A 115343-nucleotide genomic window follows, 5' to 3' on the forward strand; every position below is an offset into this window, starting at 1 on the left:
ACCCGCGAACTCGGCACCCGGGGCTTCGAAGTCGCCTTCGTCGGTGCCGGCCACGGGCGACTGCTGCGGGTCCTACGGACTACTTCCTGGAGCTGGGCATCCAGGTCCGATATCTGCACAGTGACGTCGACACGCTGCGCCGCATCGAGCTGGGGTGCCCGCGCCCCCTTGAGGCGCTGGCCCAGTACGCGATTCTGACGGGGGGGGGGTGGGGGGCGGCCCCATCCCGGCGCCCGCCCCTCACCCATGTCTACGTACCGCCTGCGCCGCCGTGCGGGCGCCGTCCTTCGATTTCCCCCACGGCCCGCCAAGGGCCGGCGAAGGTCCTCCCACCGGGCAGCGACCCATGCCGCTCACGGCGTTTGCTCCTACCCCTGGACGGGCCGAAAATCGAGCCCGTCCGTCCGGCGACGAGGACGGAGCGCGGCCCGGTGGCCGCGCTCCCTTCTCAGCCCCGCTGGCGGGAGGGCCACGGCGGCAACCTGCGCCACCGCGCCGCCCACCGGCCGATGAGCGCGGACCAGCTTTCGGACGCCGCCCAGATCACCCGAACGGCCGAGCGTGGTGCCACCACCGCGCGGATCCGGGCGAAGCGGTCGGCGGAGGCCCGCAACCCGTTCCGCACCGTCTCCACGTCCTCGGAGAGCCCGGTGGCCGCCCGGGGCTGCGGGGCGTACAGCACCTGCTCCACGGCCCCTGCCACCCGGTGCACGGCAGCGGCCTCGTCGGTGTCCAGCCGCCCCAGCCGTACCATTCGCGCTGCCGCCTTGCGCGGGGTCAGCGAATCGTCGGGGCCGATGCCGTGGTCCCACGCCGTGTCAGTGATCTCCCGCCAGGCCGCCAGCGTTCTGGCGGTCGCATCCGCGGGCGTACGCCCTGCGGACGAGTTCAGCCTGCGCGTACGCACCCGAACCCGCCAGAACAACGGCAGGAGCAGCAGCGCGAGCACCAGCAGGGCCGCCAGAACCGTCCAGACGATGGTGCCCACCGGCGTCCCCGGGTCCTTCGGAGCTGCGGCGCCCGGCGCCGTCGACGAGCCGCACTCGCCCAGCCTGCGAAGCTGCGGCGGGCAGCTGTCCGACGCGGACGGCGCGGCCGACGGCGCGGCCGAAACACTCGCCTGCGGACGGCTCGGGTTGGCCGAGCCGCCCGTGGGGGCGTCCGACAGGGTGTACTCGGGCGCACTGCCCCGCGTCGGGGTCGGCTCGAAGCGGGTCCAGCCGATGCCCTCGAAGTACAGCTCCGGCCAGGCGTGCGCATCGCGCAGCCCCACCGACACCGAACCGTCCGACTGCGCGGTGCCGGGCGTGAAGCCCACCGCGACCCGGGCCGGAATGCCCAGCGTCCGCGCCATCGCGGCCATCGTGAACGAGAAGTGGACGCAGAAGCCCCGCTTGGCCTTCAGGAACCGGCCGATCGCTGCCGAGCCGGTGCCCGAGGTCACCGAGGTGTCGTAGCTGAAGCGGCCGTCCAGGGCGAAGAAATTCTGTAGCTTCACCGCTCGCTCATAGTTGTTGGTGGCACCCTTCGTCACCTGCTCCGCCGTCTCCTTGACCACCTTCGGCAGCGAGCCGGGTACCTCGGTGTACTCCCGCCGCATCGCGGCCGACGCCGGGCCCACCGCGGCGAGCTGATCCGCGGTCGGCTGCACCACCAGGCTGGAGACCCCGTACTGCGCCCCGCGGGTCGTCTGGCCGCGGTCTCCGACGAGGGTGCGTCCCGCGCGCTCGTACCGCCAGTGCCCGCCGATCTTGATCTCGGTCGCCGGGTAGGGGAGCGGAAGGTAGGTCTGCTGGTACGAACGGGACGCGGAGATGTTCGACCTGATCTCCGTGACGGCGACGTCCGCGGCCAGACCGTCCGGGTTGGGGAGCCGCTTCGGCACGTCCTGCAGGCTGCGCCGCGAGGGCCGCCACTCGCTTCCGGTGAACTGGTCCAGGGCCAGGATCCGCAGGTAGAAGTCCTGCGGGCTGCCGGAATTGGTGCGGTACGACATCACCTCCCGGTTCTCCGGCTGGTTCAGATCGTTCTGCAGCGAGACCAGCGGGTTCACCGCGGAGATCGTGCCGCCGCCTCCGCCCTTGCCGGACCCGCTCCCCGTACCGGTCAGCCAACCGCCGTTGAGCGCGGACGTCGGTACGGCCAGGGCGATCCCCAGCGCCAGCGCACCGATCCGCCGACCGGTGCGGACCGGGGCGAGCGGCCGGCCGCCCGACATGTCGATACCGGCCGCAAGACCGTTCGGTGACCGGCCCGTGCCGCCGAAGACCCGCCCCCACTGGGAGATCCGGTCCCGGCCCTCGGCCAGCAGCAGGATCAGATAGCCGGCGGCCGCCAGCAGGAACCACAGCCGGCCCGCACCACCGGAGAGTCCCGCGGCGACCGAGTAGAGGGCGAGGAGCGGCAGCCCGGCCGGAGCCGCGCTGCGGAACGTCACCGCGAGAGTGTCCACGGCAAGACCGATCAGCAGCACACCGCCGACCAGCATCAGCCGGATGCCGTCCGTCGCGGGCGCCGGGATGGCGTACCTCCCGACATCGTCCGCACCCGCGGTGAGCAGGTCAGCGAGCCGCTGGACGGCCTCGGGACCGGGCAGGAAACCGATCAGGGCCTGCCCCCGGGCGAACACCACGGTCAGCAGCACCAGAGTGACGAGGAACTGCACCGTGACGATCAGCAGCCGCGGCAACGGCACCCGGCGGGCGAGTGCGCCGACCCCGCTCTGGATCGCCAGCAGGAACGCGGCCTGCACGATCCAGGCGGCCGGGTCGACCAGGGGCAGCATCGAACCCGCTGCCAACAGCGTCGCCGCAAAGGCGCACAGCGCCAGCCGACCACGACCGCTCATGACCGTCCCCTCATGACCATCCCCCGGTGAAACCTGTCGTACCGCCCGTGACGCCGCCCGACAGGGCGGACTGCGTCACGGCGCTCTGCTGTCCCGCCAGCTGCCACAGCTCGGCGAGATCGGCCCCGGGCTTCACCAGGACCGCTGTCCAGCCCGATTCGCGCAGCAGCCGCAGGCGTTCCTCCGCCCCCGCGACAGCGGCGTCGTGCGACTCTCCCTGCACCCAGGCATCGCTGTCCAGCACGAACGCGACGGCGCCGCCGCTGCGCTGCCGCATCCGGGCCGCCACCGCCGCCTGTTCCTCGTCCAGATCGCCGAAGAAGGCGACCAGCAGCCCTTGGTTGCCGCCGCGCAGCACGTCGTACGCGCGCGAAAGGCCGCCTCCGTCGGAGTGGTCGACGACCGCCAGCGTGTCCATCATCAGTCCCGCCGAGTCGGCGGACTCGTGGGTCGAGCCGGCGAAGCCGCCCTCGCCCTCGCCCGGCACCGAACTGCCGTCGTCCGTCAGCAGCCGCACCGCGAAGCCCCGCTCCAGCATGTGCACCAGCGCGGATGCGGCCCCCGACACCGCCCATTCGAAGGCCGAGTCGGGTCCGGTCCCCTGGTAGGCGATCCGCCGGGTGTCCAGCAGCACCGTGCATCTGGCCCGCTGCGGCTGCTCCTCGCGGCGCACCATCAGCTCGCCGTAGCGCGCGGTGGAGCGCCAGTGGACCCGGCGCAGATCGTCGCCGTGCCGGTAGCCGCGCGGAATCACGTCGTCCTCACCGGCCAGTGCCAGCGCGCGCTGCCGCCCCTCGCCGTACCCGGAGGCCTCGCCCGCCAGCCGGACCGGCGGCAGCGGCTCGGTCCGCGGGATGACGACCAGAGTGTCGTACGCACTGAACGAGCGGGTCAGCTCGCACATCCCGAACGGATCGCTCAACCGCAGCTGCAGCGGTCCGAGCGGATACCGCCCGCGCAGATCCGACCGCACCCGGTACGACACCTCGCGTCGGCCGCCCGCCTCCACCCGGTCCAGCACGAACCGGGGCCGCGGCCCGAGCACATAGGGCACCCGGTCCTGCAGCATGAGCAGCCCGGTGGGCAGCCGCGACACGTTCTCCATCCGCAGGTGCACCCGCGCCTCGGTGCCCGCGGGCACCCGGGACGGGGAGAGCCGCCGGGTGCCCGCGACCCGGTAGCGGGTGCGGAACAGCACCGCCACGCAGACCAGAGGCAGCGCGGCGAGCAGCAGCCCGACCCGCAGCAGGTCGCCCTGGCCCAGGACATAGGCGCAGACCGCAGCCGCGATCCCGGCCGCGAGGAAGGACCGCCCGCGTGTGGTGAGCCCGCCGAGCGCGGCCCGCAGACCGCCCTTGTCGTCGCCGTCGTTCATCGCGGCCGGCCCCCCTGCTGCCATCACACCCGCCGCATGCCGGGCGGCTGCTGCCGGCCGTACGTCACGGGGCCCGGCTGGTGCTGCGGCGGCGCCGGGACGGTCGCACCGCCACCCGCGGTCGGCACCGGCGTCTGCTGCAGGATCTCCAGCACGACCTGCTCCGCGGTACGACGGTTCAACTGGGCCTGCGCGGTGGGCAGCAGCCGGTGCGCGAGCACCGCGACCGCCAGCGCCTGCACATCGTCGGGCAGGCAGTATTCCCGCCCGCTCAGCGCCGCCGAGGCCTTCGCCGCGCGGAGCAGATGCAGCGTGGCGCGCGGCGAGGCGCCGAGCCTGAGATCCGGGTGGACACGGGTGGCCCCGACCAGCTCCACCGCGTACCGCCGCACGGATTCGGCCACATGGACAGTCCGTACCGCCTCGATCAGCTTCACGATGTCGTGGGCGTGCGCCACCGGCTGCAGATCGTCGAGCGGCGAGACCCCGCCGTGCACATCGAGCATCTGCAGCTCGGCCTCCGCGCTGGGATAGCCGATCGACACCCGGGCCATGAACCGGTCGCGCTGGGCCTCGGGCAGCGGATAGGTGCCCTCCATCTCCACCGGGTTCTGGGTGGCCACCACCATGAAGGGGTTCGGCAGTTCGTAACTGTGCCCGTCGATGGTGACCTGGCGCTCCTCCATCGACTCCAGCAGCGCGGACTGCGTCTTGGGCGAGGCGCGGTTGATCTCGTCGCCGATCACGATCTGGGCGAAGATCGCGCCCGGTTTGAATTCGAAGTCGCGCCGCTGCTGGTCGAAGATGGACACACCGGTGATGTCGGAAGGCAGCAGGTCCGGTGTGAACTGAATGCGCCGCACCGAGCAGTCGATCGACCGCGCGAGTGCCTTGGCCAGCATGGTCTTGCCCACCCCGGGGACATCCTCGATGAGGAGATGCCCCTCTGCGAGCAGCACGGTCAGCGAAAGCCGAACGACCTCAGGCTTGCCCTCGATCACAGACTCCACCGACCTGCGCACCCGCTCCGCTGTGGTCGTCAGATCTGTGAGGCTCGCTCGATCGTCATAGGTCGTCACCCGGCCCTCCTCGGCCCTGCCCCACGCTCTCAAGGAGCAGGGGATACCCCAGTCACGGGCCGATGCGCTGTAGTTGGCCCGGCCACCCCGAAAAACGAACACCCTCCGGAACGGTCCGGTGGGATGTCACACCCGCATTCTTGTTGCCGTTACCGCTTCGTGTCACTCGCCTGTGGATAAGTGGGTGCGAAATGTCAGGGTCGGGGGTATTTTCAGTGCCCGGAAAAAATCTCGCGAGCGTCAGCTGACGGGGTGGATCTCGCGCAGCAAGCCGCTGGTCACGTCGAAGACGAAGCCGCGGACGTCATCGGTGTGCAGGAGGAACGGCGAGGTGCGGACGCGCTGCATCGACTGCCGTACGTCCTGATCCGCGTCCTTGTACGCCTCCACCGCCCAGACCGGCCGCTGGCCGACCTCCGCCTCCAGCTCCTGGCGGAACTCCTCGGTGATCGACTCGAGGCCGCAGTTGGTGTGGTGGATGAGTATGACGCTGCGGGTGCCGAGCGCCCGCTGGCTGATGGTCAGCGAGCGGATCACGTCGTCGGTGACCACGCCGCCCGCGTTGCGGATGGTGTGGCAGTCCCCGAGCGCCAGGCCGAGCGCGTCGTGGAGGTCGAGCCGGGCGTCCATGCAGGCGACCACGGCGACCTGCAGCACCGGCCGCGCGTCCATACCGGGATCGTCGAACTCGGCCGCGTAACGGATGTTCGCCTCGACCAGGCGGTCGGTGACCGTACCGCCGGTGCGGGCCCGGCCGGCAGCGGGTGCGGGGTGCTGAGCAGGGGACTGCGCGGAAATCGACATGGATATGACGTTAGCTCTCGCGGATCACGTTGGCGTGCTGTGAGAAGGGACAAAGAACGTCAACGAGGCTTGTTGTGAGGTAACCCACAGGCCTTGGGGCAGGTCACTCGACCGAGTGAAGAGAGGGCGGGCCGACGCGCTACCCGGTTGATTGATCGGGAATCGATCGAATGGCAGGGTGGACTAAAGTGACGGGAAGTTACCGACACCTTGCACATTCCGAAGATTTCCCCTGTGTGCGCGGCGTACGTACGGCCCGGCCCTCTCCCGCTCGCCGGTCGGCCGACGCCACTTCCCCGGCGCCGGCGGACCTCCCCTTCCGAGCGGGCGGGGACCAGGCCGTACGTGCAGCCACACGGGACCTGAGCCTGAGAGGGCGCATGAGCCAGACCCGACACGTCCCGGTGATGCTCCAGCGATGCCTGGACCTGTTGGCCCCAGCTCTGGAGGTGCCGAGTCCGCAAGAGCCCGTGGTCGTCGACTGCACCCTCGGTCTCGGCGGCCACAGCGAGGCCCTCCTCGCCGCCTTCCCGTCCGCTCGGCTGATCGCGCTGGACCGGGACAAGGAGGCGCTGCGGCTCTCCGGTAAGCGGCTCGCCCCGTACGGTGACCGAGCCACGCTGGTTCACGCCGTCTACGACGAGCTGCCCGAGGTGCTCGCCCGGCTCGGCGTCCCCAAGGTCCAGGGCATCCTGTTCGACCTCGGCGTCTCCTCCATGCAGCTGGACGAGGCCGACCGCGGGTTCGCGTACGCCCAGGACGCCCCGCTCGACATGCGGATGGACCAGACGACCGGCATCAGCGCGGCCGAGGTCCTCAACACCTATCCGCCGGGCGAGCTCGTCCGGATCCTGCGTGCGTACGGAGAGGAGAAGCAGGCCAAGCGGATCGTCTCGGCGATCGTGCGCGAGCGGGAGAAGGAACCGTTCAGCAACAGCGCCCGGCTGGTCGAGCTGATCCGTGACTCACTGCCGCAGGCCGCCAAGCGCACCGGCGGCAACCCCGCCAAACGGACCTTCCAGGCGCTGCGCATCGAGGTCAACGGCGAGCTCTCCGTCCTGGAGCGGGCGATCCCGGCCGCCGTGAAGTCCCTCGCCGTGGGCGGCCGGATCGCCGTCCTCTCGTACCACTCGCTGGAGGACCGGCTGGTCAAGCAGGTCTTCGCGGCAGGCGCGGCCAATACGGCGCCGCCCGGACTGCCCGTTGTCCCCGAGCGCTATCAGCCGAGGCTGAAGCTCCTGACCCGCGGTGCGGAGCTGCCCACGGAGGAGGAGGTCGCCGAGAACCGGCGCGCCGCCCCCGCCCGGCTGCGTGGCGCCCAGCGGATCCGCGAGGAGGAGCGATGAGCGCAGCCGGCCCGGCCGGTACGGCACCGGGAGAGGCCGAGGTGACGCGGTGAGCGGACCGGCAGGACAGCTCAAGGGGCGGGCCGCGCGGCTCGCCCGGCTGATGCCCTCCGGGTCCAGCAGCGCGGCCCGTACGCCCTTCGTCCTGCTGGTCGTGCTGCTCCTCGGCGGCGGCCTGATCACCCTGCTGCTGCTGAACTCCGCGCTCAACGAGGGATCGTTCAGGCTGAGCGAACTGAAGAAGCGGACCACCGATCTCACCGACGAGGAGCAGGCCCTCCAGCGCGACGTCGACGGCCGCTCCGAGCCGGACGCGCTGGAGCGGCGCGCCCGCGAGCTCGGCATGGTGCCCGGCGGCAGTCCCGCCTTCCTCAACCCGGACGGTACGGTCCGCGGCGTCCCCTCCGAGGCCGTCGCCCAGCGGACCCGGGCGCCCGCGGCCGCGCCGCCTGCCGACGCCTCGCCGTCGAAATCCGTACCGCCCCCGGCCCCGCCGTCGGCTTCCGCCACGTCCCCGGCCCCGCCCGCCACGAAGCCCAGCACCTCGGCAGCCCCGCCTACCCCGGCACACCAGTCCTCGACCAGTCCCGGCAGGTGACGCAGTGCCCTCGAAGGAACCGCCGCGCCGTCGGGTCCCCGGCCCCGCGCGCCCCCGCAGCGCCGCAGCCGGCTCGGGCCGCCCCCGGCCCCCCGCCCGCCGCCCGTCGTCGGTCCCACGCGGCCGCGCCCCGCGGGGGCCGTCGGCGCGCCCGCTGCGCCTCGGCAGCCCGCGCCCCCGGCTGCGCCTGGTCAGCCTGGGGCTGACGCTCGTCATGCTGGCGTTTGTCGTCCGGCTCCTCCAGGTCCAGGCCGTCGACGCCAGCGCGTACGCGGCCAAGGCCGAGGAGAACCGCTACCTCGAGTACACGATCTCCGCCGAGCGCGGCGAGATCACCGACCGCGGCGGCATCGCTCTGGCCATCAGCGTCGACGCGTACGACATCACCGCCGATCCCAAGATGTTCACGCCCGAGGACAGCAAGACCCCGGACGCCCCGCAGCAGGCCGCGGCCCTCCTCGCCCCCATCCTCGGCGTCGACGCCGAGGAGCTGACGAAGAAGCTGTCGAAGCCGAAGAGCCGGTACGCCGTCCTGGCCCGCCGTCAGACCCCACAGGTCTGGAAGCAGATCAAGGACCTCAAGTCCGTCTTCGCCGAGAAGGCCCAGAAGGACAGGGCAAACGGCGGCCCCGGAGCCAATGTGCTGGCCGGCATCTTCCAGGAGTCGACCACCAAACGGGTCTACCCCAACGGTGGGCTGGCCGCCGGGATACTGGGCTATGTCAACGCCGAGGGCAAGGGTGCGGGCGGCCTCGAATCGCAGCTGGACAAGGAGCTCGCGGGAGAGGACGGCAAGATCAAGTACGCCCAGTCCGGCGGCCGCCGGGTGCCCACCGCCGGCACCAAGGAGGTCCCGGCCGTCGCCGGTGCCGACATCGAGCTGACCATCGACCGGGACATCCAGTGGGCCGCTCAGAAGGCCATCTCGGACCAGGTGAAGAAGTCCAAGGCGGACCGCGGCTATGTGATCGTGCAGAACACCAGGACCGGCGAGGTCCTCGCCATGGCCAACGCCCCGGGCTTCGACCCCAACGACCTCTCGCAGGTCGATGCGGCGTCGCTGGGAAACGCAGCCGTGCAGGACGTGTACGAACCCGGCTCCACCAGCAAGGTCATGTCCATGGCCGCCGTCCTGGAGGAGGGGGTGGCCACCCCCGGTACCCATGTCACCGTCCCCAACCGGCTCCACCGCGGCGACCGGCTGTTCAAGGACGACATCGACCACGCCACCTGGTATCTGACGCTCAACGGCGTACTCGCCAAGTCCAGCAACATCGGCACCATCCTGGCCACCGGACAGCTCGGCAAGACGCAGGCAGAGGCCAACAAGGTTCTCTACTCGTACCTGCGCAAATTCGGCATCGGCAGCCCGACCGGACTGGACTACCCGGGCGAGACGCCCGGCATCCTCGCCAAGCCGCAGGACTGGTCGACCTCGCAGCAGTACACGATCCCGTTCGGCCAGGGACTCTCGCTCAACGCCATGCAGGCCGCCTCGGTCTACTCGACGATCGCCAACGGCGGTGTCCGGATCCAGCCCACCCTGGTCCGCGGCACCAAGGGCGCCGACGGCCGCTTCACCCCCGCGACCACCCCCGAACAGACCCGGGTGATCAGCGAGAAGACCGCGAAATCGCTCGCGGGCATGCTGGAGTCGGTGGTCGGTGACGAGGAGGGCACCGGCATCAAGGCCCGTATCCCCGGCTACCGGGTCGCGGGCAAGACCGGCACGGCCAACCGGGTCGATCCGGTCCGCGGCGGATACCACGGCTACACCGCGTCCTTCGCGGGCTTCGCGCCCGCCGACAACCCGCAGATCACTGTCTACTGCGCGATCCAGAACCCGACGAAGGGCGGCTACTTCGGCGGCCAGATCTGCGGTCCCATCTACAAACAGGTCATGGAGTTCGCGCTGAAGACGCTCCAGACCGCACCGTCCGGGAGCAGGTCCGCGCACCTGCCGGTGTCCTTCCAGCCCGGCGAGTGAACTCGGGGTAATCAGCCAGTGACAACCATCACCCCCGATCCCGGGAACCGGAACGGGAACCACCCGGGAGCGGCCCCCTCACTTCGCGAGAGGCAGGGTGCGCCCGGTACGCTCACCGCCGTGCCCCACGCTGAACAGTCCCAAACCATCCAGAAGGACGCCCCTGTGAACTACCCGGGAGCGCCCCGCCCGGATCGACTCCGGCCGACCACCCTCGGCGAGCTGGCAGCCCGGCTGGGAGTCGAATCGCCCGGATCCGGCGAGGTCACCGGGATCACCCATGACTCGCGGGCGGTACGGCCCGGCGATGTGTACGCGGCGCTGCCCGGCGCCCGCCTCCACGGCGCCGACTTCGTCGCCCAGGCGGCCGGCCTCGGCGCGGCGGCGGTCCTCACCGACCCGGCGGGCGCCGAGCGCGCCGCCGCCACCGGACTGCCGGTGCTGGTCACCGAGAACCCGCGCGGCCGGATGGGCGAACTCGCCGCGGAGATCTACGGGCGGCCCGGCGCCGACCTCCTGCAGATCGGCATCACCGGAACGTCCGGGAAGACCACCACCGCGTATCTCATCGAAGGCGGCTTCCGTGGCGCCGGACGCAGCACCGGTCTGATCGGCACCGTCGAGACGCGGATCGGTGACGAGCGCATCAAGTCCGAGCGCACCACCCCCGAAGCGACCGACCTCCAGGCACTGTTCGCCGTCATGCGCGAGCGCGGCGTCGACGCGGTCACCATGGAGGTCTCCAGCCACGCGCTGGTGCTCGGCCGGGTCGACGGCTGCGTCTTCGACGTCGCCGTCTTCAACAACCTCAGCCCGGAGCACATGGAGTTCCACTCCGGCATGGAGGACTACTTCGCGGCCAAGGCCCAGCTGTTCACCCCGGAGCGCAGCCGGCGGGGCGTCGTCAACTTCGACGACGAGTACGGCCGCAGGCTGATCACCGGGGCGTCCGTTCCGGTCGTCACCTTCTCCGCCGAGGGCCACCTGGACGCCGACTGGCGCGCCGAGGACGTCGAAGTCGGCCCGCTGGGCTCCACCTTCACCGTTGTCGGCCCCAAGGGCGAGCGGATCAATGCCAGGGCTCCGCTGCCCGGCCCGTTCAACGTCGCCAACACCCTCGCCGCGATCGTCACCCTGGCCGTCGCGGGCGTCGCCCCGCAGACCGCGGCCGACGGGGTCGCCGCCGTCCCCGGAGTCCCCGGCCGGCTGGAACGCGTCGACGCCGGGCAGCCGTACCTCGCGCTCGTCGACTACGCGCACAAGACCGACGCCGTCGAGTCCGTCCTGCGCTCCCTGCGCAAGGTCACCGAGGGCAAACTGCACATCGTGCTCGGCTGCGGCGGCGACCGCGACACGACAAAACGCGGACCGATGGGGGCGGCGGCTGCCCGGCTCGCCGACACCGCCGTGCTGACCTCCGACAACCCCCGCTCCGAGGACCCTCTGGCCATCCTCACCGCGATGCTCTCGGGCGCCGCCGAGGTGCCCGTCCACGAGCGCGGCGAGGTCCTGGTCGACGCCGACCGGGCCGCCGCCATCGCCACCGCGGTCGCCCGCGCCCGGCCCGGTGACACCGTGCTGATCGCCGGCAAGGGCCACGAACAGGGCCAGGACATCCACGGAGTGGTACGCCCCTTCGACGACCGTACGGTGCTGCGCGCGGCCATCGCCCGGTCCCTGGGGCAGGAGAGCGCCGACGAGGCCCCGAAGGACACCCCGGACCTCGCCCACACCCACGAGAACAACAGTCAGGGATGACCAAGTGATCGCCCTTACCCTCGCCGAGATCGCCGATATCGTCGGCGGGCAGTCGTACGACATACCGGATCCGGCAGCGACCGTCAGCGGGCCTGTCGTCATCGACTCCCGAGCGGTGGAGCAAGGCAGCCTGTTCGTCGCCTTCGCCGGCGAGCGGGTCGACGGCCACGACTATGCGCAGCGCGCCGTCGAGGCGGGTGCGGCAGCCGTACTGGCCACCCGTCCCGTCGGTGTCCCGGCGATCGTCGTCGACGACGTCGTGGCCGCGCTCGGCGCCCTCGCCCGGGCGGTCGTCGGACGGCTCGGCACCGCGGTCGTCGCCCTCACCGGCTCCGCGGGCAAGACCTCCACCAAGGACCTGATCGCCCAGCTCCTGGAGCGCAAGGGCCCCACCGTCTTCCCCGCGGGCAACCTCAACAACGAGATCGGACTGCCGCTCACCGCCCTGCGCGCCACCGAGAGCACCGAGCACCTCGTCCTCGAGATGGGTGCGCGCTACATCGGCGACATCCGCTACCTCACCGGCCTGGTCCCGCCGCGGATCGGCCTCGTCCTCAATGTCGGCACCGCACACATCGGCGAATTCGGCGGCCGCGCGCAGATCGCCGTCGCCAAGGGCGAGATGGTCGAGTCGCTCCCCGAGGACGGGGTCGCCGTCCTCAACGCCGACGACCCGCTCGTGCGCGCCATGTCCTCCCGTACGAAGGCCCGGGTGCTGCTCTTCGGCGAAGCCGCGGATGCGGACGTACGGGGAGAGAAGGTCCGTCTCACCGACGACGGCCGCCCCGCTTTCACGCTCCACACACCCACCGGGTGCAGCGATGTGACCATGCGCCTGTACGGTGAGCACCACGTGTCGAACGCGCTCGCCGCGGCCGCCGTCGCCCATGAGCTGGGCCTGTCCGCAGACGAGATCGCCGAGGCGCTCTCCGAGGCGGGCACCCTCTCCCGCTGGCGTATGGAGGTCACCGAGCGTCCGGACGGCGTGACGTTCGTCAATGACGCCTACAACGCGAACCCCGAATCCATGCGAGCAGCGCTGCGCGCGCTGGTCGCCATGGGGAGGGGCCGGCGTACGTGGGCGGTGCTCGGCCCCATGGCCGAGCTCGGCGACGCCTCGCTCGCCGAGCACGACGCGGTCGGACGGCTCGCCGTCCGGCTCAACGTCAGCAAGCTCGTCGCGGTCGGGGGCAGAGAAGCCTCCTGGCTGCAACTGGGCGCATACAACGAGGGTTCGTGGGGTGAGGAGTCGGTGCACGTGTCCGACGCACAGGCTGCCGTCGACCTGTTGCGCAGTGAACTGCGCGCGGGAGACGTCGTGCTGGTGAAGGCGTCCCGGTCGGCCGGCCTGGAAAAGGTCGCCCAGGCACTGCTGGAGAACTCGACCGAGGGCGAGGTCACCGGCCGATGAGGCAGATCCTCTTCGCAGGGGCCATCGGGCTCTTCCTGACCCTGGTCGGTACCCCGCTGCTGATCAAGCTCCTGGCCCGCAAGGGATACGGGCAGTTCATCCGTGATGACGGCCCGCGCAGCCACGGCAGCAAGAAGGGCACGCCCACCATGGGCGGCATCGCCTTCATCCTGGCCACGCTGATGGCGTACGTCCTGGCGAAGGTGATCACCGGCGAGCAGATGCGCTTCTCCGGTGTGCTGGTCCTGTTCCTGATGACCGGCATGGGTCTTGTCGGGTTCCTCGACGACTACATCAAGATCGTCAAGCAGCGTTCGCTCGGTCTGCGGGCCAAGGCGAAGATGGCCGGCCAGCTGATCGTCGGCATCGCCTTCGCGGTGCTGTCGCTCCAGTTCGCCGACGGCCGCGGCAACACCCCGGCCTCCACCAAGCTGTCGTTCGTCACGGACTTCGGCTGGTCGATCGGCCCGGTGCTGTTCGTCGTCTGGGCGCTGTTCATGATCCTCGCCATGTCCAACGGCGTGAATCTGACGGACGGTCTGGACGGTCTGGCCACCGGCGCCTCCGTGATGGTCTTCGGCGCGTACACCTTCATCGGGCTGTGGCAGTTCCAGGAGTCCTGCGCCAACGCGGTCTCCCTGACCAACCCCAACGCCTGCTTCGAGGTCCGCGACCCGCTCGACCTCGCGGTCGTCGCCTCCGCGCTGATGGGTGCCTGCTTCGGCTTCCTGTGGTGGAACACCTCGCCCGCCAAGATCTTCATGGGTGACACCGGTTCGCTGGCACTCGGCGGCGCGCTCGCGGGTCTCGCGATCTGCTCCCGCACCGAGTTCCTGATGGCCATCCTCGGCGGCCTCTTCGTGATGATCACCATGTCCGTGGTCATCCAGGTCGGCTCCTTCAAGATGACCGGCAAGCGGGTCTTCCGGATGGCGCCGCTCCAGCACCACTTCGAACTCAAGGGCTGGTCCGAAGTCCTTGTCGTGGTCCGGTTCTGGATCATCCAGGGCATGTGCGTGATCGTCGGACTCGGTCTCTTCTACGCAGGGTGGGCAGCCGCCAAGTGAGCAACCAGGACTGGCAGGGCAAGCACGTCACCGTCGCCGGGCTCGGTGTCAGCGGCATCCCCGCCGCCCGTGTCCTGCACGGCCTCGGCGCCGTCGTCACCGTGGTCAACGACGGGGACGACGATCGTTCCCGTGCACAGGCCGCCGAGCTGGAGGCGCAGGGAATCACCGTGCGCCTCGGCGACGGGGCGACCCTGCCCGAGTCCACCGAGCTCATCGTCACCACCCCCGGCTGGAAGCCCGACAAGCCACTCTTCGCAGCAGCCGCCGAGGCGGGCGTCCCGGTCTGGGGCGACGTCGAGCTCGCCTGGCGGCTGCGCGGCCACGCCGGCAGGGAACCGGCCCCCTGGCTCGCGGTCACCGGCACCAACGGCAAGACCACGACCGTACGGATGCTCGCCTCGATCCTGGAGGCGGCCGGGCTGCGCACCGCGGCCGTCGGCAACATCGGGGTCTCCCTGCTGGACGCGGTGCTCGGCGACGAGACGTACGACGTACTCGCCGTCGAGCTCTCCAGCTACCAGCTGCACTGGGCGCCCTCGCTGCGCGCCCACTCCGCCGTCGTCCTCAACCTGGCGCCCGACCATCTCGACTGGCACGGCTCCATGGAGGCGTACGTCGCGGACAAGGGCCGGATCTACGAGGGCAACCGGGTCGCCTGCGTCTACAATGCGGCCGACAGAGCCACCGAGGACCTGGTCCGCCAGGCGGACGTCGAGGAGGGCTGCCGCGCCATCGGTTTCACCCTCGGGACCCCTGGCCCGTCCCAGCTGGGCGTCGTCGACGGGATCCTCGTCGACCGGGCCTTCGTGACCAACCGGCAGAAGCAGGCCCAGGAGCTCGCCGAGGTCGGGGACGTCAACCCGCCCGCCCCGCACAACATCGCCAACGCCCTGGCGGCCGCGGCGCTGGCCCGCGCGTTCGGCGTCGAGCCCAGGGCGGTACGGGACGGGTTGCGGGCCTTCCGCCCCGACGCGCACCGCATCGAGCATGTCGCGGACGTCGCCGAAGTCGCGTACATCGACGACTCCAAGGCCACCAACACCCATGCTGCGGAGGCCTCCCTCGCGGCGTACGACCCGATCGTCTGGATCGCCGGCGGCCTCGCCAAGGGCGCCGCCTTCGACGAGCTGGTGAGCGGGGCCGCGAAGCGGCTGCGCGGTGTCGTGCTGATGGGCCGCGACCGGGCACTGATCCGCGAAGCCCTCACGCGACACGCCCCCGAGGTCCCGGTCGTCGACCTCGACCGGACCGACACTGGGGCGATGTCGGAGGCGGTCCGCGAGGCGGCACGGCTCGCCCGGCCGGGAGACACCGTACTGATGGCCCCGGCCTGCGCCTCCATGGACATGTTCGCCAATTACAACAAGCGGGGCGAGGCATTCGCGGACGCGGTCCGCGCACTCGCCGACGAGAGCGCCTGACGGGCCCGGCCACCGCGCCGTACTGTCCCGGAGAACCGGGTACGGGCGGCTCCGCCGCGCGCCCCGGCCCTCGGCAGCAGCCCCGGGCACGAGCAGTGGAGGGGACAGCGACAATGCGGGCCGACGAGAGCTCCGCCGCGCGCGGCACAGGCCGCCCACAGGCGACCGCGGCGAGCAGCCGGGCGCTCGCCCCACCCCTCCTGGCCTCCGCCCGCCTGGTGGGGCCCCCGGCGCCTGCCGGCCTCGCTCTGCGCGGCAGGCTGGCGGCGGGTGCCGGGCGGCGGCCCTCGGTGCCGCGCTCCAGGGGCCACGACGGCTCCGGCCCGCGCACCCCCCGCAGCAGCGGTGTGCGGCGGATGTACGAGCAGGCACGCCGGGCCTGGGACCGCCCGCTGACCGCGTACTACCTGATCCTCGGCGCCGGCCTGCTGATCACCGTGCTCGGCCTGGTGATGGTCTACTCCGCCTCTATGATCAAGGCGCTGGAGCTGGACAAGCCCGGCACGTATTTCTTCCGTAAACAGTTCCTCGCCGCCGTCATCGGCTCCGCGCTGCTGGTGATCGCCTCCCGGATGCCCGTCAAGCTCCACCGGGCGCTCGCCTACCCGCTGCTCATGGGTACGGTCTTCCTGATGGTGCTGGTCCAGGTACCGGGGATAGGGATGTCGGTCAACGGCAACCAGAACTGGCTCTATCTGGGCGGCCCCTTCCAGCTCCAGCCCAGTGAGTTCGGCAAGCTGGCCCTGATCCTCTGGAGCGCCGATCTGCTCGCCCGCAAACAGGACAAGCGGCTGCTGACACAGTGGAAGCACATGCTGGTGCCGCTCGTCCCGGTCGCCTTCATGCTCCTCGGGCTGATCATGCTCGGCGGCGACATGGGAACTGCGATCATTCTCACCGCGATCCTCTTCGGCCTGCTCTGGCTGGCCGGGGCGCCCACCCGGCTCTTCGCCGGGGTGCTCGCCGTCGCGGGAGTCCTTGCCTTCCTGCTGATCAAGACCAGCCCGAACCGCATGTCACGCCTCAGCTGCATGGGGGTCAGCGAACCCGGCCCCGACGGCTCGTGCTGGCAGGCCGTGCACGGCATCTATGCTCTGGCGTCCGGCGGATGGTTCGGATCCGGGCTGGGTGCGAGTGTGGAAAAATGGGGCCAACTGCCCGAACCTCACACCGACTTCATCTTCGCCGTCACCGGGGAGGAACTGGGGTTGGCGGGGACGCTGTCGGTGCTCGCCCTCTTCGCGGCTCTAGGCTATGCGGGTATCCGCGTGGCCGGACGCACGGAGGACCCCTTCGTGAGGTACGCCGCGGGAGGTGTGACCACCTGGATCACGGTCCAGGCCGTGATCAATATCGGTGCGGTGCTCGGCCTGCTGCCGATCGCCGGGGTCCCTCTCCCGCTGTTCTCCTACGGAGGGTCGGCCCTGCTGCCGACCATGTTCGCTGTCGGGCTGCTGATCGCGTTCGCGCGAGAGGAACCGGCCGCGAAGGCGGCCCTGGCCATGCGGAGGCCCGGGGTGAGATGGAAGACGATGAGACGGCGCGTCAAGAAGCGTCCGTCCGGAGAGCGGTGAATTTCGGTGCATGTCGTACTCGCCGGTGGGGGGACCGCCGGCCACATCGAGCCCGCGCTTGCCCTCGCGGATGCCCTGCGCAGGCAGGACCCGAGCGTGGGAATCACTGCCCTGGGCACGGAGCGCGGACTCGAGACCAGGCTCGTACCCGAGCGGGGGTACGAACTGGCTCTGATCCCGGCCGTGCCGCTGCCGCGCAAGCCCACCCCCGAACTGATCACTGTCCCGGGGCGGCTGCGCGGCACCATCAAGGCCGCCGAGCAGATCCTGGAGCGCACCAAGGCGGACTGCGTGGTCGGCTTCGGCGGCTATGTCGCCCTGCCCGGCTACCTGGCTGCCAAGCGGGCCGGGGTGCCGATCGTCGTCCATGAGGCAAACGCCCGGCCGGGCCTGGCCAACAAGATCGGTTCCCGGTACGCGCACGGGGTCGCCGTATCCACCCCGGACAGCAAGCTGCGCGGTGCCCGCTACATCGGCATTCCGCTGCGCCGCACCATCGCCACCCTGGACCGGGCCCGGGTCCGCCCGGAGGCGCGCGACGCGTTCGGTCTCGACCCCAACCTGCCGACGCTGCTGGTCTCCGGCGGTTCGCAGGGCGCCCGCCACCTCAACGAGGTGATCCAGCGGGTCGCCCCGCTGCTGCAGCGCTCCGGGATCCAGATCCTGCACGTGGTCGGACCGAAGAACGAATTGCCGCGCATCGACAACATGCCCGGGATGCCGCCGTACGTCCCGGTACCGTACGTGGACCGGATGGATCTCGCGTACGCCGCGGCCGACATGATGCTCTGCCGCGCGGGCGCGATGACCGTCGCCGAACTCTCCGCCGTCGGGCTTCCCGCCGCCTACGTCCCGCTGCCGATCGGCAACGGCGAACAGCGGCTCAATGCCCAGCCGGTGGTCAACGCCGGCGGCGGTCTGCTGGTGGACGACGCGGCGCTCACCCCCGAGTGGGTGCAGAGCAATGTCCTTCCGGTGCTCGCGGATCCGCACCGGTTGTACGAAATGTCCCGCGCCGCCGCCGAGTTCGGCCGCAGGGATGCCGACGACCTGCTCGTCGGCATGGTGTACGAGGCGATTGCCGCACGCCGTAACGCGTGAGGCGGGCGGGTCCGGGGGCGGATGCCCCCGGACCCGGCATAAGGAGCGAGCGTGGCCGGACCGACGACCGCCCGGCGCGGTGCAGGGCAGCAGCAGGACGACCCGGCCCGCCCGCCGCGCCCCACCAGGCGCAGACTGCCCAGCCGCAGACTGCTGATCGTGATCATCGTCGGCGTCCTGCTGCTCGCTTCGGGCGCCGTCTGGGCGCTCTTCGGCTCGTCCTGGCTCCGGACCGAACAGGTCACGACCACCGGTGTCGACGTCCTGACCCCGGCCGAGGTCGAGGCCGCCGCTGCGGTGCCGATCGGGGCCCCGATGGTTTCCGTGGACACGGACGCCATCGCGGACCGGTTGCGCCAGAAGTTGCCTCGTATCGACTCGGTGGATGTCGTACGGTCATGGCCGCACGACATCGGACTTAAAGTGACCGAACGCAAACCGGTCCTGTTGATGAAAAAGGACACAAAGTTCATTGAAGTGGACGTGAAAGGTGTCCGTTTCGCCACGGTGGACAGGGCGCCGAAGCGCGTACCGCTGCTGGAGCTGACCCCCGATCGGTCAGCGAGTCTGCGCCGCTTCGGCAGCGGCCGACTGGTGCGGGAAGCGGTCCGGGTCGCGGGCGAACTCCCCGATGCAGTCGCCAAGGACACCCGGGTCGTGCGGGTCACCTCGTACGATTCGATCTCTCTGGAGCTGACCGGTGACCGCACGGTGGTCTGGGGCAGCGGCGAAGAGGGGCCGGTGAAGGCAAGAGTCCTCACCGCTCTCATGAAAGCGGGTCCCAAAGCGGGACACTTCGACGTGAGTGCACCCACCGCTCCTGCGATGTCGGGCGGTTGACGAGCATTTGGCCTGGCCAGCACCCTGGTTGGTCAGCGCTACGGGTGATCACATAGGGTGAAAAGAAAAACGGGAGGTTCGGCGTGTTCGTTGAACGTGCGCCACTTGTCGACTTAGTGTCCTGTTCGGAAGAGTCCAAGAAGCAGACACACTGGTAACCCTAAACTTCAACGTTAGGGTTTGGGTCGGCGTTCGGACCGTCCCAATCGGCATCAGTCGTCGCCGCGGGAGATCCGCGAAGCGACGACACGTAACTCGAGGCGAGAGGCCTTCGACGTGGCAGCACCGCAGAACTACCTCGCAGTCATCAAGGTCATCGGTGTCGGCGGCGGTGGTGTCAATGCCATCAACCGAATGATCGAGGTCGGTCTCAAGGGCGTCGAGTTCATCGCGATCAACACTGATGCGCAAGCCCTGTTGATGAGCGACGCCGACGTCAAGCTCGACGTCGGCCGTGAACTCACCCGCGGCCTCGGCGCCGGGGCCAACCCGGCCGTCGGTCGTAAGGCGGCAGAGGACCACCGTGAGGAGATCGAGGAGGTCCTCAAGGGGGCCGACATGGTCTTCGTCACCGCCGGAGAAGGCGGCGGCACCGGCACCGGCGGCGCACCCGTCGTCGCCAACATCGCTCGCTCGCTCGGCGCCCTCACGATCGGTGTGGTCACCCGCCCGTTCACCTTCGAGGGCCGGCGCCGCGCGAACCAGGCGGAGGACGGCATCGCCGAGCTCCGCGAAGAGGTCGACACCCTCATCGTCATCCCCAACGACCGACTGCTGTCCATCTCGGACCGCCAGGTCAGCGTGCTCGACGCGTTCAAGTCGGCCGACCAGGTACTGCTCTCGGGTGTCCAGGGCATCACCGACCTCATCACCACCCCGGGTCTGATCAACCTCGACTTCGCCGACGTCAAGTCGGTCATGTCCGAGGCCGGATCGGCGCTCATGGGCATCGGCTCGGCCCGCGGCGACGACCGCGCGGTGGCCGCGGCCGAGATGGCGATCTCCTCGCCGCTCCTGGAGGCGTCCATCGACGGCGCCCGTGGTGTCCTGCTCTCCATCTCCGGCGGCAGCGACCTCGGTCTCTTCGAGATCAACGAGGCCGCCCAGCTGGTGAGTGAGGCGGCCCACCCGGAAGCGAACATCATCTTCGGTGCGGTCATCGACGACGCGCTGGGCGACGAGGTGCGGGTCACCGTGATCGCTGCGGGCTTCGACGGCGGACAGCCGCCGGCCCGTCGCGAGAACGTCCTCGGTGCGGGCGCCGGCAAGCGCGAGGAGCAGGCTCCGCCGGTCCGGTCCGCCGAGCCGGTGCGCCAGTCCGGCGGGCTCGGTTCGGTGCCTGTCCGCGAGGAGACCCCGGCCGAGTCCGTACCGGTGGCGAAGGAGTCGATGTCGCCGGTCTCCCAGCCGCACGTCCCGCCGGCCCGTCCCTCCTACCAGGACACCCAGGCCGAAGAGCTGGATGTTCCGGACTTCTTGAAGTGATAGGCCGGCACCACGCAGTGACCGCAGTGTCCTCCGAGTCCTCGGGGGGTGGCGCTCACTTCGCCTTCACCGACAGGTGGGGTGGGGTGAGCGCCGCTCCGTACGGGGAGCTCAACCTCGGCGGCGCGGTCGGGGACGACTCCGCCGCCGTTCTCGCCAATCGCGAGCGCGCCGCCCGAAGTCTCGGTCTCGACCCGGCGCAGGTCGTCTGGATGAACCAGGTGCACGGGCGGGACGTGGCGGTGGTCGACGGGCCCTGGGCGGACGGTTCCGAGATTCCCGCGGTGGACGCGGTGGTGACCGCGCGACGCGGACTCCCGCTCGCCGTGCTCACCGCCGACTGCACCCCCGTACTCCTCGCCGACCCGGTCGCCGGGATCGCGGCGGCGGCACACGCCGGCCGCCCCGGTCTGGTCGCCGGAGTCGTCCCCGCTGTTGTCGAGGCCATGGTGGCGCTCGGCGCGGAGCCTTCCCGGATCACCGCGCACACCGGCCCGGCCGTCTGCGGACGGTGTTACGAAGTCCCGGCGGCGATGCGGTCCGAGGTCGCCGAGGCGGTTCCCGGATCGTGGTCCGAGACCAGCTGGGGGACGCCGGCCGTGGATGTCACTGCCGGGGTCCATGCCCAACTCGAAGTCCTCGGGGTACGGGACCGGTACAAGTCGCCCGCCTGCACCCTGGAATCGGGCGACCACTTCTCGTACCGCCGCGACCGCACCACCGGGCGGCTCGCCGGATATGTCTGGTTGGACTGATAGGGCATGACGGACCGTAGAACTCAACTCGCCGAAAATCTGGCACAGGTGGAGCAACGTATTGCTTCCGCTTGTGTCGCCGCCGGTCGCAAAAGGGAAGAAGTGACCCTCATCGTGGTCACGAAGACCTATCCCGCGAGCGATGTGCGGATCCTGCATGAACTCGGTGTGCGTCATGTCGCGGAGAATCGTGACCAGGACGCGGCACCCAAGGCGGCCGCTTGTGCGGATCTGTCGCTCACATGGCACTTTGTCGGACAACTGCAGACGAACAAGGTTCGTTCTGTGGCGAGTTATGCCGATGTCGTGCAGTCGGTCGACCGGACCAAGTTGGTCACGGCCCTCTCGGTCGCCGCTGTGCGCGGCGGGCGCGAACTCGGGTGTCTCATCCAGGTCGCCCTCGACGCGGAGAGCGGCGAGCGCGGTGACCGGGGCGGCGTCGCGCCGGACGGGATCGAGGAGTTGGCCGATGCGGTGGCCGTCGCTCCGGGGCTCCGGCTCGATGGTCTGATGACCGTGGCCCCACTTGCCGGACCGTACGCCGGGCGGCAACGCGCGGCATTCGACCGGCTGATGGAATTCTCATCCCGCCTGCGCGGGAACCATCCGGCTGCGAACATGGTCTCTGCGGGGATGAGCGCGGACCTCGAGGAAGCAGTTGCGGCCGGAGCGACACATGTGCGCGTCGGTACTGCGGTACTCGGAGTCCGACCCGGGCTCGGGTAACGTCGCCAAGCAAGTCGGACCACAGCAGAAAATATGGTCATTCCCGCCTTTGGCGGGCAGGCCTGAGTGGATCGCGGGCACTTGGTGACAGGTTCCGATCCACCACAGAGCGGAGGACTCAGAGCATGGCCGGCGCGATGCGCAAGATGGCGGTCTACCTCGGCCTCGTGGAGGACGATGGGTACGACGGTCCGGGGTTCGACCCCGACGACGAATTCGAACCCGAGCCGGAGCCGGAGCGTGACCGGCGGCGGCACCAGCCCACGCATCAGGTGGAGCGGGATCGCGAGCGGGACGAACCGGTACGAGTGGTGCAGCCGCCCGCGCAGCGGGAGCCCGTCCAGATCTCGGCGGAGAGCGTGCGACCCGCCCGAATCGCGCCCGTGGCATCCATCACATCTGAACGCCCCAACATGGAGAAGAACGCACCGGTGATCATGCCCAAGGTTGTGTCCGAGCGGGAGCCCTACCGGATCACCACGCTGCACCCCCGGACCTATAACGAGGCCCGTACCATCGGGGAACACTTCCGTGAGGGCACTCCGGTGATCATGAATCTCACGGAGATGGACGATACGGACGCGAAGCGACTTGTCGACTTTGCCGCAGGACTCGTCTTCGGTCTCCATGGCAGCATTGAACGGGTGACGCAGAAGGTGTTCCTGTTGTCGCCTGCTAACGTCGATGTCACGGCGGAGGACAAGGCCCGCATCGCTGAGGGCGGATTCTTCAACCAGAGCTGAGAACACGACACCGGGAACGACCCCGGCCGAGAGGCCGGAGCTACGAGAGCCAGGGGAGAGGGAAGCGCGAAATGGGCGTCGCACTACAGGTTGTCTATATCGCGCTGATGTGTTTCCTCATCGTGCTGATCTTCCGGCTGGTCATGGACTACGTCTTCCAGTTCGCACGTTCATGGCAGCCCGGCAAGCCGATGGTGGTGCTTCTTGAGGCCACCTACACTGTCACCGATCCACCGCTCAAGCTTCTGCGGCGGTTCATTCCGCCGCTGCGTCTCGGGGGCGTGGCACTCGACCTGTCCTTCTTCGTTCTGATGATCATCGTCTACATCCTGATCGCGATAGTGACCAGGCTGTGAACGATACGGTCTTGCCGACTGCCGACGACTACGTAGAGGTGAAGAAGAGATGCCGCTGACCCCCGAGGACGTGCGGAACAAGCAGTTCACGACCGTCCGTCTCCGAGAAGGCTATGACGAGGACGAGGTCGATGCCTTCCTGGACGAGGTCGAGTCCGAGCTGACCCGCCTGCTCCGTGAGAACGAGGACCTGCGCGCCAAGCTGGCCGCCGCCACGCGTGCCGCCGCGCAGAACCAGCAGCAGGGCATGCGGAAGCCGGAGCCGCAGGACCGGCCCGGGGGACCCGTGCCCGCCGCCATATCGGGTCCGCCGGTCCAGCAGCAGCCCCCGCAGATGGGTCCCCCCCAACTGCCCGGTGGTGCTCCGCAGCTGCCCGCCGGTCCCAGCGGTCACGGTCCGGGTCAGCACGGCCCCGGCCCTCAGGGTCAGCACGGCCCCGGCCCTCAGGGTCAGCACGGCCCCGGCCCGATGCAGGGCGGACCCATGGGCGGTCCCATGGGTCACGCGCCGCAGCAGATGCAGCAGATGCAGCAGATGCAGCAGATGCAGCCGCCGCAGATGCAGCAGCCCGGTCAGAGCCCCGGTGGCGACAGCGCCGCCCGTGTCCTCTCGCTCGCACAGCAGACCGCCGACCAGGCGATCGGGGAGGCCCGTTCCGAGGCCAACAAGATCGTCGGCGAGGCGCGGAGCCGTGCCGAGGGCCTGGAGCGCGACGCGCGTGCCAAGGCGGACGCACTGGAGCGGGACGCGCAGGAGAAGCACCGCGTGGCGATGGGCTCGCTGGAGTCGGCCCGCGCGACGCTGGAGCGCAAGGTCGAGGACCTGCGCGGCTTCGAGCGCGAGTACCGGACCAGGCTGAAGTCCTACCTGGAGAGCCAGCTGCGTCAGCTGGAGACCCAGGCCGACGACTCGCTGGCCCCGCCGCGGACCCCCGCTGCCGCTTCGCTGCCGCCGTCGCTGGCTCCGGCCGGTGCGGGTGCCATGGGACACACCATGGGTGGCAACCACGGTGGTCACGGTGGCCCGCAGATGGGCGGCAACCCGTCCATGGGCGCCGGACCGTCGTACGGTGGCCAGCAGCAGATGTCGCCGGCCATGACGCAGCCGATGGCACCGGTGCGGCCGCAGGCGCCGCAGCCGATGCAGCAGGCGCCGTCGCCGATGCGTGGGTTCCTTATCGACGAGGACGACAACTGAGCGGCTCGCGCGCGCTGAGCGCGTAGCCGTCGGCAGGCTGAGGGCCGGGCCCCGGGGTTTTCCCCGGGGCCCGGCCCTTTTGCCGTGTGCAGCGGGTGAGAGTGCGGGTGCGCCTGCGGCGGTCCTTGTCCCCTCCCCGCCCCATTTACCCGCCCCTTCCCGGTCCGGGGCTCCGCCCCGTACTTCGCGCCGCAGTCGCAGAAGAGGCTGGAAGGCCAGCCCCTGCGGCGATTGTGGAGCAGCAAAAGGCCCGGCCGGAATGTTTCCGGCCGGGCCCTCGCTCCGGTGCGGGTTACTGCTCCGTCTTGCGGAGACGGAACGTGAGGGACAGGCCCTCGTCCTCGAACGGGGCGCCGTACGCCTCGTCGGCCTCGCCCTCCGCGTAGTCCAGCGCCAGCACCTCGTCCGCGATCAGCGGCGCATGCTCGGTCAGGGCCTCCACCGTCGCCGGCGACGTGGACGTCCAGCGGACGGCGATGCGGTCCGCGACGTCCAGGCCGCTGTTCTTTCGGGCCTCCTGGATCAGCCGGATCGCGTCACGGGCCAGTCCCGCGCGCCGCAGCTCCGGGGTGATCTCCAGGTCCAGAGCGACCGTCGCGCCCGAGTCGGACGCCACCGACCAGCCCTCGCGCGGCGTCTCGGTGATGATCACCTCGTCGGGGGAGAGGGTGACGTGCTCGCCGTCCACCTCGACCGACGCCGTGCCCTCGCGCAGGGCCAGCGAGAGTGCCGCCGCGTCGGCGTTCGCCACGGCCTTCGCGACCGCCTGGACGCCCTTGCCGAACCGCTTGCCCAGCGCCCGGAAGTTCGCCTTCGCCGTCGTGTCGACCAGCGAGCCGCCGACCTCCGAGAGGGAGGCCAGCGAGGAGACGTTCAGCTCCTCCGTGATCTGGGCGTGCAGGTCGGGGGAGAGCGTGTCGAAGCCCGACGCCGCGACCAGCGCCCGGGAGAGCGGCTGGCGGGTCTTGACGCCCGACTCCGCGCGCGTGGCCCGACCGAGCTCGACCAGGCGGCGTACCAGCGCCATCTGGGTGGAGAGGGCCGGGTCGATGGCCGTGAGGTCCGCCTTCGGCCAGCTGGAGAGGTGGACCGACTCGGGGGCGTCCACGGTGACCGGGACGACCAGGTCCTGCCAGACCCGCTCGGTGAGGAACGGGGTCAGCGGGGCCATCAGCCGGGTGACCGTCTCGACGACCTCGTGCAGGGTGCGCAGCGCCGCCTTGTCGCCCTGCCAGAAGCGGCGGCGGGAGCGGCGTACGTACCAGTTGGACAGGTCGTCCACGAACGCGGAGAGGAGCTTGCCGGCGCGCTGGGTGTCGTAGCCCTCCAGTGCCTGCGTGACCTGGTCCACCAGTGCGTTCAGCTCGCTGAGCAGCCAGCGGTCCAGGACCGTGCGGTCCGCCGGGGCCGGGTCGGCCGCGGACGGCGCCCAGTTCGACGTACGGGCGTACAGGGCCTGGAAGGCGACCGTGTTCCAGTACGTGAGGAGGGTCTTGCGCACGACCTCCTGGATCGTGCCGTGGCCCACGCGCCGCGCCGCCCAGGGGGAGCCGCCTGCCGCCATGAACCAGCGGACCGCGTCCGCGCCGTGCTGGTCCATCAGCGGGATCGGCTGGAGGATGTTGCCCAGGTGCTTGGACATCTTCCGGCCGTCCTCGGCGAGGATGTGGCCCAGGCAGACCACGTTCTCGTACGACGACTTGTCGAAGACCAGCGTGCCGACGGCCATCAGCGTGTAGAACCAGCCGCGGGTCTGGTCGATGGCCTCGGAGATGAACTGCGCCGGGTAGCGGCTCTCGAAGAGCTCCTTGTTCTTGTACGGGTAGCCCCACTGCGCGAACGGCATCGAACCCGAGTCGTACCAGGCGTCGATGACCTCAGGGACGCGGTACGCCTCCAGCTGGCAGTTCTCGTGCGTGCAGGTGAACGTGATCGCGTCGATGAACGGGCGGTGCGGGTCCAGGTCCGACTGGTCGGCGCCGGTGAGGTCGGTGAGCTCGGCACGGGAGCCGACGCAGGTGAGGTGGTTGTCCTCGCAGCGCCAGATGGGCAGCGGGGTGCCCCAGTAGCGGTTGCGGGACAGCGCCCAGTCGACGTTGTTGTTCAGCCAGTCACCGAAGCGGCCGCTCTTGACCGAGTCCGGGAACCAATTGGTCTTCTCGTTCTCTTCGAGGAGCCGGTCCTTGATGGCGGTCGTACGGATGTACCAGGACGGCTGCGCGTAGTAGAGCAGCGCGGTGTGGCAGCGCCAGCAGTGCGGGTAGCTGTGCTCGTACGGGACGTGGCGGAAGAGTTTGCCGTGGGCGGCCAGGTCCTCGGTGAGCGCCTCGTCGGCCTTCTTGAAGAAGGTGCCGCCGACCAGCGGCAGGTTCTCCTCGAAGGTGCCGTCGGGGCGGACCGGGTTCACGACCGGCAGACCGTAGGCGCGGCAGACCTTGAGGTCGTCCTCACCGAACGCGGGGGACTGGTGGACCAGACCCGTACCGTCCTCGGTCGTCACGTACTCGGCGTTGACGACGTAGTGCGCCGGGGCCGGGAAGTCCACGAGGGCGAACGGGCGCTCGTACGTCCAGCGCTCCATCTCGCGGCCGGTGAACGACTGGCCGGTGAGCTCCCAGCCCTCGCCGAGTGCCTTCTCCAGGAGGGGCCGGGCGACGACGAGCTTCTCCTCGCCGTTGGTCGCGACGACATATGTGACGTCGGGGTGCGCGGCGACCGCGGTGTTGGAGACCAGCGTCCACGGGGTGGTCGTCCAGACCAGCAGCGCGGCCTCGCCGGCCAACGGGCCGGAGGTGAGCGGGAAGCGTACGAAGACCGAGGGGTCGACGACCGTCTCGTAACCCTGCGCCAGCTCGTGGTCCGAGAGGCCGGTGCCGCAGCGCGGGCACCACGGGGCGACGCGGTGGTCCTGGACCAGCAGGTCCTTGTTGAAGATCTCCTTCAGGGACCACCAGACGGAGTCGACGTACGACGGGTCCATCGTGCGGTACGCGTCGTCCAGGTCGACCCAGTAGCCCATTCGGGTCGTGAGCTCGCTGAACGCGTCGGTGTGGCGGGTCACGGACTCGCGGCACCTGGCGTTGAACTCGGCGATGCCGTACGCCTCGATGTCCTTCTTGCCGTTGAAGCCCAGCTCCTTCTCGACCGCGAGCTCGACCGGCAGCCCGTGGCAGTCCCAGCCGGCCTTGCGGCCCACGTGGTAGCCCTGCATGGTGCGGAAGCGCGGGAAGACGTCCTTGAAGACGCGGGCCTCGATGTGGTGGGCGCCGGGCATGCCGTTGGCGGTCGGCGGGCCCTCGTAGAAGACCCACTCGGGGCGGCCCTCGGACTGTTCGAGGCTCTTGGCGAAGACCTTGCTCTCGCGCCAGAAGTCGAGCACGGCGTGCTCCAGCGCGGGAAGGTCGACCTGGGCGGGTACCTGGCGGTACTGCGGCGATGTCATGGGCGAGATTCCTCCGGCGGACGTTTTCCACTTCCGTCGGAGGGACGAGAACCGTGCCGGCTCCCGCGGTACCACCCTCCTTGGCCCCGGGTGTGTGCCCGTGGCCCGCTCATTGGGGTCGCGATGCCGGTTCTACTTGCCTTGCGGCGTTCTTCCGACGGCTCCGGGTGATTTTCACGACGCGCTCGCCCCCGGGCTCTCACCGTCCCCGGGTCGCTCCTGGCTGCCTACGACGCTACTCGTCCCATCCATGCCTCTCGCTGGGGCCAGTGTACGGGCCCGTACGGGCGACGGCCGACCGGTTTATCCAGGGGGCGCGACCGTGACCCGAATGGCGCGACGGGTCGTACGGAGTCCTGGCGGGGGCCGGGAGACGGATTACCGGGCGGGGAGCTGGGCACAACGGTTTCAGGCGCGCGGTGATCCGGCACGAGGAGGGGCGATTCGGCGGCGTGCCCCGTTGCCGCCGGGCTGGGGTCGATTTATCGTCCCAGCACGATTCGCGTGCAAGATCACAATATGTGAAGGGGCCGCGGCCATGGTGACGAAGAAGACCGCCGAACAGAAGTCGGCGTCAGCGAGATCCACGGGCGCGGCGGCCGAGGCGACGACCGAGGAGGCGGGCTCGCAGACCGCGGATCCGGGTCCGAGGAAGGCCGCGGCGAAGAGCACGGCGACCAAGAAGGCGGCAGCGAAGAAGGCCGTGGCGAAGAAGGCTCCGGCCAAGAAGGCCACTGCGAAGAAGAACACGGTCAAGAAGGCTTCGAAGAAGGCCGCTGCGGCGGACACGGGGGCGGCCGAGGCCGCCGAGGAGACGGGAGCCCACACGGTGGTAGCCAAGAAGAGCGCAGCCCGGACCCGCACGGCCGGCAAGGGCGCGGCGCCCGTACCGCCCGCCCGGGCCGCCGCGACAGCACCCGGGGAGCTGGCCGTACGGCCGGGCGAGGACCCCTGGACGCCGGACGAGGTCTCGGAGGCGCGGGCCGAGCTGACCAGCGAGATCATGCGGCTGCGCAGTGAGCTGGAGGCCTCCGGGGTCGCGCTCGCCGGGTTGATGAGGGACTCCGGCAACGGAGCCGGTGACGACGAGGCGGACACCGGCACGAAGAACATCACCCGTGAGCACGAAATGGCGCTCGCCGCCAATGCCACGGAGATGCTGGAGCAGACCGAGCGGGCGCTGGCCCGGCTCGACGCGGGGACGTACGGACTGTGCGAGATCTGCGGCAACCCGATCGGCAAGGCGCGCATGCAGGCGTTCCCCCGGGCCACTCTCTGCGTCGAGGACAAACAGAAGCAGGAGCGCCGCGGCTGATCCACGGGAGGCGTGTCGTACTCTCGTCTTCGGTCAGGAACCTAGGTTGAGGGACTCACGTGGCAGAGGCGGAGCGCATCATCGGTACGCCGGACATCCCTGGAGCTGAGGGGACCGAGGGCGCCGGGGACAAGGTCCAGGGCGAGGTCCGGGGCAAGGGCAAGCGGAAGATCATGGTGCTCTTCGCCGTGGCCGTCTTCGCCTATCTGCTCGACCTGATCAGCAAGATGATCGTGGTCGCGAAGCTGGAGCACCACGAGCCCGTCGAGGTCCTCGGCGACTGGCTGCGGTTCGACGCGATCCGGAACGCGGGCGCCGCGTTCGGCATCGGCGAGGCATTCACGGTGATCTTCACCGTCATCGCGGCGACTGTGATCGTGGTCATCGCCAGGCTCGCCCGCAAGCTCTACAGCCTGCCGTGGGCCATTGCCCTCGGTCTGCTGCTCGGTGGAGCGCTCGGTAACCTCACCGACCGGATCTTCCGCTCGCCCGGCGTCTTCAAGGGCGCGGTGGTGGACTTCATCGCCCCCGCGCATTTCGCCGTCTTCAACCTGGCGGACTCCGCCATCGTCTGCGGCGGCATCCTGATCGTGATCCTTTCCTTCAAGGGCCTGGACCCCGACGGCACCGTGCACAAGGACTAGCGGGGGCAAGGCATACTCGACAGGTGAGTACGTATCCCGAGGTCCGCACCCTGCCCGTGCCCGACGGTCTGGAAGGCGAGCGTGTCGACGCCGCCATTTCCCGGATGTTCGGCTTCTCCCGCACCAAGGCCGCCGAGCTGGCCGCTGCCGGGAAGGTACAGGTGGACGGCGCCGTGGTCGGGAAGTCCGAGCGCGTGCAGGGCGGCGCCTGGCTGGAAGTGGAGATGCCGCAGGCGCCCGCTCCGGTGCAAATCGTTGCCGAGCCCGTCGAGGGCATGGAGATCGTGCACGACGACGACGACATAGTCGTGATCATGAAGCCCGTCGGGGTGGCCGCCCACCCGAGCCCGGGCTGGACCGGCACCACCGTGATCGGCGGTCTCGCCGCGGCCGGCTACCGGATCTCGACGTCCGGCGCCGCCGAGCGCCAGGGCATCGTGCACCGTCTCGACGTCGGTACCTCCGGCCTGATGGTCGTCGCCAAGTCCGAGCGGGCCTACACGCTGCTGAAGGGCCAGTTCCGCGACCGGATCGTCGAGAAGAAGTACCACGCGCTGGTCCAGGGCCACCCGGACCCGATGAGCGGCACGATCGACGCCCCCATCGGGCGTCACCCCAACCTCGACTACAAGTGGGCGGTCACGGCCGAAGGCAAGCCCTCCGTGACGCATTACGACCTCATCGAGGCGTACCGGGCGGCCAGCCTTCTCGACATCAAGCTGGAGACCGGCCGCACTCACCAGATCCGCGTGCACATGGCCGCCCACCGCCACCCCTGCGTCGGTGACCTGACCTACGGCGCCGACCCGACGATGGCCAAGCGTCTCGGGCTGACGAGGCAGTGGCTGCACGCGGTCCGGCTCGGCTTCGAGCACCCGGCGGACGGCAGCTGGGTGGAGTTCGCCAGCAGCTACCCGGACGACCTGCAGAACGCCCTGGACAAGATCGCGGCGGAGAGCGAATGACCACCGGCACCCCGGCCCCCTGCACCACCCGCATAGCCGTCGGCGAGAGCGACCTCGCGGCCTGCTTCCAGGTCCGCAAGGAGGTCTTCGTCGGCGAGCAGAACGTGCCCGAGGAGATCGAGTACGACGCCTACGACGCGGACGCGGTGCATGTCATCGCCGTCGCGGCGGACGGTTCGGTGCTCGGTACGGGACGGCTGCTGCACGGTGCGGGGGTGGCCGCCAAGACAGGTGGCGACCTCACCGTCGGCTCGCTCGGCCGGCTCGCGGTGGCCAAGCGGGCGCGCGGTCTCGGGATCGGCGTGGCGCTCGTCGGAGCCATCGAGGACGCGGCCCGCGGGCTCGGTCTCGTCGCCGTGGACCTGCACGCCCAGACCCACGCGCTCGGCTTCTACGAGCGGCTCGGGTATGTGGCGTACGGCCCCGAGTTCGCGGATGCCGGGATCGCCCACCGGGCGATGCGCCGCACTCTCTGACAGCAGGCACCGCCCCGGTCGTACGGACCGGATCGGCACGGCACCCCGGCACACGCCCGCGTCGGCCCGGCAGATCCCAGCGCGGTCCGCGTCCACCACGGAAGGCACATCGTGGACCAGATGGCACTGCTCCTGCTGCTGTTGCTCGGAGCCGTGGTCACGGTGCCGCTGGGGGAGCGTCTCGGGCTGCCGGCGCCGGTGCTGATGACGCTCGCCGGGGTGGCCATGGCGTTCATCGGTTTCGTGCCGAATGTGGACATCCCGCCGGAGATCATTCTTCCCGCCTTGCTGCCGCCGCTGCTCTACGCCTCTGTGCAGCGCACCTCCTGGCGGCAGTTCGCCGCCAACAGGCGCCCGATCTTTCTGCTGGCCGTGGCCCTGGTCTTCGTGACGACCGCCGCCGTCGCCGCCGTGGCCAACGCGATCGTCCCCGGGCTGCCCATCGCCGCCGCTGTGGCGCTCGGCGCGCTCGTCGCCCCGCCCGACCCGGTCGCCGCGACCGCCGTCGCGGGATCGCTCGGGCTGCCGCGTAGGCTCGTCTCCGTCCTGGAGGGCGAGGGGCTGTTCAACGACGTGACCGCGATCGTGCTCTACCACGTGGCGATCGCCGCAGTGGTCAGCGGCACCTTCTCGCTGCCGCACGCCTTCGGATTGCTGGTCCTGTCCGCGGTGGTCGCGGTGGCGGTGGGTCTCGCGCTCGGCTGGCTGACCACCAAACTCATGGGCCTGCTCGGCGATGCGACGCTCCAGGTGGGGCTGACCCTGCTGGTGCCGTTCGTGAGTTACGTCCTCGCGGAGGAGCTGCAGGGGTCGGGCGTGCTCGCCGTGCTCACCACCGCGCTCTTCCTCGCCGAACACACCGCCGACGCGGACGACGTGCTGGGCCGGCTCACCGGCCACACCTTCTGGGAGATCGTCGACACCCTTGTCACCGGGGTCGCGTTCGGTCTGATCGGCCTCGAACTGCGCAATGTCTTCGGCGTGTCGGACGGCCGCGCCTGGCAGATGACCGGCTGGGGTCTGGTGATCGTCGCGGTCGTCGTCGGCGTACGGCTGCTCTGGCTGCTGCCCGCCACCTGGCTGGCGAAGCGGCTGCACAGCCACCGCGACTACAGCGAGGAGCTCCCCGCCGGCTGGCGCGAGACCGTCGTCATGTGGTGGGCCGGGATGCGCGGCGTGGCCACGGTCGCGCTGGCCCTCGCGATCCCGCTGAAGACGGACGACGGGAGACCCTTCCCCGGCCGCGACGAGATCGTCTTCATCGCCTTCGCAGTGATCATGGCGACCCTGGTCTTCCAGGGGCTCACCCTGCCGTGGCTGGTACGGAAGCTCCGCGTCCGCGCGGACACGGACGCGGCGGCGGCACTGGAACGGGACCTCGCGATCCGCGCCGCGAAGGCCGCGCGGCAGCGGCTCAGGGAGATCCAGGAGGTCGAGGAGTTCCCGCAGGAGGTGGTGGAGCGGCTGCTGCGACTGGCGTACGACGTGGGGGTGCGGATCAGCCCCGAGATGGTCGACGAGGACCGGCGTGAGGCGTATGCGCAGCGTGCCGAGCGGCTGCGCGCGGTCAGCCGGATCCAGCGCGAGATGATGTCCGCGGCCCGCCATGCGGTGCTGTCGGCGCGCAGCGAGACGGGGACGGATCCGGAGGTGGTCGACCGGGTGCTGCGTCAGCTGGATGTTCGGAGCCTGCGCTGACGACAGGGCCTTCCGTCGTGCCGCGGGCCGGCGGCCGCGGTGTTGTCGTTCGCCGTACTGTCGGCCGCAACTGGCACCATTGCTCCCATGAACATCATGCTTTTCCACTCGACGTACGGCCTGCGCCCCGCGGTGCACGCGGCCGCCGCCCGGCTTCGCGCAGCCGGGCACGAGGTGTACGTGCCCGACCTCTTCGACGGGCGCACGTTCGAGACCGTCGAGGAAGGCATGGCCTTCAAGGACGAGGTGGGCAAGGACGAACTGCTCCGGCGCGCCGTGCTGGCCGCCGCGCCCTACTCCGAGCGCGGCCTGGTCTACGCGGGCTTCTCCTTCGGCGCGTCAACCGCCCAGACCCTGGCGCTCGGTGACGAGAAGGCGCGCGGACTGCTGCTGCTCCACGGCACGTCGGACATCGCCGAGAACGCGTCGGTCGACGAGCTGCCCGTACAGCTGCATGTCGCCGACCCGGACCCGTTCGAGACGCACGACTGGCTGAACTCCTGGTATCTGCAGATGCAGCGGACCGGCGCCGATGTCGAGGTCTACCGCTACCCCGGGGCCGGCCACCTCTTCACGGACCCGGATCTGCCGGACTACGACGCGGCTGCGGCCGAGCTGACCTGGAAGGTCGCGCTCGGCTTCCTCGCCACCCTGTAGACGGACCCGGGGCCCCGCCACCGTGACGGTGTGCGGGGCCCCGGCGGCCTCGACCGTGGATCAGGCGCGGTACGCGGTCCAGCTGTCGCTCATCCGCTGCACCTGGCCCGCGGTGAACTGGTACATGCAGGAGTCGTACGTGTAGTCCATGAAGTTGTGGATCGGGTCGACCCCGGTCTTGTTGGTGCAGGTGTCGCGTCCGGTCGGGCACGCGAACGCGGCGCTCTTCTCCGCGGGCGTGTCGGAGACGAAGTCGCCGTTGCCGTTACAGCCGCCCTGGAAGGTGTGGTAAAGCCCCATCCAGTGGCCGACCTCGTGGGTGGCGGTGTCGCCCTCGTCGTAGTTGGTGGCTGAGCCGCCCGGCAGTGAGGCGTCGAGGATCACCACGCCGTCCATGCTCGGGCTGGAGTTGTAAGAGCTGGGGAAGGTGGCCCAGCCGAGCAGCCCGCCACCGAGGTTGGCGGTGTAGACGTTGAGCGCGTTCTTGCCGCCCTTGCGCAGCGCCGTCTTCATCGCCCTCTCGGCGGACGAGCCCGAGGAGAGGTTGTACCAGGCGGCGTTGTCCGTGTAATCGGTGCCGGCCAGCGAGAACTGGAAGCCGGTGTCGGTGTTGCCGGTGCCCTGGCCGCTGTAGGCCGCGTTCAGCACGTTCATCTGGCTGCTGATGTCGCCGGCGGTGAGCTTGCCGGTGGTGCCGGAGTGGATGACGTGGAAGTAGACCGGGATGGTCGCTCCGGCGGCCAGCGTGGTTCCGCTGACCCGGCGGTCCGCGAGTCTCTCCTTCAACTGCGTGTCCATGGCCTTGGCCTGGGTCGCGGTGAGTTCGTTGGGCTCCGCGGCGTGCTTGGTGCCCGAGGGGCGGGCTTGGCGCGCGGTCGCATCGGTGCCGGCGCACTTCTCGGCTGAGGCTGAGGCGGAGGACACCTTGGCGGCGGCTGAGCCGGTGGGCGCGGAGAGCGGTGCCAGGGCCAGAGTTCCGGCCAGGATGGCGGTGCCGATCGCACGGTTACGTATACGCGGCGATATACGGGCAAGAGTGCGCACAGAGACTCCTCGCGGATGTGTGGGGGGAGGAATTTCCTCACCCGCCGCCGGGAGATTACGTGCGCATGTCACATGTTGAGGAGAATCGATCAGGCCCAATCGATCGTGGGGCAAACCGGAGTAACGGGAAGAAATATTTCTGTGCGTTCCAGAGTTTGAGATGCGGACGTAACGTCGCGCGTTACCCCGGCGGGTGGTGTGTCCCCATTGGGGCAGGGGAACACGCCACCCGCCGTAGCGATGTAATGTGCCGTCAACATGGTCCGGCGTGGCTGGAAATGGACGTTCAGTGCACCGGGCGGTCCACCCGCTCGATCTTCTGGGTGCCGCTGAGCGTCCGGTACGAACGCGTCCAGGCCGCGGTCGCGTCCTGCTTCGTCTTGTCGGAGACCACGTAGTAGTCCATCTGCGAGCGCTCGGCCGTCACATCGAGGACGCCGTAGCCGTGCGAGTCCATGTCCACCCACTTCACATGGCGGTTGGCGGCCCTGACCGCCGCCGCGGCGAGCACGGAGACCGTCTGCGGTGCGACATGCAGGATGTCGTCGAGGTTGTCCGAGGTCACCGACGTCACCACGAACTCCGTGGCGGCCGACGCCGAGAGCGGGTACGTCGCGGCCTTCACCGGTACGTCGTTGGCCCACGCCATGTGGATGTCGCCGGTCAGGAAGACCGTGTTGGTGATCGACCGGTCCCGCAGATGCGTGATCAGTTCCTTGCGGTCGTCCGTGTAGCCGTCCCACTGATCGACATTGACCGCGAGCCCCTCCTTGGGCAGACCCAGCAACCCTGCCAGCGGCTCCAGCAGATGGGCGGGTACGGAACCGAAGGCGACCGGCGAGATCATCACGGACGTGCCGACCAGCTTCCAGGTGGCGTCCGAACCGGCCAGGCCCGACTTCAGCCAGTCCAGTTGCGCCCGGCCGGTGATCGTGCGGTCCGGGTCGTCGACCGAACCATTGCCGACCGTCGACTGCTGGGAGCGGAAGGTGCGCAGATCGAGGAGGTGGAGATCGGCCAGGTTGCCGAAGCGCAGCCGCCGGTAGACGGTGCCCTCGGTGGATGCGCGGACCGGCATCCACTCGAAGTACGCCTGCTTGGCGCCGGCCGCCCGGTCGGCCCAGGCGCCCTCCGTGCCCGGCGTGTGGTTCTCGGCCCCGCCCGACCAGGCGTCGTTGGCGAACTCGTGGTCGTCCCAGATCGCGATCACCGGATGCGTGGCGTGCAGGGTCTGCAGATCGGTGTCCGTCTTGTAGTGGCCGTGCCGGGTCCGGTAGTCGGCGAGGGTGAGGATCTCGGTCCTCGGCTCGTGCGGCCGTACGACGTACTTCGCGTCCGGGTAACTGCCCGACGCGTACTCGTATATGTAGTCGCCGAGATGGAGGACCGCGTCGAGATCGGCGCGGGCGGCGAGATGACGGTACGGGGAGAAGTAGCCGGACTCCCAGTTGGCGCACGACACCACGCCGAAGCGCACCCCCGGGGTGGCCGCACCGGATGCCGGAGCCGTACGGGTGCGGCCGGCCGGGGACCGTACCGCCCCGCCGTCGCCCGCCGAGAAGCGGAACCAGTACGTGGTTGCCGGGGCCAGGCCCCGGACGTCGGCCTTGACGGTGTGGTCGGATGCGGTCCTCGCGACGGTGGAGCCCTGCGCGACGATCCGGGCGAACTCCTTGTCCTCGGCGACCTCCCACCGCACCGCCGTGTCGGCGCCGCGGCCGGAGCCGGGCACGGCGTCGGGGGTGGGGGTGACGCGGGTCCACAGGAGGATGCCGTCGGGCAGCGGGTCGCCGGAGGCGACGCCGTGCAGGAAGGCGGGTCCGTCGGCGGCGCGTGCGCTGGTGGCGGCGCCGAGCACGGGACCCACGACGGCGGTGGCGGCAGCGGCCTTCACGAGCGTGCGGCGGCTGGGGGCGGAGAGAGACGAAGAAAGGTGTCGACTGGTCACGGAGCAGAACCCTACTGACCAGTACGGCGAACGGGCAGGCGAACAAAGGAAGTTCGCCTGCCCGTCGGGATGCCGCTGTCCGGAATTAGCCCTTCAGGGCCTTGGTGATCGCGGTGTTGAAGTCGGCGACGGTCATGGGGGCGTTCTTGGTGCCCTCACCGGTGAGCGTCTTGCCGTCCATCTTCAGCGTCGGGGTGCCCTGGACGCCGCTCTTGTCGAACGTCTGGGACATCTTCATCGCCCAGTTGTCGTACGTACCGTCGTTGACGTCCTTCTGGAACGCCTTGTTGTCCTTCAGCTCGGGCACGGTGTTCGCGACCTCGATGAGGTACGAGTCCTTGGCGAACTTGTCGTCGGCCTCCTCCGGGTGGTACTTCGCGGAGTAGAGCGCGTACTTGTAGTCGAGGAACGCCTGGGGGCTGATGTCGAGAGCCGCGCCCAGCGCACTGAGCGCGTTCTTCGAACCCTCACCGTTGTCGCTGTTGTCGATGAACGTCGCGCCGATGTACTTGATCTTGTACTTGCCGGCGTCGACGTCCTTGTGGACCGTCTCGCCGACGGTCTGTTCGAACTGGGCGCAGATCGGGCAGCGGGAGTCCTCGTACAGTTCGAGGGTCTTCTTCGCCGTCGACTTGCCGACGACGACGGTCGTTCCGTCGGTGCCCGACGTGTTCTTCGGCGCGGTGACGTTCTTCGCGTCCTTGGCCGCCTCCCACTGGGAGGGCTTGTTCAGCTGCATCACGCCGTAGCCGATGCCGCCGGCCACCGCCAGCACGGCGACGACCGAGAGGCCGACGCCGACCTGCTTGCGGACCTTGTCCTTCTTGACCTGGCGCTCGCGCTCGGCGCGCAGCCGCTCGCGGGCGGCTGCCTTGTTGGCCTGGCTGTTGCGCTTGCTCATGGCTGTTCTCTCCGTGGTGTGTGGGGCGTACGTCGTCAGGGACTTGCGCGCTCAGGCGGTGGCGCAGGCCGAGCGCGGCGGTCCCCTCCGTCCCACGGAGTGCACGAGGAGACGGGCGTGCGCGAGGAGATGCGGGCCGTACGGCGCGGGCCGAGCAGCACAGCGTACGGAGCGGCGGGCCGTGCCCACCACGGCGACCGCGATCAGCAGCGGCCGGAACGCCGTGGCGGCGACCGCCCGCAGCAGACCCGCGAGCGCGGACTCGCCGCGCCGCAGCCAGGCCGCGGCCAGCAGACCGACCACCACATGGGCGGCCAGCAGCAGCCACGGCGCGGCGGGGCCCGGGGAGGCCAGCAGGGCGGCCGCACCGTGCCCGGGTCCGGTCACCGAGGCCAGCGGGGTGCCCACCGCGCCGACGCGGCCGAGCTGTGCGGACCCGGTACCGACATCGCCGCCGCCGCACAGGACGTCCACACCGACCGAACGCAGCGGGCCTGCGATCGGGCCGCCCGCCGCGCCGTAACAGAGGTGCTGGCCGGTGGTGAAGACGGTGTCGGCGGTCAGCTCCAGCGGCACCAGCAGTCCCGCGATCGCACCGAAGCCGCGCTCCCGGCCGGCCAGCGCGTACGCCACGGCGAAGACGAGGCCGGCCAGTGCGCCGACGACCGTCAGAGGCAGCGGGACCTGGGAGAGCAGCACATGGGACGCAGCGGAGAGCGTCACGACGAGCGCTGTGAAAAGCGCCGCGCGAACGACTCTGAGCTGCGTCCCTGATATGTCCATCGCCCGAGAGTGTGCCATGTGAACCTGTAAGCGACCCCTAAAGGGGGCACCGCTCGGTGAGGAGGCTCACAGCCCCGGGATGCGGCCGTTGCGGAAGAGGTCCACGAAGATCTGGTGGTCGGCGCGCGCCCGGGCCCCGTAGCTGTGCGCGAAGTCCACCAGCAGCCCTGCGAAGCCCTCCTCGTCCGCCGCGATCGCCGCGTCGATCGCCCGCTCGGTGGAGAACGGCACCAGCGAGTGACCGCTCTCGTCGTCCGCCGCGGAGTGCATCGTCGCCGTCGCCCGGCCGAGGTCGGCGATGACCGCCGCGATCTCCTCCGGCTCGTCGATGTCGGACCAGTCCAGATCGACCGCGTACGGCGAGACCTCGGCGACCAGCTGTCCGGAACCGTCCAGCTCGGTCCAGCCGAGCCACGGGTCGGCGTGCGCCTGCAGCGCGCGCTGCGAGATGACCGTGCGGTGCCCCTCGTGCTGGAAGTAGTCGCGCACGGCCGCGTCGGTGATGTGCCGGGAGACCGCCGGGGTCTGCGCCTGCTTGATGTAGATCACCACATCGTTCTCCAGGGCGTCGCTGTTGCCCTCCAGAAGGATGTTGTACGAGGGCAGCCCGGCCGAGCCGATGCCGATGCCGCGACGGCCGACGACGTCCTTCACCCGGTACGAGTCGGGGCGGGTCAGGCTCGACTCGGGCAGTGTCTCCAGATAGCCGTCGAACGCGGCCAGCACCTTGTAGCGCGTCGCCGCGTCCAGATCGATCGCGCCGCCGCCCGCCGCGAACCGGCGCTCGAAGTCCCGGATCTCCGTCATCGAGTCGAGCAGCGAGAACCGGGTCAGCGACCGGGCGTCGCGCAGCGCGCCCAGCAGCGGGCCCTCGGCGGTGTCCAGCGTGAACGGGGGCACCTCGTCGTTCTTCGCGCCTGTTGCGAGCGCGTGGATCCGCTCGCGGTAGGCCGCCGCGAAGACCCGGACGAGCTCACTGATCTGGTCGTCGCCCAGCGCCTTCGCATACCCGATCAGGGCGACGGAGGCGGCGAACCGCTTGAGGTCCCAGGTGAAGGGGCCGACGTACGCCTCGTCGAAGTCGTTCACATTGAAGATCAGCCGGCCGTTGGCATCCATGTACGTGCCGAAGTTCTCCGCGTGCAGATCGCCGTGGATCCACACCCGGCCGGTCCGGTCGTCCAGGTACGGGCCGCCGTGCCGCTCCCGCTCCAGGTCGTTGTAGAACAGGCACGCCGTGCCCCGGTAGAAGGCGAACGCCGAGCCCGCCATCTTGCGGAACTTGACCCGGAAGGCCGCCGGGTCCGCGGCCAGGAGCTGGCCGAAAGCCGTGTCGAAAACCTCGAGAATCTGCTCCCCGCGCTGCGCTGCGCCGGTCTGCGCTTCCGACATTTCTGGGTGCCTCCTGGTACCTGGCGTTCATGACAAATGGGACGGGCGTCTCCGACCCCTCAACGCGCGACGGTACCCGGGAGTGCCCCTCGGCTGTCAGTCCGGAGACGTAGACTTCCACGCTGTCCCCCCAGTCCGTCATTGCTTGTTTCCCCGGAGGCCCGACGCCGTGACCAAGCCGCCTTTTACGCACCTTCACGTCCACACCCAGTACTCGCTGCTGGACGGTGCCGCGCGGCTCAAGGACATGTTCGCTGCCTGCAATGAAATGGGCATGTCGCACATCGCGATGACGGACCACGGCAACCTGCACGGGGCGTACGACTTCTTCCATCAGGCGAAGAAGGCCGAGGTGACGCCGATCATCGGCATCGAGGCGTATGTCGCCCCGGAGTCGCGCAAGCACAAGCGGAAGATCCAGTGGGGCCAGCCGCACCAGAAGCGCGACGACGTCTCGGGTTCCGGTGGTTACACCCACAAGACGATCTGGGCGGCGAACAGCACCGGACTGCACAACCTCTTCCGGCTCTCCTCGGACGCGTACGCCGAGGGCTGGCTGCAGAAGTGGCCGCGGATGGACAAGGAGACCATTTCCCAGTGGTCCGAGGGCCTGATCGCGTCCACCGGCTGCCCGTCCGGCGAGGTGCAGACCCGCCTGCGGCTCGGCCAGTTCGACGAGGCGGTCCAGGCGGCCTCCGACTACAAGGACATCTTCGGCGAGGGCAAGTACTTCCTGGAGCTGATGGACCACGGCATCGAGATCGAGCGCCGGGTCCGTGACGGGCTCCTCGAAATCGGCAAGAAGCTGAACATCCCGCCGCTGGTGACGAACGACTCGCACTACACGTACGCCGGCGAGGCCGCCGCGCACGACGCGCTGCTCTGCATCCAGACCGGCAAGAACCTCTCCGACCCGGACCGCTTCCGGTTCGACGGCACGGGCTACTACCTGAAGACGACGGACGAGATGTACGCCGTCGACTCCTCCGACGCCTGGCAGCAGGGGTGCGCCAACACCCTGCTGGTCGCCGAACAGATCGACACCAGCGGGATGTTCGAGAAGCGCGACCTGATGCCGAAGTTCGACATCCCGGACGGCTTCACCGAGATCACCTGGTTCCAGGAGGAAGTCCGGGCCGGGATGGAACGCCGTTACCCCGGCGGCGTCCCCGACGACCGGCAGAAGCAGGCCGAGTACGAGATGGACATCATCATCCAGATGGGGTTCCCGGGGTACTTCCTCGTCGTCGCCGACTTCATCATGTGGGCCAAGAACAACGGCATCGCGGTGGGCCCCGGCCGAGGTTCCGCCGCCGGTTCGATCGTCGCGTACGCCATGGGCATCACCGACCTCGACCCGATCACGCACGGGCTGATCTTCGAGCGGTTCCTCAACCCCGAGCGTGTCTCCATGCCCGATGTCGACATCGACTTCGACGAGCGTCGGCGCGTCGAAGTGATCAGGTACGTGACCGAGAAGTACGGCGCCGACAAGGTCGCCATGATCGGTACGTACGGCAAGATCAAGGCCAAGAACGCGATCAAGGACTCCGCCCGCGTCCTCGGCTACCCGTACGCGATGGGAGACCGGCTCACCAAGGCCATGCCCGCCGATGTTCTCGGCAAGGGCATCGACCTCTCCGGGATCACCGACCCCAAGCACCCTCGCTACAGCGAGGCGGGCGAGATCCGGGGGATGTACGAGAACGAGCCGGACGTCCAGAAGGTCATCGACACCGCCAAGGGCGTCGAGGGACTGGTCCGGCAGATGGGCGTGCACGCCGCCGGCGTCATCATGTCCAGCGAGCCCATCGTCGACCACGCCCCGGTCTGGGTGCGGCACACCGATGGCGTCACCATCACGCAGTGGGACTACCCGCAGTGCGAGTCGCTCGGCCTGCTGAAGATGGACTTCCTCGGCCTGCGCAACCTCACGATCATGGACGACGCCATCAAGATGGTGAAGGCCAACAAGGGCATCGACCTGGAGATGCTCGCCCTTCCGCTGGACGACCCCAAGACGTACGAGCTGCTGTGCCGCGGTGACACGCTCGGCGTCTTCCAGTTCGACGGCGGTCCGATGCGTTCGCTGCTGCGCCAGATGCAGCCCGACAACTTCGAGGACATTTCCGCCGTCTCGGCCCTGTACCGGCCGGGCCCGATGGGCATGAACTCGCACACGAACTACGCCGAGCGCAAGAACGGCCGCCAGGAGATCACCCCGATCCACCCGGAGCTGGAGGAGCCGCTCAAGGAGACGCTCGGCCTGACCTACGGCCTGATCGTCTACCAGGAGCAGGTGCAGAAGGCCGCCCAGATCATCGCCGGGTACTCGCTCGGCGAGGCCGACATCCTGCGCCGCGTGATGGGCAAGAAGAAGGCCGACGAGCTGGCGAAGAACTTCGTGCTCTTCCAGGCGGGCGCGAAGAAGAACGGCTTCTCCGACGCGGCGATCCAGGCCCTGTGGGACGTGCTGGTCCCGTTCGCCGGGTACGCGTTCAACAAGGCGCACTCCTCCGCGTACGGCCTGGTCACCTACTGGACGGCGTACCTCAAGGCGAACTATCCCGCCGAGTACATGGCGGCGCTGCTGACCTCGGTCAAGGACGACAAGGACAAGTCCGCGGTCTACCTCAACGAGTGCCGCCGCATGGGCATCAAGGTGCTCCCGCCGAACGTCAACGAGTCCGAGTCGAACTTCGCCGCTCAGGGCGACGACGTCATCCTCTTCGGGCTGACAGCCATCCGTAACGTCGGACAGAACGTCGTCGACTCGATCATCCGGTGCCGCAAGGCGAAGGGGAAGTACAGCTCCTTCCCCGACTTCCTCGACAAGGTCGAAGCGGTCGTCTGCAACAAGCGGACCGTCGAATCACTGATCAAGGCCGGCGCCTTCGACGAGATGGGCCACACCCGCAAGGGCCTCGTCGCCCACCACGAGCCGATGATCGACAATGTGGTGCAGGTCAAGCGCAAGGAGGCCGAGGGACAGTTCGACCTCTTCGGTGGCGGCGAGGAGGACAGCGACGAGCCGGGCTTCGGGCTCGACGTCGAGTTCTCCGACATCGAGTGGGAGAAGTCGTATCTGCTGGCCCAGGAGCGCGAAATGCTCGGGCTGTACGTCTCCGACCACCCCCTCTTCGGCATCGAGCACGTCCTGTCCGACAAGTCCGACGCGGCGATCTCCCAGCTCACCGGCGGCGAACACGCCGACGGCGCGATCGTCACCATCGGCGGCATCATCTCCGGGCTCCAGCGCAAGATGACCAAGCAGGGCAACGCCTGGGCCATCGCCACGGTCGAGGACCTGGCCGGTTCCATCGAGTGCATGTTCTTCCCCGCCACGTACCAGTTGGTCTCCACCCAACTCGTCGAGGACACCGTCGTCTTCGTCAAGGGGCGGCTCGACAAGCGCGAGGACATCCCGCGGCTGGTCGCCATGGAGATGCAGGTCCCCGACCTCTCGTCGGCAGGGACCAACGCACCGGTGGTGCTCACCATCCCCACGGTCAAGATCACGCCGCCGATGGTCGCCCGCCTCGGCGAGGTGCTCAGCAACCACCGCGGCAACACCGAGGTGCGGATCAAGCTCCAGGGCCCCCGGAAGACCACCGTCCTGCGGCTGGACCGGCACCGGGTCCAGCCGGACCCGGCGCTCTTCGGCGACCTGAAGGTGCTGCTCGGCCCGTCCTGCCTGGCCGGCTGAGCGACCACCGCAGACACAGGAGGGGCGCCCCGCGAAGGCGGGAGCGCCCCTCTCCGGTTACCGGCTACAGGCCGGACCACCGGGGAAAAACAGGTCAGTTGTGGCCGAATCGCCGCTGGTGCTTACGGGCAACATCAGCAGGGCTGCCCTGGGCCTGCGACTGGGGCTTCATCTGCGACTCGTAAGCCGTCGACTTCGCCTCCTCCGCACCGCGCTCCGCGGCGGACACGCGGTCCTGCTGGCTGCTCTGCTTGCGGTTCTTGTTCTTGGCCATGGTGTTCCTCCTGTGCGGAATCTCGGGGCCAGGACCGCTGTCAGACTCACATATCAGGATATAGCCCGCATGTTGGATCATTACCGTGCGTAGTAAAGGGGTATCATGCGCCGATTTACCGATCCGCCACGCCGATGATCGAGTTCCGGCCGTCAAGCCCTCCGCAGTCGGGCAGACTCGAAGGAAACCCTGAGCAAAACCCATTCCCGATTTCTGGAAGAGGGTGGAACGCGTGGACCGTTGCGTCGTCCTGGTGGACGCCGGCTATCTGCTGGGAGCAGCCGCGAGTCTGCTGGCAGGAGAGCCCGCCCGTTCCCGCATCACCGTCGACCATGCGGCGCTGATCCAGGGCCTGCGCGAGCGAGCCGAGGCCGATACGGCGCAGCCGCTGCTGCGGATCTACTGGTTCGACGGTGCCCCCGACCGCGTACCCCAGCCCGAACATCGCAGGCTGCGGGTCATGCCCCGGGTGACCGTGAGGCTTGGGGCGCTCACCCGCAGTGACGGGCGGTGGGCGCAGAAGGGCGTCGACGCCGCGATGCACGCCGAACTCACCGAGCTGGCCAGAAACCGCGCCTGCTCCGATGTGGTCCTGGTGACCGGCGACGGTGATCTGCTGCCCGGCCTGATGTCCGCCAAGGAACACGGCGTCGCCGTCCATCTGTGGGCCGTACAGGCCGCCGACGGCGACTACAACCAGTCCGAGGACCTGGTCGCCGAAGCCGACGAACGCAGGGTGCTCGACCGGGCCTGGATCACCCAGGCCGTACGGGCCAAGGACAACGGCGGCAGCTGCGCCCCGCCGCCCGCCCCCCGCCCCGAGATCGCCGCGATCCTCTCCGCACCGCTGCCCGAGGCGGCTCTCGCAGCCTCCGCCGAGCGGGCCTCGGAGGCCCAGGCGGCCGCCGCCCGCAACGGCACGGCGGAGCCGGCCGTCAACGACACCGCGCACGCCCCGGCCGCGCCTGGCGGCAGGGGTGTCCCCACCCCGAAGGACCTGGCAGGCAGCCTTCGCGGCCCCGGCGCCCTGCCGGGCCACGCCGCCCCGCCCCCGGCGAGCGCCACCCTGCGCTGGTCTTCCGAAAAGGGCTGGGTGGAGCGCGGCGGCCAGCTCGGCGAACCCGCTGAGACCGCGTCGCTGCCCACCCTCGCCCAGCTCACCTCCGCCGAGCAGCGCTGGGCGGACCGCGAGGAGGACATCACCACCGTCGGCGGCGACCCCTTCGAGGTGGGCCAGGTCTTTGCCCGGCGCTGGATGGAACGGCTGCCTGAGACCGTTCATCTGCAGAAGCTGTCGACCATGTACCCGCGTATCCCGCATCGCATCGACGGCGAGCTGCTGCGGTACGCGGCACGGTTCGGCCTGCTCGCCCACAAGGACGACCAGATCGACGAACACGACCGGTACGCGATCCGGGCGGGTTTCTGGCGCGAGATCGATGTACGCGCGGCGGCCGAACACGCCCCCGCGGCGGAGTAGTCCGGCAGCCCCGGGCGCAATACGGGGCATCCGACCCCGTACCCTCATACCTCGTGAGTACGGGCACAGCACAGGCGCAGACGGCGACCGGGACCGTGTGCGCGGTGCGTGATCTGGTCAAGACCTATCCCGCCGCCCGCGGCCGCCGCGGCGCACCCGCCACCCCGGAGGTGCGCGCCACCGACGGGATCAGCCTCGACGTCCGGCGCGGCGAGATCTTCGGACTGCTCGGGCCCAACGGAGCCGGCAAGTCCACTCTCGTCCGGCAGCTCACCGGGCTGATGCGGCCCGACTCCGGCAGCGTCGAGATGCTCGGCCACGACCTCGTACGCCACCCCGAGCGGGCCTCCCGGCTGATCGGTTACCTCGGGCAGGAGTCCACCGCCCTCGACGAGCTGACCGTGTCGCTCGCCGCCGAGACCACCGGGCGGCTGCGCGGACTCGCGGTACGTGACGCCCGCGCCGCACGCGACGCCGTACTCGACGAACTCGGCCTCACCGACATCGCCGCGCGCCCCCTGAAGAAGCTCTCCGGCGGGCAGCGGCGGCTCGCCTGCTTTGCGGCGGCACTGGTCGGGGAGCGCCCGGTGCTCGTCCTCGACGAGCCGACGACCGGGATGGACCCCGTCGCCCGGCGCGCAGTCTGGGCCGCCGTCGACCGGCGGCGTGCCGAGCGCGGTGTGACGGTCCTGCTGGTCACCCACAACGTGATCGAGGCCGAGACCGTCCTCGACCGGGTCGCCGTCATCGAACGTGGCAAGGTCATCGCCTGCGACACCCCGACCGGGCTCAAGGAGCGCGTCGCGGGCGAGGTCAGGGTCGAGCTCGTGTGGCGCGAACGCGCGCCCCTGGACGTACCCGAAGTGGCCGCTCTGCGCGCCCTGGCCCAGGAGTCCGGGCGCCGCTGGGTGCTGCGGCTCGGGCCGGACGAGGCGCGCGCGGCGGTCGCGGCGGTGACGGGCGGGGCGGCGTTCGCCGCACTGGACGACTTCACGCTGGCGACGCCGAGCCTGGAGGATGTCTATCTGGCGCTCGGCGGGAATACGACGCAGGGGCTGGTGAAGGCGTGACCGGCGTGATCGGGTACGGATGCAGGACCGGGCAGGGACCGAACAGGAGCAGCGCCAGGTGACGAGCATTGTTCCTGCAGAGGTGGCCGGTGCCGAGCCGGTGACCAAAAGACTTTCCCCCGCCGGGGACGGCGCGGGCGCCGTTGTCGCACAGCTCGCGCCGCGCGCCAAGCTGTTCCCCTCGCTCGCCGCCGTCTACCGTGCCCAGCTGTCCCGGGCCAGGGTCGCCCGGATCCCGCTGCTCTTCGTGGCGACCTTCCAGTCCATCGGGATCATGATTCTGATGCGCGGGGTCGTCGACGGTGGTTCGGAGGCACGGGCCGTGGTCGCCGGATCCAGCGTCCTGGTCGTCGCCTTCGTCGCGCTCAACCTGCTCGCCCAGTACTTCGGGCAGCTGCGGGCCAGCGGCGGCCTCGACCACTACGCCACCCTGCCGGTGCCGCCCGCCGCGGTGGTGCTCGGTGCGGCCGGGGCGTACGCCTCCTTCACCGTGCCCGGCACGATCGTCACCGCGGTCACCGGGAGCGTGCTCTTCCAGTTGCCGATGACCCACCTGTGGGTGCTGGTCGCCGTCATCCCGCTCTCCGGGGCCGCGCTCTCCGGGCTCGGCGCCGCACTCGGACTGCTCGCACCTCGGCAGGAGCTGGCCACGCTGCTCGGGCAGCTGGGTATGTCGGCGGCGCTGCTGCTCGGGGTGCTGCCCGCCGGCCGGATGCCCGCGCCGATCGGCTGGGCCCGCGATCTGCTGCCCTCGACGTACGGGGTGGAGGCCCTGTCCCGGTCGTTCGACGCCCATCCGGACTGGGCGGTCATCGTCCTCGATCTCGGTGTCTGCGCGGTCGTCGGCGTTCTCTCGCTGGCCGTGGCGACCTGGGCGTACCGCAGGGCAGCAGTCCGGTGAGGCGCGACACGGGGACGCCTGGCACGATGGCACGGTGACCGCACCTCTGACGCCGCCCCACCGGCCCTCGCCCAACGATCCCTGGCAGATCCCGCCGAAGGGCGGTGGCTCCCACTCCGGGACGCTCCTGGAGTCTCAGGAGGAGCACGACCTTCGGGCGGACCTGCGGTGGGCAGCCCTGATCACCGTCCTGTTGACGGTGGCCGGCGTCGCGCTCGGAGTGCTGTGGCTGTGGCTGGCGCCGCGCGTCCCGCTGGTCTCCGACAGCCAGGCGGTCTTCCTCAGCGACAGCGAGGGCGAGCAGGCGATCGGGGCTGACGGCACGTTCGTGCTGCTTGCGCTCGCATTCGGAGCGGTGGCTGGGGCGCTCGTCTTCTGGTTCTTCCGGCGGGGCGGGATCGCGCCCGTGGTCGGCCTCGCCCTGGGCGGGCTGCTCGGGTCGCTGGTCGCCTGGGGGGTCGGCGTCTGGTTCGGGCCGGAGCGGGACGTGGTCGCCCACGCACGTGAGGTCGGCAAGGGCGTGGTGTTCGATGCGCCGCTCGAGCTGCATGCGAAGGGGGCGTTGCTGGCCTGGGCGCTGGCGGCGATGGTCGTACACCTGGCGCTGACGGCGTTGTTCGGGCCGCGGGATCCGGAGCCGGAGTGGGGGAGCTGGGGGGCGCAGGCGCCCGGCGCGACGCCGGGGCCTCCCCCGAAGCCGTAGGGGAACCGGGGGACGCTGAGCGGGGCCTTCTCCCCGCCCACCCCTTCCCGAAACCGGGGCTCCGCCCCGGAGCCCGGTCCTCAACCGCCGCACGGGCTTGATTGCGCCGGGCGGGCTCGGAAGGGCGCTTACGACCGGCCGATCGGCGCGAACAGCGCCCCCGTCAGCGACGCCAGATCCGCCGGGGACAGTTCGACCTCGAGGCCGCGGCGGCCGGCCGATACGCAGATCGTCTCGTGGGTCTGTGCCGACGCGTCCAGCACCGTCGGCAGCCGCTTGCGCTGGCCCAGGGGTGAGATGCCGCCCCGCACATAGCCCGTCGTGCGTTCCGCTGCCGCCGGGTCCGCCATCGCTGCCCGCTTGCCGCCGACCGCCGAGGCCAGGGCCTTCAGGTCCAGGGAGCCGGCCACCGGGACGACCGCCACGGTCAGGTTGCCGTCCACGTCGGCCACCAGCGTCTTGAACACGCGGTCCGGGGATACGCCCAGCGCCTCGGCGGCCTCCTCGCCGTAGGAAGGGGAGGCCGGGTCGTGCTCGTACGCATGGGTGGTGAACGGTGTGCCCGTCGCGGTCAGGGCGACCGTCGCCGGGGTACCGCCGGAGCCGGACTGCTGCTTCTTCGACTTCTTCGCCACGGGGCAGGGTCCTCGGGTGGTGGACGTCAGTTGGGGTGGGTGGGGGCCCTGGTCAGGTCCACCGCGGGCAGCGACGGCAGATGGCGGATGACCGCCGTCTCGGACCGCAGCAGCGTCAGCTCCTCGCGCAGCCGCGTCGCCGTGTCCGGTGCCTGCAGCAGCCGCTGCTTGGTGGGGATGTCCAGGACGGCCGCGGCGGCCACCAGATAGGAGACGACCGACGGATCGTCCGGCAGTTCCGCGCCCGTTGTCAGCGAGCGTTCGCTCGCTCCGGCCAGCCGCTTCTGGTAACTGCGGAACGCCCGCAGCACGCCCTCGGCGAGCGCACCGGCCTCCTCGCCGGAGTCCTCGTCGAGCTCTTCGAGTTCGGCCGTCAGATACGGGCCGCTCGCGTCGACCGAGAGCAGCTTGACCCGGGTCGTGCCGGTCGCCAGGACCTCGAAGCTGCCGTCCGCCCGCTCCCGGATCTTCGCCGCGTCGGCGATACAGCCGACCCGGTGGAAGGTCTGCACCGGGTCGGGGCCGAAGCCGTCCGAGGGGCCGCGCTCGGTGGCGGCGGGCGCCATGGCGGTGTCCGGCATGCCGACAGCCGTCGGGGCGGTCTCGCGGCCGTCGCGGATGGCGACCACGGCGAAGCGGCGCGGTTCGTCCTCATCGGTCTTCAGCAGCTCACGCATCATGGCGCGATAGCGCTCCTCGAAGACGTTGAGCGGCAGCACAAGGCCGGGGAACAGCACCGCGTTCAGCGGGAAGAGGGGCAGACGAGCGGTGGTCACAACGGTCAAGCGTAATGGCCGTGCGACCGGCCGTGGTCGGCCCGGTTCCACAAGGGCGTCGCGGAGGCCACCTGGAGCCGCGCCCCGTCCCGCGCATCCAGGAACTGGCCCAGCGGATCGTCCGACACCAACGACCACGGGAACGACGCCGCATGGGGACCGATCAGCCGGAACTGCTCCAGTGCCTCGTCCCACCGGCCCCGCACGACCAGTACGTACGCCAGCAGATTGCGGACCTCGGCCGGCCAGGGATCGCCCGGTTCGAACGCGGCGGAGAGCGTGATCGCCAGATCTGCGGCCGCGTCGATCCGCTCCTCCAGCACCGACGTCGTCTTCGCGTCCGGACCGGCGATCAGCAGCGCGAACGCGGCCCGCACCGGCAGCGCCTGCACCAGCGAGCTGGGCAGCGAGTCCTCGGCGGCCCGTTCGGCGAAGTCGAAGCACTCGCGGTGCGAGCCGTACCAGGCGGCGGAGAGGTACTGCAGCGCCGCGACATGGCAGCCGTAGTGGTGCGACGAGCGCCGGATCGCCTGCTCCCACAGCGCCTCGAAGGTGGTGTGCGAGGCATGTGTGCCGCGCGCGTGGTCCAGGGCGAGCCGCCAGGGCACCGGGTCGCGCGGATCGCTCTCGGCCGCCGCGGTGATCAGCGGCCCCACGTCGCGCAGCCGCTCCGCGCGGGCGGGCGACTCCCAGGCTCGGCGGACCGCCAGCTCAGCCTTGACGAGCAGGGCGTCCGGGTCGTGCGGGGCAATGGCGAGCCAGTCGTTCAGCCAGCCGTCGCGGTTGCGAGCGAAGGTGACGAGCCGGCTGAGGTAGCGGTCCCGGTTCTCCCACTCGGCCGCGTCCCGGGTGGTGGCGAGGAGCTTGGCGGCCGGCTCGTACTCGCCGAGGGCGGCGGCCACGAGGGCCGGGGAGAGCCGTTCGTCCGGGGCGTCGAGCAGCACCGCATCGTCCGCGGGCAGTCCCGTGGACAGCCGCGGCGAGTGCCGGATCATGCGCGCGGTACGGAGCAGAGCGCGAAGGAATGACATGGTGCAGACCATTGAAAAGCGCTGGTCGGGGCAGCGCCAGAGGGGCGCTGTGAAGCTTTGGTGCCGAGTACATGGGTTGCCCCGAAGGCGGTCAAGAAAAAGTAAAGGAATGCATGGAATCTGGCTTGATCCTGTTGTTCCGGCGGTGGGTGTCCGTCTTTTCGGCCGTCGGTCGGCCAGTCGTTCGAGCGTCCCGGCGAAGGGTGCCGGGACGCGTGCCGGCCGGGCGGCGGAAGAGGCCTGGACGGTGGGGCGGAGCGGGTGTGCCGCCCGGACCCGGCGAGGCCGGTCAGCCCCGGCGCAGCAGCCGGGACGCGCCCGCTGCCACGGTGGTGGCCAGTATCCAACCGAGCAGCACCAGCGCGGCCGACGCCCACTGCCAGCCGTCCTCCATCCGCCAGTACCCGTCCTGTCCGAGGTTGATCACGGGCACCAGCAGATCCAGTGCGTACAGCGCCGCGTTCCATTCCGGGTGCTCGTCCCGCTTGATCGGCGCCGGGTCGTACTGCGAGAAGGCCACCGCCCCCGCCGCCCAGAGCACCGCCATCCACACCGCTGCCCGCCCCGGCCGGTAGCCGTACGCCACCGTCCAGTCCTGCAGGATCCCCCACAGCTTCGCGGCGGGCGGCAGCGTCTCGCGGCGCCGCCGCTGCTTGGCGAGCAGCACCTCACGGGCGTCCGCGTCCTCGCCGCAGTTGCGGAGCACGGCGGCCAGCCGCTCGTACGGCTCCGGCACGTACTCGGGGGTCGCGGCCGCCACCCACTCCAGGCGCCGGGAGAGCGGGAAGTGCCCGTACGGGACGAGGTTCTCGTACACGAAGCCGCCCATCGCGAGCCCGCCGGGCCCTGGCCAGCTGGTCGACACGTCGATCAGCGTGACGACCTTCGCGCCGTTCAGCACGACCCGGCCCTCCTCCGGCCGCTCCGCGTTGAACCGCAGCTCCGGAGCGACGATCCGGCGCAGCGAAAGCTCCTCGTGGGGCGCCAGCACGAACCGCGCCTTGTGCAGATCTACCGCGTCGCCGAACCGCCCGTCGTCCAGCCGCACCCCGCCCCGGCACTCGAAGATCTGCGAACGGGTGCCGTGTGCCGGGGTCGGGGCCATGACGATGCCGTACGGGGGAGTGGTGCCCTGGTTCCCGGTGTCGACGCTCACCCAGGCCTCGGTCATGTACAGCGTGCGCTCCACGGTCAGCTGCGGGGCGTTCAGCGCGCGCCGCCCCCGCCCGGCCCGCAGCCGGCTGCCGCGCAGGCTCATCGAACCGCCGACCTTCGCCCCGCGCAGACTCAGCTCACCGCGTGCCTCCACCATCTCGGCCTGCAGGTCCTGCGCGACCGTGAGCCCGTCCCCGGCCAGGGCACGGCCCTGCCGGTCGGCCCCCAGCTCGATCTGGTTGAGCAGCAGATCCGTGCCTATATGGGCGTCGGTGAGCCGGATCCCGCGCTCGATCCGGCAGCGCGGCAGATGCAGATCGCCCTCGGTGCGCAGCCGGGCCGCCTCCAGCCGGGGCACCGCGCAGCCGACCATCCGTAACGTCGTGAAATGGCACTCGGGCAGCACCACCTCGTTCTCCAGACGGCAGCCTGTCAGCTCCACGTACGGCGCGACGCGCCCGCCCGCGAGATCCAGCGTCCCGGTGATCCGTACGCCCCGGAGCTTCAACGCGGCGACACGCCCGGGCCGGGCCCGCGGACCGCTCAGCAGCAGCCGGGCGACGACCCGGGCGTCCACACTGCGCTCCGCGCCCCAGGCCGTCGGCGCGAACGGATCGTCCCGGAGCGGATCGCGGGCGCGCAGATCGTAGGTGCTGCCGCTTCGGAAGGCCTGCCACATGCCCAGCTCGGCCGCGCTGAGAGTGTCCGGAATGTCGCCGTTCTGCGGTTCGGCCACCGTGGCCCCCTCCGCTTGCAGTTGTTATTCCCTCTCTGTTCCCTCTGTGTGACGCCGTGAACGCCGGTAGTCAGCAGTGGCCGGGAGTAGTCGGCTGTGACCGCCGGGACATGTATCAGCCAGTGATACGGGCGAACTGTCGCCGATGGCGGTCTGAGAGAATTGCGGTGTGATCTCTCGAATCGATCTGCGCGGCGGTGCCCTCCCCGAGGGCGGCGACCTGCGCGACCTGCTGCCCCGGGCCGAGTTCGACGTGGAGGCCGCACTGGAGACGGTGCGCCCCATCTGCGAGGACGTACGCCATCGTGGCTCAGCGGCAGTGATCGAGTGGGGGGAGAAATTCGACGGCGTACGGATCGACTCGATCCGGGTCCCGGCCTCGGCGATCGCCGAGGCTCTGGAGCGGCTGGATCCCGCCGTACGGGCCGCCCTCGAGGAGTCGATCCGCCGCGCCCGCCTCGTCCACCACGAGCAGCGCCGCACCACGCACACCACCCAGGTCGTCCCCGGCGGCACGGTCACCGAGAAGTGGGTGCCCGTCGAGCGCGTAGGTCTGTATGTGCCGGGCGGGCGCTCCGTCTACCCGTCGTCCGTGGTCATGAACGTCGTACCGGCCCAGGAGGCGGGTGTCGAGGGCATCGCCGTCGCCTCCCCGCCGCAGAAGGAGTTCGGCGGCCTGCCGCACCCCACCATCCTCGCGGCCTGTGCCCTGCTCGGCGTCGACGAGGTGTACGCGGCCGGCGGCGCCCAGGCCATCGCGATGTTTGCGTACGGAACGGCCGAATGTCTTCCGGTGAACCTCGTCACCGGCCCCGGCAACATCTATGTCGCCGCCGCCAAGCGCCTCCTCAAGGGCCGCATCGGCATCGACGCCGAGGCGGGACCCACCGAGATCGCGATCCTCGCCGACTCCACCGCCGACCCGGTGCACATCGCCGCCGACCTGATCAGTCAGGCCGAGCACGACCCGATGGCCGCCGCGGTCCTCGTCACCGACTCCGAGGAGCTGGCCGCAGCCACCGAGGCCGAGCTGAAGCCGCAGGTCGCCGCGACCAAGCACATCACCGACCGGGTCGAACCCGCGCTGGCCGGCCGCCAGTCAGCGATCGTCCTGGTCAACGATCTCGAGGACGGTCTCAAGGTCGTCGACGCGTACGCCGCTGAGCACCTGGAGATCCAGACCGCCGACGCCGCCGCCGTCGCCGACCGCGTCCGCAACGCCGGAGCGATCTTCGTCGGCCCGTGGGCCCCGGTCTCGCTCGGCGACTACTGCGCGGGCTCCAACCACGTCCTGCCGACCGGTGGCTGCGCCTGCCACTCCTCGGGCCTGTCCGTGCAGTCCTTCCTGCGCGGCATCCACATCGTCGACTACACGCGCGACGCGCTCGCCGAGGTCGCCCACCATGTCGTGACCCTCGCCGAGGCGGAGGACCTCCCCGCCCACGGCGCCGCAATCAAGGCCCGTTTCGCCGGAGGCGAGCCGGCCGAGCACAGTGGCTGGAAGGTTCCGCAGCAGTGACGAACAGCAAGTCGATCCGGATCGACGATCTTCCGATCCGGGACGAGCTCCGCGGCCAGTCCCCGTACGGCGCCCCGCAGCTCGACGTTGCGGTACGGCTGAACACCAACGAGAACCCCTACCCGCTTCCCGAGGCGCTCGTCGACCGGATCGCCGAGCGCGTCCGCGAGGCAGCCCGCGACCTCAACCGCTACCCCGACCGGGATGCCGTCGAGCTCCGTACCGAGCTGGCCCGGTACCTCACCCGCACCGCCGGGCACGAGGTGGCTCTCGCCAACGTCTGGGCGGCCAACGGCTCCAACGAGGTGCTGCAGCAGCTGCTGCAGACCTTCGGCGGCCCCGGACGCACCGCGATCGGCTTCGAGCCCTCGTACTCGATGCACGCCCTCATCGCCCGGGGGACCGGCACCGGATGGATCTCCGGACCGCGCAAGGACGACTTCACCATCGATGTCGCGGCGGCCTGCGAGGCCATCGCCGAGCAACGCCCGGACATCGTCTTCATCACCTCGCCCAACAACCCCACCGGTACTGCCGTCGACGCCGAGACCGTGCGCACGCTGTACGACGCCGCCCAGGCAGCCAGGCCGTCGATGGTCGTGGTCGACGAGGCGTACGGCGAATTCAGCCACCACCCCTCGCTGCTCCCGCTGATCGAGGGCCGGCCGAACTTGGTGCTCTCGCGCACCATGTCGAAGGCGTTCGGCGCCGCCGGGCTGCGGCTCGGATATCTCGCCGCCGACCCGGCCGTCGTGGACGCCGTGCAGCTGGTGCGGCTGCCGTACCACCTGTCCTCCGTCACCCAGGCCACCGCGCTCGCCGCCCTGGAGCACACCGATACGCTCCTCGGGTACGTCGCCCAGCTGAAGAGCGAGCGCGACCGGATCGTCACCGAACTGCGCGCCCTCGGCTTCGACGTGACGGACTCGGACGCCAACTTCGTCCAGTTCGGCCGCTTCGCCGACAGCCACATCGCCTGGCAGCAGATCCTCGACCGGGGCGTCCTGGTCCGGGACAACGGCGTACCGGGATGGCTGCGGGTCTCCGCAGGAACCCCGGAAGAGAACGACGCGTTCCTCGATGCGGTACGCGAACTCAAGAAGGAGCACGACGCATGAGCCCCCGCGTAGGCCGCGTGGAACGCACCACCAAGGAGACGTCCGTACTCGTCGAGGTCAACCTCGACGGCACCGGCAAGGTTGACGTGTCGACCGGCGTCGGCTTCTACGACCACATGCTCGATCAGCTCGGCCGCCACGGCCTCTTCGACCTCACGGTGAAGACCGAGGGCGACCTGCACATCGACACGCACCACACCATCGAGGACACCGCCCTCGCCCTCGGCGCCGCCTTCAAGCAGGCTCTCGGCGACAAGGTCGGCATCTACCGGTTCGGCAACTGCACCGTCCCGCTCGACGAGTCGCTCGCCCAGGTCACCGTCGACCTCTCCGGCCGCCCCTACCTGGTGCACACCGAGCCGGAGAACATCGCGCCGATGATCGGCTCCTACGACACGACGATGACCCGGCACATCCTCGAGTCTTTCGTCGCCCAGGCGCAGATCGCCCTGCACGTCCACGTCCCGTACGGCCGCAACGCCCACCACATCGTGGAGTGCCAGTTCAAGGCGCTCGCCCGCGCCCTGCGGTACGCCTGTGAGCACGACCCGCGCGCTGCCGGAATCCTCCCCTCCACGAAGGGCGCCCTGTGACCGGCCTCAACACCGTGCTGATCGTCGTCGGCCTCTTCCTGGCCGGCGGCGTCTACTCCTTCTCGAAGCAGAAGATGCCCAAGGGCCTCATCGTGCTGCTCGGGATCGCCTCCGTGATGTGCCTGGTCGCAGGCGTCATGCGGATCCAGGGACTCTGGGACTGAGGGAGCGACCTGTGAGTGACCAGAAGAAGGTCGTCGTCTTCGACTACGGCTTCGGCAATGTGCGTTCCGCCGAGCGCGCCCTCGCCCACGTCGGCGCGGACGTCGAGATCACCCGCGACTACGAGAAGGCGATGAACGCCGACGGGCTGCTGGTGCCCGGCGTAGGCGCGTTCTCCGCCTGTATGGAGGGGCTGAAGAAGGCCCGCGGTGAATGGATCATCGACCGCAGGCTCTCCGGTGGTCGGCCCGTGATGGGCATCTGCGTCGGCATGCAGATCCTCTTCGAACGCGGCATCGAGCACGGCGTGGAGACGGAGGGCCTCGACGAGTGGCCCGGTACCGTCGCCCCGCTGAAGGCCCCGATCGTCCCGCACATGGGCTGGAACACCGTGCAGTCCCCGGAGGACTCCGAGCTCTTCGCCGGTCTCGACCCCGAGGCCCGGTTCTACTTCGTGCACTCCTACGCCGTGCACGACTGGAGCCTCGAAGTCACCAACGCCAGGATCCGTGCCCCCAGGGTCACCTGGGCCACCCACGGCGAGCCGTTCGTCGCCGCAGTGGAGAACGGCGCCCTGTGGGCCACCCAGTTCCACCCCGAGAAGTCCGGCGATGCCGGCGCCCAGCTGCTGACCAACTGGATCGGAACACTCTGATGTCCACCAAGCTTGAGCTCCTCCCCGCCGTCGACGTCCGCGACGGCCAGGCCGTCCGCCTCGTGCACGGCGAGTCCGGCTCCGAGACCTCGTACGGCGACCCCCTGCAGGCCGCCCTCGCCTGGCAGCAGGCGGGCGCCGAATGGCTGCATCTCGTCGACCTGGACGCCGCGTTCGGCACCGGTGACAACCGGGCGCAGATCGCCGAGGTCGCCCGCTCCATGGACATCAAGGTCGAGCTGTCCGGTGGCATCCGCGACGACGCCTCGCTCGCCGCGGCCCTCGCCACCGGCTGCACCCGGGTCAACCTCGGCACCGCCGCCCTGGAGACCCCCGAGTGGGTCGCGAAGGTCATTGCCGAGTACGGCGACAAGATCGCCGTCGGCCTCGACGTCCGGGGCACGACGCTCCGCGGCCGCGGCTGGACCCGCGACGGCGGCGACCTCTACGAGACGCTCGCCCGCCTCGACTCCGAGGGCTGCGCCCGCTACGTCGTCACCGACATCGCCAAGGACGGCACGCTCCAGGGCCCCAACCTGGAACTCCTGAAGAACGTCTGCGCCGCCACCGACAAGCCCGTCGTGGCCTCCGGCGGTGTCTCCTCGCTGGACGACCTGCGGGCGATCGCCTCGCTCGTGCCCGACGGGGTCGAGGGCGCGATCGTGGGCAAGGCGCTGTATGCGAAGGCGTTCACCCTGGAGGCGGCGCTGCAGGTGGTCTCCGCATGACCGACTCCGTCCGCCGTGTCTCCTCCGGGGCCCCCTGGGAGGAGAAGTTCGGCTACTCCCGAGCGGTGGAGCTGTCCAACGGGCTCGTCCTGGTGGCCGGCTGCACATCGGTGGTCAAGGGGCAGATCTCCGCGGGCGGCCCGTACGAGCAGGCAGTCGCCTCCTTCAATGTCGCCTTCGACGCGCTGAAGCAGGTGGGCCTCGGCCGTGAGGACGTCGTCCGTACCCGGATGTACATCACGCACGCTCGGGACGTGGACGAGGTCGGCCGCGCCCACAAGGAGCTGTTCGACGACGTCCGCCCCGCCGCTTCCATGATCATCGTGTCCGGCTTCGTCGACCCCAGCCTGGTCGTCGAGGTCGAGATCGAGGCCTACCGGGCAGGTGTGCAATGAGTCTCGCGGTACGAGTCATCCCGTGCCTGGACGTCGACAACGGCCGGGTCGTGAAGGGCGTCAACTTCCAGAACCTGCGCGACGCGGGTGACCCCGTCGAGATGGCGAAGCTGTACGACGCCGAGGGTGCCGACGAGCTGACCTTCCTCGACATCACCGCGTCCAGCGGTGACCGGGAGACGACCTACGACGTGGTGCGCCGTACCGCCGAGCAGGTCTTCATTCCGCTCACCGTCGGCGGCGGCGTCCGCACCGCCGACGATGTCGACAAGTTGCTGCGGGCCGGCGCCGACAAGGTCGGCGTCAACACCGCGGCCATCGCCCGCCCGGACCTCATCCGGGAGATCGCCGAGCGGTTCGGCCGCCAGGTCCTCGTGCTGTCCGTGGACGCCCGCCGTACCCCTGAAGGCACCTTCGAGGTCACCACGCACGGCGGCCGCAGGGGCACCGGCATCGACGCCGTCGAGTGGGCGCACCGGGCCGCCGAGCTGGGTGCGGGCGAGATCCTGCTCAACTCGATGGACGCGGACGGCACGAAGGACGGCTACGACACCGAGATGATCGCGGCGGTCCGGGGGCATGTGACCGTCCCGGTCATCGCCTCCGGTGGCGCGGGCCGGCTCGCGGACTTCGCGCCGGCCATCGCGGCGGGCGCCGACGCGGTGCTGGCCGCGTCCGTCTTCCACTTCGGTGATCTGAGGATCTCCGAGGTCAAGGGCGCACTGCGGGAGGCCGGGCACCCGGTCCGCTGACCGCGGAGTCATCGATCGCCGGACGGAACCGATATGCGGTTCCGTCCGGCGATCGGCGTTCTGCGGTACGTCACCCGTCCGATCGCGGCACTCATGCACGAAACCACGCAACTTTTATTGCGCAATAAATATTGTGCAAGTTTCCTTTTCTATCTACGGTGGGGGGCATGGCAAGCAATGAACCGCGCCGGGTCTCGGATCTGGAGACCTTGAAGGCGTTCGGGCACCCCCTGCGGATGAAGCTGTACCGAGCGCTCTACATCTCCCGGAAGGCCACCGCCTCCCAGCTCGCCGAGCTGGTCGACGAGGCGGTCTCGCTGGTCAGCTACCACCTGCGCAAGCTCGCCGACCACGGCCTGATCGAGGAGGCCGAGCAGCAGGGCAAGGACGGCCGCGAGCGCTGGTGGCAGCCCGCGTCGAAGGGGCTGAACGTCCACGACGAAGACTTCAGCGACGCGCCCGAGAAGGTCGCCACGCATGCCGCTGTCGGCAGGCTCTCCTTCGACCAGCACATCGAGCTGTACCGCCGTTACCTCGACTCGGCCCAGAGCTGGTCGATGAAGTGGCGCAGCGCCGCCTCCAGCTCCGAGTACCTGGCCCGGCTCACCGCCGACGAACTGGCCGCGCTCAACCGCGAAGTGCACGAGGTGATCGACCGGTACGAGGCGGCCGGCCGGGCCCGCGACGAGGCGGGGGACACCGAAGGGCGCGAGAACGTCGCCATGCACCTGTACGCATTCCCGTTCCGCATCTGAGCCGGTCACCCGAGAGGACGCCCCTCATGACTGTCACCGTCACGGCCACGAGAGCTCCCGAACGCCCCGCCCACCGCGACGGCAACGTCCTGCGCTGGCTCGGCGCGTACACCGCGTCGATGGTCGGCGACAGCGTCTACTACATGGCGCTGGCCTGGGCAGCCACCCGCACCGGCACCGCCTCGCAGGCCGGATTCGTCCTCGCCGCGGGATCCGTACCCCGGGCCGTGCTGATGCTCGGCGGGGGAGTCCTCGCCGACCGGTTCGGGCCCCGTCGTCTCGTCATCGGCAGCGACGCCGCGCGCTGCCTGGTCGTCCTGGGCCTGGCCGGCGCCCTGATGTTCACCTCGCCCGCCCTGTGGATGCTGATCGCCGTCGCGCTCGTCTTCGGCGCGGTCGACGCGCTCTTCCTGCCCGCCGTGGGAGCTCTGCCGCCCAGGATCACCACCGCCGGACAGCTGGCCCGGATCCAGGGACTGCGCGGACTCGCCACCCGTACCGCCAATGTGGTCGGCGCACCGCTCGGCGGGGTCGCGGTGGCCGTCGGCGGACCCGTGCTCGCTTTCGCCGCGGCCGGGGTGCTCTTCGCCGTCTCACTGCCCCTGCTCGTCGCCGTACGGATCGCGCCCCTGCCCGACCAGGCCGGTGCCGAATCTCCCGGCACCGCATGGCGCGAACTGGCCGACGGGGTGCGCCACATCCGGCACCATCCACTGCTCGGGCCGCTCGTACTCGTCCTCGCCGTCAGCGAGCTGGGTTTCGCGGGCCCGCTCAACCTCGGGCTGATCCTGCTTGCGAAAGAGCGCGGCTGGGGCGCCTCCGGGATGGGCTGGATCGTCGCCGCCTTCGGTATCGGCGCCGGCGCCGCGGCCCTGCTGCTCGCGGTCCGCGGGCGGCTGCCCCGGGCAGGGCTGATCATGTGCCTGACCGTGCTCGTCGGCGCGGTCGCCGCCGGCGCCCTCGCGTACGTCCCGTCGTTGCCGCTCGCCGCCGCAGTGGGCGCCGCGGTCGGGCTCTTCGCCGGACTGGGCGGGGCGCTGTGCGGGGCGCTGATGCAGTCCGCCACCGATCCCGCCTATCTGGGGCGGGTCACCTCGGTCTCGACGCTCTTCACCCATGCGGTCGCACCGCTCAGCTACCCGGTGACCGGCGCGGCCGTCGCCACCTGGGGGACCGCGCCGGTCTTCGCCGCCGGCGCGGCGCTGGGCGGGGCGGGGGCCGTAACCGGTCTGGTCGTCACCCGGCTGCGCCGCGCGGAACTCCCGCGCTGATCCCGGCCCCGTACGCCCTACATGCCCAGCTCGGCCGTGCTCACCCGGGCCACCGCCTCCTTGTCGCCGTCCAGCTCCACTCGCGCCGCATCCTGCCGCCCCGACGCGAAGAGCAGCAGTTCGCCCGGCTCCCCGGTCACCGTCACCACCGGAGTGCCCTTGTGCGCCACGGCCGTCTGTCCGTCGGGGCGGCGCAGCACCAGCCCCACCGGGGCCTTGCGCCCCATCAGCCGCGCCGCCTTCTCCATGCGCGACCACAGGGCGTCGGCGAAGACCGGGTCCAGATCCCGCTGCGACCAGTCGGGCTGCGCCCGGCGCACGTCCTCCGCGTGGATGTAGAACTCCACCGTGTTGGCCGCCTCGTCCAGCTGCTTCAGCCCGAACGGTGACATCCGGGGTGGTCCCGTACGGATGAGCTGGATCAGTTCCTCGTACGGTTTCTCGGCGAATTCGGACTGGACCCGGTCGAGCCGGTTCTTCAGCGGGCTCAGCAGCACCCCGGCCGCCGCGTCCGGCCTGCGCTCGCGTACCACCACATGGGCGGCGAGGTCGCGGGTCGTCCAGCCGTGGCACAGGGTCGGGGCTTCGGGGCCCGCCGCCTCCAACAGGTCGGCGAGCAGAAGTCGTTCACGCTTTGCATGGGTCGACATGCCCGCCAGCGTACGACCGGCGTCCGCAGTCCGCCCAGTGGACGCCCCGCCGGACGGCCTCCGCAGCCACGGCACAATGGGGCACATGACCAGCACGCCCGCGCCCAGCACCCCGCCCGCCAGCAGCCTGGACCCCGCTATCGCCGCCCGCCTCAAGCGCGGCGCCGATGGACTGGTTCCGGCCATCGCCCAGCAGTACGACACCGGTGAGGTGCTGATGCTCGGCTGGATGGACGACGAGGCGCTGCATCGCACCCTGACGACCGGCCGCTGCACCTACTGGTCCCGCAGCCGTCAGGAGTACTGGGTCAAGGGCGACACCTCGGGTCACATCCAGCTGGTCAAGTCCGTCGCCCTCGACTGCGACGCGGACACCGTCCTCGTCAAGGTCGACCAGACGGGTGCCGCCTGTCACACCGGTGACCGCACCTGCTTCGACGCCGACGTACTTCCGCTCGGGCAGTAGGGTCAGCCGCCATGGATCTCGAGACCTTCCGCAAGCTGGCCGCCGACCGGCGTGTCATCCCCGTCAGCCGCCGGCTTCTCGCGGACGGCGACACCCCGGTCGCGCTCTACCGCAAGCTCGCGGGCGAGCGCACCGGCACGTTCCTCCTCGAATCCGCGGAGAACGGCCGCACCTGGTCCCGCTACTCCTTCATCGGGGTACGCAGCGCCGCCACCCTCACCACCCGCGACGGCCGGGCCCACTGGCTCGGCACCCCGCCCGTCGGCGTCCCCGTCGACGGCGACCCGCTGGTGGCCCTGCGCGCCACCATCGACGCCCTGCACACCCCGCGCGACCTGCACTCCGGCATGCCCCCGTTCACCGGCGGCATGGTCGGCTATCTGGGTTACGACGTCGTGCGCAGGCTGGAGAGGATCGGCGAGCACGGTGGCGACGATCTGAAGCTCCCCGAGCTGACCATGCTGCTCACCTCGGACCTCGCCGTCCTCGACCACTGGGACGGCAGCGTCCTGCTGATCGCCAACGCGATCAATCACAACGATCTGGAGACCGGTGTCGACGAGGCGTACGCCGACGCCGTCACCCGCCTCGACGCCATGGAGGCCGATCTCTCCCGCCCGGTCGAGAGCGCCCCCGTCGCCCTCCCGCCGTCCGAACTCCCGCCGTACACCGCACTCTGGGGCGGCCAGGCCTTCCAGGACGCCGTCGAGGACGTGAAGGAGCGGATCAGGGCCGGAGAAGCGTTCCAGGTCGTCCCCTCCCAGCGCTTCGAGACGCCGTGCACGGCCGGCGCGCTGGACGTCTACCGGGTGCTGCGCGCCACCAACCCGTCGCCGTACATGTACCTCTTCCGGTTCGACGGCTTCGACGTCGTGGGCTCCAGCCCGGAAGCCCTCGTCAAGGTCGAGGACGGGCGCGCCATGGTCCACCCGATCGCCGGGACCCGGCCCCGCGGCAGCACCCCGCAGGAGGACCAGGCCCTCGCCGACGAGCTCCTCGCCGACCCGAAGGAACGCGCCGAGCACCTGATGCTCGTCGACCTCGGCCGCAACGACCTGGGCCGGGTCTGTGTGCCCGGCAGCGTCGAGGTCGTCGACTTCATGTCGATCGAGCGGTACTCGCACGTCATGCACATCGTCTCCACCGTCACCGGCCGCGTCGCCGAAGGCCGTACCTCCTTCGACGTCCTCACCGCCTGCTTCCCGGCCGGCACCCTCTCCGGCGCCCCCAAGCCCCGCGCCATGCAGATCATCGAGGAGCTCGAACCCACCCGCCGCGGACTGTACGGCGGCTGCGTCGGCTACCTGGACTTCGCCGGGGACTCCGACACCGCCATCGCCATCCGTACGGCGCTGCTGCGGGACGGCACGGCATACGTCCAGGCCGGAGCGGGAATCGTCGCCGACTCCGACCCGGTCGCCGAGGACACCGAGTGCCGTAACAAGGCCGCCGCGGTCCTGCGCGCCGTCCATACCGCCAACCGCCTCCACGAACGCTGACGAGGTAAGGGATAGTGGGGTACGTGAGTGCTGTCCCCGTACCCCAGCCCCGTGCCCAAGCCGCCACCGCGTCCGATGCCACGGGAAGCCGCCGCAGCCTGGCCGCCGGCCTGCTTCTCGGGGCGGTCGGCGCCACCGTCGTCCTCCTCGCCTCCGGCCAGACCTGGGCGGAGGGCAGAGCCGCGGTCGGCGGCGGCTCCCTGCCGCTGACCGCCGACGGCCAGGACGTCACCGGTCTCCCGGCGGCCCTCGCCATCGTCGGCCTGGCCGCCCTCGTCGCCGTCTTCGCCGTCCGCAGCGCCGGCCGGCTGCTCGTTGCCGGGCTGCTCGCCCTCAGCGGCCTCGGGGCCGGTCTCAGCGCCTACCTCGGCGCCTCCGACAGCGCGGCCCTCGACGAGAAGGCGGCGCAGACCACCGGCGACGCCTCCGCCACCATCGACGCCCTCAGCCACACCGCGTGGCCGTACGTCACCGCCGTCGGCGGCCTGCTGATCCTCCTCGCCGGGCTGCTCGCCCTGCGGTACGGGAAGCTGTGGCCCACCATGTCGGGACGGTACGAACGCGACGGCACCCCGCGGCCCCGTAAGGCCCCCCGCACCGCCCCGGACCCGGACCGGCCCGAGGACCTGTGGAAGGCCCTGGACCGCGGTGAGGACCCGACGCGCGAGGTATGACCCCCAGCTCACGTCGTACCCGCACGTACGGGACAATGAAGGTGAGCTTTCTGCACAGCGGCAGCGCAGCGCACCACAGCGGCACCAGCTTTGCGTACAGCGATACCAACAGCGCAACACCAACGAGGAGCAACTCATGGCGGGCAGCAGCCACGGACACACCCCGGCCGCCTGGACCGGTGTCATCATCTCGTTCATCGGCTTCTGCATCGCAGGCGTCTTCATGGTCGCGGCCATCCCGCTCGGCTTCTGGGCCGGTATCGCGGTCATCTTCATCGGCGGGCTCGTCGGTCTCGCGATGAAGGCCGCCGGCCTCGGCATGCCGAAGGAGTCGGCCGAGATGGCCGCAGCCAGGGCGCGTGCCGGACAGGCCCAGGTCTCCTCCTGACCCCGATCGGACCCATCGTGCGAGGCGCAGCCCGGACCGGGCTGCGCCTTTCCGCGTGATTGGGGACAATCACCGGGTGGACGCCTCCCCTTCTCCCGCAGCCGCACCGGGCCCGCACGGTCACCCGCCCGTGCCGGTCTTTCCGCCCGCGCCCGTGCCGCGGTCGGCCGTCCGACGGCTCGCCACCCCCCTCGGGGTGATGGCCGCCGTCATCGCGGCCTTCGGCTATGTCGGCGCCGTCGACCCCAACCAGCCGGGCCACTACCCGGTCTGCCCGTTGCTGCGGTTCACCGGCCTGTACTGCCCGGGCTGCGGCGGGCTGCGCAGCGCCCACGCCGTCGCCCACGGGGACATCGCCGCGGCCCTGGGCTCCAACGCTCTCGCGGTCGTCGGTTATGCGATCTTCGCCGTCGTGTGGGTGGTCTGGATGGTCCGCGCGAGCAGGGGACTGCCGCTACGGATCAATCTGCCACCGGTCTACTGGTGGGGGATCGGTGCCGTGCTCCTGATCTTCGCCGTCGTCCGGAATCTGCCGTTCGGATCGATGTTGGCGCCGTGAATGCCCAGGTAGTGGGACATCCGTCGGCCGGATGTGAGTCCGGGGCCCTCCTGCGGATACCATCGAGATGGCTGTTCCTGTTCCCTCATCACCGTCCCGGAAGGGGGCCGCTCGCGTGAGTGTGCTCGACGAGATCATCGACGGCGTTCGCGCCGACCTCGCAGAGCGGCAGGCGCGCGTCAGCCTCGACGAGCTCAAGGAGCGCGCGGCGCGCGCTCCGGCGGCCAAGGACGGAGTCGCCGCCCTGCGCGGCGAGGGCGTGACCGTCATCTGCGAGGTCAAGCGCTCCAGCCCCTCCAAGGGGGCCCTGGCCGCGATCGCCGACCCGGCCGCGCTCGCCGCGGACTACGAGGCCGGTGGCGCGTCCGTCATCTCCGTCCTCACCGAGGAGCGCCGCTTCGGCGGTTCGCTCGCCGACCTGGAAGCCGTTCGCGCCAAGGTCGACATCCCGATCCTGCGCAAGGACTTCATCGTCACCTCCTACCAGCTCTGGGAGGCCCGCGCCTACGGCGCCGACCTCGCGCTGCTGATCGTCGCCGCTCTCGACCAGGAGGCACTTGTCTCGCTGATCGAGCGCGCCGAGTCCATCGGTCTGACGCCGCTGGTCGAGGCGCACGACGAGGAGGAGGCGGAGCGTGCCGTGGCCGCCGGAGCGAAGATCATCGGTGTCAACGCGCGCAACCTGAAGGACCTCAAGGTCGACCGCTCGACGTTCGAGCGTGTCGCCCCGGAGATCCCGGCGGGCATCGTCAAGGTCGCCGAGTCCGGCGTCCGGGGCCCGCACGACCTCATCGCCTACGCCAATGCCGGCGCCGACGCCGTGCTCGTCGGCGAGTCCCTGGTCACCGGCCGTGACCCGCGGGCCGCCGTCGCCGACCTGGTCGCCGCAGGTGCCCACCCGGCCCTGCGGCACGGACGGAGCTGACCCGCACCGTGTCCGCCGACCGTCCCGTGTTCCGCACCCGGCCAGGCCTGCGCCTCGCCGGTGTGACGGCTGCCCGGGACCCGCACGCGCCGCTGGCGCGCGGCTGCCGCCCCCGCGGCTGCCGCGCCCCCGCGCGCCGGGTGCACGGTCGGCGTGTGCGGTACGTGATCGGAGACGAGCCCGGCCAGGTCAACGGCATGCGATGGCGCCCGGGGACCGCGCTGTAGCGAGCCCCGGCCACGTACCCGCACCAGACCTCTCGTACGTACGACCGCACCGCCCGACCGCCCTCGGTCGCGGCGGCGTCTCGCTCACGACGCATACGGTGAACCCACCCGTTGCCATGACGAGGAGCACGTCGGATGTCATCTGACTTCTTCATTCCGGACCCCGAGGGTCTGATCCCCAGCGCCGAGGGCTACTTCGGCGCGTTCGGCGGCAAGTTCATCCCGGAGGCGCTCGTCGCCGCCGTGGACGAGGTCGCCGTCGAGTACGACAAGGCCAAGGCCGACCCGGCCTTCGCCGCCGAGCTCAATGAGCTCATGGTCAACTACACCGGCCGGCCCAGCGCGCTGACCGAGGTGCCGCGCTTCGCCGAGCACGCGAGCGGTGCCCGGATCTTCCTCAAGCGCGAGGATCTCAACCACACCGGCTCGCACAAGATCAACAACGTGCTGGGCCAGGCGCTGCTCACCAAGCGCATGGGCAAGACCCGGGTCATCGCCGAAACCGGTGCCGGCCAGCACGGGGTGGCCACGGCGACGGCCTGCGCCCTCTTCGGCCTCGAATGCACCATCTACATGGGTGAGATCGACACCGAGCGGCAGGCGCTGAACGTGGCGCGGATGCGGATGCTCGGCGCCGAGGTCATCGCCGTGAAGTCAGGCTCCCGCACACTCAAGGACGCCATCAACGAGGCGTTCCGCGACTGGGTCGCCAACGTCGACCACACGCACTACCTCTTCGGTACGGTCGCGGGCCCGCACCCCTTCCCGGCGATGGTCCGTGACTTCCACCGTGTCATCGGTGTCGAGGCCCGCCGGCAGATCCTGGAGCGGACCGGCCGGCTGCCGGACGCCGCGATCGCCTGTGTCGGCGGCGGCTCCAACGCCATCGGGCTCTTCCACGCGTTCATCCCGGACGCGCGCGTCCGGCTGATCGGCTGCGAGCCCGCCGGACACGGCGTGGAGACCGGCGAGCACGCGGCGACCCTGACCGCCGGCGAGCCCGGCATCCTGCACGGCTCGCGCAGTTACGTCCTCCAGGACGACGAGGGCCAGATCACCGAGCCGTACTCCATCTCGGCCGGTCTCGACTACCCGGGCATCGGCCCGGAGCACGCGTACCTCAAGGACATCGGCCGCGGCGAGTACCGCGCGGTCACCGACGCCGCCGCCATGCAGGCGCTGCGCCTGCTCTCCCGTACCGAGGGGATCATCCCGGCCATCGAGAGCGCCCATGCGCTGGCCGGCGCCCTGGAGGTCGGCAAGGAGCTCGGCAAGGACGCGTTGCTCCTGGTCAACCTGTCCGGTCGCGGCGACAAGGACATGGACACGGCGGCCCGTTACTTCGGGTTGTACGACACGGACGCGACCGTCGAGGCGGACGCGGACAACAACGACGCCGAGATCGAGGGGGACGTCAAGTGAGCGGCAACATCGAGCTGTTGAGCGCCACCCTCGCCGCGGCCAGGGCCGAGGACCGGGCCGCACTGATCGCCTACCTGCCGGCCGGGTTCCCGTCGGTCGACGGCGGTATCGAAGCCGTCAAGGCCGTCGTCGCCGGTGGCGCCGACGTCGTCGAGGTGGGCCTGCCGCACAGTGACCCGGTGCTCGACGGACCGGTCATCCAGACCGCCGACGACATCGCCCTGCGCGGCGGCGTGAAGATCGCCGACGTGATGCGTACGGTCCGCGAGGCCTACGAGGCGACCGGCGTCCCGATCCTCGTCATGACGTACTGGAACCCCATCGACCGGTACGGCATCGAGCGCTTCACCGCCGAGCTCGCCGAAGCGGGCGGCGCCGGGTGCATCCTGCCCGACCTGCCGGTCCAGGAGTCCTCTGCGTGGCGCGAGCACGCCGACAAGCACGGTCTCGCGACCGTCTTCGTCGTCGCGCCGAGCAGCAAGGACGAGCGCCTCGCCACGATCACCGCGGCCGGCTCCGGCTTCGTCTACGCGGCCTCGCTGATGGGCGTCACCGGCACCCGTGAATCGGTCGGCGAGCAGGCCCAGGACCTGGTGCGGCGCACCCGTGCCACCACCGGGCTCCCGGTCTGCGTCGGTCTCGGCGTCTCCAACGCCCAGCAGGCCGCCGAGGTCGCCGCCTTCGCCGACGGAGTGATCGTCGGCTCCGCCTTCGTCAAGCGGATGCTGGACGCCCCCGACGAGGAGTCCGGACTGGCCGCAGTCCGCTCACTTGCCGGCGAACTGGCCGAAGGTGTTCGAAAGCGCTGACATCTGGCATCGCCCGAACGGGTGGACCTGGGGCCGGGGAGGCACGTACGTGCCTCCCCGGTTCGTTGCTGCGGGTGTGAGCGAGAAGAACGAAGAAGGAAAAAGGGCCGCGCGCGACCGGCTCGTACAGCAGCGTGAGCGGGAGAAGGCGCGCGAGCACCGCCGGCGCACGCTGATCGTCACCACCGCCGTGGTGGGTGTGCTGGCGCTGGCCGCCGTCATCGGCGTGATCGCTGCGAATTCGGGCGGCAAGGGCGAGAAGGCGACCGGGTCGGGGCCCGTCGTCGCGCCCTCCGGTGCGACCGGCAAGGACAGCCTGGCCATCCAGGTGGGTGCGGACAAGGCCCCGTCCACGCTCACGGTCTGGGAGGACTTCCGCTGCCCGGTCTGCGCCCAGTTCGAGAACGCGTTCCGGGACATGATCCACCAGCTGGAGAGCAGCGGACAGCTGAAGGTCGAGTACCACCTGGCCACGATCATCGATGGCAATCTCGGCGGCAGCGGCTCGCTGGACGCGGCCAATGCGGCGGCCTGCGCACAGAACGTCGGCAAGTTCTCCGCCTACCACGACGTCCTCTACCGCAACCAGCCGCCGGAGACCGACGACGCCTTCGGCAAGAGCAGCAAGCTGATCGAGCTGGCGGGCAAGGTCGAAGGACTCGACACCCCCGCCTTCCGTAGCTGCGTGGAGGACGGCACGCACAACACCTGGGTCAAGAAGTCCAACACCGCGTTCCAGAACGGCGGCTTCCGGGGCACGCCGACCGTGCTGCTCAACGGCGAATCGATCTTCCCGAAGAAGGGGAACGAACCGATCACTGTGGCAAACCTGAAGAAGTGGGTCGCCGAGGCGAACAAGGGGAAGCAGCCGGCGAAGGTCACCCCGGCGCCGACCGGTTCCTGACCCGGATGGGGCCTGCCGGGGCCGGGATCCGATGATCGGCTCGTTACCCAGACGTTGTCGGGCGGGTTGCCGTAGGTCCCGCCCGGCAGGGTAGCGTCGATCCTGCCATGGACCTTGCCTACATTCCCAGCCCGTCGACCGGCGTGATCGATCTCGGACCGATCCCGCTCCGCGGCTACGCGTTCTGCATCATCATCGGTGTGTTTGTCGCCGTCTGGTTCGGCAACAAGCGCTGGATCGCCCGGGGCGGCAGAGCCGGCACAGTGGCCGACATCGCCGTCTGGGCCGTGCCCTTCGGCCTCGTCGGAGGCCGGCTCTACCACGTCATCACCGACTACCAGCTGTACTTCAGCGACGGCGAGAACTGGGTCGACGCCTTCAAGATCTGGCAGGGCGGCCTCGGCATCTGGGGTGCGATCGCGCTCGGCGCGGTCGGTGCCTGGATCGGCTGCCGCCGCCGCGGGATCCCGCTGCCTGCCTGGGCCGACGCGCTCGCCCCGGGCATCGCCTTCGCCCAGGCGATCGGCCGCTGGGGCAACTGGTTCAACCAGGAGCTGTACGGCAAGCCGACGGACCTGCCGTGGGCCCTGAAGATCAGCGAAGGCCCCAACCGGGTCGCGGGTACGTACCACCCCACGTTCCTGTACGAGTCGCTGTGGTGCGTGGGCGTCGCACTGCTGGTGATCTGGGCGGACCGCCGCTTCAAGCTCGGACACGGGCGGGCGTTCGCGCTGTACGTCGCGGCGTACTGCACGGGACGGGCGTGGATCGAGTACATGCGGGTCGACGAGGCCCACCACATTCTGGGCGTGCGCCTGAATGTGTGGACCGCGGTGATCGTCTTCGTGCTGGCGGTGACGTACATCGTGATCTCGGCGAAGGTGCGGCCGGGGCGCGAGGAGGTCGTCGAGCCGGGGGCCGTGGAGGCCGCCGAGGGCGTGGAGGATGCGGACGAAGGCGCGAAGGACGCGGACTCGGGATCGGCCTCGGACGCCGATGGTGACGCCGGGCGTGACGACGAGGCTCGGGCGCCGGGTAAGAACGGCACCGCAGAGGCAGCGAAGAACGGCTGACGCCACCCAGATGTACGAGGGGCCCGAACCGGACGGTTCGGGCCCCTCGCCATTCCCCCCGGACGCCCCCACTCCTCGATCGCCGGAGGGGCTGGATTCGGTGTGCCGGAGGGGCTGGAGTCTCCGTCGTCAGCTCACCCGTTCTGCCAGCGCAAGCGTCCGGTGGGCCGCTGCCACTACCGCCGCGTCCACGAAGCGGCCGTCCGGCAGCGCCAGTGCGCCTGCCTCCGTGAGGGCTGCCGCCACGATTTCCTGGGCCGAGTCGACCTCCTCCGAAGTGGGCCGGAACGCCCGCTCGATCACCGGTAGCTGCCGGGGGTGGATCGCCGCCCGGCCGATGAACCCCAGCGAGCGCCCGTGCGCGCAGGAATGCCGCAGGCCGTCCAGGTCCCGTACGTCCGGGAACACCGACTGGGTCGGCGGGGCGAGGCCGGCCGCGCGGGCGGCGACCACCACCCGGCTGCGTGACCAGTCGAGGCCCCGGTCGTCCCGCACCCCCAGATCGGCCCGGAGATCGGTCTCGCCGAGGGCGATCGAGCGGACCTGGGGGTGGGAGGCCGCGACCGTGTACGCGTGCTCGATGCCGAGCGCCGACTCCAGCAGCGGACAGAGCGCCACGCCGGGGGCGAGCGCCGCGATGTGGTGGACGGTCGCGGCATGCGTGATCTTCGGCAGGCGCAGTTCGGCGAGGCCCGGCAGTCCGGCCAGGGCCAGGATGTCGGCCTCTGCGTGGACCCGGACATGCACCGGCGCGGCCGTGTCGGCGGCCGGTTCGGTGAGGAGCTCGACGGTGGCGGACCGGGCGTACTCCTTGCGGTCCGGTGCGACCGCGTCCTCCAGGTCGACGATCACCACGTCCGCGCCCGAGTCGCGTGCCTTGCGCACCACGTCCGGCCGGTCCCCGGGAACGTACAGCCACGTCAGATGCACCTCTTCGGCCGCGGTCACAGGACGCCTTCCGCCCGTAGCCCGGCAATGTCCGGTCCTGACAGGCCGAGCCCGGTCAGGATCTCCTCGGTGTCCGCGCCGTGCGGACGGCCCGCCCACCGGATCGAGCCCGGGGTCCGGGAGAGCCGGAAGAGGACGTTCTGCATCCGGAGCGGGCCCAGTTCGGGGTCGGGGACCTCGGCGACGGAGCCCAGGGCCCGGTACTGCGGATCCTCCATCACGTCCCGGATGTCGTGAATGGGCGCGATGGCCGCCTCCGCCTTCTCGAACGCGGAGATCGCGTCGTCGCGGGTGTGCCGGGCCATCCAGGTGCCGACCGCCTCGTCGAGTTCGTCGGAGTGTTCGGCACGGGTGGTGCCGGAGGCGAACCACGGCTCGTCGATCAGCTCCGCCCGGCCGACCAGACGCATCACGCGTTCGGCGATGGACTGGGCGGAGGTGGAGACGGCGACCCACTGACCGTCGGACGTGCGGTACGTGTTGCGCGGGGCGTTGTTGCGCGAGCGGTTGCCGGTGCGTTCCTGGACGTAGCCGAGCTGGTCGTACCAGAGCGGCTGCGGGCCGAGCACGGTGAGGATCGGCTCGATGATCGCCAGGTCGACGACCTGGCCCTCCCCGGTGCGGTCCCGCCCGGCCAGCGCCGTCATCACGGCGTACGCGGTGGCGAGTGCCGCGATCGAGTCGGCGAGGCCGAAGGGCGGCAGGGTCGGCGGCCCGTCCGGCTCGCCGGTGATCGCGGCGAAACCGCTCATCGCCTCGGCGAGTGTGCCGAAGCCGGGGCGGTGCGCGTACGGGCCGAACTGGCCGAAGCCGGTGACCCGGGTCAGTACCAGCCGCGGGTTGACCGCGTGCAGCTCCTCCCAGCCGATGCCCCACCGCTCCAGCGTCCCCGGCCGGAAGTTCTCGATGATCACATCACTGGAGGCGGCCAGCCGGAGGAGGACATCGCGCCCGCCGGGAGTGGAGAGGTCGAGGGTGAGATTGCGTTTGTTGCGGCCGAGCAGCTTCCACCACAGGCCGATGCCGTCCTTCGTCGGGCCGTGGCCACGCGACGGGTCGGGCTTGCGTGGATGCTCGACCTTGATCACCTCGGCGCCGAAGTCGCCGAGCATGGTGGCCGCGAGGGGGCCGGCGAAGAGCGTGGCGAGGTCGAGGACCCGCAGACCGGAGAGGGGAGTTTCCGTGGGCGCGGTCATGCGGCGTCGATCTCGCTGCGGTACGGCATGGAGGTCGAGGCGCCGGGCTTCTGTACGCAGAGTGCCGCAGCGGTCGACGCCCAGGCGAGAGCTTCCGGTACGGCCCGTCCTTCGCCGAGGGCCACGGCGAGCGCCCCGACGAAGGTGTCCCCGGCTCCGGTGGTGTCGACAGCGGTCACTTCCGGGGCGGGGAAGTGGACCGTTTCGCTGCCCCGGGCCGCGTACAGGCAGCCCTTCGAACCGAGGGTGACGACGACCTCGGGGACGTGCCGGAGCAGGATCTCGGCCGCCGCGTGGGGTTCGGTCTTCCCGGAGAGTGCGGCTGCCTCGTGCTCATTGGGGATCAACAGGTCGACGGTGTCGAGGAGTTCGTCCGGCAGGGGTTGTACGGGGGAGGGGGTGAGGATCGTCCGTACGCCCTGCGCATGGGCCATCCGGGCCCCTTCGACCACGGCCGACAGGGGCAGTTCCAGCTGGAGGAGCAGCAGATCGGCTTCCGCGATGGCGGCCATCTCGCCGGGGCCGAGCGTGTGGACGGTGCCGTTGGCGCCGGGGATCACCACGATGGCGTTGCCGCCCGTGTCGTCGACGACGATGTGCGCCGTGCCGCTGGGGCCCTCGGCGGTGTGCAGCAGATCGGTTTCGACGCCCGCGTGCTCCAGTTCGGCCCGGAGCCGCGCCCCGTACGCGTCGTCGCCGACCGCGCCGATCATCAGCACGTCACCGCCCGCGCGGGCGGCGGCGATGGCCTGGTTGGCGCCCTTGCCGCCGGGGATGGTGCGGAACTCCCTTCCGGTGACGGTCTCCCCGCGCTCCGGGGCCCGTGCGACGTAGGCGACAAGGTCCATATTGGTGCTGCCGAGCACCGCGATGGCGGTCATGGGCGGAGTGCCTCCTGGTAGGTCAGTTCAGCGAGTGCGTCGAAGCCGACGGAGTCGAAACCCGGGACGGATGTGGCGAGACGGTTTTTGAGTGGGGTGGTCCACCGGACGGGCAGCGCGTCGGGCCGGCCGGCCAGTAGACCGGCCAGCGAACCGGCGGTCGCACCGTTCGAGTCCGTGTCCCAACCACCGGAGACCGCACGGCAGATGGAGCCGGAGAAGTCGCCGTCGGCGTGGGTGAGAGCGGCGGCGAGCAGCGCGGCGTTGGGCAGCACATGGACCCAGTGGTACGCGCCGAACGCGGCGTGCAGCCGGTCGGCGACCGCGTCGAAGTCCGGCTCCCCGCGGGCCGCGTCGATCCCGGTGCGGACCGCGTGCGCGAACCGCGAGCGCGGCGGTACGACGCGCAGCCCGGTCGCGAGGCAGCCGTGCACATCGGTCTCCCCACCGGCCGCCTCGGCGAGCGCGGCAGCGGTGAACATCGCCCCGTACACGCCGTTGCCGGTGTGGGTGAGGACCGCGTCCCGGTGGGCCTGCTCGGCGGCGGCCGCCGGGTCGCCGGGGTGTGTCCAGCCGTGCACATCGGCGCGGATCTGGGCGCCGATCCACTCCCGGAACGGATTGCGGTGCCGGGCGGTGTCCGGCGGCTCGATTCCGTCGAGCAGATTGCGGTACGCAACCCGCTCGGCGGTGAAGGTCCGGCCGGCGGGGAGTTCGTCGAGCCAGAGCCGGGCGAGATCGGCGGTGGAGAAGGACGGCCCGTACCGCTGGATCAACAGCAGGGAGAGGAGTGGGTAATTGAGATCGTCGTCCTCCGGCATCCCGTCGATGTTCTCGGCGAGCGAGGTGGCGGCGGAGCGGCGGTTCCAGGGGTATGCGGCGGTCAGCTCGGCGGGCAGGCCCCTGGCGGTGAACCAGGTGGTGAGCGGCCAGTTCCCGGTGGCGCGGGCCAGTGCGCGGATCCCCGCGAGAGGCAGATTCTCGACGGGCTTGCCGAGCAGGCAGCCGGCGGCGCGGCCCAGCCAGGCCGCCTCCAGCCGGGCCTTGCCGACCGTTGGAAGCTCCGCGCGCGGAGCCGGCCAGTGCGGGCAGGCCGCCCGGATCGCGACCAGATCCGTCGGCTCGTCGACGGCCGACGTCGAGTCGAGCAGTGCGAGTTCGTCGAGCAGCCGCTCGGCGAGCGCGCGGAGTGCGGGCGGTGCGGGGGGCGTCGACGCGCCCGCGCGCTCCGGGGCGGGGGCGCCGCCCGCCGCGTACCAGCGGCGCTCGATGTCCCGCACGTCCCGGCCGTCCTCGGTCGCCTGGCGCAGTTCGTGCCCGATCAGATCCTCCGGCTGCACCCAGGTGACCCGCACGGTCACGGCGTACCTGCCAGCGTCGCGAACGCCACCTCGTGCGTACGCCGCCGGGCGGTGTCCCGTACGAACACCTCGCGGGCGACGTCCGTCAGTGTCCGCGCCGGTGCGCGCAGATCGAGGCGACTGGCCTCGGCGACCGCTTTCACCCAGGTGGCGGGGATCGCCGCCTCGCCGTGCAGGGCGCCGGCGAGCGCACCGCTCATCGTGGCGATCGAGTCGCAGTCCCGGCCGTAGTTGACCGAACCGAGCACCGCGTGCCGGTAGTCGCCGTCCGCGACGAGCAGCATCCCGAGGGCGATCGGCAGCTCCTCGATGGCGTGCAGCCGGGATGGGCGACGGGCGCCGAGGGACGGTGTGCGGTAGTCGGGTCCGACGGTGTCGAAGGGGGCGACGGCGGTACGCAGTGGTGTCAGTGCCGTCTCGAAGTCCCGGTACCGTACGGCCACTTCACAGACCGCTTCGATGGCGGCCCGCGTCCCGTCCTTGGCGAGTGACAGACAGGCGTCGACGACGGTGGCGGGCGTCGCATCCGGCGCACAGGCGGCGGCGACGGCCGCCGCGAAGACTCCGGCGGCCTCCCTCCCGTACGACGACTGATGGGCGCCCGCGACGTCCAGCGCCTCGGCGTACGCGGCTTGCGGATGGGCGGCGTTGACCAGGCCGACCGGCGCCATGTACATCGCCGCCCCGCAGTTCACGATGTTCCCGGAGCCCGCCTCGCGCGGATCGACATGACCGTAGTGCAGCCGGGCGACGATCCATTTCTCGGCGAGGAAGATCCGCTGCAGCGGCAGCGCCTCGGCCTCCAGATCCGGGATCCAGCGGGGGGTCGAGATCAGCTCCGGTACGAGATGGTCGGCGACGCAGTACGCGTCGAGATGGTCCCGTACGGTGCCGTACACCCGTACCAGCGCATGGGTCATCAAGGTGTCGTCGGTGACGTGACCGTCGCCTTTGTGATACGGGGCGATCGGGCGGGCGGTGCGCCAGGCCTCGCCGTCCCACGGGCCCACGATGTCGGTGATCCGGCCGCCGTGGCGCTCGACGATCTGCTCGGGGGGCCGGCCCTCGACCGGCCCGCCGAGCGCGTCGCCGACGGCGGCGCCGACGAGGGCGCCGGTGATCCGGTCATCGAGACCGAGCGTGATGGGTGGTTTGTTCTGAATCGGCGTCATGCCGGAATTGTCCACCCGAAGGGGCTGGTTCCGTGTCTGTCAGCAGCCCGGCGAGTTCGATGAGATCGGTGCCCGCGAGACGGGGCAGCGCGCATCCCGCGAGGGTGCGGCAGGCCTCGCGCCAGCCGTCCGGGACGGTGGCGATGCCGCCGAGCGCACCGGTCAGCGCGCCGGCCAGGGCGGGCGCCGAGTCCGCGACCCGCGACAGGCAGGCCGCCGCGGGAATGGCCTGGGAGATCTCGCCGCGGGCCGCGGTGGTCAGAGCCAGGGCGACCGGTACGGTCTCGGCCGCGGCGATCCCGTAGCTGTAGACATGGTCGACGATCTGGTGCTCCAGCACCGGTACGAGCGCGAAGGCGCCGGCTGCCTCGCCGACGAAGTCCCGGGCGATCCGGACGGCGTGAGCGGCGTTGCGGGCGATCTCGGTGCCCTCGGGGAGCTGGACGAGCGCGGCGTTCACCGCGGTGTCGACATCGGCCCCGCCCAGCGCCTCGGCGATCGCGGCGGCCATCGCACGGGCGCCGTGCACACCGTCGCCGTCCTGGGTGTATCGGGCATCGAACTCGGCGAGTTCGGCGGCGGCCCAGGGGCGGCCGGGGTGGACGACTGCCAGCACGGCAGCCCGTACACAGGCCGCGTCGTCGAAGTAGTGCGGGTTGTCGTGACCGGTGGCGGGCGGCCGCAGCCCGGCGGCGAGATTGCCGAGCCCGGCCCGGACCGAGATCCGGGCGCGCAGCGGGAGAACCGCCGACTCGACCTCGGGCGCCCGTGCGGCGGCCGCGGCGACCTCGGCGGCCAGCGCGTTCCACGCGACATCGATGGCGGCCCGCATCCGGCGGTCGGGGGAGAGGCCGTGCAGCGGACCGGCTGTCGAAGCCAGCACGGTCCCGGCGGCGAACGCGGCCCACTCGGCGTCGTCGGAGGGACCGAGCCGCAGTGGCTCGGGCGGCTGGTTGAGTGCGATGGGCACCGGGAGGGTGGTGGTGGCGTTCTGCTCGGCGAAGGTGTCGAGCTCCCGGGTGAGCCGACGCGTCCATTCGGGCATCCGGGCCGCCCGGTGACGCGCCGCGGGCCACCCGGCGGCATCCCCCGAGGCCAGCCCGAGCAGGAGCCCCTCGATCCGGGCCCGGCGCCCCGGCAGGGGCCGGTTCAAGGGCGGGGTGGAACGGTTCTCCGGGTGGGGCTCGGTGTTCCGCGCGGTAGTCATGACACCACCGCCGCGGGTCCGTCCGCGGCGGACGGACCCGAGGGCCTGTCGAGGGGGGCGGCGGTGTGCCGGGCCGTGTCGGGGCGGGTGCCGCCGGCCTCGCGTGACCTGCCGGCCCCGCCGGCTGCGCCGGTCCCGTGGCCGTTGCCGATCCCGCTGTCCCCGCCGTTCCCCGCGGCATCCGGCTCGTCCGTCTCGTCCGGTGTGAGCAGCTCCGCGATGTCCAGGACGTGGTGGCCCCGCATCGACGGCAGACAGCTGCCTCGGACCGGGCCGATCGCCCGCCCCCAGTGCCGGGGGATCGCGGATACCCCGCCCAGCGCGCCGGCCAGCGCGCCCGCCACCGCTGCCGTGGTGTCCGCGTCGCGGCCCATGTTGACCGCCGTCAGCACCGCCGTACGGAAGTCGCCGCGTGCCGCCGCGAACGCGCCGAACGCCAGGCCCACCGCCTCCGGTGCCAGGTCCGTCCACGGGTAGCCGCCCACCACCACCGCGGAGCGCACCGCGCGTTCCCTGGTGAGGCGGTCGGGGTGCTTGTGCTGCGCGGCCGTCACCGCCCGCCGCAGCGAGCGCGCGGTCCAGGAGTCCATCGGTACGACGGACAGGGCGGCCGCGATCACGGACGTGACCCCTGCTCCCGCCATCGCGGCGGCCACCCCGGCCGCCACCGCCTGGCCGCCGTAGATGCCCTCACCGTCGTGGCTGACCTGCCCGTCGATCGCGACCAGGCGTGCGGCCTCCGCGGGCCGGCCTGCCGCGAAGACTCCGAACGGGGCCGCGCGCATCGCGAGCCCGTCGCTCCAGGCGTGCCGGTGCTGGGCGGAGATCGGGGCGGCGAGGCCCCGGCGCAGGTTCTCCAGGGTGCCGCGCTCGCTGAACCCGGCACCGCGGAACGGCCCCTCGTCCAGGTCGACGATCCACAGATGCCAGGCCCGCTCGACATGGGTGACGGTCAGCGCCGAGCCGTGCCGGGCGAGCAGGAGCCCGGAGAAGATCGCGTACTCCGTGTCGTCGGTACCGGCCGGGTCGTCGCTGACGAAGCCTTCGATCCGGCCCCAGCGACGGCGGATCTCGGACGGTCGCAGGTTCTCCGCGGGTGCGCCCAGCGCATCGCCCACGGCAAGGCCGAGGAGCGCACCCCTGGCCCGGTCGGCCCGGTCGCGGCGGCCGGGACCGTCGGTGTGGCTCGCGTCGAGGCGGTGCGCGTCGTTCCGGGCTGCCTCCGCCGTGCCCCCGCCTGTGCGCGGTTCTGCCGGATTGCCTGCAATCAACTCCATCGCGTCGACCCTTCGCTCGTACCGAGCCAGTTCTCGTACCTGTCCGATCTGTGCCACGCGGAGCACCGACAGAGGCCGATAAACGCAACAAAAGGGCCACTCGGATGACGGGATCCCCTTCGTAAGGCAGGCCGTACTTACCTGGTCAGAGGCCAGGTAAGTACGGCCTGGCTTGCTGGCGGGGGATCCCTTTCGTGCGTACTTTCGGTGGTGTTGAGCGGGGGTGGGGCGAGCAGAACCCGCTGCCGGAGAAGGGGAGAGCTGTGGCCATCATCGAGACCGACGCCGTACTGCACGGGGCGCACCGCGACAACCACACCCACCGTGATGTGAACGGTGGCTGGCTGCGTCCGGCGGTCTTCGGTGCGATGGACGGGCTGGTCTCGAACCTGGCGCTGATGACCGGCGTCGCGGGTGGCTCGGTCTCCCAGCAGACGCTCGTGATCACCGGTCTGGCGGGTCTGGCGGCCGGTGCGTTCTCCATGGCGGCCGGCGAATACACCTCCGTGGCCTCGCAGCGCGAGCTCGTCGAGGCCGAACTCGACGTCGAGCGGCGCGAGTTGCGCAGGCACCCGATGGACGAGATGGAAGAGCTCGCCGCGCTCTACGAGTCCCGCGGCGTCGACCCCGCGCTCGCCCGCGAGGTCGCCCGGCAGTTGTCCCGCGACCCCGAGCAGGCCCTGGAGATACACGCCCGCGAGGAGCTCGGCATCGACCCGGGCGATCTGCCGTCGCCGCTCGTCGCCGCCGTCTCGTCGTTCGGCGCCTTCGCGATGGGTGCGCTGCTGCCCGTACTGCCGTATCTGCTCGGTGCGAGCGCGATGTGGCCCGCGGTGCTGCTCGCGCTGGTCGGCCTCTTCGGCTGCGGGGCGGTGGTGGCGAGGGTGACGGCCCGCAGTTGGTGGTTCAGCGGGCTGCGGCAGCTGGTGCTCGGCGGGACGGCCGCTGCGATCACGTACGGCCTGGGCACCCTGTTCGGCGTGGCCGTCGGCGGCTGACCGCGCCCGCGCCGCCCCGCGCAATGCGCCTGCAGGCAATCTGCCTGCAATCCGTGTGACGTACGTCTTGGGTTCCGCCCCTGGGCGGAACCACCCCAACGGACGTAAAATGAGTCTCTATACAGTGCTGCACATAAGTAGCCGTTACTCGGCGGTTTCGTTTCCTTTACCACTGGGCATGAGCCGTAGACACCGCAGGCAACGACGCCTGCTCTCTGTGGTCCCCCGGGCGCCGATCCTCCGACTGCGACCCGCTCCACCGCTCCACGCGGTGTCCGCATGTTGGAACGGGCTATCCGCTTCTTGAGAAGCAGCCCATCATGTAACCTGCACGAAATTTCGCAGAGGGCCAACGTCGTCCCTCGGCACTGCATATGCCACGACGACGACGGGAGAGCCAATGCGTTCCGACGCCTGGTCGCCCATGGACGGTCGCCCCGCCCAGCAGGGGATGTACGACCCCCGTAACGAGCACGACGCCTGTGGTGTCGGGTTCGTGGCCACTCTTACCGGTGTGGCCAGCCATGAGCTGGTCGAGCAGGCGCTGACCGTACTGCGCAACCTCGAGCACCGCGGCGCCACCGGATCCGAGCCCGACTCGGGCGACGGCGCCGGAATCCTGCTCCAGGTACCGGACGCCTTCCTCCGCGCAGAGGTCCCCTTCGACCTCCCGGAGGCCGGTGGCTACGCCGTCGGAATCGCCTTCCTGCCCGCGGACGACTCCACCGATGCCGTCCAGAAGCTCGAGAAGATCGCCGCCGAGGAGGGCCTGAAGGTTCTCGGCTGGCGCGAGGTCCCGGTCAGCCCCGACCTCCTCGGCAGCGGCGCCCGCGCCACCATGCCCGAGTTCCGCCAGCTCTTCGTCGCGGACGGCGAGAGCGCCGGCATCGCGCTCGACCGCAAGGCCTTCGTGCTGCGCAAGCGCGCCGAGCGTGAGGCCGGGGTGTACTTCCCCTCGCTCTCCGCCCGCACGATCGTCTACAAGGGCATGCTCACCACCGGGCAGCTGGAGCCGTTCTTCCCGGACCTTTCCGACCGCCGTCTCGCCACCACGGTCGCGCTGGTCCACTCGCGCTTCTCCACGAACACGTTCCCGAGCTGGCCGCTCGCCCACCCGTACCGCTTCGTCGCGCACAACGGCGAGATCAACACGGTCAAGGGCAACCGCAACTGGATGAAGGCCCGCGAGTCCCAGCTCGCGTCGAGCCTCTTCGGTACGGAGCAGCTGGACCGGATCTTCCCCGTCTGCACCCCGGACGCCTCCGACTCCGCCTCCTTCGACGAGGTCCTGGAGCTGCTCCACCTCGGCGGCCGCTCGCTGCCGCACTCGGTGCTGATGATGGTCCCCGAGGCGTGGGAGAACCACGACTCGATGGACCCGGCCCGGCGCGCCTTCTACCAGTACCACTCCACGATGATGGAGCCCTGGGACGGCCCGGCCTGCGTCACCTTCACCGACGGCACCCAGGTCGGCGCGGTCCTCGACCGCAACGGTCTGCGCCCCGGCCGTTACTGGGTCACCGACGACGGCCTCGTCGTCCTCTCCTCCGAGGTCGGTGTCCTGGACATCGCCCCCGCGAAGGTCGTCCGCAAGGGCCGCCTCCAGCCCGGCAAGATGTTCCTCGTCGACACCGCCGAGGGCCGCATCATCGAGGACGACGAGATCAAGGCGGGCCTCGCCGCCGAGCAGCCGTACCGGGAGTGGCTGGAGACCGGCGAGATCGAGCTGGAGGATCTCCCCGAGCGCGAGCACATCGTGCACACGCACGCCTCCGTCACCCGTCGCCAGCAGACCTTCGGCTACACCGAGGAAGAGCTCCGCGTCATCCTCGCGCCGATGGCCCGCACCGCCGGCGAGCCGCTCGGCTCCATGGGCACGGACTCGCCGATCGCGGCCCTGTCCGAGCGCCCCCGGCTGCTCTTCGACTACTTCACCCAGCTGTTCGCGCAGGTCACCAACCCGCCGCTGGACGCCATCCGCGAGGAGCTCGTCACCTCGCTGCGCTCCACGCTGGGCCCGCAGGGCAACCTGCTGGAGCCGACCGCCGCGTCGTGCCGCAGCGTCACGCTGCCGTTCCCGGTGATCGACAACGACGAGCTGGCCAAGCTGATACACATCAATGCCGACGGCGACATGCCGGGCATGAAGGCCGCCACGCTCTCCGGTCTCTACCGGGTCAGCGGCAGCGGTGAGGCCCTCGCTGCCCGGATCGAGCAGATCTGTACCGAGGTCGACGCAGCCATAGAGGACGGCGCCCGCCTGATCGTCCTGTCCGACCGGCACTCCGACGCCGAGCACGCCCCGATCCCGTCGCTGCTGCTCACCTCGGCCGTCCATCACCACCTCATCCGTACCAAGCAGCGCACCCAGGTGGGTCTGCTGGTCGAGGCCGGGGACGTCCGCGAGGTCCACCACGTCGCGCTGCTGATCGGTTACGGCGCCGCCGCGGTCAACCCGTACCTCGCGATGGAGTCCGTCGAGGACCTGGTCCGGGCCGGCACGTTCATCGAGGGCATCGAGCCCGAGCAGGCCATCCGCAACCTGATCTACGCGCTCGGCAAGGGCGTCCTGAAGGTCATGTCCAAGATGGGCATCTCGACCGTCGCCTCCTACCGCGGCGCCCAGGTCTTCGAGGCCGTCGGCCTGGACGAGGCCTTCGTCGCGAAGTACTTCAACGGCACCGCGACCAAGATCGGCGGCGCCGGACTCGACGTCGTCGCCAAGGAGGTCGCCGCCCGGCACGCCAAGGGCTACCCCGCCTCCGGCATCTCCGCCTCGCACCGCGCGCTGGAGATCGGCGGCGAGTACCAGTGGCGCCGCGAGGGCGAGCCGCACCTGTTCGACCCGGAGACGGTCTTCCGCCTCCAGCACGCCACCCGCAACCGCCGGTACGACATCTTCAAGAAGTACACGGACCGGGTGAACGAGCAGTCCGAGCGCCTGATGACGCTCCGCGGCCTGTTCGGCTTCAAGTCGGACCGCGAGGCGATCCCGGTCGACGAGGTCGAGTCCGTCTCCGACATCGTCAAGCGGTTCTCCACCGGCGCCATGTCGTACGGCTCGATCTCCCGCGAGGCGCACGAGACCCTCGCCATCGCCATGAACCAGCTGGGCGGCAAGTCCAACACCGGTGAGGGCGGCGAGGACGCCGACCGGCTCTACGACCCGGCGCGCCGCTCGTCCATCAAGCAGGTCGCCTCCGGCCGCTTCGGTGTGACCAGCGAGTACCTGGTCAACGCGGACGACATCCAGATCAAGATGGCGCAGGGCGCCAAGCCCGGCGAGGGCGGCCAGCTGCCCGGCCACAAGGTCTACCCGTGGGTCGCCAAGACCCGGCACTCCACCCCGGGCGTCGGTCTGATCTCCCCGCCGCCGCACCACGACATCTACTCCATCGAGGACCTGGCTCAGCTGATCCACGACCTCAAGAACGCCAACCCCGCGGCCCGCATCCACGTGAAGCTGGTCTCCGAGGTCGGCGTCGGCACGGTCGCTGCGGGTGTCTCCAAGGCGCACGCGGACGTCGTCCTGATCTCCGGCCACGACGGCGGAACGGGCGCCTCGCCGCTCACCTCGCTGAAGCACGCGGGCGGCCCCTGGGAGCTCGGCCTCGCCGAGACCCAGCAGACCCTGCTGCTCAACGGTCTGCGCGACCGCATCGTCGTGCAGACCGACGGCCAGCTGAAGACCGGCCGCGACGTCGTCATCGCCGCGCTGCTGGGCGCCGAGGAGTTCGGGTTCGCGACCGCGCCGCTCGTCGTCTCCGGCTGCGTCATGATGCGCGTCTGTCACCTCGACACCTGCCCGGTCGGCATCGCCACCCAGAACCCGGTCCTGCGCGACCGGTTCTCCGGCAAGGCCGAGTACGTCGTCAACTTCTTCGAGTTCATCGCCCAGGAAGTCCGCGAGATCCTCGCCGAGCTCGGCTTCCGTACGATCGAAGAGGCCGTCGGCCACGCGGAGCTGCTGGACACCGACCGTGCGGTCACGCACTGGAAGGCGCAGGGCCTCGACCTGGAGCCCCTGTTCTACGTCCCGGAGCTGCCCGAGGGTGCGGTCCGCCACCAGCAGATCGAGCAGGACCACGGTCTCGCCAAGGCTCTCGACAACGAGCTGATCAAGCTCGCCGCCGACGCCCTGAACGCGGACAGCGCCGAGGACGCCCAGCCGGTCCGGGCCCAGATCGCGATCCGGAACATCAACCGGACCGTCGGCACCATGCTCGGCCACGAGGTGACGAAGAAGTTCGGCGGTGCCGGTCTGCCGCAGGACACCATCGACATCACCTTCACCGGCTCCGCCGGCCAGTCGTTCGGCGCGTTCGTGCCGAGCGGTGTGACGCTGCGCCTGGAGGGCGACGCCAACGACTACGTCGGCAAGGGCCTCTCCGGCGGCCGCGTCATCGTCCGCCCGGACCGCGGCGCCGACCACCTCGCCGAGTACTCCACCATCGCGGGCAACACCATCGCCTACGGTGCGACCGGTGGCGAGCTGTTCCTGCGCGGCCGTACCGGTGAGCGGTTCTGCGTCCGCAACTCCGGCGCGACCGTCGTCTCGGAAGGCGTGGGCGACCACGGCTGCGAGTACATGACCGGTGGTCACGCCGTCGTCCTCGGCGAGACCGGACGCAATTTCGCCGCCGGTATGTCGGGCGGTGTCGCGTACGTCGTCGACCTGGACCGCGACAACGTCAACGTCGGCAACCTCGGTGCGATCGAGGAACTCTCCGACACCGACAAGCAGTGGCTGCACGACGTCGTGCGCCGCCACCAGGAGGAGACGGGCTCCACCGTCGCCGAGAAGCTGCTTGCCGAGTGGGACACCGCGGTGACCCGCTTCAGCAAGATCATCCCGTCCACCTACAAGGCAGTGCTCGCCGCCAAGGACGCCGCTGAGCTCGCCGGTCTCTCCGAGCAGGAGACCACCGAGAAGATGATGGAGGCGGCGACCAATGGCTGACCCCAAGGGCTTCCTGACCACCGGGCGCGAGGCCGCCAAGACCCGCCCCGTGGGCGAGCGCGTCAGGGACTGGAACGAGGTCTACGTTCCGGGCTCGCTGCTCCCGATCATCAGCAAGCAGGCCGGCCGCTGCATGGACTGCGGCATCCCGTTCTGCCACAACGGCTGTCCGCTGGGGAACCTCATCCCCGAGTGGAACGACTACGCCTACCGCGAGGACTGGACGGCCGCGTCCGAGCGCCTGCACGCGACGAACAACTTCCCGGAGTTCACCGGCCGCCTGTGCCCCGCTCCGTGCGAGTCGGCGTGCGTCCTCGGCATCAACCAGCCGGCCGTCACCATCAAGAACGTCGAAGTCTCGATCATCGACAAGGCGTGGGACAGCGGCGACGTCACTCCGCAGCCGCCCGAGCGCCTGTCCGGCAAGACCGTCGCGGTCATCGGCTCGGGCCCGGCGGGTCTCGCCGCCGCCCAGCAGCTGACCCGGGCCGGTCACACGGTCGCCGTCTATGAGCGTGCGGACCGCATCGGAGGCCTTCTCCGGTACGGCATCCCCGAGTTCAAGATGGAGAAGTCGCACATCAACCGCCGCATCGAGCAGATGCGCGCGGAAGGCACCAAGTTCCGTACGGAGGTGGAGATCGGCAAGGACCTCGATGCCGCCAAGCTCCGCCGCCGGTACGACGCGGTCGTCATCGCCGCCGGTGCCACCGTCTCCCGCGACCTGCCCGTCCCGGGCCGTGAGCTGAACGGCGTGCACTTCGCGATGGAGTACCTGCCGCTCGCCAACAAGGTGCAGGAGGGCGACCTGACGGTGTCCCCGATCTCCGCCGAGGGCAAGCACGTCGTCGTCATCGGCGGCGGCGACACCGGCGCCGACTGTGTCGGTACCGCCCACCGGCAGGGCGCGGCCTCCGTCACCCAGCTGGAGATCATGCCGAAGCCGGGCGAGGAGCGGAACACCAACCAGCCCTGGCCGACCTTCCCGATGCTGTACAAGGTCACCTCGGCGCACGAGGAGGGCGGCGAGCGGGTCTACTCCGTCTCCACCACCCACTTCGAGGGCGACGAGGACGGCAACGTCCAGGCCTTGCACCTCGTCGAGGTGGAGTTCAAGGACGGCAAGCTGGAGCAGAAGCCCGGCACCGAGCGGCGGATCCCGGCGCAGCTGGTCACGCTCGCCATGGGCTTCACCGGTACCGACCAGTCCAACGGCCTCGTCCAGCAGTTCGGTGTGGAGCTCGACGAGCGGGGCAATGTCGCGCGCGACGCGGACTACGCCACCAACGTCGAAGGCGTCTTCGTCGCCGGTGACGCGGGCCGCGGCCAGTCCCTCATCGTGTGGGCCATCGCCGAGGGCCGCTCCGCGGCGCGCGGTGTGGACCGCTTCCTGACCGGTGCCAGCGCACTGCCGGCCCCGATCCGCCCGACGGACCGTTCCCTGACGGTCTGAGCACCACCAGCAGTACCAACAACAGACGTCCCGTACAACGGCGTACGGAACTGAACGCGGCGCCTGCCCGTCCCCGACCGGACGATTCGGCAGGCGCCGTGGCGCGTCCGGGGACGCCCCGTACCGGCCGGACGGCTCAGGCCACTGCCCCACCGGTCAGCTGTGATGTCTTGAGCGCCACCAGGGCGACCAGCAGCACGAACAGCACAGCGCACCCGGCGATCTGCACGGCGGTACGGCGCTTCGCCGGCGCGTAGGCGAGCACGGCCATGACGATGCCGCCCGTGAGAAGGCCGCCCAGATGCCCCTGCCACGAGGTGAACCGTGCGGAGATCAGCATCCAGATCAGGAACCCGGCCAGGAATCGGTTGACCGCCTGCATGTCCCGTCCGAGCCGCCGGTTGATGACGTAGAAGGCCGCCGCGAGCCCGAAGATCGCCCCCGATGCGCCCACCGCGGTGTCGCCCGGCGCGATCAGATACACCAGCACCGAACCGCCCAGCGCGGACAGCAGATACAGCGCGAGATAGCGCCCCCGGCCGAGCTGCTCCTCGACGACCCGGCCCAGATTCCACAGCCCGTACATGTTGAAGAGGATGTGCAGCACCCCGAACGGCAGGGAACCGAACGACGACTCGCCCGGCGGAAGATGAAGGAAGGCCCCGGTCAGCAGCCGGTACCACTCGCCGTCCACCACACCGACCGCGTCGAACCCGGGGATGTGCCCGCTCTCGTACACGTACTGACTGCCGTCGGAACCGTTCAGGCCCGCGCCGAGCATCCCGAACCGGTCGACGATATCCGGACGGATCAGCTCGCCCAGATACGCCAGTATGTTCAGGCCCATCAGTACGTACGTCACGACGGGCACCGCCGTCCTCGACACCGCGCCGCCGAAGACCGTGCGCGCCTGCCGGACCGAGCGCTGTCCCTCCTTCACACACTCCACGCAGTGGTGGCCGACAGCGGCTTCCCGCATGCAGTCGGGGCAGATGTAGCGGTCGCAGCGGGTACAGCGCACATACGTCTCGTACGACGGATGGCGGTAGCACGTGGTGACGGCGGCCTCCATGGCCGGCTCCTTCACTGGTGGGCGGTCACGAGGGCCGGTGGGGCGGCGGCGATCAAGATAGCGAACACCGCGAAGGGCGCCGCAGCCGGGTACGAGCGGATCAGGGCAGGCGGTCACGGCGTAACCTCGTAACTCCCGTACCAGGAACGGAGTCCCGTATGGCAGCCATCAGCCTGCGCAAGGTCGAGGAGACGGCGCCCGCGCTGGTCAGCCTCTACAAGAGCGCGGGGGTCTCGCTGCAGAAGCACGGGCTGAGCGGGGAGCGTGCGGCGGTCTACCTCGTCCTCGACTACTCCGGCTCCATGAAGGAGTACTACAAGGACGGCAGCGTCCAGGCGCTCGCCGACCGGGTGCTCGGTCTGTCGGCCCACTTCGACGACGACGGCCGCGTGCCCGTCGTCCTCTTCTCCACGGACATCGACGCGGTCACCGAGATAGCCCTGGACAACCACCGCGGGCGCGTCGACGAGATCGTCGCGGGCCTCGGGCACATGGGGAAGACGAGCTATCACCTGGCCATGGACGCGGTCATCGACCACTACATCGACAGTGGCTCGACCGCGCCCGCACTCGTCGTCTTCCAGACCGACGGCGGTCCGATCAACAAGATGGCGGCCGAGCGCTATCTCTGCAAGGCGGCGAAGCTGCCGATGTTCTGGCAGTTCATCGGCTTCGGCAACAAGCGCAGTTCGCAGTTCAACTTCCTGCACAAGCTCGACGAACTGGCCGTTCCCGCACAGCGTCCCGTCGACAACGCAGGCTTCTTCCACGCCGGACTCGACCCGCGGCAGGTCCCGGACGCCGATCTCTACGACCGGCTCGTCGCCGAATTCCCGCACTGGCTGGCCGCGGCCCGAGCACAGAGGATCGTCAAGTGACGCTACGAGTACTGAGGGCGGCCGACCGCACGGCCGTGCCCTGGAAGAACGGCGGGGGAGTCACCCGGGAGATCGCCGCGTCCCCCGAGGGCGCACCGCTGGACGACTTCGACTGGCGGGTCAGTCTCGCCGATGTTTCCGCGGACGGGCCGTTCTCCTCGTTCCCGGGCGTCGACCGCACACTGACCGTGGTCGAGGGCGCCGGGATGGATCTGATGGTGGGCGGCGAACACCACATCGTCGACGAGCAGTACTGGCCGCACGACTTTCCCGGAGACCTGGAGACGGACGGCCGGCTGCTCGGCGGCCCGGTCGTGAACCTCAATGTGATGTACCGCAGAGAACGTACGACGGCGGAGATCGCGGTCGTACGCGGCACCGTCCGGCTGCTGGCGCCGCAGAGCGGTACGGTCCTGGCCGTCGCGCTGGAGGACGGTGCGGTGCTCGACGGCCACGACATCGAACTCGACTGCTACGACGCAGTGGTGGCCGACAGCGCATCGCCCGGAGTGCTCCGGACCCAGGGCTGGGCCCTCCTGGTCACGCTGTCCGTCAGGTAGCTGCGGTCACGCGCCGGGAACCCGGTAGCGGTGCGCCTTCGACATCTTCGGCGGTCCGGACGTCATGGGCAGGCCCAGTTTCTCGGCGACCGGCAGCATCACGCTGCCGAACTTCTCCGCGGCCTCCGGGGACTCCCACAGGTCGAAGAGCTCCACCCCCGAATCGGTCACTGTGCAGACCTGCGACAGGCAACCGGCGAAGGGGTCTCCGGGCAGTGCCTGAAGTTCCCTCTGGAGAGCGTCGTACTGGTCGGTCGTGACGCCCGACAGAGTGGCATGCACCAAGATTGCCATCGTCAATCACCTCGGGTTCACGGGATCAGTGCCTCCCCGCCGTCACGCTGACGGCCATGTGCCTCGTACAGCAGAACACGATCGACCCAGGACGGCATCCGATCAGGTGGCCCGGAAAACCGGACAGAAGATGTCGGGATTCAAGGGTTCGATGGAGTCATGACATCGACTTCCTGGGCAGCGTTCCAGTCGGCGGAGCCGGACTTCGCCGAGACCGTTCAGGCCCGCTTCGGGCTGTACAAGCACCACGTCCTGGCCACCCTTCGCAAGGACGGCTCGCCGCGTGTGACCGGCCTGGAGGTGGATTTCCGCTTCGGTGAGCTGTGGCTCGGCATGATGCCGAACTCGCGCAAGGCACTGGACCTGCGGCGCGATCCCCGGTTCGCGGTGCAGGCCAACCCGGGACCGGACGACACGATGGCCGATGCCGACGTCCGGATCTCCGGCCGCGTGGTGGAGGAGACCGACCCCGACATCCTGGCCCGCTTCGTCGAGGAGGCAAAGCCACCGGAGCCGTTCCACCTGTTCCGCACGGAACTGACGGAGGTGGTCCGTACGGGGTTGAAGGGCGAGGAACTGATCGTCCAGACCTGGCGCCCGGGCACCTCACTGCGCACGTTCCACCGGGGAAATGACGACAGCACCCGGCGCGAGGCAATCTGAAGCGACCGGGCCGGGCCGGGCCGCCGGCCCGGGCCACGTCAAGTCCGCCGAGCGGGAGCATCAAGCCCGCGAGGGGGTCCCATGCCCTTCGGGCCGTGGCGGGACATCAGGGGCAGCGCGGCCACCGGGCGTCCCTGGTCACCAGCCGCCCCCGGCAATCCCCCCGCACCCCCCAGGCATCCCGCAACGGCCCCGCCTTCCGCACCCACACCGACAGATCCAGCTCCTCCGTATACCCCACCGCCCCATGCAGCTGCAACGCCGCCCGCGCCGCCGCGTATGCCGCTTCGCCCGCCACGACCTTCGCCGCCGCCACATCCGCTCCCGCGCGCGGCGTCCCTTCGGCGAGCGCCGCCGCAGCCCCGTACAGCAGTGGGCGGGCGAACTCCAGGCCGATCAGCGTGTCCGCCAAGCGATGCTTGACCGCCTGGAACGATCCGATCGCCACCCCGAACTGAGTGCGCTGCTTCACGTACGCGACCGTGGCCCGCAGCAGCGCCTCGCCCGTCCCGAGCGCCTGCGCCGCCGTGGCGAACGCCGCCCAGTCCGCCGCCGCACCGGCCGCCTCCACCACCCGTGGCCCCGAGGCGAGCACCTGCCCGCCGGGCTCGACCCGGAACAGCCGCCGCGCCGGATCGGACGAAGCGCGGAGCGGGCCGTGTCCGGACGCGAGCCGCAGCTCGTCCCCCGACACCGCGAACACCGCGTCCACGGCGTCCGCGTCCAGTGCGAACGCCCTGTCGTCGAGCAGGAGCGTCGCCGACACCGCCCCCGCCGCCATCCGGGGCAGCCACTCCTTCGCCACCGGACCCCCCACCCCGCTCAGCAGTACCCCCGCCGCCACCGTCTCCACCACCGGCCCCGGCACCGCGTGCCGCCCCAGCTCCACGAAGGCCACCGCGAGTTCCACCGGAAGCGGTCCGACACCCTCGTACGCCTCCGGTATCGCGAGCGCGAACACCCCCGCCTCCGCGAGCCGCGCCCACAGGGCCCGTCCCGGTCCGTGGTCCCCGGCGCCCCACGCCCGGACGGCCGCGGGCGTCTTCGCGGCCGACAGCATCGCGTCCAGCGAGCGAGCGAAATCCCGCTGCTCGTCGTCGAGGAGGAATCGCATCAGCGCCGTCCCTTCGGCAGGCCGAGCAGCCGCTCGGCGATGATGTCCCGCTGGATCTCGTTCGTGCCGGCGTAGATCGGGCCCGCGAGGGAGAAGACGTGTCCCTGCGCCCACTCGCCCTCCGCGAGTTCGCCGTCCGGGCCGAGCAGATCGAGCGCCGTCTCGTGCAGCGCGATGTCGTACTCCGACCAGAACACCTTGTTCAGACTCGACTCGGCGCCGGTGACCCCCGCTTTCGGCTCCGTCCGAGCGGGGGGACCCCCTTCGCCCGCCGCGAAGCGCGACGCATGGGCGTACGTGAACAGCTGGTACGCGCGGGCCCCGATCACCGCGTCCGCGACCCGGTCCCGCATCGCCGTGTCCGACGGGTCGCCGTGGGTACGCCACAGCTCGGCCAGCCGGTCCGCGGCAGCCAGGAAGCGGCCGGGGGAGCGCAGCGTCAGCCCGCGCTCGTTGCCCGTGGCCGACATGGCGATGCGCCAGCCCTGGCCCGGCTCGCCGATGATGTCCTCGTCCGGTACGAACACGTCGTCCAGGAAGAGCTCGGCGAAGGCCGGCTTGCCGTCGAGCCGTCCGATCGGCCGGACGGAGACCCCCGGCGCCGACAGGTCGAACATCAGATACGTCAGCCCGTGGTGCGGCTGCGCGGCCTCGGGGTCCGTACGGAAGATCCCGAACGCCCGGTCCGCGAACGCGGCCCGGGACGACCAGGTCTTCTGCCCCGACAGCAGCCAGCCGCCGTCCGTGCGCACCGCGCGCGACCGCAGCGACGCCAGGTCCGAGCCCGACTCCGGCTCGGACCAGGCCTGCGCCCAGATCACCTCGCCACTGGCCATCGGCGGCAGGACCCGGGCCCGCTGCTCGTCCGTCGCGTGGTCGAAGAGTGTCGGGGCGAGCAGGTTGATGCCGTTCTGCGAGACCCGGCCGGGGCCGCCCGCCGCGTAGTACTCCTCCTCGAAGATCAGCCACTTGAAGATGTCGGCGCCCCGGCCGCCGTACACGGACGGCCAGGAGACGACCGACCAGCGGTCCGCGTACAGCCGCGCCTCCCACTCCCGGTGCGCGGCGAAACCTTCCGCGGTCTCCAGGGAGGGCAGCGGTTCGGCGGGCACATGGGCCCGGAGCCACTGCCGGGCCTCGGCCCGGAACGCGTCCTGATCGGGGGTGAAGGTCAGATCCATCGGACGCCCGCCCTCTCTGTCGTCATCGGGCCCATCCTTCCCTAACAAGTGTTTGGTAGGTTAACGTACCGGCATGAGGCCGTCGAGGAGCCGGGAACCCGAGGAGGCAGGGGCGTGAGCGCACCGCAGTACATGCCGGGACACCAGCTGCTGACCGGCCGCACCGCCGTCATCACCGCGGCCGCCGGCGCCGGGATCGGCGGCGCCACCGCCCGCAAATTCCTGGAGGAAGGTGCCCGGATCGTCATCGGCGACGCCCACGCCCGCCGGCTCAAGGAGACCGAGCAGGCGCTCGCCGAGGAGTTCGGCGCCGCAAACGTCACCTCACTGCCCTGCGACGTCACCGACGAGACCCAGGTCCAGGCCCTCTTCGCCCACGCCGAACAGGCCCACGGCAGCCTCGACATCGTCGTCAACAACGCCGGACTCGGCGGTACCGCCGAGCTCACCGAGATGACCGACGCACAGTGGTCCAAGGTCCTCGACGTCACGCTGAACGGCACCTTCCGCTGCACCCGGGCCGCCCTGCGCTCCCTCAGGTCCGCGGGCCGCGGCGGCGTCGTCGTCAACAACGCCTCGGTCGTCGGCTGGCGCGCCCAGACCGGCCAGGCCCACTACGCGGCCGCGAAGGCAGGCGTCATGGCGCTCACCCGGTGCGCCGCCGTCGAGGCCGCCGCATACGGCGTACGGGTCAACGCCGTCGCCCCCAGCCTCGCCATGCACCCGCACCTGGTGAAGGTCACCTCCGCCGAACTCCTCGACGAACTGACCGGCAAGGAGGCCTTCGGCCGGTATGCCGAACCCTGGGAGATCGCCAACGTCATTGTCTTCCTGGCCAGCGGCTACTCCTCGTACATGACGGGCGAAGTGGTCCCCGTCAGCAGCCAACATGCCTGACCCGGCTCCCGCCGGTGCGTCCGCCGGGGGCAGCGCACGGGCGGAGAATGGGCGGGTGCCTACCAAGAAGAAGCCCCAGGTGACCCCTTCGCCCGAGCGGCGCCGGGAACTGCTCGACACCGCCGCCGAGGTCTTCGCCGCGCAGGGATACAACGCCACCACCGTCCGCAGGATCGCGGACGAGGCGGGCATGCTCGCGGGCAGCCTCTACTACCACTTCGATTCCAAGGAATCGATGATCGACGAGATCCTCTCGACCTTCCTCACCGAACTCTGGGAGGGGTACGACGCGGTGCTCGCCGCCGACCTCGGCCCCCGCGAGACGATCGAGGCCCTCGTCACCGAGTCCTTCCGGGAGATCGACCGGCACCGCGCAGCCGTCGCCATCTACCAGAAGGAGTCCAAGCACCTCGCCACCCAGCCGCGCTTCGCCTATCTCGTCGACTCCCAGCAGAAGTTCGAGAAGGCCTGGCTCGGCACGCTGGAACGCGGCGTCGCCGCCGAGGTCTTCCGCGCCGACCTCGACATCCGGCTCACGTACCGGTTCGTCCGCGACACCGTCTGGGTCGCGGCCTCCTGGTACCGGCCGGGCGGACAGCACAGCCCCGAGGAGATCGCCCGCCAGTACCTCTCGATGGTCCTGGACGGCATCGCCCTCGACACCTGACCCCACCCGAGCGCGCCGAGGAGCAGCAGCCATGGCCGAGGCCTACATCGTCGAAGCGGTCCGCACCCCCGTCGGCCGCCGCAAGGGCGGCCTCGGGGCCGTCCACCCCGCCGACCTCGGCGCCCATGTCCTGCGGGCCCTCGTCGAGCGCACCGGCATCGATCCGGCGGCCGTCGAGGACGTCGTCTTCGGCTGCCTCGACACCGTCGGACCGCAGGCCGGCGACATCGCCCGGACCTGCTGGCTGGCCGCCGGACTGCCCGAAGAGGTCCCCGGCGTCACCATCGACCGCCAGTGCGGCTCCTCGCAGCAGGCCGTCCACTTCGCCGCCCAGGGTGTCCTCTCCGGTACCCAGGACCTGGTCGTCGCGGGTGGCACCCAGAACATGACGCAGATCCCGATCGCCTTCGCCTCCCGTCGGGCCGCCGAACCCCTCGGCCTCACCGAAGGCCCGTACGCGGGCAGCGAGGGCTGGCGCGCCCGGTACGGGGACCAGCCGGTCAACCAGTTCCACGGCGCCCAGCTGATCGCCGAGAAGTGGGGCATCAGCCGCCGCGACATGGAGGAGTTCGCGCTCCGCTCCCACCGGCGGGCGATCCGCGCCGTCGACGAGGGCCGCTTCGCCCGCGAGACCGTCGTGTACGCGGACGTCACCGTCGACGAGGGGCCGCGCCGCGACACCACCCTGGAGAAGATGGCCGCACTCCCACCGGTCCTGGACGGCGGCACGATCACCGCCGCCTGCTCCTCCCAGGTCTCCGACGGGGCTGCCGCGATGCTCATCGCCTCCGAACGCGCCGTCGCCGAACACGGCCTCACCCCGCGCGCCCGCATCCACCACCTCTCGGTACGCGGCGAGGACCCGATCCGGATGCTGTCGGCGCCCATCCCGGCCACCGCGTACGCGCTGAAGAAGGCCGGCATGACCATCGACGACATCGACCTGGTCGAGATCAACGAGGCGTTCGCACCGGTGGTGCTGGCCTGGCTGAAGGAGACCGGCGCCGACCCGGACAAGGTCAACGTCAACGGCGGGGCGATCGCGCTCGGCCACCCACTGGGTGCCACCGGCACCCGACTGATGACGACGCTGCTGCACGAGCTGGAGCGCACGGGGGGCCGCTACGGCCTGCAGACCATGTGCGAGGGCGGCGGACAGGCGAACGTGACGATCATCGAAAGGCTCTGAGCCGGATGCGCCAAGGCTCCCGGGTGACCGCGCCGCGCGGCGGTGGGGTGGATCACACCGCGGATCTGCAGAACGTGCTACGGTTGCCGAGTTGCAGTTTTGGTACCCATGAACTTTATGTGCGCCTGACGGGAATGCTTCCTCAGGCGCATTATTGTTTTCCGGCTTTCTCCGGATGGGGCTCAATGCGGCGACTTGGAATTCGTAAAGTGCGGATTTCCGGCACTGCACCTCTTTAGGAGAATGACATGGCTACTGGAACCGTGAAGTGGTTCAACTCGGAAAAGGGCTTCGGCTTCATCGAGCAGGACGGCGGCGGCGCCGACGTCTTCGCCCACTACTCCAACATCGCCACCTCGGGCTTCCGTGAGCTCCAGGAGGGCCAGAAGGTCTCCTTCGACGTCACGCAGGGCCAGAAGGGCCCGCAGGCGGAGAACATCGTCCCGGCCTAATTGCCGCGACGCGTACCTCGCAGCCGGGGCCCGCACCGTGAAGGTGCGGGCCCCGGCTTGTGCTGTCCCGGGGATGCGCCGAAAGTCCCGGACAGTCCCCAGTAGTTCCCAGGAATCCCCAGGAGGGCAATTCCGTATGACCCGCTCCGAACGCCAGGACCGACCCGCCCGCACTCGCCCGTCGAGGGGGCGCGGCACGGCCCCGGCACAGGCAACCGCCAAGGGTTCCGGCAAGGGATCCGGCAAGGCGTCGCCCCGTCGCAGGGCCACGCCGCCGCAGGGTGAATTCGCCCTGCCCGAATCCATGACCCCCGCACTGCCCGCCGTCGAGGCGTTCGCCGAGCTGGACATGCCCGCCGCCCTGCTGAAGACCCTTGCCGCGCAGGGCGTCACCGACCCGTTCCCGATCCAGGGCGCCACCCTGCCGAACTCGCTCGCCGGCCGGGACATCCTCGGCCGCGGCCGCACCGGCTCGGGCAAGACCCTGGCTTTCGGTCTCGCGCTCCTTGCCCGCACCGCCGGCCGGCGCTCCGAGCCGCGCGCCCCGCTGGCGCTCGTCCTCGTCCCGACCCGCGAGCTCGCCCAGCAGGTCACCGACGCGCTGACGCCGTACGCGACGTCCGTGAACCTGCGCCTCGCCACCGTCGTCGGCGGCATGTCGATCACCAAGCAGTCCGGCACGCTGCGACGCGGCGCCGAGGTGCTCGTCGCCACGCCCGGCCGGCTGAAGGACCTCATCGAGCGCGGCGACTGCCGGCTCGACCAGGTCTCCATCACCGTCCTCGACGAGGCCGACCAGATGGCCGACATGGGCTTCATGCCGCAGGTCGTCGCGCTGCTCAAGCAGGTCGAGCCGGACGGTCAGCGGATGCTGTTCTCCGCGACCCTGGACAAGAACATCGACCGGCTGGTCAAGATGTTCCTGACCGACCCGGTCGTGCACTCGGTCGACCCGTCCGCGGGCGCCGTCACCACCATGGAGCACCACGTGCTGCATGTGGCCGACGAGACCGACAAGAAGGCCGTCGCCACCAGGATCGCCGCCCGCGAGGGCCGGGTGATCATGTTCGTGGACACCAAGCGGGCCGCCGACCGCTTCGCCAAGCGGCTGCTGGCCAGCGGTGTACGGGCTGCCGCCCTGCACGGCGGACGGTCCCAGCCGCAGCGCAACCGGACGCTCGACCAGTTCAAGAACGGCCAGGTCACCGCACTCGTGGCGACCAACGTCGCGGCCCGTGGCATCCACGTCGACGACCTCGACCTGGTTGTGAACGTGGACCCGCCGACGGACCACAAGGACTACCTCCACCGCGGTGGGCGCACGGCGCGCGCCGGGGAGTCCGGCAGCGTCGTCACGCTGGTGCTGCCGGAGGAGAAGCGGGAGATGACCCGGCTGATGGCTGACGCGGGTATCGCTCCGCGGACCACCCGGATCAAGTCCAGCGACGAGGAACTCACCCGGATCACCGGGGCCCGTGAGCCGTCCGGCATCGCGATCGTGGTCGAGGTCCCCCAGCCGACGCAGCCGAAGCCTCGGACGCGGTCGGGCGGTGCGGGTGCCACCGGTACCGGCGGTGCGTTCCGCGCGGGCAGCCGGGGCCGTGGCCGTCGCGGCGGAGCCGGTGCCGGCTCCGGCTCCGGCTCCGGGTCCGCTCAGGGCGGCGGCGAGATGCGCTCGGGCGGTGCGGCTCGGGCCGGCGGCGCGGGGCGTGGCAACGGTTCGGGCGCAGGCGCGGGGCGTGGCAACGGTTCGGGCGCAGGCGCGGGGCGTGGCAACGGTTCGGGCGCAGGCGCGGGGCGTGCGGGTGGCTCCGGGCGAAGCAATGGCAGTGCGGCCGCGCGAGGCCGCAGGGCGGCGTAGCAGCGTACGCGGTGCGGTGACAGGTCGACGACCGGGGCACCGCACCGGGGCGCTGCCCCGGGCGCCGGTCTCAATCGCCGGACAGGCTTGATGTATCCGCCTGTCCGGCGATCGAGGTCAATGCCTCCAACGTCCGCTGTGCCTCCTTCATCAACCGGCCCACCAGCTCCTCGCAGCTCGGCAGGTCCTCGATGACGCCCGCCACCTGGCCCGACGCCATCACCCCCAGATCTGTCCGGCCGTCGACCATGGATGCCTTCAGCAGCATCGGGGTGTTGGCCGCCAGCAGCACCTGGCTCCAGGACAGATCCTTGCCGTGCCTCATCGCAAGGCCGTCGCGGACCATCCGGGACCAGCTGAGCCCCGAGATCCGCTTGAAACCCGCCGCCCGGCGTACCGCCTGGACCAGAGCCCTGGGGCGGCTCGCGTGCTCCAGTGCGGCGACCATCTCCGTACGCAGCATCCGGTGCGGCAGCCCGTCCACCGCCGTGGTGACCGTGACGTCCCTGACACCCGCCGCCAGATAGCGGGCCTTCACCGCGTCCGGGACCGTCGAGTCCGACGTCAGCAGGAACCGCGTGCCCATCGCGATGCCCGCCGCCCCGTACGCCAGAGCCGCGACCAGCCCGCGGCCGTCGTGGAAGCCGCCCGCCGCGATCACCGGGATGTCCACCGCGTCCACCACCTGCGGCAGCAGTACCGTCGTCGCCACCTCGCCCGTGTGCCCGCCGCCCTCGCCGCCCTGCACGATCACCGCGTCCGCGCCCCACGCCGCGACCTTCTCGGCATGACGCCGCGCGCCGACCGAAGGAACGACGACCACCCCCGCGTCCTTCAGCTCGGCGATCAGCTCCTTCGACGGGGCCAGCGCGAACGACGCGACCTTCACGCCCTCGTCGACGACGATCCGTACGCGCTCGCGCGCATCACCGGCGTCGGCGCGCAGATTGACCCCGAACGGCGCCTGCGTACGGGACCTGACCTCCCGTACCGCGGCGCGCAGCTGCTCCACGGTCATCGTCGCGGAAGCCAGAATGCCCAGCGCACCGGCCTCGGCGGTGGCGGAGACCAGCCGGGGCCCGGCGACCCAGCCCATGCCGGTCTGCACGATCGGGTACCGGACGCCGACCAGCTCGGTGAGGGGTGTGCGCATCGGATCCATCAGCCCCTGACCTCGCGGTTACGGGTGCCCTCCGGGTCGATGACCTCGCGGATCAGCCGGAGCTCCTCGGGGGTCGGCTCGCGGGTGTACGGGACGTCGTCCGCGATCGTCAGCGCGAAGCCGGTGGCCTCGCGGACCTGGTCCGCGGTGACACCCGGGTGCAGCGAGGCGAGGCGCATCGAGCGGTCCGCGGTCGCGAAGTCGAGGACTCCGAGATCGGTGACGACACGCGGGATGCTGTGGTAACGGGTCGCCGACGGGCTGGCGGCCGCCGCACTGTCGTATCCGACCCCGCTGATCATGTCGACGCGCTCGACGAACACCCGGGGGGAATGCTTGGGAATCCAGTAACTGACCGGGTTGTTCAGGGTGTTGACAGGGGCGCCGCGTACGCCGAGCAGCTGGCGGGCGGGCTGTTCCCAGTCGCCGATGCAGGAGATGTTCTGGTTGCCGAACCGGTCGATCTGGCCGGCGCCCATCATCACGTGGCGCCTGCCGCCGGTGACCATGGTGAGGTGCAGGCGGTACGGCAGCCAGCCCTCGGGCGTGCCGTCGAGGCCGACGATCATCGCCTCGCCGTCGGTCAGCAGCAGTTCGGGCGAGAAGGTGCGCTTGGCGAGGCGGGCGCCGACGGACGGGATCAGGCCCATCGGGCTGGCGAGCACCTCGCCGTTGTCGCGCCAGGCGTCCGCGCAGGCGATCACGCAGTACTCGGCGCGGGTGACGGTCCGGGTACCGGGGGCCGTGGTCTCAGGGGTCGTCACTTCTGCTCCTCGTGCCAGGTCCGGACGGCCGAACGGTAGCTCTTCTCGCTGCCGTCCAGGGGCAGGAACCGGGCGGTGAACGCCGCCCAGGCGGCCGGGTCGGCGGCCGCGGTGGCGTATGCCTTCTGGAACGCCTCGTCGCGCGGGTGGTCGGGGGCGCAGGAGGTGAAGTGCGCGCCGTTCGGGGTCTCGACGACGCCGGTGACCGAGTGCCGCTTGACGAGCAGGGTCTGCGGGGCGGCCCGCACGGTCAGTTCGGCCGTCTCGACGAGCCGTTCGCAGGAGACGTACGCGGTATCGGCGGCCTCGCAGAACAGGTCGTCGAAGTACGGGTCGGGCCCGAGGTACTGGCCGTTGCCGGACCGGTCGGCGCGGTTCAGGTGGACCAGCGCCGCGTCCATCCGCAGGGCCGGCATCGCGACGAACTCCTCGCCGTCCGCGTACGGCGAACGCACCGTACGCAGACCGGGGTTGACCCGCATGACGTCAGATCCGATGCCGGCCCGGACGGGCAGGAACGGCAGCCGGTTCGCGGCGGCGTGCAGCCCCCACATGAACATCGCCTCGTCGACCTCCGTCAGTTCGAAGTCGCCGCGCTGGCGGGCCGCTCTGAAGTGCGGTTCGAGCGGGATCGAGTCGAGAGTGGCGAAGGCCGCGATCAGTCTGCGGATCCGGCCGGCGGCGGCGAGCAGGCCGACGTCGGGGCCGCCGTACGAGATCACGGTGAGATCGGTGATCCGGGACCGGAGCAGTGCACGCACCAGCGCCATCGGCTTGCGGCGCGAGCCCCAGCCGCCGATGCCGATCGTCATGCCGCTGCTGAGCCGGGAGACGACCTCGTCGACCGTCATGGTCTTGTCGGTCACCGTCATGCCTCCTTGCCGAAGGTGTTACGGACGCGGTCGGCGGCTCCGCTGAGGTTGGCCTCGTAGGTGAAGCCCTGCTCGAAGCGGTAGCTGCGGCGGACGTCCACCGGGTCGATGCCGTTGATGGCGGCCTTGGCGAGCCGGATCAGATACCCGTCCTTCCGGGCGATCTCGCCTGCCAGCTCCAGCGCCGCGTCCCGGAGTTCGGTGCGCGGGACGACCCTCCAGACCGAACCGTGGGCGTGCAGCTCGGCGGCCGTGACGGTGCGCGAGGTGTAGTACAGCGCGCGCATCAGATGCTGCGGGACGAGCCGGGCGAGATGCGTCGCGGCGCCGAGTGCGCCCCGGTCCAGTTCGGGCAGGCCGAACGTCGCGTCGTCGCTCGCCACGATCGCGTCGGCGTTGCCGGCCAGTCCGATGCCGCCGCCGAGGCAGAAGCCGTGCACTGCGGCGACGACCGGCACCTCGCACTCGTACACCGCGGCGAATGCCTCGAAGCAGCCCCGGTTGGCGCCGATCAGGGTGTCGTGCCCGGAGTCGCGCTGCATCTCCTTGATGTCGACGCCCGCGTTGAACCCGCGCCCGGCGGCGGCCAGGACGACGCAGCGGACCTCGGGGTCACGGCCCGCCGCGCGGAGTGCGTCCGCGAGGTCGTACCAGCCCTGCACGGGTAGGGCGTTGACGGGCGGGTGATCGACGGTGACGACGGATACGCCCTTGACGGGGCTTGTGGTGGAGACACCCATGAGCGGATCAGCTACCTTTCCACCAAACATTTGTTAGATGTGGAAGGTAGCAGCCTGCCCCCGCATCGCCAACAAGGAGATGTGAGATGACCGCAAGCAGCGATGGACATGGCACGGGGCTCTGCGCGGGCCGTGTGGTGATCGTGACGGGGGCCGGGCGGGGGCTCGGCCGGGCCCACGCCCTCGCGTTCGCAGCCGAGGGGGCGAAGGTCGTGGTCAACGACCTGGGTGTCGGACTCGACGGGGCCGGCGGGGCGTCCCCCGGACCGGCCCGGCAGGTGGTCGACGAGATCGAGGCGGCGGGCGGCGAGGCGGTGGCCCACGGTGGTGACATCGCGACCGGGGCGGGCGCGGCCTCGCTGATCGGGGCCGCGCTGGACACCTACGGGCGGCTGGACACCCTGGTCAACAACGCGGGCTTCCTGCGCGACCGGATGCTCGTCAACCTGGACGAGGACGACTGGGACGCGGTGATGCGCGTCCACCTCAAGGGCCACTTCCTCACGCTGAAACACGCGGCGGCGCACTGGCGGGCCGAGACCGAGGCGGGCCGCACCCCTGTCGCCCGGGTGATCAACACCAGCTCGGGTGCGGGGCTGCTCGGCAGTGTCGGCCAGGGCAACTACTCCGCTGCGAAAGCCGGGATCGTCGGCCTGACACTGGTCGCCGCGGCGGAGATGGGCCGGTACGGGGTCCAGGTCAACGCGATCGCCCCGGCGGCCCGCACCCGGATGACCGAGCAGACCTTCGCGGAGACGATGGCGGCGCCGGGGGAGGGGACGGGGGCGTTCGACGCGATGGCGCCCGAGAACGTGTCACCGCTGGTGGTGTGGCTGGGCTCGGCCGCGAGCGACGGGGTGACCGGACGGGTCTTCGAAGCGGAGGCGGGCCGGATCACGGTGATGGAGGGCTGGCGCCCGGGGCCTTCCGTGGACCGAGGCGCGCGGTGGGCGCCGGTGGAGGCGGGGGAGGCGGCACGGAAACTGCTGGCGGAGGCGGGGGTGGGGCGGCCGGTGTACGGGGTGCGGTGACGGTGGTGTCCCCTACCCGCCTCTTCCCGATACCGGGTGCGCTGCCCCGGCCCCCCCGCTCCTCAATCGCCGGAGGGGCTGGTTTTCCGCTCACGTGTCGCAGTCCAGCACCGTGCGGCAGAGTCCGCACCGCACCCGCACCCGCCCCCGCACCGCAACCCGGATCCGCTGAAGGCACGTCGGGCACGCGAACGAGACCCGCAGCCCGTCCGGTCCGTCCTCGAAGGCGTACGGAACACCGGGGGCCGGGGCCGCAGCCGCGCCCGGATGGTCCCGGGCGTACCGGCGGACCTTCGCGTAGCGCCGCCGGCCCGCCCACCCGGCCGCCGCGAGCGGTGGCTGCCGGGTGTCCTGTTCCGCCCGCGCCCGCCCCGCCGCGAACGCCTCGTAGGCCTGCGGGCTGGTGAACCACGGTGAGGGATCCTCGTCGAAGGCGAACGCCCGCTTGGCCAGGACGTACCCGAACTCCTCCGGGGTGAGGTAGCCGAGTTTCTGGCTGGACGTGCCGTCCTCCCGGAACGCGTCGAGCAGCAGCCAGCCCGCGCCCAGATACGTCGTCGCGGTGTCGGTGAGGATCTCGTTGTCGCGCGTGCCGGGAAACTCCAGGCCGAGGCGGTGCAGCAACACATGCATGACCTCGTGCGAGAGCGCGGCGCCGATGTCCCTGCGGTGGGTACGGAAGCGGTCGTTGAGCTCGATGAAGTACTCGGGGCCCGCTGCGAGTTCGACACTTCCCGCATGCTCCATCGCCCGGAACGCGACGATCATGCGGGCGTCCGGCAGATGCAGGTGCTGGACCATCGCCCGCGCCACCCGCTGTGCGCCGAGATGCAGATCGTCCTGGTCGGAGAAGGCTGCGTCGGCGGGCGCGAGGCTCGGGGCGTAACTGCGGACACCGTCGTACGACAGCCTCCGGTACAGCGCGGTGATCGCGGACCGGACGGTGTCGAGATGAGGGAAGCCGTGTACCACCGGACTGTCGTTTGTCACGCCCGCACCCCCTCCGTGACGCTCAACCGGCCTCCACTGTAAGCGGATGCGGGCCGATCGGTGGCGAGGACGGGAGCGAGGACCGTCCGCGGCGTTGGCCGAAAAGTGAACCTTGTGGGGTCTGTGATCGCTTCTCGATAATCCGGCCATGCCCTTGTCGGGTACATGCCGACGTCGGACAAGTCTCGACCCACCCCCCACGCACCCCCCACGAAAGAGGGCGCTTCGTTGAATCGGCTTCTGCGCACCTTGAAAGGGCGGTGTGGACACCTGCCAGGGCGACTCCGGCGGTCCCATGTTCCGCAAGGACAACGCCGGAGCCTGGATCCAGGTGGGTATCGTCAGCTGGGGCCAGGGCTGCGCCGAGCCCGGCTACCCCGGTGTGTACAGCGAGGTCTCGACCTTCGCCGCCGATATCGCCTCCGCGGCAGCCACGCTCTGACGCCGCAGTATCAGCTCCGAACAACCCCGGATGTGCCCATGTGCACGGGCACACCCGGGCCCAGCTCCGCGTACGGAGCCCCCGCACCCTCCACCTCCAGCACCCACACCTCATTGATGCCCTCCCGCAGCACCGGACCCGGCACGTACAGCGTCCGCTGCGGGCCCGCCGACCAGTAGCGGCCCAGACAGAAGCCGTTCACCCAGACGAACCCGCGTGTCCAGCCCGGCAGTTCGAGACCCGCGTGATCCGCGTGCCCCGGTTCCGTCAGCTCGAACGACCCCCGGTACAGCCCGGTGCGCCCCTCCACGACATCCCCGAACGGCACCCCGGCCACCGCGCCCGGCTCCTCGAACGCGGCCAGCCGCAGCGCCCTGGCCCGTACACCGTGCAGGTACTGCCGCTCGTGCAGCACCCCGCCCGTGATGCCCTTCGGCTCACCCAGCCGCGGCCCGTAGTTGACCCGGCCCAGCGACTCCACCCACAGCTCGACGGACGCAGGCCCGGCCACGGGCGTGTCGAGGGTGGCGCTCCCGTCGCCCAGCACGCCTTCCCGGACGCCGTTCACGTACACCACAGCCCGGTCCCGGAGCCCCGTCACCCCCAGCGTGTAAGGCTGCCGCGGACCCGGAACATCCACGTGATAGCGCACCAGGCCCCGGTCGACGCCCAGCTCCTCGAACGTCGGCGGAACGCCCGACTCCGCCGGTTCCGGGTCGCCCAGCGCCTCCAGCACGCCGGACAGCGGCACCCACCCGGTCAGCTCCGCCCGCACCGGCGCCGCGAGCCCGGCCGGCTGCGGCGGCAGATCAGGAAGCGGACCGTCCGCGAACTCGGCGAGGACCTCCCGGAACAGCCAGAACTTCTCCGTGGGCCGCCCGTACTCGTCGATCGGGGCGCCGTAGTCGTACGACGTCACCGTCGGCAGGAAATCCTCGTCCTGCAGCGAACCGGACCGGTTGGCCCCCGCCCAGCCCGCGAAGTTCGTCCCCCCGTGCGCCATGTAGATGTTCACGGACGCCCCGCACTCCAGGATCTCCCGCAGCGCCTCGGCGGCCTGCGCCGGTTCCCGTACGACCGGCGGAGCACCCCAGTGCCCGAACCAGCCGCACCAGAACTCCATGCACATCAGCGGACCCTTCGGCTGATGCCGGCGCAGCACCTCGAACGCCTCATGCGCCCCCGACCCGAAGTTCGCCGTGGCGAGCAGACCGGGCACGGAGCCGCCCGTCAGCATGTGGTCCTCCGGACCGTCGGACGTGAACAGCGGCACACTCACCCCCTGGTCGCCCAGCAGGTCCGCCAGCCTTCGCAGATAGACCGCGTCGGTGCCGTAGCTGCCGTACTCGTTCTCCACCTGAACCATGATCACCGGACCGCCGCGGTCGATCTGCCGTTCCACCACCTGCGGCAGCAACTGCGCGAACCACCGCTCGACCGCCCCCAGATACCCGGCATCACGGCTCCGCACCCGCCGCCCGAACCGCCCCGTCACCCAGACCGGCAGCCCACCGTTCTCCCACTCGGCGCAGATGTACGGACCCGGGCGGACGATCGCCCACAGTCCGGCCCGGCGCGCCGCGTCCAGGAACCGGCCCAGCGCCGCCACGTCCCGGAACACACCGGGCTCCGGCTCATGGAGGTTCCACGGAACGTACGTCTCGACACAGTTCAGGCCCATGGCCCGAAGCATCGAAAGCCGGTGATCCCACTGCGCCTCGTGCACCCGGAAATAGTGCAGGGCTCCCGACAGCAGGCGTACGGGGTTCCCGTCGAGCCGGAAGTGGTCGTCCCCCACGGTGAATTCAGCCATCGTGCTCGTGCTCTCCTGTTGCGCCGGTCCCACCCCCGAAGCCGCGCGCCCCGAGGCCGCACGACGGTACGCACCACGGAGCGGGCGGACCCGGGAGGAATGCTGCAGCCACCCTCGCCCCCTGGCGTGCGGCCGGTCCATGGACAAAGATCGCTGCTGTTTGGACACAATGCGCAGATCACCGAACCGACCCCGGCGGAGCGGAGGAAGGAAAGCCGATGTCGACGTACCACACCTGGATGCGCTTCTTCACGCCCAGCCCGCTCCACCACCGGCTGGGCCTCGTCTGCCTGGGCGTCGGCCTGCAGCACGGCATGCTGCCCACGGTCGGCCCCCGCACCCTGGACCACCATGTGGCCGTCGTGATCCACTCGGGCAGTGGCTGGTTCGCCGGCCCCGACGGCCGCCGGCTGCCCATCACCGCCCCCGGCCTGATCTGGCTGACCCCCGGTACCCCGCACCACTACGGCGCCGACCCGGGCACCGGCTGGGACGAGAGTTTCGTCGACTTCACCGGCCCCGCCACCGCCACGTACACCGAACTCGGCTACATCGAACCGGACCGCCCGCTCGTCCCCCTCGCCGACACGGCGGGCCCGCGCGCCGCCGTGAGCCGGATCGTCCGCGCGGCCCGACGCGGCAACCCGCTGCTGGAGGTCGAGACCGGCGCCGCCGTCCATGAACTCCTGGTCGCCCTGCGCCGGGCCCGCGCCGATGTCAGCCCCGACGGCGACCCGGTCCTGCAGGCCCTCGCCCGCGACGCGTTCCAGCCGCTCTCGGTCGCCGACCACGCCGCCCGACACAACATGACGCCCGCCGAACTGCGCACCGCGGTACGACGCGGCGCCGGCTGCAGCCCCAAGGACTACCTCCTGGGCATCCGTCTCGGCCGCGCCAAGGAACTCCTTGCCGCAACCGAACTGCCCGTCGCCGCGGTCGCCCGCCGCGTCGGCTACGACGACCCCGCCTACTTCTCCCGCCTGTTCGCCCGCCGCGTCGGCACCGCCCCGGTCCGCTTCCGCGAACAGCAGGGCCGCGCCGTACCGGGCGGCTGGAGCGACACGATCCCCGACCCGGACCACCCACCGATGATCAGCCCCTGAGGGTTGTCCCGCAGCAGGGCCCCGGACCCGGCCGTCTAAGCTCGTCGACCATGACCACCAGCGACACCGACGAGTCCGTACGCGCGGAACTGAACCGGCTCCGCGAAAGCATCGACAACATCGACGCTGCTGTTGTCCACATGCTCGCCGAGCGCTTCAAGTGCACCCAGCAGGTCGGCCATCTCAAGGCGAACCACAAGCTGCCCCCGGCCGACCCCGACCGCGAAGCCGAACAGATCGCCCGCCTGCGCCGCCTCGCGGAGAACGCGAAACTGGACCCGGCCTTCGCGGAGAAGCTCCTCAACTTCATCATCGCCGAAGTGATCAGGCACCATGAGCGGATCGCCGGCGACCCTCCGGCCGGCGACGCAGCCGCTGAGGGGTGATCCCTCGCGTCCGTCCGCTCCCCGCCGGCCCGTACCGACCGGGTGGCATTCCGCGTTGTCGTCGTCCCGGTGGGTAGCTTGGGAGTGCCCGTCGGGGACTTGTGCCGACGGCGTTCGTCGCGTACGACAAGGAACGGGCCGCCGCGGCTGCCGAGCGGGACCTTCCCGTCGAGGCGCCCGGCAGCCGACCGCCTGCTCGGCAGGGCCCGGTCGGCGCACCTCCGGCCCGAGCCGTTGGACCCCCGAACCACGATGGCGTTGGCGAGGACCGTGATGAGAAAAGTCATCCTGATGATGTCGGTGTCCCTCGACGGCTTCATCGAGGGGCCGGACCGCGACATCGGCTGGCACCTGGTCGACGACGAGCTGCACAGCCATTTCAACGACGAACTCGCAGCGATGGGCGGCTTTCTGAGTGGTCGTGTCACCCATGAGCTGATGGCCGGGTTCTGGCCGACGGCCGACGCCGACCCCTCGAACGCCGGGCCGATGGCGGAGTTCGCCGGCATCTGGCGCGACATGCCCAAGCTGGTGTTCTCCAGGACCCTGGAGCGGGCCGACTGGAACACCACCGTGGTGCGGGACGTCGTCCCCGAGGAGATCATGGCGCTCAAGGCGCAGCCGGGCGGGGACCTGTCCCTCGGTGGCGCCGATCTCGCCGCGGCCTTCAGGGAGCACGATCTGATCGACGAGTACCGCGTCTACGTCCATCCGGTCCTCATCGGCCGGGGCAAGCCGCTGTTCCGGCCGACGGACGCGAAGAGCGATCTACGACTCACCGGGACCCGGAGCTTCGGCAACGGGGTCGTCCTGCTTCAGTACCGGCGTCCCGAGGAGATCTCCGCGGCAGGGCGATGACCTCCCGCGCGGACTCCCGTCCGCGGGGAGGTCATCGCGCGTCGGCACCGCGGTCCGGGCGCCGGATCGCACAGCACCGGGCGGGCAGCCGACGACATCGCGAGCACGGTGCGCGGGGCGGTCAGGGGGAGATCTCCTCCAGCGGCCGGTTGGCCGTCTCCTCGGCGAGGGCGCCTGCCACCACCGCACCGGCCAGCGCCACCGCACCGAGCATCACGAAGACCGCGGCGACGTTGTTCCCGGCGCTGTAGACCGCGCCGACCAGGATCGGGCCCAGGATCACGCCGAGGCGATTGACCGCGCCGCCGACACTGCAGCCGAGGGCGCGCATCCGGGTCGGGTACAGCTCCGGCGTGTACAGGTACAGGCAGATGTTGGAGCCGAAGAAGCCGACGGCCGACAGTGAGGTCCAGACCAGAACCTGGGCGGGGGTGTGGGCGCCGAGTGCGGCCAGGGTCAGCAGAAGCGCGGCGGAGCCCCCCAGGAAGATCGCAAAGATCTTACGGCGGCCGAGGATGTCCACGGTGAGCGCCACCAGCAGGCAGCCGAGCAGTCCGGCGACCGAGGTGACCGTGGAGTAGAGCAGGGCGTCGGAGAGCGTGAGGCCGTACCCGTCCTTGTAGATGCTGGGCAGCCAGGACGTCACGCCGTAGTTGACGAAGTAGCCGGTGAACCAGATCGCGCCCACCACCAGGGTGCGGCGGCGGTAGCGGCCGGTGAACAGGGAACGCAGCCCGGTGGCGGTGCGCTCCGCATCGGTGGCCGCCTTCGCCGTCGGGGACCCGGGATGCGCCGGGGCTCCGGGGGAGTACCGGACCGGCGGCGGCAGCGGTTCACCCGTGGCGGCCGACACCTTCGCCTCGATCTCGTCCATGACCGCCTCGGCCTCCGCCGTCCGCCCCCGGTCCGCCAGCCAGCGCGGCGATTCGGGAACCGTGCGCTGGACGAGGAACGCGAGCAGTCCGGGGACGGCCGCGACCGCGAACATCACGCGCCAGCCGGCCGCCGGCACCAGCCACGCGGCGGCCAGGGCGCCGACGGTCAGCCCGGCGGGGAAGACGAGTTCGTACAGCAGGACGAAGCGGCCCCGCTTGAAGCTCCGGGTGATCTCGCTGATGAACGCGGCGGCCACCGGTACCTCGCCGCCGATCGCGAGCCCCTGTACGAAGCGCAGCGCAAGGAAGGGGGTGAGCGACGTGCAGGCGACGAGGGCGAGGCCGGCCAGCCCCGAGGCCGCCACGCAGTACGCGATCACCCGGACCCGGCCGAACCTGTCGGCCAGCCGGCCCGACAGCAGCGCGCCGATGAGCATGCCGACCGAGCCGACGGTGAGCACCGACGTGGCATCGCCGTCGGTCAGGTGCCACTCCTGCCGGAGCTCGGGCAGTGCGTACGCGATCAGCAGTTGGTCGAAGGCCTCGAAGAAGGTGACGACGCCGACGACGAGACGGACGGTGACGTGCCAGCGGGAGGCCGGCAGCCGCTCGAAGCGGGCGGCTATGGCGTCACGGGCGGTGACGGCTTCGCGGGTGGCGGCGGTGGGCCGGGTCATCGAGGGTTCCTCCTGCTCCGGGTGGGGACGGAGCGGTTGGGGAGCCAGGTGTGCGGGAGAGCAGGGGTGTACGGGAGCGAGCTGAGCGTACGGGGACGGGGTGGCGGTGCGGGGCTCGTGAGCTTGTGAGACCGCCCACCACCGCCGTCGGCTGCTCTCTAAGGTGCCTAGCTTCTTAGGGCTTAAGTTTTATCGGTCCGGGGGTGGAGGTCGTCAAGACCTCCAGGGCAAAAGAGTTTTTACGAAGGGGTCTTGCGGTGAATTACTTAAGCGCTTAGATTTTTAGCTCTGAGGTAACCGTATCGACTGCAGGAGGCCAACTGATGCTTGCCGACGAAGTGTTGGTCGCAGGGCAGTGGCGTCAGGGCCGCGGTGCCCCCATCAGGACCGTCGACCCCGCCACCGGCCAGGTCATCGCCACCGTGCACGCCGCATCCCTCGACGACGTCGAGGACGCCGTGACCGCCGCCGTCCACGCGGCCCACGACCCCGCCTGGCGTGAGCTGCCCGCCCATCTGCGGGCCCGGCTGCTGCACCGCATCGCCGACCTCGTCGAGCGCGACGCCGACCGGCTCTCCGCCCTGCAGACCGCCGACACCGGCAAGTGCCGTACCGAGACCCGTGCCCTCGTCCTGAGCGCCGCGGGCACCTTCCGCTACACCGCCGCCGCGCTGGAGACCGCCGAGGACGCGATCACCCCGTCCCGCGGCCCGTACGTCACGATGAGCGTCCACGAGCCCATCGGCGTCGTCGGCGCGATCACCCCGTGGAACTCGCCCATCGCCAGCGACGCCCAGAAGCTCGCCCCCGCACTCGCCGCGGGCAACGCGGTCCTCCTCAAGCCCGCGGAGTGGACCCCGCTCGTCGCCCTCGCCCTCGGCCGCCTCGTCCACCAGGCACTGACCGAGGCCGCACTGCCCGCCGCACTGCTCTCCGTGCTGCCCGGCCGCGGCAGCGTCATCGGCGACGCGATCGTCCGCCACCCGGCCGTCGGGAAGATCACCTTCACCGGTGGCACGAACACCGGCCGCACTCTCGCGCACGCCGCCGCCGACAAGCTGATCCCCGTATCACTGGAGCTCGGCGGCAAGTCGCCGACGATCGTCTTCGACGACGCCGACCTCGAGCAGGCCCTCGCAGGCGTCATGTACGGCGTCTTCTCCTCCAGCGGCCAGAGCTGCATCGCCGGATCGCGGCTCTTCGTCGCCCGTTCGCGGTACGAGGAATTCGTCGGTGAACTCGTCGCCCGCACCGAGAAGCTGCGCGTCGGACCCGGCACCGACCCGGACACCCAGGTCGCCCCGCTCGTCCACCACAAGCACCGTGACAGCGTCGCCGCCTACGTCGACCTGGCCCGCGAAGAAGGAGCCACGGTCCGGTGCGGGGGAGCGGCCCCCGAAGGCGACACCTACCGAGACGGCGCCTACTACCTCCCCACCGTCCTCGACGGCCTCCCCAACGCCGCCAGGGTCTGTCAGGAAGAGATCTTCGGACCCGTACTCATCGCCCTGCCCTTCGACGACGAGGACGACCTCGTCGCCCAGGCGAACGACAGCGTGTACGGCCTCGCCTGCGGACTGTGGACCCGGGACCACGCCAAGGCCTGGCGGGTCGCCCGCCGTATCGACGCCGGAACGGTCTGGATCAACACGTACAAGCAGTTCAGCATCTCCACCCCGTTCGGCGGGCTGAAGGACAGCGGCATCGGCACCGAGAAGGGCCGCGACCTGATCCGCGGCTACCAGCGGCAGAAGTCCCTCTACTGGGGCACCGGCACCACGCCGCTGCCCTGGGCCGCCAACTGATGCCGACAGACGAGGAGCCGGAGAACCACATGACTCACGAGAACCGCGGGGCGTACGAGAACCTCCACGCCCGCCCCACCGCCGTCCCGCTCGAACCCATCGCCCGGCTGCGCGCCCTGCGCTCCGTCGAGCTGCACACCCCCGCCTTCACCGAGTCCACCGACTTCTACACCGAGGTGTGGGGTCTGGAACCCGTCGAGCAGGACCGCGACGCCGCCTGGCTGCGCGGCACCGGCGAAGAACACCACGTCCTCGCCCTCACCCGCGGCGAACGCAACGGTCTCGGCCGCATCACCTTCGCCGTGGCCACCCCCGCCGAGATCGACGAGGCCGCCCGCCGCCTCCTCGCCAGGGGCATCGTCCCCGTCGCCGGACCCGGCCCCCTCGACCAGGTCGGCGGCGGATACGGACTCCGCTTCACCGACCCCGAGGGCCGGCTCATCGAACTCAGCGCCCAGACGCACGCCGTCACCCCGCGCGGCCGGGACGCCGCCGTCCCCGTCGGTGTCACCCACACCGTCCTGAACACCACCGACATCGACGCCGCCGTGGCCTTCTACACCTCGGTCCTGGGGCTGCGCGTCTCCGACTGGTCCGAGCACCAGATGGCCTTCCTGCGCTGCAACGCCGACCACCACTGCATCGCCTTCAACCAGGCCGCATGGGCGTCGCTGAACCATGTCGCGTACGAGATGACATCGGTGGACCACTTCATGCGCGGCCTCGGCCGACTCCGCCACCACGGGATCAACCCCCAGTGGGGGCCCGGCCGGCACGGACCCGGCAACAACACCTTCTCGTACTTCACCGACCCCGCCGGACTCGTCTGCGAATACACCTCCGAGGTCGCCCAGATCATCGAGGACGCCTGGATCGCCAAGGTCTGGCGGCGCACCCCCGACCTCTCCGACCTGTGGGGGACCGCAGGTCCGCCGTCCCAGAAGATCCGCTGCCACATGGCGGGCGAACCCGACCCCGGGCCACTGGCCCCCGCCACCGACGAGGTGTCCGCATGACCGCCACCACCACCCGCCCCACCCCCGTCGCACGCCCCACGCGACCCGCGCGACGCATCGGACTCGTCGGCTGGGGCGCCATCGGCCGCGTCGTCGGCACCGCCCTCGCCGAGGGCCACATCCCCGGCGCCGAACTGACCTGCATCGTCGACAACCGGCCCCTCGTCGACGCCCCCGCACCCCAACTGTCCTTCGAGGACGCCCTCACCGTCTGCGACCTCATCGTCGAAGCCGCAGGCCAGGGCGTCGTACGGGAGTGGGCCGAGCGAGTCCTCGACAGCGGCGCCGACCTGCTGATCGCCTCCACCGGAGCACTCGTCGACCCCGAACTCGTCGACCGGCTGCGCGCAGCCGGCCCCGGACGCGTCTACTTCACCGGCGGCGCCGTCGGCGGACTCGACCTCCTGCAGGCCGTCACGGGGCTGGGCGCCCTCACCTCCGTACGCCTGACCACCACCAAACTGCCCGCCACCCTCCACCAGCCGTGGATGGACGCCGAGCTCACCGAACGGCTGCGGACCACCACCGAACCGGTGGAAGTGATGCGCGGCACCGCCCGCGACGTCCCGGTGAAGTTCCCCAAGTCCACCAACGTCGCCGCATCCGTGGCACTCGCGACCGGCGACCCCGACCTCGTCGAGGTCGTCGTCGTCGCCGACCCGGCCGCCACCCTCACCCGGCACGTCATCGAGGCGGACGGCCCGCACGGCACCTACCGCTTCGAGGTCGCCCACCGGCCCGACGCCACGAACCCCGCCACCAGCCAGGTCGTGCCGCACGCCGTACTGCGCAGCCTCGCAGCCGTCGTCGGCCGGGCAGGACAGATCCTGTGACCGCCACCCTCACCACCGAGGCCGTCCACACCCAGGAGGCCGGGAACCCCGACGCACCGCTGCTGCTCTGCCTGCACGGCATCGGCTCCTCCTCCGCCGCCTTCGCCCCGCAACTCGCCGGACTCTCCGACCAGGTACGGGTCGTCGCCTGGGACGCCCCCGGGTATGCGGCCTCCGCCGACCCCGGCCGGGCCCCCGGCCTCGACGGCTACGCCGACACCGCGGCCGCGCTGATCCGTGACCGCGGCGGCCGAGCCCATGTCCTCGGCGTCTCCTGGGGCGGCGTCATCGCCCTGCGCCTTGCCGCCCGCCACCCCGGCCTCGTCGAGTCCCTGATCGTCGCCGACTCCAGCCGCGGCTCCGGCACCAACCCGGACAAGGCAGCCGCCATGCGCGCCCGCGCGGCGCAGCTCGCCGCCGAAGGGCCGGACGCCTTCGCCGCGGCCCGCGGCCCGCGCCTCGTCTCCGCCGACGCCCCCGCCGAACTCGTCGAACGCGTCGTGGCGACCATGGCCGCCTCCATCCGTACCCCCGGATACGGCTACGCCGCCGACGCGATGGCCGAGGCCGACCTCAGGGACGACCTGCCCACCATCACCGCACCGGCCCTCGTCCTCTGCGGCGAACAGGACACCGTCACCGGAACCGAGGAGTCCCAAGCCATCGCGGGCGGCCTCACCAAGTCCGTGTACGTGACCCTCTCCGGCGCCGGACACCTCTCGAACCAGGAACGGCCCGAGGCCTTCAACGCCTGGGTCCGCGCCCACCTCCACGTCGTCGCCCGCACCCCCGCGTGACGACGGCCCGCCCCCACCCGCACCAACGAACCGAGGAGCAACCCGTGCCCATCGACAACACCCCCTACGAGACCGACGGCGACCTCGCGAAGTACACCGACTCGCTCATCGCCACCAAGGACTCCCGTGAGCCCGACTGGAACACCCTCTCCTTCCAGGCGAAGGCCGGCGACCAGTACAAGCGCGCCCAGATCCGCTACGTCGGCTCCGGCGCCACCGGCAACCACGAGAACGACAACCGCATCATCCCGTCCGGCGGCTTCACCTTCTCCAACATGCTGCTGCCGCCCGGCGCCGAGGGCCCCGAGCACACCCACCACGACGTCGAGGAAGCCTTCTTCGTCCTCGAGGGCCAGGTCAGGGTCGGCATCCACCGCGGTGCCGACGAGGTCGAGTACCGCACCCTCGGCTACCGCGACATGATCGTCGTGCCCGCCGGAGTGGCCCGCTCGCTGAAGAACGAAGGCGACACCGACGCCCTCTTCTGCGTCATCATCGGCACCCAGAAGCCGCAGGTCCCGACGTACCCCGAGCACTCCCCGATGCACGGCATCACCCGCGACTGATGGCCGCCGACGACACCTCCCGTACAGCGGACGGCTCTCGTACGGTCGTCGTCACCGGCGCCGGCCGCGGCCTCGGACTGGCCGCGGCCCGCCGGATCGGCCGCGACGGCTACCGCGTCGTCATCGCCGAACTCGACGAACGGACCGGCAAGCAGGCCGCCGACGACCTGCGCGCCGACGGCATCACCGCGGACTTCCACTCGCTCGACGTCGCCGACCCGGACTCCGTCGACGCCCTCGCCGCCACCCTCGCCGGCGACGGCACCAGGCTCCACGGCCTGGTCAACAACGCCGGTCTGGCCAACGCGGTCGGCGGAAGACCGTTCCACGAGATCGACGTGCAGGCGTGGGACCGCATCATGACGGTCAACGCCCGCGGCCCCTGGCTCGTCGCCCGCGCCCTCCTCCCACTCATGACGGCGGGCGGCGGCGGCCGGATCGTCAACCTCGCCTCGGACGCCGCGCTGTACGGGTCGCCCCGCCTCGCCCACTACATCGCCTCCAAGGGCGCCGTGATCTCCCTGACCCGGGCCATGGCCCGCGAGACCGGAGACCTCGGCATCACCGTCAACGCGGTCGCCCCCGGACTGACCGAGGGGGAGTCCTCCGTCGACATCCCCGCCGAACGGCACGAGCTGTACCGGCTGAACCGGGCGATCTCCCGGCCCCAGCAACCGGCGGACCTGGTCGGCCTGATCGCCTTCCTCGTCGGCGACGAGTCCGGCTACATCACCGGCCAGACCTTCGCCGTCAACGGCGGCTTCACCATGCACTGACCCCACGGGCACACCGCCGCACCGGACCACCCGCCACGGGGCCCCGGTGCGGCAGCCGCCCCAGGACACCCCCTCACACCAAGGAGTACGAGATGGACCTCGGCCTCGCCGACCGCAGCATCCTCGTCACCGGCGGCAGCTCCGGCGTCGGCCTCGCCACGGTCCGCATGCTGCTCGCCGAAGGCGCCCGCGTCGCCACCTGCGGCCGCCGCGCCGACGCCCTCACCGCCGCCCTCGACGGACTCGCCGGACCGGACAGGCTCCACCACGCCCCCTGCGACGTACGCGACGAAGCGGCAGTCAAAGCATTCACCGAAGAGGCCGCCGACCGCTTCGGCGGCCTCGACGGACTCGTCAACAACGCCGGCGCCTCCCGGATGAAACCCTTCGCCGAGACCACCGCCGACGACTGGCGCGACGAACTCGAACTCAAATTCTTCGGCGTCCTCAACCCCCTCCACGCCGCCCTGCCCCACCTGCGCAAGTGCGGCAACGCCTCCGTCGTCAACATCAACGCCGTACTCGCCAAACAGCCCGAGACCCGGCTCATGACCACCAGCGCCGCCCGCGCCGGCATCCTCAACCTCTCGACCTCCCTGTCGAAGGAACTCGCCCCCGACGGCATCCGCGTCAACTCCGTCTGCCTCGGCCTCGTCGACACCGGACAGTGGGAACGCCGCTACGCAGCATCCGGCAGCCCCCTCGACTACGCCGCCTGGCAGGCCGAACTCGCCGCCGACCGAGGCATCGCACTCGGCCGCCTCGGCAACGCCGACGAAGTCGCGTACGCCATCACCACCCTCCTCTCACCCAGGGCCTCGTACATCACCGGCACCACCGTCGACGTCTGCGGCGGCGTCAACCGATCCATCGCATAACACCCCCCACCCCCGTTCACGTACCTCAGGAGCGCAACGACATGACCCAACCCAACGGCGGCGACCTGCTCGTCGAGACGCTGCGCGGACTCGGCGTCGACACGGTGTTCGGCATCGTCAGCGTGCACAACCTGCCGCTCGTCGAAGCCGTGGACCGCGACCTGCGCTTCGTCCCCGTGCGCCACGAAGCCGCCGCAGTCAACGCGGCCGACGGCTACGCCCGCGCCACCGGACGCCTCGGCTGCGCCCTCACCAGCACCGGCACCGGAGCGGGCAACGCAGCCGGCTCCCTCATCGAGTCCCTCAGCTCCGGCACCCCCGTCCTCCACATCACCGGCCAGATCGACAGCGAATACCTCGGCTCCGGACGCGGCTTCATCCACGAGACCAAGGACCAGCTCGGCATGCTCCGCGCGGTCTCCACCCACGCCGTCACCGTGACCGACGCCGCCGACGCGGGCGACATCCTCCGCGACGCCGCCGCCCGCGCCCTCACCGCCCCGCACGGCCCCGTCAGCGTCGAATGGCCCATCGACCTGCAGTTCGCCCCCCAGCAGCTGACCGGCACCCCCGTACCCGTCAGTTCACCCCCGGCCCTGCCCGACCCGGCACTCCTCGACGAGGCCGCGGCCCTCCTCGCCGCCGCACACCGCCCCCTCGTCTGGGCCGGCGGCGGAGCCAACAGCGCCCGCCCCGAACTCGCCGCACTCCTCGACGCGCTGAACGCCGGACTCGTCACCTCCAACTCCGGCCGCGGCTCCGTCCCCGAATCCGACGAACGCGTCCTCGGCAACTACGCCACCGCCCCCGCCGGACGCGCCCTCCTCGCCGAAGCCGACGTGCTGCTCTCCATCGGCACCCACTTCCGCTCCAACGAGACCGCCGACTACAGCCTCGAACTGCCTTCGGCACACATCCAGCTGGACT

The 115343-nt window shown here is 70.7% G+C and carries 105 protein-coding genes and 1 pseudogene (1 of these 106 running past the window's edge); 72 read left to right on the top strand and 34 right to left on the bottom strand.

The window, feature by feature from the left end; all coding sequences use genetic code 11:
• Positions 1 to 448 precede the first annotated feature (448 nt).
• From ACWCP8_RS13960 to ACWCP8_RS13975, 4 genes are all read right to left on the bottom strand, one after another.
• Positions 449 to 2848, bottom strand: coding sequence for a transglutaminase TgpA family protein (locus ACWCP8_RS13960; protein WP_451116091.1), 2400 nt, complete (start codon positions 2846 to 2848; stop codon positions 449 to 451).
• Between the two features lie 10 nt (positions 2849 to 2858).
• Positions 2859 to 4247, bottom strand: coding sequence for a DUF58 domain-containing protein (locus tag ACWCP8_RS13965; RefSeq protein WP_355993542.1), 1389 nt, complete (start codon positions 4245 to 4247; stop codon positions 2859 to 2861).
• Positions 4247 to 5302, bottom strand: coding sequence for an AAA family ATPase (locus tag ACWCP8_RS13970; RefSeq protein ID WP_451116093.1), 1056 nt, complete (start codon positions 5300 to 5302; stop codon positions 4247 to 4249). The genes ACWCP8_RS13965 and ACWCP8_RS13970 overlap by 1 nt, the downstream gene beginning before the upstream one ends.
• Positions 5303 to 5542: 240 nt before the next feature.
• On the bottom strand, positions 5543 to 6106 hold the full coding sequence (locus tag ACWCP8_RS13975; RefSeq protein ID WP_383930213.1) for a beta-class carbonic anhydrase: 564 nt from the start codon (positions 6104 to 6106) through the stop codon (positions 5543 to 5545).
• A 380-nt stretch (positions 6107 to 6486) separates the two neighbouring features.
• Between ACWCP8_RS13975 and rsmH the strand changes: the two genes are divergently transcribed.
• From rsmH to ACWCP8_RS14055, 16 genes are all read left to right on the top strand, one after another.
• Positions 6487 to 7452 (top strand): 16S rRNA (cytosine(1402)-N(4))-methyltransferase RsmH, encoded by a 966-nt coding sequence (rsmH, locus tag ACWCP8_RS13980; protein WP_352264296.1) that lies wholly within the window; start codon positions 6487 to 6489, stop codon positions 7450 to 7452.
• A 49-nt stretch (positions 7453 to 7501) separates the two neighbouring features.
• Positions 7502 to 8050, top strand: coding sequence for an FtsB family cell division protein (locus tag ACWCP8_RS13985; RefSeq protein ID WP_451116096.1), 549 nt, complete (start codon positions 7502 to 7504; stop codon positions 8048 to 8050).
• Between the two features lie 4 nt (positions 8051 to 8054).
• Positions 8055 to 10037 (top strand): peptidoglycan D,D-transpeptidase FtsI family protein, encoded by a 1983-nt coding sequence (locus tag ACWCP8_RS13990; protein ID WP_451116098.1) that lies wholly within the window; start codon positions 8055 to 8057, stop codon positions 10035 to 10037.
• An 18-nt stretch (positions 10038 to 10055) separates the two neighbouring features.
• Positions 10056 to 11795, top strand: coding sequence for a UDP-N-acetylmuramoyl-L-alanyl-D-glutamate--2,6-diaminopimelate ligase (locus ACWCP8_RS13995; protein WP_451116100.1), 1740 nt, complete (start codon positions 10056 to 10058; stop codon positions 11793 to 11795).
• Positions 11796 to 11799: 4 nt separating this feature from the next.
• Positions 11800 to 13206 carry a UDP-N-acetylmuramoyl-tripeptide--D-alanyl-D-alanine ligase gene (locus ACWCP8_RS14000; protein WP_355993524.1) on the top strand — a complete coding sequence of 469 codons (1407 nt, stop codon included), beginning with the start codon at positions 11800 to 11802 and terminating at the stop codon, positions 13204 to 13206.
• Complete coding sequence (gene mraY / locus ACWCP8_RS14005) at positions 13203 to 14273, top strand: phospho-N-acetylmuramoyl-pentapeptide-transferase (RefSeq protein WP_030919322.1); 1071 nt, start codon at positions 13203 to 13205, stop codon at positions 14271 to 14273. Before ACWCP8_RS14000 ends, mraY begins: the two co-directional genes overlap by 4 nt.
• Positions 14270 to 15697 (top strand): UDP-N-acetylmuramoyl-L-alanine--D-glutamate ligase, encoded by a 1428-nt coding sequence (gene murD / locus ACWCP8_RS14010; RefSeq protein ID WP_352264301.1) that lies wholly within the window; start codon positions 14270 to 14272, stop codon positions 15695 to 15697. Before mraY ends, murD begins: the two co-directional genes overlap by 4 nt.
• Before the next feature lie 113 nt (positions 15698 to 15810).
• Positions 15811 to 17271, top strand: coding sequence for a putative lipid II flippase FtsW (gene ftsW, locus ACWCP8_RS14015; RefSeq protein WP_352264303.1), 1461 nt, complete (start codon positions 15811 to 15813; stop codon positions 17269 to 17271).
• A 6-nt stretch (positions 17272 to 17277) separates the two neighbouring features.
• Entirely contained in the window at positions 17278 to 18372 is a 1095-nt protein-coding gene (gene murG / locus ACWCP8_RS14020) for an undecaprenyldiphospho-muramoylpentapeptide beta-N-acetylglucosaminyltransferase (RefSeq protein ID WP_267005622.1), read from the top strand.
• Between the two features lie 51 nt (positions 18373 to 18423).
• Positions 18424 to 19212 carry a cell division protein FtsQ/DivIB gene (locus ACWCP8_RS14025; RefSeq protein ID WP_352264305.1) on the top strand — a complete coding sequence of 263 codons (789 nt, stop codon included), beginning with the start codon at positions 18424 to 18426 and terminating at the stop codon, positions 19210 to 19212.
• Between the two features lie 276 nt (positions 19213 to 19488).
• Positions 19489 to 20697: a cell division protein FtsZ gene (gene ftsZ / locus ACWCP8_RS14030; protein ID WP_352264307.1), complete on the top strand. Its 1209-nt coding sequence runs from the start codon at positions 19489 to 19491 to the stop codon at positions 20695 to 20697.
• Entirely contained in the window at positions 20694 to 21452 is a 759-nt protein-coding gene (gene pgeF, locus ACWCP8_RS14035) for a peptidoglycan editing factor PgeF (protein ID WP_451116104.1), read from the top strand. The genes ftsZ and pgeF overlap by 4 nt, the downstream gene beginning before the upstream one ends.
• A 6-nt stretch (positions 21453 to 21458) precedes the next feature.
• Positions 21459 to 22178: a YggS family pyridoxal phosphate-dependent enzyme gene (locus ACWCP8_RS14040; RefSeq protein WP_352264311.1), complete on the top strand. Its 720-nt coding sequence runs from the start codon at positions 21459 to 21461 to the stop codon at positions 22176 to 22178.
• 125 nt (positions 22179 to 22303) lie between these two features.
• Entirely contained in the window at positions 22304 to 22921 is a 618-nt protein-coding gene (locus tag ACWCP8_RS14045) for a cell division protein SepF (protein WP_352264313.1), read from the top strand.
• Between the two features lie 71 nt (positions 22922 to 22992).
• The gene (locus ACWCP8_RS14050) at positions 22993 to 23277 is read left to right on the top strand and encodes a YggT family protein (RefSeq protein ID WP_030919359.1); all 285 of its coding nucleotides are present in this window, start codon (positions 22993 to 22995) and stop codon (positions 23275 to 23277) included.
• A 49-nt stretch (positions 23278 to 23326) separates the two neighbouring features.
• Complete coding sequence (locus tag ACWCP8_RS14055; protein WP_451116107.1) at positions 23327 to 24475, top strand: DivIVA domain-containing protein; 1149 nt, start codon at positions 23327 to 23329, stop codon at positions 24473 to 24475.
• A gap of 292 nt (positions 24476 to 24767) precedes the next feature.
• Here the strand turns inward: ACWCP8_RS14055 and ileS are convergent, their stop codons facing one another.
• Positions 24768 to 27917 carry an isoleucine--tRNA ligase gene (ileS, locus tag ACWCP8_RS14060; RefSeq protein WP_451116109.1) on the bottom strand — a complete coding sequence of 1050 codons (3150 nt, stop codon included), beginning with the start codon at positions 27915 to 27917 and terminating at the stop codon, positions 24768 to 24770.
• A 538-nt stretch (positions 27918 to 28455) separates the two neighbouring features.
• On the opposite strand from ileS, the gene ACWCP8_RS14065 reads away from it, so the two are divergent.
• The 6 genes from ACWCP8_RS14065 (at position 28456) to ACWCP8_RS14090 (ending at position 33672) form a co-directional block, all read left to right on the top strand.
• Positions 28456 to 29232, top strand: a complete 777-nt coding sequence (locus ACWCP8_RS14065; protein WP_451116111.1) for a TraR/DksA family transcriptional regulator — start codon at positions 28456 to 28458, stop codon at positions 29230 to 29232.
• 59 nt (positions 29233 to 29291) lie between these two features.
• Positions 29292 to 29876 carry a signal peptidase II gene (lspA, locus tag ACWCP8_RS14070; protein WP_352264321.1) on the top strand — a complete coding sequence of 195 codons (585 nt, stop codon included), beginning with the start codon at positions 29292 to 29294 and terminating at the stop codon, positions 29874 to 29876.
• A gap of 23 nt (positions 29877 to 29899) precedes the next feature.
• A complete protein-coding gene (locus ACWCP8_RS14075; protein ID WP_352264322.1) occupies positions 29900 to 30841 on the top strand; it encodes an RluA family pseudouridine synthase in 942 nt (313 codons plus the stop codon).
• The gene (locus ACWCP8_RS14080) at positions 30838 to 31317 is read left to right on the top strand and encodes a GNAT family N-acetyltransferase (RefSeq protein ID WP_352264324.1); all 480 of its coding nucleotides are present in this window, start codon (positions 30838 to 30840) and stop codon (positions 31315 to 31317) included. Before ACWCP8_RS14075 ends, ACWCP8_RS14080 begins: the two co-directional genes overlap by 4 nt.
• Before the next feature lie 111 nt (positions 31318 to 31428).
• Positions 31429 to 33015, top strand: coding sequence for a Na+/H+ antiporter (locus tag ACWCP8_RS14085; protein ID WP_451116114.1), 1587 nt, complete (start codon positions 31429 to 31431; stop codon positions 33013 to 33015).
• A gap of 87 nt (positions 33016 to 33102) precedes the next feature.
• On the top strand, positions 33103 to 33672 hold the full coding sequence (locus ACWCP8_RS14090; protein ID WP_313936851.1) for a dienelactone hydrolase family protein: 570 nt from the start codon (positions 33103 to 33105) through the stop codon (positions 33670 to 33672).
• A gap of 60 nt (positions 33673 to 33732) precedes the next feature.
• Here the strand turns inward: ACWCP8_RS14090 and ACWCP8_RS14095 are convergent, their stop codons facing one another.
• The 5 genes from ACWCP8_RS14095 to ACWCP8_RS14115 form a co-directional block, all read right to left on the bottom strand.
• On the bottom strand, positions 33733 to 34716 hold the full coding sequence (locus tag ACWCP8_RS14095; RefSeq protein ID WP_352264326.1) for a zinc metalloprotease: 984 nt from the start codon (positions 34714 to 34716) through the stop codon (positions 33733 to 33735).
• Between the two features lie 286 nt (positions 34717 to 35002).
• Positions 35003 to 36664 carry an alkaline phosphatase D family protein gene (locus tag ACWCP8_RS14100; protein ID WP_451116116.1) on the bottom strand — a complete coding sequence of 554 codons (1662 nt, stop codon included), beginning with the start codon at positions 36662 to 36664 and terminating at the stop codon, positions 35003 to 35005.
• Positions 36665 to 36749: 85 nt separating this feature from the next.
• Entirely contained in the window at positions 36750 to 37565 is an 816-nt protein-coding gene (locus tag ACWCP8_RS14105) for a DsbA family protein (protein ID WP_352264329.1), read from the bottom strand.
• 51 nt (positions 37566 to 37616) lie between these two features.
• The gene (locus ACWCP8_RS14110; RefSeq protein ID WP_451116118.1) at positions 37617 to 38348 is read right to left on the bottom strand and encodes a hypothetical protein; all 732 of its coding nucleotides are present in this window, start codon (positions 38346 to 38348) and stop codon (positions 37617 to 37619) included.
• Positions 38349 to 38414: 66 nt separating this feature from the next.
• On the bottom strand, positions 38415 to 39740 hold the full coding sequence (locus tag ACWCP8_RS14115) for a DUF2252 domain-containing protein (RefSeq protein WP_352264332.1): 1326 nt from the start codon (positions 39738 to 39740) through the stop codon (positions 38415 to 38417).
• A gap of 169 nt (positions 39741 to 39909) precedes the next feature.
• Between ACWCP8_RS14115 and dnaE the strand changes: the two genes are divergently transcribed.
• On the top strand, positions 39910 to 43446 hold the full coding sequence (gene dnaE / locus ACWCP8_RS14120) for a DNA polymerase III subunit alpha (RefSeq protein ID WP_352264334.1): 3537 nt from the start codon (positions 39910 to 39912) through the stop codon (positions 43444 to 43446).
• Positions 43447 to 43540: 94 nt separating this feature from the next.
• On the opposite strand, the gene ACWCP8_RS14125 is transcribed toward dnaE, so the two are convergent.
• Positions 43541 to 43720 (bottom strand): hypothetical protein, encoded by a 180-nt coding sequence (locus tag ACWCP8_RS14125; protein ID WP_030972857.1) that lies wholly within the window; start codon positions 43718 to 43720, stop codon positions 43541 to 43543.
• A 223-nt stretch (positions 43721 to 43943) separates the two neighbouring features.
• Between ACWCP8_RS14125 and ACWCP8_RS14130 the strand changes: the two genes are divergently transcribed.
• From ACWCP8_RS14130 to ACWCP8_RS14145, 4 genes are all read left to right on the top strand, one after another.
• Positions 43944 to 45200, top strand: coding sequence for an NYN domain-containing protein (locus tag ACWCP8_RS14130; RefSeq protein ID WP_352264336.1), 1257 nt, complete (start codon positions 43944 to 43946; stop codon positions 45198 to 45200).
• 95 nt (positions 45201 to 45295) lie between these two features.
• Positions 45296 to 46270 carry an ABC transporter ATP-binding protein gene (locus ACWCP8_RS14135; RefSeq protein ID WP_352264724.1) on the top strand — a complete coding sequence of 325 codons (975 nt, stop codon included), beginning with the start codon at positions 45296 to 45298 and terminating at the stop codon, positions 46268 to 46270.
• A gap of 58 nt (positions 46271 to 46328) precedes the next feature.
• A complete protein-coding gene (locus tag ACWCP8_RS14140; RefSeq protein ID WP_451116121.1) occupies positions 46329 to 47171 on the top strand; it encodes an ABC transporter permease in 843 nt (280 codons plus the stop codon).
• 34 nt (positions 47172 to 47205) lie between these two features.
• Positions 47206 to 47874: an ABC transporter permease gene (locus ACWCP8_RS14145; RefSeq protein ID WP_352264339.1), complete on the top strand. Its 669-nt coding sequence runs from the start codon at positions 47206 to 47208 to the stop codon at positions 47872 to 47874.
• A 128-nt stretch (positions 47875 to 48002) separates the two neighbouring features.
• On the opposite strand, the gene ybaK is transcribed toward ACWCP8_RS14145, so the two are convergent.
• The 4 genes from ybaK to ACWCP8_RS14165 all read right to left on the bottom strand — a co-directional run bounded on the left by ybaK (position 48003) and on the right by ACWCP8_RS14165 (position 52207).
• Positions 48003 to 48509, bottom strand: a complete 507-nt coding sequence (gene ybaK, locus ACWCP8_RS14150; RefSeq protein ID WP_352264341.1) for a Cys-tRNA(Pro) deacylase — start codon at positions 48507 to 48509, stop codon at positions 48003 to 48005.
• Positions 48510 to 48535: 26 nt separating this feature from the next.
• The gene (locus ACWCP8_RS14155; RefSeq protein WP_267005645.1) at positions 48536 to 49285 is read right to left on the bottom strand and encodes an LON peptidase substrate-binding domain-containing protein; all 750 of its coding nucleotides are present in this window, start codon (positions 49283 to 49285) and stop codon (positions 48536 to 48538) included.
• A 5-nt stretch (positions 49286 to 49290) separates the two neighbouring features.
• On the bottom strand, positions 49291 to 50328 hold the full coding sequence (locus tag ACWCP8_RS14160) for a hypothetical protein (protein WP_352264343.1): 1038 nt from the start codon (positions 50326 to 50328) through the stop codon (positions 49291 to 49293).
• 277 nt (positions 50329 to 50605) lie between these two features.
• On the bottom strand, positions 50606 to 52207 hold the full coding sequence (locus ACWCP8_RS14165) for an oxidoreductase (RefSeq protein WP_451116124.1): 1602 nt from the start codon (positions 52205 to 52207) through the stop codon (positions 50606 to 50608).
• A gap of 169 nt (positions 52208 to 52376) precedes the next feature.
• Here ACWCP8_RS14165 and hisD point away from each other — a divergent pair, with 169 nt between their 5' ends.
• The 10 genes from hisD (at position 52377) to ACWCP8_RS14215 (ending at position 60155) form a co-directional block, all read left to right on the top strand.
• Positions 52377 to 53726, top strand: coding sequence for a histidinol dehydrogenase (hisD, locus tag ACWCP8_RS14170; RefSeq protein WP_352264346.1), 1350 nt, complete (start codon positions 52377 to 52379; stop codon positions 53724 to 53726).
• A complete protein-coding gene (locus ACWCP8_RS14175) occupies positions 53723 to 54844 on the top strand; it encodes a histidinol-phosphate transaminase (RefSeq protein ID WP_451116126.1) in 1122 nt (373 codons plus the stop codon). The genes hisD and ACWCP8_RS14175 overlap by 4 nt, the downstream gene beginning before the upstream one ends.
• Complete coding sequence (gene hisB / locus ACWCP8_RS14180; RefSeq protein WP_030919430.1) at positions 54841 to 55437, top strand: imidazoleglycerol-phosphate dehydratase HisB; 597 nt, start codon at positions 54841 to 54843, stop codon at positions 55435 to 55437. Before ACWCP8_RS14175 ends, hisB begins: the two co-directional genes overlap by 4 nt.
• A complete protein-coding gene (locus ACWCP8_RS14185) occupies positions 55434 to 55601 on the top strand; it encodes a hypothetical protein (protein ID WP_267005650.1) in 168 nt (55 codons plus the stop codon). The genes hisB and ACWCP8_RS14185 overlap by 4 nt, the downstream gene beginning before the upstream one ends.
• An 11-nt stretch (positions 55602 to 55612) precedes the next feature.
• Positions 55613 to 56254, top strand: a complete 642-nt coding sequence (gene hisH, locus ACWCP8_RS14190) for an imidazole glycerol phosphate synthase subunit HisH (RefSeq protein WP_352264350.1) — start codon at positions 55613 to 55615, stop codon at positions 56252 to 56254.
• Positions 56254 to 56982, top strand: a complete 729-nt coding sequence (priA, locus tag ACWCP8_RS14195; RefSeq protein WP_451116129.1) for a bifunctional 1-(5-phosphoribosyl)-5-((5-phosphoribosylamino)methylideneamino)imidazole-4-carboxamide isomerase/phosphoribosylanthranilate isomerase PriA — start codon at positions 56254 to 56256, stop codon at positions 56980 to 56982. Before hisH ends, priA begins: the two co-directional genes overlap by 1 nt.
• Positions 56979 to 57377, top strand: a complete 399-nt coding sequence (locus ACWCP8_RS14200; protein WP_267005653.1) for a RidA family protein — start codon at positions 56979 to 56981, stop codon at positions 57375 to 57377. The genes priA and ACWCP8_RS14200 overlap by 4 nt, the downstream gene beginning before the upstream one ends.
• Positions 57374 to 58129, top strand: a complete 756-nt coding sequence (hisF, locus tag ACWCP8_RS14205; protein ID WP_267005654.1) for an imidazole glycerol phosphate synthase subunit HisF — start codon at positions 57374 to 57376, stop codon at positions 58127 to 58129. The genes ACWCP8_RS14200 and hisF overlap by 4 nt, the downstream gene beginning before the upstream one ends.
• A 167-nt stretch (positions 58130 to 58296) precedes the next feature.
• On the top strand, positions 58297 to 58884 hold the full coding sequence (locus tag ACWCP8_RS14210) for an ArsR/SmtB family transcription factor (protein WP_267005655.1): 588 nt from the start codon (positions 58297 to 58299) through the stop codon (positions 58882 to 58884).
• 26 nt (positions 58885 to 58910) lie between these two features.
• Positions 58911 to 60155: an MFS transporter gene (locus tag ACWCP8_RS14215; RefSeq protein WP_352264354.1), complete on the top strand. Its 1245-nt coding sequence runs from the start codon at positions 58911 to 58913 to the stop codon at positions 60153 to 60155.
• Positions 60156 to 60172: 17 nt separating this feature from the next.
• Here ACWCP8_RS14215 and ACWCP8_RS14220 read toward each other — a convergent pair whose 3' ends face one another.
• The gene (locus ACWCP8_RS14220; protein ID WP_451116132.1) at positions 60173 to 60805 is read right to left on the bottom strand and encodes a TIGR03085 family metal-binding protein; all 633 of its coding nucleotides are present in this window, start codon (positions 60803 to 60805) and stop codon (positions 60173 to 60175) included.
• An 85-nt stretch (positions 60806 to 60890) separates the two neighbouring features.
• Between ACWCP8_RS14220 and hisI the strand changes: the two genes are divergently transcribed.
• The 11 genes from hisI to lgt all read left to right on the top strand — a co-directional run bounded on the left by hisI (position 60891) and on the right by lgt (position 69751).
• The gene (gene hisI / locus ACWCP8_RS14225; protein WP_030972822.1) at positions 60891 to 61271 is read left to right on the top strand and encodes a phosphoribosyl-AMP cyclohydrolase; all 381 of its coding nucleotides are present in this window, start codon (positions 60891 to 60893) and stop codon (positions 61269 to 61271) included.
• A gap of 11 nt (positions 61272 to 61282) precedes the next feature.
• Positions 61283 to 62770, top strand: coding sequence for an anthranilate synthase component I (locus ACWCP8_RS14230; protein ID WP_352264356.1), 1488 nt, complete (start codon positions 61283 to 61285; stop codon positions 62768 to 62770).
• A 14-nt stretch (positions 62771 to 62784) separates the two neighbouring features.
• On the top strand, positions 62785 to 63444 hold the full coding sequence (locus tag ACWCP8_RS14235; protein WP_352264357.1) for a TIGR02234 family membrane protein: 660 nt from the start codon (positions 62785 to 62787) through the stop codon (positions 63442 to 63444).
• 136 nt (positions 63445 to 63580) lie between these two features.
• Entirely contained in the window at positions 63581 to 63832 is a 252-nt protein-coding gene (locus ACWCP8_RS14240) for an HGxxPAAW family protein (RefSeq protein ID WP_451116135.1), read from the top strand.
• Positions 63833 to 63908: 76 nt separating this feature from the next.
• Complete coding sequence (locus tag ACWCP8_RS14245) at positions 63909 to 64391, top strand: DUF2752 domain-containing protein (protein ID WP_382831673.1); 483 nt, start codon at positions 63909 to 63911, stop codon at positions 64389 to 64391.
• Between the two features lie 115 nt (positions 64392 to 64506).
• Positions 64507 to 65316, top strand: coding sequence for an indole-3-glycerol phosphate synthase TrpC (trpC, locus tag ACWCP8_RS14250; protein ID WP_030972813.1), 810 nt, complete (start codon positions 64507 to 64509; stop codon positions 65314 to 65316).
• A gap of 26 nt (positions 65317 to 65342) precedes the next feature.
• Entirely contained in the window at positions 65343 to 65543 is a 201-nt protein-coding gene (trpM, locus tag ACWCP8_RS14255; RefSeq protein ID WP_267008130.1) for a tryptophan biosynthesis modulator TrpM, read from the top strand.
• A 135-nt stretch (positions 65544 to 65678) separates the two neighbouring features.
• Positions 65679 to 66965, top strand: a complete 1287-nt coding sequence (gene trpB / locus ACWCP8_RS14260; protein WP_352264361.1) for a tryptophan synthase subunit beta — start codon at positions 65679 to 65681, stop codon at positions 66963 to 66965.
• A complete protein-coding gene (gene trpA, locus ACWCP8_RS14265) occupies positions 66962 to 67774 on the top strand; it encodes a tryptophan synthase subunit alpha (RefSeq protein WP_451116138.1) in 813 nt (270 codons plus the stop codon). Before trpB ends, trpA begins: the two co-directional genes overlap by 4 nt.
• A 76-nt stretch (positions 67775 to 67850) precedes the next feature.
• On the top strand, positions 67851 to 68678 hold the full coding sequence (locus ACWCP8_RS14270; protein ID WP_352264363.1) for a thioredoxin domain-containing protein: 828 nt from the start codon (positions 67851 to 67853) through the stop codon (positions 68676 to 68678).
• Between the two features lie 107 nt (positions 68679 to 68785).
• A complete protein-coding gene (lgt, locus tag ACWCP8_RS14275; protein WP_451116140.1) occupies positions 68786 to 69751 on the top strand; it encodes a prolipoprotein diacylglyceryl transferase in 966 nt (321 codons plus the stop codon).
• A 129-nt stretch (positions 69752 to 69880) separates the two neighbouring features.
• On the opposite strand, the gene ACWCP8_RS14280 is transcribed toward lgt, so the two are convergent.
• Genes ACWCP8_RS14280 through ACWCP8_RS14310 form a run of 7 tightly spaced genes read right to left on the bottom strand, consistent with a single transcriptional unit; the run spans position 69881 to position 77793 of the window.
• Positions 69881 to 70699 carry an HpcH/HpaI aldolase/citrate lyase family protein gene (locus ACWCP8_RS14280; protein ID WP_352264366.1) on the bottom strand — a complete coding sequence of 273 codons (819 nt, stop codon included), beginning with the start codon at positions 70697 to 70699 and terminating at the stop codon, positions 69881 to 69883.
• Positions 70696 to 71895, bottom strand: a complete 1200-nt coding sequence (locus tag ACWCP8_RS14285) for a CaiB/BaiF CoA transferase family protein (protein ID WP_382831659.1) — start codon at positions 71893 to 71895, stop codon at positions 70696 to 70698. The genes ACWCP8_RS14280 and ACWCP8_RS14285 overlap by 4 nt, the downstream gene beginning before the upstream one ends.
• Complete coding sequence (gene rbsK / locus ACWCP8_RS14290) at positions 71892 to 72776, bottom strand: ribokinase (RefSeq protein ID WP_352264368.1); 885 nt, start codon at positions 72774 to 72776, stop codon at positions 71892 to 71894. The genes ACWCP8_RS14285 and rbsK overlap by 4 nt, the downstream gene beginning before the upstream one ends.
• Positions 72773 to 74137: an ADP-ribosylglycohydrolase family protein gene (locus ACWCP8_RS14295; RefSeq protein ID WP_451116143.1), complete on the bottom strand. Its 1365-nt coding sequence runs from the start codon at positions 74135 to 74137 to the stop codon at positions 72773 to 72775. The genes rbsK and ACWCP8_RS14295 overlap by 4 nt, the downstream gene beginning before the upstream one ends.
• Complete coding sequence (locus tag ACWCP8_RS14300) at positions 74134 to 75309, bottom strand: ADP-ribosylglycohydrolase family protein (protein WP_451116145.1); 1176 nt, start codon at positions 75307 to 75309, stop codon at positions 74134 to 74136. The genes ACWCP8_RS14295 and ACWCP8_RS14300 overlap by 4 nt, the downstream gene beginning before the upstream one ends.
• Complete coding sequence (locus ACWCP8_RS14305) at positions 75263 to 76516, bottom strand: ADP-ribosylglycohydrolase family protein (protein WP_451116147.1); 1254 nt, start codon at positions 76514 to 76516, stop codon at positions 75263 to 75265. The genes ACWCP8_RS14300 and ACWCP8_RS14305 overlap by 47 nt, the downstream gene beginning before the upstream one ends.
• Positions 76513 to 77793: an ADP-ribosylglycohydrolase family protein gene (locus ACWCP8_RS14310; protein WP_451116149.1), complete on the bottom strand. Its 1281-nt coding sequence runs from the start codon at positions 77791 to 77793 to the stop codon at positions 76513 to 76515. Before ACWCP8_RS14310 ends, ACWCP8_RS14305 begins: the two co-directional genes overlap by 4 nt.
• Before the next feature lie 263 nt (positions 77794 to 78056).
• On the opposite strand from ACWCP8_RS14310, the gene ACWCP8_RS14315 reads away from it, so the two are divergent.
• From ACWCP8_RS14315 to ACWCP8_RS14325, 3 genes are all read left to right on the top strand, one after another.
• Positions 78057 to 78791, top strand: coding sequence for a VIT1/CCC1 transporter family protein (locus tag ACWCP8_RS14315; protein WP_451116356.1), 735 nt, complete (start codon positions 78057 to 78059; stop codon positions 78789 to 78791).
• Positions 78792 to 79191: 400 nt separating this feature from the next.
• The gene (gene gltB, locus ACWCP8_RS14320; RefSeq protein ID WP_352264373.1) at positions 79192 to 83751 is read left to right on the top strand and encodes a glutamate synthase large subunit; all 4560 of its coding nucleotides are present in this window, start codon (positions 79192 to 79194) and stop codon (positions 83749 to 83751) included.
• Positions 83744 to 85204, top strand: coding sequence for a glutamate synthase subunit beta (locus ACWCP8_RS14325; protein WP_451116151.1), 1461 nt, complete (start codon positions 83744 to 83746; stop codon positions 85202 to 85204). The genes gltB and ACWCP8_RS14325 overlap by 8 nt, the downstream gene beginning before the upstream one ends.
• Positions 85205 to 85340: 136 nt before the next feature.
• Here the strand turns inward: ACWCP8_RS14325 and ACWCP8_RS14330 are convergent, their stop codons facing one another.
• Positions 85341 to 86276: a rhomboid family intramembrane serine protease gene (locus ACWCP8_RS14330; protein ID WP_352264377.1), complete on the bottom strand. Its 936-nt coding sequence runs from the start codon at positions 86274 to 86276 to the stop codon at positions 85341 to 85343.
• Between the two features lie 158 nt (positions 86277 to 86434).
• On the opposite strand from ACWCP8_RS14330, the gene ACWCP8_RS14335 reads away from it, so the two are divergent.
• Together ACWCP8_RS14335 and ACWCP8_RS14340 are read left to right on the top strand one after the other, a co-directional pair.
• A complete protein-coding gene (locus ACWCP8_RS14335) occupies positions 86435 to 87154 on the top strand; it encodes a VWA domain-containing protein (RefSeq protein ID WP_451116153.1) in 720 nt (239 codons plus the stop codon).
• A complete protein-coding gene (locus tag ACWCP8_RS14340) occupies positions 87151 to 87714 on the top strand; it encodes a HutD/Ves family protein (protein ID WP_352264380.1) in 564 nt (187 codons plus the stop codon). Before ACWCP8_RS14335 ends, ACWCP8_RS14340 begins: the two co-directional genes overlap by 4 nt.
• A gap of 6 nt (positions 87715 to 87720) precedes the next feature.
• Here the strand turns inward: ACWCP8_RS14340 and ACWCP8_RS14345 are convergent, their stop codons facing one another.
• Positions 87721 to 88008, bottom strand: coding sequence for a hypothetical protein (locus ACWCP8_RS14345; RefSeq protein ID WP_451116156.1), 288 nt, complete (start codon positions 88006 to 88008; stop codon positions 87721 to 87723).
• A 159-nt stretch (positions 88009 to 88167) separates the two neighbouring features.
• Here ACWCP8_RS14345 and ACWCP8_RS14350 point away from each other — a divergent pair, with 159 nt between their 5' ends.
• Positions 88168 to 88671: a pyridoxamine 5'-phosphate oxidase family protein gene (locus tag ACWCP8_RS14350; protein WP_451116158.1), complete on the top strand. Its 504-nt coding sequence runs from the start codon at positions 88168 to 88170 to the stop codon at positions 88669 to 88671.
• A 106-nt stretch (positions 88672 to 88777) separates the two neighbouring features.
• Here ACWCP8_RS14350 and ACWCP8_RS14355 read toward each other — a convergent pair whose 3' ends face one another.
• Both ACWCP8_RS14355 and ACWCP8_RS14360 read right to left on the bottom strand, forming a co-directional pair.
• Positions 88778 to 89785 carry an acyl-CoA dehydrogenase family protein gene (locus ACWCP8_RS14355; RefSeq protein ID WP_451116160.1) on the bottom strand — a complete coding sequence of 336 codons (1008 nt, stop codon included), beginning with the start codon at positions 89783 to 89785 and terminating at the stop codon, positions 88778 to 88780.
• A complete protein-coding gene (locus ACWCP8_RS14360; protein ID WP_352264386.1) occupies positions 89785 to 90966 on the bottom strand; it encodes an acyl-CoA dehydrogenase family protein in 1182 nt (393 codons plus the stop codon). The genes ACWCP8_RS14355 and ACWCP8_RS14360 overlap by 1 nt, the downstream gene beginning before the upstream one ends.
• 114 nt (positions 90967 to 91080) lie before the next feature.
• Between ACWCP8_RS14360 and ACWCP8_RS14365 the strand changes: the two genes are divergently transcribed.
• The 5 genes from ACWCP8_RS14365 (at position 91081) to ACWCP8_RS14385 (ending at position 96032) form a co-directional block, all read left to right on the top strand.
• Positions 91081 to 91863, top strand: a complete 783-nt coding sequence (locus ACWCP8_RS14365; protein ID WP_352264388.1) for an SDR family oxidoreductase — start codon at positions 91081 to 91083, stop codon at positions 91861 to 91863.
• Positions 91864 to 91942: 79 nt separating this feature from the next.
• Positions 91943 to 92530, top strand: a complete 588-nt coding sequence (locus tag ACWCP8_RS14370) for a TetR/AcrR family transcriptional regulator (protein WP_382831775.1) — start codon at positions 91943 to 91945, stop codon at positions 92528 to 92530.
• A gap of 31 nt (positions 92531 to 92561) precedes the next feature.
• Positions 92562 to 93719 carry an acetyl-CoA C-acetyltransferase gene (locus tag ACWCP8_RS14375; protein ID WP_451116163.1) on the top strand — a complete coding sequence of 386 codons (1158 nt, stop codon included), beginning with the start codon at positions 92562 to 92564 and terminating at the stop codon, positions 93717 to 93719.
• Between the two features lie 248 nt (positions 93720 to 93967).
• On the top strand, positions 93968 to 94171 hold the full coding sequence (locus ACWCP8_RS14380) for a cold-shock protein (protein WP_003969786.1): 204 nt from the start codon (positions 93968 to 93970) through the stop codon (positions 94169 to 94171).
• A gap of 136 nt (positions 94172 to 94307) precedes the next feature.
• Positions 94308 to 96032, top strand: a complete 1725-nt coding sequence (locus tag ACWCP8_RS14385; protein WP_451116165.1) for a DEAD/DEAH box helicase — start codon at positions 94308 to 94310, stop codon at positions 96030 to 96032.
• 70 nt (positions 96033 to 96102) lie between these two features.
• On the opposite strand, the gene ACWCP8_RS14390 is transcribed toward ACWCP8_RS14385, so the two are convergent.
• From ACWCP8_RS14390 to ACWCP8_RS14405, 4 genes are read right to left on the bottom strand one after another with little or no spacing between them, the layout of a single operon-like run.
• Positions 96103 to 97185 (bottom strand): NAD(P)H-dependent flavin oxidoreductase, encoded by a 1083-nt coding sequence (locus ACWCP8_RS14390; protein WP_352264394.1) that lies wholly within the window; start codon positions 97183 to 97185, stop codon positions 96103 to 96105.
• Between the two features lie 8 nt (positions 97186 to 97193).
• Positions 97194 to 97958, bottom strand: coding sequence for a CoA-transferase subunit beta (locus ACWCP8_RS14395; protein ID WP_451116167.1), 765 nt, complete (start codon positions 97956 to 97958; stop codon positions 97194 to 97196).
• The gene (locus tag ACWCP8_RS14400; protein ID WP_451116358.1) at positions 97955 to 98809 is read right to left on the bottom strand and encodes a CoA transferase subunit A; all 855 of its coding nucleotides are present in this window, start codon (positions 98807 to 98809) and stop codon (positions 97955 to 97957) included. Before ACWCP8_RS14400 ends, ACWCP8_RS14395 begins: the two co-directional genes overlap by 4 nt.
• 17 nt (positions 98810 to 98826) lie before the next feature.
• Entirely contained in the window at positions 98827 to 99570 is a 744-nt protein-coding gene (locus tag ACWCP8_RS14405) for an enoyl-CoA hydratase family protein (RefSeq protein ID WP_352264399.1), read from the bottom strand.
• 86 nt (positions 99571 to 99656) lie between these two features.
• On the opposite strand from ACWCP8_RS14405, the gene ACWCP8_RS14410 reads away from it, so the two are divergent.
• Positions 99657 to 100601 carry an SDR family oxidoreductase gene (locus ACWCP8_RS14410; RefSeq protein WP_355993395.1) on the top strand — a complete coding sequence of 315 codons (945 nt, stop codon included), beginning with the start codon at positions 99657 to 99659 and terminating at the stop codon, positions 100599 to 100601.
• A 90-nt stretch (positions 100602 to 100691) separates the two neighbouring features.
• Here the strand turns inward: ACWCP8_RS14410 and ACWCP8_RS14415 are convergent, their stop codons facing one another.
• Positions 100692 to 101591 carry a hypothetical protein gene (locus ACWCP8_RS14415; RefSeq protein ID WP_352264403.1) on the bottom strand — a complete coding sequence of 300 codons (900 nt, stop codon included), beginning with the start codon at positions 101589 to 101591 and terminating at the stop codon, positions 100692 to 100694.
• Positions 101592 to 101847: 256 nt separating this feature from the next.
• Here ACWCP8_RS14415 and ACWCP8_RS14420 point away from each other — a divergent pair.
• Positions 101848 to 102033 (top strand): annotated as a pseudogene (locus tag ACWCP8_RS14420) (trypsin-like serine protease); the annotation flags it as partial.
• 10 nt (positions 102034 to 102043) lie between these two features.
• Here ACWCP8_RS14420 and ACWCP8_RS14425 read toward each other — a convergent pair.
• Entirely contained in the window at positions 102044 to 103846 is a 1803-nt protein-coding gene (locus ACWCP8_RS14425; RefSeq protein WP_451116170.1) for a glycoside hydrolase family 35 protein, read from the bottom strand.
• Positions 103847 to 104064: 218 nt separating this feature from the next.
• Here ACWCP8_RS14425 and ACWCP8_RS14430 point away from each other — a divergent pair, with 218 nt between their 5' ends.
• The 3 genes from ACWCP8_RS14430 to ACWCP8_RS14440 all read left to right on the top strand — a co-directional run bounded on the left by ACWCP8_RS14430 (position 104065) and on the right by ACWCP8_RS14440 (position 106193).
• Positions 104065 to 104949: a helix-turn-helix domain-containing protein gene (locus ACWCP8_RS14430; protein WP_451116171.1), complete on the top strand. Its 885-nt coding sequence runs from the start codon at positions 104065 to 104067 to the stop codon at positions 104947 to 104949.
• 50 nt (positions 104950 to 104999) lie between these two features.
• Positions 105000 to 105335: a chorismate mutase gene (locus ACWCP8_RS14435; protein ID WP_352264408.1), complete on the top strand. Its 336-nt coding sequence runs from the start codon at positions 105000 to 105002 to the stop codon at positions 105333 to 105335.
• A gap of 273 nt (positions 105336 to 105608) precedes the next feature.
• Positions 105609 to 106193, top strand: a complete 585-nt coding sequence (locus tag ACWCP8_RS14440) for a dihydrofolate reductase family protein (protein ID WP_451116173.1) — start codon at positions 105609 to 105611, stop codon at positions 106191 to 106193.
• Between the two features lie 121 nt (positions 106194 to 106314).
• Here ACWCP8_RS14440 and ACWCP8_RS14445 read toward each other — a convergent pair whose 3' ends face one another.
• The gene (locus ACWCP8_RS14445) at positions 106315 to 107745 is read right to left on the bottom strand and encodes an MFS transporter (RefSeq protein WP_352264412.1); all 1431 of its coding nucleotides are present in this window, start codon (positions 107743 to 107745) and stop codon (positions 106315 to 106317) included.
• Between the two features lie 323 nt (positions 107746 to 108068).
• Between ACWCP8_RS14445 and ACWCP8_RS14450 the strand changes: the two genes are divergently transcribed.
• From ACWCP8_RS14450 to ACWCP8_RS14485, 8 genes are all read left to right on the top strand, one after another.
• Positions 108069 to 109550 (top strand): aldehyde dehydrogenase, encoded by a 1482-nt coding sequence (locus tag ACWCP8_RS14450; protein WP_451116175.1) that lies wholly within the window; start codon positions 108069 to 108071, stop codon positions 109548 to 109550.
• 29 nt (positions 109551 to 109579) lie between these two features.
• Positions 109580 to 110566, top strand: coding sequence for a VOC family protein (locus ACWCP8_RS14455; protein WP_451116177.1), 987 nt, complete (start codon positions 109580 to 109582; stop codon positions 110564 to 110566).
• Positions 110563 to 111399, top strand: a complete 837-nt coding sequence (locus ACWCP8_RS14460; protein WP_352264414.1) for an aspartate dehydrogenase domain-containing protein — start codon at positions 110563 to 110565, stop codon at positions 111397 to 111399. The genes ACWCP8_RS14455 and ACWCP8_RS14460 overlap by 4 nt, the downstream gene beginning before the upstream one ends.
• Positions 111396 to 112196, top strand: a complete 801-nt coding sequence (locus ACWCP8_RS14465) for an alpha/beta fold hydrolase (protein ID WP_352264416.1) — start codon at positions 111396 to 111398, stop codon at positions 112194 to 112196. The genes ACWCP8_RS14460 and ACWCP8_RS14465 overlap by 4 nt, the downstream gene beginning before the upstream one ends.
• Positions 112197 to 112240: 44 nt before the next feature.
• On the top strand, positions 112241 to 112762 hold the full coding sequence (locus ACWCP8_RS14470; protein ID WP_376258901.1) for a cupin domain-containing protein: 522 nt from the start codon (positions 112241 to 112243) through the stop codon (positions 112760 to 112762).
• Positions 112762 to 113538, top strand: coding sequence for an SDR family oxidoreductase (locus ACWCP8_RS14475; RefSeq protein WP_352264418.1), 777 nt, complete (start codon positions 112762 to 112764; stop codon positions 113536 to 113538). Before ACWCP8_RS14470 ends, ACWCP8_RS14475 begins: the two co-directional genes overlap by 1 nt.
• 92 nt (positions 113539 to 113630) lie before the next feature.
• On the top strand, positions 113631 to 114416 hold the full coding sequence (locus ACWCP8_RS14480; protein WP_451116180.1) for an SDR family oxidoreductase: 786 nt from the start codon (positions 113631 to 113633) through the stop codon (positions 114414 to 114416).
• Between the two features lie 41 nt (positions 114417 to 114457).
• On the top strand, positions 114458 to 115343 hold the 5' portion of the coding sequence (locus ACWCP8_RS14485; protein ID WP_451116182.1) for a thiamine pyrophosphate-binding protein. Its footprint extends 776 nt past the window's final position; only the first 886 of its 1662 coding nucleotides appear in the window; its start codon is at positions 114458 to 114460; the stop codon falls past the right edge of the window.

The organism is Streptomyces sp. NPDC002206, from assembly GCF_053593595.1.

Coding starts and splice junctions, on each gene's coding strand:
- ACWCP8_RS13960 (WP_451116091.1), bottom strand. CDS start 2,848: ATGAGCGGTCGTGGTCGGCTGGCGCTGTGCGCCTTTGCGGCGACGCTG.
- ACWCP8_RS13965 (WP_355993542.1), bottom strand. CDS start 4,247: ATGGCAGCAGGGGGGCCGGCCGCGATGAACGACGGCGACGACAAGGGC.
- ACWCP8_RS13975 (WP_383930213.1), bottom strand. CDS start 6,106: ATGTCGATTTCCGCGCAGTCCCCTGCTCAGCACCCCGCACCCGCTGCC.
- rsmH (WP_352264296.1), top strand. CDS start 6,487: ATGAGCCAGACCCGACACGTCCCGGTGATGCTCCAGCGATGCCTGGAC.
- mraY (WP_030919322.1), top strand. CDS start 13,203: ATGAGGCAGATCCTCTTCGCAGGGGCCATCGGGCTCTTCCTGACCCTG.
- ftsW (WP_352264303.1), top strand. CDS start 15,811: ATGCGGGCCGACGAGAGCTCCGCCGCGCGCGGCACAGGCCGCCCACAG.
- ACWCP8_RS14040 (WP_352264311.1), top strand. CDS start 21,459: ATGACGGACCGTAGAACTCAACTCGCCGAAAATCTGGCACAGGTGGAG.
- ACWCP8_RS14045 (WP_352264313.1), top strand. CDS start 22,304: ATGGCCGGCGCGATGCGCAAGATGGCGGTCTACCTCGGCCTCGTGGAG.
- ACWCP8_RS14050 (WP_030919359.1), top strand. CDS start 22,993: ATGGGCGTCGCACTACAGGTTGTCTATATCGCGCTGATGTGTTTCCTC.
- ACWCP8_RS14055 (WP_451116107.1), top strand. CDS start 23,327: ATGCCGCTGACCCCCGAGGACGTGCGGAACAAGCAGTTCACGACCGTC.
- ileS (WP_451116109.1), bottom strand. CDS start 27,917: ATGACATCGCCGCAGTACCGCCAGGTACCCGCCCAGGTCGACCTTCCC.
- ACWCP8_RS14065 (WP_451116111.1), top strand. CDS start 28,456: ATGGTGACGAAGAAGACCGCCGAACAGAAGTCGGCGTCAGCGAGATCC.
- ACWCP8_RS14080 (WP_352264324.1), top strand. CDS start 30,838: ATGACCACCGGCACCCCGGCCCCCTGCACCACCCGCATAGCCGTCGGC.
- ACWCP8_RS14090 (WP_313936851.1), top strand. CDS start 33,103: ATGAACATCATGCTTTTCCACTCGACGTACGGCCTGCGCCCCGCGGTG.
- ACWCP8_RS14105 (WP_352264329.1), bottom strand. CDS start 37,565: ATGAGCAAGCGCAACAGCCAGGCCAACAAGGCAGCCGCCCGCGAGCGG.
- ACWCP8_RS14110 (WP_451116118.1), bottom strand. CDS start 38,348: ATGGACATATCAGGGACGCAGCTCAGAGTCGTTCGCGCGGCGCTTTTC.
- ACWCP8_RS14115 (WP_352264332.1), bottom strand. CDS start 39,740: ATGTCGGAAGCGCAGACCGGCGCAGCGCAGCGCGGGGAGCAGATTCTC.
- ACWCP8_RS14125 (WP_030972857.1), bottom strand. CDS start 43,720: ATGGCCAAGAACAAGAACCGCAAGCAGAGCAGCCAGCAGGACCGCGTG.
- ACWCP8_RS14160 (WP_352264343.1), bottom strand. CDS start 50,328: ATGGTCTGCACCATGTCATTCCTTCGCGCTCTGCTCCGTACCGCGCGC.
- hisB (WP_030919430.1), top strand. CDS start 54,841: ATGAGCCCCCGCGTAGGCCGCGTGGAACGCACCACCAAGGAGACGTCC.
- priA (WP_451116129.1), top strand. CDS start 56,254: ATGTCCACCAAGCTTGAGCTCCTCCCCGCCGTCGACGTCCGCGACGGC.
- ACWCP8_RS14200 (WP_267005653.1), top strand. CDS start 56,979: ATGACCGACTCCGTCCGCCGTGTCTCCTCCGGGGCCCCCTGGGAGGAG.
- hisF (WP_267005654.1), top strand. CDS start 57,374: ATGAGTCTCGCGGTACGAGTCATCCCGTGCCTGGACGTCGACAACGGC.
- ACWCP8_RS14210 (WP_267005655.1), top strand. CDS start 58,297: ATGGCAAGCAATGAACCGCGCCGGGTCTCGGATCTGGAGACCTTGAAG.
- ACWCP8_RS14215 (WP_352264354.1), top strand. CDS start 58,911: ATGACTGTCACCGTCACGGCCACGAGAGCTCCCGAACGCCCCGCCCAC.
- ACWCP8_RS14220 (WP_451116132.1), bottom strand. CDS start 60,805: ATGTCGACCCATGCAAAGCGTGAACGACTTCTGCTCGCCGACCTGTTG.
- hisI (WP_030972822.1), top strand. CDS start 60,891: ATGACCAGCACGCCCGCGCCCAGCACCCCGCCCGCCAGCAGCCTGGAC.
- ACWCP8_RS14230 (WP_352264356.1), top strand. CDS start 61,283: ATGGATCTCGAGACCTTCCGCAAGCTGGCCGCCGACCGGCGTGTCATC.
- ACWCP8_RS14240 (WP_451116135.1), top strand. CDS start 63,581: ATGGCGGGCAGCAGCCACGGACACACCCCGGCCGCCTGGACCGGTGTC.
- trpB (WP_352264361.1), top strand. CDS start 65,679: ATGTCATCTGACTTCTTCATTCCGGACCCCGAGGGTCTGATCCCCAGC.
- lgt (WP_451116140.1), top strand. CDS start 68,786: ATGGACCTTGCCTACATTCCCAGCCCGTCGACCGGCGTGATCGATCTC.
- ACWCP8_RS14285 (WP_382831659.1), bottom strand. CDS start 71,895: ATGACCGCGCCCACGGAAACTCCCCTCTCCGGTCTGCGGGTCCTCGAC.
- rbsK (WP_352264368.1), bottom strand. CDS start 72,776: ATGACCGCCATCGCGGTGCTCGGCAGCACCAATATGGACCTTGTCGCC.
- ACWCP8_RS14300 (WP_451116145.1), bottom strand. CDS start 75,309: ATGACGCCGATTCAGAACAAACCACCCATCACGCTCGGTCTCGATGAC.
- ACWCP8_RS14305 (WP_451116147.1), bottom strand. CDS start 76,516: ATGACTACCGCGCGGAACACCGAGCCCCACCCGGAGAACCGTTCCACC.
- ACWCP8_RS14310 (WP_451116149.1), bottom strand. CDS start 77,793: ATGGAGTTGATTGCAGGCAATCCGGCAGAACCGCGCACAGGCGGGGGC.
- gltB (WP_352264373.1), top strand. CDS start 79,192: ATGCGTTCCGACGCCTGGTCGCCCATGGACGGTCGCCCCGCCCAGCAG.
- ACWCP8_RS14325 (WP_451116151.1), top strand. CDS start 83,744: ATGGCTGACCCCAAGGGCTTCCTGACCACCGGGCGCGAGGCCGCCAAG.
- ACWCP8_RS14330 (WP_352264377.1), bottom strand. CDS start 86,276: ATGGAGGCCGCCGTCACCACGTGCTACCGCCATCCGTCGTACGAGACG.
- ACWCP8_RS14335 (WP_451116153.1), top strand. CDS start 86,435: ATGGCAGCCATCAGCCTGCGCAAGGTCGAGGAGACGGCGCCCGCGCTG.
- ACWCP8_RS14345 (WP_451116156.1), bottom strand. CDS start 88,008: ATGGCAATCTTGGTGCATGCCACTCTGTCGGGCGTCACGACCGACCAG.
- ACWCP8_RS14350 (WP_451116158.1), top strand. CDS start 88,168: ATGACATCGACTTCCTGGGCAGCGTTCCAGTCGGCGGAGCCGGACTTC.
- ACWCP8_RS14355 (WP_451116160.1), bottom strand. CDS start 89,785: ATGCGATTCCTCCTCGACGACGAGCAGCGGGATTTCGCTCGCTCGCTG.
- ACWCP8_RS14360 (WP_352264386.1), bottom strand. CDS start 90,966: ATGGATCTGACCTTCACCCCCGATCAGGACGCGTTCCGGGCCGAGGCC.
- ACWCP8_RS14375 (WP_451116163.1), top strand. CDS start 92,562: ATGGCCGAGGCCTACATCGTCGAAGCGGTCCGCACCCCCGTCGGCCGC.
- ACWCP8_RS14380 (WP_003969786.1), top strand. CDS start 93,968: ATGGCTACTGGAACCGTGAAGTGGTTCAACTCGGAAAAGGGCTTCGGC.
- ACWCP8_RS14385 (WP_451116165.1), top strand. CDS start 94,308: ATGACCCGCTCCGAACGCCAGGACCGACCCGCCCGCACTCGCCCGTCG.
- ACWCP8_RS14390 (WP_352264394.1), bottom strand. CDS start 97,185: ATGCGCACACCCCTCACCGAGCTGGTCGGCGTCCGGTACCCGATCGTG.
- ACWCP8_RS14400 (WP_451116358.1), bottom strand. CDS start 98,809: ATGACGGTCGACGAGGTCGTCTCCCGGCTCAGCAGCGGCATGACGATC.
- ACWCP8_RS14405 (WP_352264399.1), bottom strand. CDS start 99,570: ATGGGTGTCTCCACCACAAGCCCCGTCAAGGGCGTATCCGTCGTCACC.
- ACWCP8_RS14410 (WP_355993395.1), top strand. CDS start 99,657: ATGACCGCAAGCAGCGATGGACATGGCACGGGGCTCTGCGCGGGCCGT.
- ACWCP8_RS14425 (WP_451116170.1), bottom strand. CDS start 103,846: ATGGCTGAATTCACCGTGGGGGACGACCACTTCCGGCTCGACGGGAAC.
- ACWCP8_RS14430 (WP_451116171.1), top strand. CDS start 104,065: ATGTCGACGTACCACACCTGGATGCGCTTCTTCACGCCCAGCCCGCTC.
- ACWCP8_RS14435 (WP_352264408.1), top strand. CDS start 105,000: ATGACCACCAGCGACACCGACGAGTCCGTACGCGCGGAACTGAACCGG.
- ACWCP8_RS14440 (WP_451116173.1), top strand. CDS start 105,609: ATGAGAAAAGTCATCCTGATGATGTCGGTGTCCCTCGACGGCTTCATC.
- ACWCP8_RS14445 (WP_352264412.1), bottom strand. CDS start 107,745: ATGACCCGGCCCACCGCCGCCACCCGCGAAGCCGTCACCGCCCGTGAC.
- ACWCP8_RS14450 (WP_451116175.1), top strand. CDS start 108,069: ATGCTTGCCGACGAAGTGTTGGTCGCAGGGCAGTGGCGTCAGGGCCGC.
- ACWCP8_RS14455 (WP_451116177.1), top strand. CDS start 109,580: ATGACTCACGAGAACCGCGGGGCGTACGAGAACCTCCACGCCCGCCCC.
- ACWCP8_RS14460 (WP_352264414.1), top strand. CDS start 110,563: ATGACCGCCACCACCACCCGCCCCACCCCCGTCGCACGCCCCACGCGA.
- ACWCP8_RS14475 (WP_352264418.1), top strand. CDS start 112,762: ATGGCCGCCGACGACACCTCCCGTACAGCGGACGGCTCTCGTACGGTC.
- ACWCP8_RS14480 (WP_451116180.1), top strand. CDS start 113,631: ATGGACCTCGGCCTCGCCGACCGCAGCATCCTCGTCACCGGCGGCAGC.